Here is a 115,343-nt window from a genome sequence, read left to right as displayed (position 1 = left end):
CAAAGATCCTGTTTCCAAGAACATTGACCATGCCGTTGCTTTCGTAGAAATGGATGACAAACGCTTCTTTCTGGAACGTCTCATTAACGAGCAACCCGAAAAGAAAATGCTCGTTTTCGTCCGTACGAAAGTTCGGGCTGAACGGGTAAGTAAAGCTCTGGAACGGGTGAATATCCACAGCCAGACCATTCACGGTGGTAAAGAACAAACCGACCGTCTGGAAGTATTAAATCAGTTTAGAAAAGGAGAAACAAAAATCCTGATTGCTACGGATGTAAGTGCCCGGGGAATTGATATTGCCAATGTCGATTACGTGGTTAATTACGATTTACCCGAACAGGCTGAAAACTACGTGCACCGGGTAGGAAGAACGGGCCGGGGAACCAATCGAGGAAACGCTGTTTCATTTTGTAGCACGGAAGAACGGCCGATTTTAAAAGAAATCGAAACCTATTTAACCAAACCCATTAAGGTATTGACGATCGAGGAATCTGATTACGAAGCGACGCTTGATTTAAGCGTTGAGGCAGAAAAAAATACCGACTGGCGAAGCTTGATTAAAGAAGAAGAAGAACGCTTATCGAAGGTTAAAAAGAAGAAGAAAAAACAGATGTAAGGGGTTGTCAACCTGCACAAAAAGAGCCAGTCTTATCCAAAAGACTGGCTCTTTTTATAAGCTATCATTGAACGTGCTTAATCGTGTTTATCTGCGGTCGGCTGATCTGGATTTTTAGCTTCAATCGCTACGTCACCCGTTGTCGTACGTGGCGTTGGGGGTGTTTCGCTGAAGTCAAACACAGGCAGGATGATGAGGGCGAGCAGGACAAGGAAAATAACGACTACGCCAACGGCTGTGCGGTGACTGCTTTCGTTATGAGAAGGATCTTCTGAGTAAGCCATTGTTATTGGATCAAAAGGGATACATTGAATTTTATGCAAAAAAAAGGCATCTGCCGGATTTACAGTCAATTTCATTAAATAAAATATCAAACCAGGGCTGTGGCCTGCCTGATGGGGGGCGTTTCAGGGAGGTAAACCCGAAAGGTCGCACCCTCGTTCAGAACACTGCTGACCGTGATAATACCCTGATGATTTTCAACGACTTTGCGACAAACGGCCAGCCCAATTCCGGTACCCTCGTACTGGTCTTTGCTGTGTAATCGCTGGAACATTTGAAAAATCCGGTCTCCATATTCCGAATCAAAGCCAATGCCTTCATCGCTTACATCAATCCAGTTATACGAACGCCGGGGGTTCAATCCCTCAATGGAACTCACTTCTTCAGGCGAAACTTTGCCGCAGTCGATGGTGATATGATTCATAACACCCGGACGACTAAATTTAATGGCATTGGTTAGTAAATTCTGAAAGAGCTGGGTCAACTGAGACGCATTACCCCAAACGACTGGAAGTGACTGAATAGTAATGGTTGTGGCATTCGGATCTATCGCATTGTCTAGGTCTTCTAATATATCGTTGATCAAATCTTTCAGGGGAAGCGGAGCCATCGGCACGTCCTTGATGGTTAGCCCGGAAAACGTCAGCAAGTCATTAATCAACGAAGACATTCGGTTCGCCGAAGCATGAATTCGAGACAAGGTACTGGCCCCCTTTACCGTCAGCCGTTCTACGTCCGTGTTGTAAAGTAAACTAATGAAGGACTGGATTTTACGCAAAGGTTCCTGCAAATCATGACTCGCAATAAAAGCGAATTGTTTCAGACTTTCATTGGTTTGCTGAAGTTCATAGTTACTCATTCGCAGAGCTTCGGTTTGCTCTTTTACCAACCGTTCAAGTTCGTTTTTAACTACCCGCTGATTGGTGATATTTTGAGCCAATCCCGTAAGTAAGTACGTATTCCCTTCCTCGTCTGCGAGCGAACGAGCCTGAGCATGAATAACCCGTACCCGACCCGTTTCTGCATCTACGCTGGTGAATTCCTCGTCAAAAGTTGCCGACGAAAGCAAGGCGGCCTGAATAGCGTAAGAGATTCGCGATTGATCCGCAGGAGCAACGGAATTCAGAAAAGAAACCAGATCCGAAACGGAATTCTTGAGGCCAAACCACCGCTGAAACCGTTCCGACGCATAGACTTTATCGGTAACGGGGCTGTACTGCCAAGTGGCGAGGTCAGCCGTATCGATAGCCAGACGCAGATTCGCTTCTGCATCTGCAATCTGTTCGCGAGCCAAAACCCGTGAGGTAATGTCAGCGGCCATGTGAATAATGGCCCAGACCTTACCTTCTGCATTGAAAAGAGGCTTGTACGTAAATTTAAACCAGTACGGTCGAATCACGTTTCCATCTAGCAGGTCTGTTCGCTGCTCCTGGGTTTCGTAGGCAATTCCGGTTTGGTACACCTGTTTCAGGATGGCTTCGAAGGGTTGACCGTGTAACTCCGGTAAGGCCTCGTGAAGCGTCTTTCCAATAATGGATTCATCCTTACTCCACATTTTCAGCAGAGCTTCATTGGCTAATTCAATAACGATAGCTTCGGTGGTATAGAGTCCAATGGGGAAAGGAGCCTGGGTAATCAGATCATTAAACTGCTCATTCCGAAGGTGAAGCTGTTTCTGAGCATTAACCCGTTTGGTAATGTCAATGACTGTCCCTAGATACCCTTTAAACGTTCCATCGGCGTTAAACTGAGGCGTTCCGCTGCAATCGATGGATCTTAACGTACCGTCTGTATGCCGAATGGTGAACTCATTTTTGTGCGTACGCTGAGCCAGAAAATCTGCGATGAATTTATCCTTAGACGGCTCCCGATCCTCGTCGATGATGCAATCTAACCAGCCAATGCCTAAGTGGTCTTCATAGGGTCTACCGGTCCATTCTACCCACTTTTCACTAATGAAAGTAGTGGAAGGTTCCGCATTGGCTATCCAGATGCCAATGGCCGAATGATTACCCAGTTCATCAAAAAGAAAAGCTTTTTCCTCGATGGTTTGAAGGGCGTTTTTCTGTTCAGTAACGTTTTGAATAATACCACTGAAACAAGCTACTGGCTGACTAAATCGCTGACCTTTGATCTGAATCCATTGGAAGTGATTCGTATGACTGATTCTGAAAGTCAGATCGATACTCTGTTTTCGGGAAGGGCTAGTTTTGGAAAAAAGTACTTCACTAACTTCAATGAGATCTTCCTGGAAAATTATGGACAGGAACGCTTCAATACTAAATACGGACGCTGAGTTATTACCTAGAATACGTTGCCCCGTATGATTAACTCTTATTTTTTGAGAGGAAAAATTTATGTCAATAATACCAATATTAGCGGATTCCAGTGCAGTCTGATAGTGCTTGAAATGAAGAAAACCATTAGCTTCTTCGGAGGGAGGGGCAAAGCTCATTTTGCTGCAATTAATACGGTTATTTAGGTAGGTTGCTTAGTTGCGGATAAAAAGATACAACTCAATTGATTAGAAAACATAGAAAGGAAATATAAATTTTATTTAAATTATTTTTATCAATAATATAAGTTTTTTTACTTATTTTTAATATCTATTGCTAACTAAATAATTTCATAAAAATACCATAGTGATCGCGAATACTTATCAACATTACGATTAAGTAAAGAAATGGTTGTTAACATATAATTATTTTATTATGATTGTATATCCAAATAGATTTGCCCATGTTAAATTCAGATCAAAGACAAAAATTAGCCGAAGTCTTATCAACCATTGATACCCGGCACATAGCAACCAAAAGTGCAGTATCCTATCATAAGGATATCTGGACGAGTGAAAAAATCGACCAGTTAAAAAAGGGAATAGAAAACGCTGCAATTATTGAGACTGGGAAGTTTTGGGCTAAGACCTTATTGGTTTCCAAAGGATTAGATGGAGTTATTGACCGAGTTAGATTGATTGGAGATCTTACCAGTGCGGTTTCCTATTCGGTAGCCCACCATATTCAGCAAAATTCTGAATACAAACTTTGGCATATTTTAGATGAAGAGGCCTTGCTTCTCTACTGTAGTGAGGTAGTGAGAACAACAACCATCAAAAGCTTTGTTTCTAACGGTTTGTAACTATTCGTATGAGTTGAACATTACTTTAAACTGAAGTTCGAATCTATATTATAAAGTTAATAACTTCTTACACTAAATTTTAAAGTTAGTATTACTTAACTTGAAGAGCCTGCGGGCTCTTTTTTTATTAAAATAGGTAGTAGCTAAATCAACATTGATTGAATAGTGTTTATTACTTAATATTTATAAAAAAACTTAAATGACATTAAGTATATACGGCAGAAGGCAAGTAGTTGCAAAAAGCCAACATTCAATGGATCGGCTGGCAGTCCTTTAAAAGCAATAGTATTAGAAGTTTAATTATAATATACTGTAATTCAGGATTTTAAGTAAATATTGTCAATCATTTTTCCTGAAATTACCCATTGTTTGTACAGTTTTTTTGGGTATGAATCCTGATAGAAGAATAGTTTGTTCCCAACATGATCCAATGCTTATGAAGGTATGTAATCAACGTACGTTAGTACCCCAAAGAAAGATGCAGTACAAATATTATCTCTTAGGTATAATCTTCTGTCTGATCGGATTATTCCAAAGTCCGATGGTTTCAGCCCAGACTAGTGCATTGACTAAAGGAGATACGGCTTACTCCATACCCGATACCTTACTCTTTAAATTACAAAAAGCACAGGCTGCTGTGACGGAGATAAATGCTTCAAACAAGAAAGGATACGGTATATCCAAAATAAAACAGGGATTAACAGAAGTAGAAGAAAGTATTGATCCAATCAAGGATGATTTAAATGCAGGTAATAAGATAATTGATAGTAAAGATTTACTCAATTATCGACTGATTCTAAAAGATGCCCAAACTAAGTTAGCCAACTGGCAAAAGTCATTAACCAAATCCAGTAATGATTTGCAACGAAGTACGGAGAACCTGGTCACGTTAAGTAATGACTCACTTTTAACCGTTAATGACCGAGACAGTAGTGCCCGTAAATTATTTAATAATCAGGTAACGGAGTTAAAAAGGAGATTGCAACACTCCGGAAAAACAGCTACGGCCCATTTAGATTCAGTTAGTAAATTATTGGCAGAAGTTTCGTCATATAACCTGGCAGTTACCGATTTACAGGCCCTGATTGATGAACGTTTAAATAGTTCTGTTGGCAGTATCTTTAACAAAGAATCTCCTTTTATTTGGTCGGCTCCAACATTCTCTGACCACGACAGCGTTCAATCATTTTTTAAGAATTCTTATTTAGGTCAACGAAAGATCTTAAGCTATTTCATAGGATCATCCTGGGATAACCGAGCCGTTTTGATTCTGGTTGGTATTGCCTTTTTTATCTGGATCAATCGTACTTTTAAAAAGGTTCGTCAACTGGAAATAAAACAGCAACTGGAAAAATCCAGTTACGAAGCCATCAAACCCATTCCCATCGTTGCAACCTTAATTGTAGTACTTAATCTGGTTCCGTTTTTCGAATCTGATTCTCCTTCCTTATACATTGAGCTGACACAATTCCTTTTATTAGTCGTCATAACGGGTCATATCTGGAAGAAAATCTCAAAATCCGATCTGACGCACTGGCTTACCATTGTTGGTCTTTACATTGTATTAGTGGTCGTTAATATTCTCGTTCGTGATGGAATATTCCTGCGACTGACATTGATTGCTTTAAACATAGGCTTCCTCTATCAGGGCTTCACTTCGTACCGAAAGCTCAAAGAAGCTCAGTTTGGCGAAAACTTTATTCGTCCGGTTGCCATTCTTTACCTGGGGCTTAATATTCTGGCTGTTGTAACGAACATCTTTGGACGATTGAGCCTGTCTAAAATTTTCAGTATTACAGCCGTCATTGGGTTAACTCAGATGGTTGGATTAGCCTATTTTGTAAAAGTACTAACCGAAGGGCTGGATTTACAGATTAAGCTAAGCTCCTGTTCAGATGGTTTATTTTCCAGAGTTAATATTAATAGAGTACGTGCCACGGCGAAGCGAGTATTATCCTTTATAGCCGTACTCTTATGGTTATTAGTACTGGTCATTAATCTGAACATCTCGAATCAGACTTTTGCATTTTTAGACATGGTGTTAAGCAAATCACGAACATTCGGTAGCATTACTTTTACACTGGGTAATGTTCTGTTTTTTGTGATTATTGTGTATTTGTCAAACTTACTACAGAAGCATATCGGAATCTTATTTGGAGAAAGTAATATTACGTTTGACGAGCAAAATCAGCGGAAAAGTTCGAAATTGGTTCTGGTGCGGTTAGTGATCATTATTGTTGGTATCCTGATGGCTATTACTGCTTCTGGCGTTCCTCTGGACCGATTGACGGTTGTGCTGGGTGCATTGAGTGTGGGGATTGGTTTAGGGATGCAGAATATCGTTAATAACTTTGTTTCTGGAATTATATTAATATTTGAAAAACCTTTTTCTATTGGTGATTATGTGGAATTAGCTGATAAAAAAGGAAAAGTTAAAGACATCGGAATCCGGTCCAGTATTATGCTCACTCCCCAGGGCTCGGAAGTAGTCATTCCTAATGGTGATTTATTATCGGGCCGGCTAGTGAACTGGACGGGAGATAATCCTTACTTGAAAAGTGAAATTATCATCAAAATCAATGCCGACGCTGACCTCGATCAGGTTAAAAAAATCATCAAAGAAGAAATTAGAAAAATTAAAGATACCGTTAAAAACAGCCAGCCAGAGATTTATATTAATTCATTAGCAGCCGATGCTATTGAATTAAAGATTATCGTCTGGGTAAGCAGCATTTATACAGAAGCCTCCTGCAAGAGTCAATTGTTACAGCAATTACTGACTCGTTTCTGTGATGTTTCAGTTAAGATTTTGTAATTGATTTTTAGAATACTAAGGTTTCTTCATACAAAAACTCCTGCTGTAAGAACTCAGCGGGAGTTTTTGTTATACGCTGGTAAGATAAATTTATAATTATGAAAAGCTGTTTAAAATAGATAATCGAAGCCCTTAAAATAATCAAACCTTCTGCAAGCTTGACTGATTGTTGAGAAATAATGGCAGGTGGAACCTGCCTTAGGGTAGGAACGAGATGGAATCTTGCATCAGTGGTCCCTCGCAGTCACTCGGCTAGAGCCGAGCGACTGCGAGAGCATAGCCTTGTCATCTAAAAGATGTATAGGAACAATTTAAAATAAAAGTTTGTTTATATGAGTATTTTATTATAAATATTTGGTTTTATATGTTTTTGACAGCATTATTTATAATTTGCGAGAATCTGTAAATGCTAATTGATATTCCTTTATTCCCTTTTGTAAACAGACCAAAGCAATGAAGAAAACCATAATGCTGGCGTTACTAGTTGGAGTCGCGTGCCATTTTTCCTGGGCTCAGAAGTCAGCTTCTAAGTTAATGGCTGAGAAAAAGTACGACCTGGAAATCAATACGCTGGCTAACAAGCCTATTGTTAAGAAGGCATTTCAGACTATTCTTGATTTGGAACCCGAAACCCGTAAAGAGCATCTGTTACTCACCGAAATTCCTTCGCCCCCTTTCAAAGAGCAGGTTCGGGCTAGAAAATACGCCGAGTTAATGAAGGCTGCTGGAGCAGATTCGGTCTGGATGGATGAAGTAGGTAACGTTTTGGGCAAAGTGAAGGGAAAAACAGGTAAGAAGACGGTCGTACTTGAGGCTCACCTGGATACTGTGTTTCCCGAAGGAACAGACGTTAAAGTAAAATTCAAAGGCGACACGCTTTATGCTCCCGGCATTGGTGATGACACCCGCGGCTTGACCGTAGTATTAGCCGTTCTAAAGGCTATGAAAATGAATAAAATCAAAACTGATGGAGATGTTTTATTCGTGGGAGCGGTAGGAGAGGAAGGCCTGGGAGATCTGCGGGGTGTCAAACATTTATTCTCGGCAAAAGGCCCCAAAATTGATTCATACCTGGCGGTTGACGGGGCTGGACTAGGCGGCATAACGAATGGTGGCGTAGGTTCGGTGCGTTACCGGGTTACGTTTAAAGGCCCCGGTGGGCACTCGTATGGGGCTTTTGGTTTGGTAAATCCGCATCACGCCCTGGCAAAGGCCATTTATTACTTTACTCAGCAGGCGGATGAATTTACAAAGTCAGGAGCCAAAACGACCTATAGTGTTAGTGTGATTGGTGGAGGAACGTCGGTGAATGCCATTCCGTATGAATCATGGATGGAGGTGGATATGCGGTCGGAGAATCAGGAAAAACTGGCGGGTATTAATCAATTATTTCTGGCGGCGGTTGATAAAGGACTTAAGGAAGAAAATGCTATTAAACGAAACGGGGCCGATTTAACCGTGAATATTAACAAAGTGGGCGACCGCCCTTCGGGATTAAATCCAGAGAGTAACCCACTGATTCAGAGAATGATTGCGATTACGCATTTCTTCAAAGCGGAACCATCGCTGCACAGCAGTTCAACGAATGCCAATATTCCATTTTCAAAAGGAATTCCGGCGGCAACGATTGGAATTGGTGGGGTTGGAGGGAACGGACATTCCCTTCATGAATGGTGGCTGAACGATAAAGGATACTTGGGTATCCAGCAATCGCTGTTGATTCTTTTAGCAGAGGCGGGTTTGGCTGAGTAATAATAAAATTCGCTGAAGAGAAGGCCGGACTTACTCAAGTCCGGCCTTCTGTATTTTAGGCTAAAGCTTTTTCAATCAGAGCTTTACCCGTATTGCTGTAGGAAAGTTTCAACGCAGCTTCGTGGCCCGGAGCGGTCATTTTATTCCAAGTTTTCTGGAGAATCGGGATCATTTTTTCCTCTCCCATTTTTTCAATCAAATCATCGTACTGATAAGTCAGGAAAACCAGACAGAGAGCGTTTTCAATCGTACTCACTTCCGGGTCCGTCTTTATGCGTTGCTTGAGATTGATGGTTCGCACCCGTTCAATTGTAGCTTCGTCATACCCCGCTTCCCGCAATAACTCGGCTGATTTTTCAGCGTGGAATTTGGCCAGATCACTACGCCATTTCAAATATCCCACGCGACCGTCGGGATAATCCGACCGGGGAATGACCCAACGACCAATGTGCTGACAACGAGAGGCTAATAACAAAGGCTCACTGGCCTGAGGGTCAAGTTTTATGACCCAATCGTAGAGTTTTTGGGCATAAAACAACTCGGCAGGAATTGTCTCGCCTTCAGAAATGACGGTCTCGGGGGATTGGGCGTTGTAGGCGTCAAAAAGAGCAAAAGCCTTATCTAGTTTTTCGGACATAAGCAGATCAGTAATAGTCAAATGTAAATAGGATTGCCCGATGATCGATTTGGGGTGGGAGAGAAATATTCATTCACACTATATTTAATTAGTCTAAATAATATTTATATTTGCTCGCAAGGCCGTACAGCGTAGCTTTGCCATCGTCCATCTTGTCAATACCGCTACGCTGAACGTAAGCTTCCGATTCTGTTATTACTAAAAGTTAGCCGAACCGAGGTTATGAATCTTCTATTCAAACCATAAAACGTTGTTAACCATCGCTTTAGAACTAATTATACGAATGAAGTTACCATCCTTCCACCTGCTCACATCAAATTAACAATCCCATTATTAAACACGTCAATCATGAAGTTAAAAGCCGCATTACTCTCCCTCTTCCTGACCCTTTCAGCCAGCAGTTTATTTGCTCATGCCTTGTGGATTGAAACCAGTCCGGTTGGTAAAAAAGGACAAAAACAAACCGTAAAAATTATCTATTCAGAACCCGGCGAAACGCCCGAAAAACTGGCTGACTGGTATTCTGATGTGAAAGAATTCTCGCTCTGGCTCATCGGCCCCGATCAGAAAAAAACGCAGTTAACGGTCAAACCCGGTGAAGATAATTATACGGCTGAGTTCACGCCTGAACAGGATGGTGTATACACCCTGGCCGTGGGCCATACGGCGAAAGAATTGGGTGGTGCCACCAAGTATCAGTTCAACTCGACGGCAGTAGTCACGGTTGGTAAAGCAACGGCGGCTTCCGCTACGCCTAACGAACTGAACGTTTCGCTGGAATCGGGTAAAACTTATAAAGTAGGTCAGCCCATTCACCTGAAAGGCTGGTTTAAAGATCAGGCTTCTGACAAACTCCATGTATCTGTTTTCTCACCCAGTGGCTGGAATCGTGAAGTAACGACAAACGCCTCTGGTGAAGCGGAGTTTACGCCACTTTGGCCCGGAACGTACCGCGTCGAAGCTTCAAAGTCTGAAAAAGAAGAAGGTCAGCATCATGGGAAGGATTATAAATCCGTTTGGCGTTGTGCTACGCTGACGTTTGAAGTAACCAAATAATGGTTCTCCGCTCCCGGAAGGCATCCTTCCGGGAACTTCTTCGCCTTCTTTTCTAAGCAACCCTGCCTTTTCCACTGCCTCTTCAGCCGCTTTTGTGCCATTTGTTACTACCTGATTGGAATGTCCTTCACCACTATAGACTTAAAAAAAATACTTTGGAGCGTTTCCCTGTGCTTTCTGAGCGGTAGCATTTATGCTCAGACAGAAGTGAGCGGTTCGCTAGCCGAATCTTCCGGTAAGCCCGTTGAATTCGCCACCGTTGCTCTTTACAAGTCCGCTGATTCTACCCTTGTAAAAGGAACGGTTTCTGACTCACTGGGTCGTTTTGTCTTCCAGCGGGTGGCCTTAGGTCAATATTACGTAGAAGCTAGTTTTGTAGGATACCGTTCGCAACGAAGTCAACGCTTTACTTTAAGTACACAGCAGCCCAAACAGCAGCTACCCACGCTGACTTTGGTGCCCACGGAACAATCCCTGCAAACGCTAACCGTAACGGCAAAAAAGCCCCTGGTTGAACAGCGTATAGATCGTACCGTTATGAATATTGAAAATAGTATTCTTTCGGAAGGTAACACTGCTTTAGAGGTATTGGAAAAAGCTCCCGGCGTAACAGTTGACGACGATGGAAACATTACCCTGAAAGGAAAACAGGGGGCAACCATCATGATTAATGGGAAACTTACCTATCTGTCGCAGAAGGAATTAGCAACGCTTTTACGAGGAACGTCTTCCAGTTCTTTAGCAAAAGTGGAGATTATTACCAACCCTTCAGCGAAGTATGATGCAGCGGGTAACTCAGGAATTATTAACATTCAGTTGAAGAAAAATGAGTTAGTGGGCTTTAACGGGAATGTGTACGTCAATGCAGCCCGCAGCCGGAAAAATCGGTACGGAGCTGGCGTAAACCTGAATTACCGGAGTGCCCGATTGAATGTCTTCGGAAGTTACGATCATGCCTACCGGGGTGAGAAAGAGTTATTATCCTACACCCGCCGTTTCCGCGATCCCGGCGAAACCAGCCCTGGCCGGATTTCGTATCAGCATACGGTTACTGACGAACCTTTATATACGAATAATTTCAAAGCCGGAATCGACTACTTCCTGAATCAGAACAATACGCTTGGTTTGGTGATGAAGGGGAATGTAGGAACGTATCATAACCATGGGAATACCAGTAACCTGCTGCAAACGATTACGAATCAAACCCTTTCGGATGCTCGCAGCACCAATACCGATGATAGTCGATGGTCAAATATTTCCTATAACCTGAATTATACGCATCGTTTCGGCAAAGAAGGACAGGAGTTTTCCTCTGATCTGGATTACTCTAGTAATGCTTTTCAGTCCAATCAGTTGCTGGATACGCGTTATTTGAATGAAGCCGGTGAGTTTACGAGCCGTCGTTCTACCCGTCGCGGTGATATTCCTTCCTCGACGTATGTCTACGTAGGCAAAGCCGATTATACGCATCCCTTAGGTCAGAAAGCCAAGCTGGAAACGGGCTGGAAAAGTAGTTACGTAACCGTTGACAATGAAGTGAAATATGATACCCTTGCGGGTACCCGTTGGGTGAAGGATCTCTCGGCTTCCAATCACTTCAAGTATCAGGAAACGATTCATGCGGGTTATCTGAACTTCAATCGGGAGTTTGGAAAATTTAGTTTGCAGGCGGGTTTACGTGGAGAGTACACGCATACGGTGGGACAACAGATTACCTCGGATTCGACCGTGATACGAAAGTACTTCCAGCTCTTTCCAAGTGTATTCCTGAGCCAGACCTTCAGTGAAAAACACCGTCTTCAGTTTTCCTACAGCCGACGCATCGAACGGCCTGATTATGAGGACTTAAATCCTTTCCGTTTCTTCCGTGACCCTTTCCTGTACTATGAGGGTAACCCTTTCCTGAAACCACAGTTAACCCACTCGCTGGAGATTGGGCATACATTTAAAAACTTCCTGACGACGACGATTAATTACAGTTATACGTCAGATGTGATTAACTGGATGATGGGTCAGATTGACTCCACGAACACAACCTTTCAGGGACCTCAGAACCTGAAAAGCCTGATTAATTACGGCATTAGCTTCTCGGCCTCGCAAAACCCCACTTCCTGGTGGACGACGAATAATTTCTTTAATGTCTTCCGTAACGAATACAAAGGCGATCAGAAAGGTGGCGATCTCAATAACAGCATTACCAGCTTCACCTTCAATTCTCAAAACTCATTTCAGTTGGGAAACGGTACGTCCATGGAAATTAGTGGCGTGTATAACTCGAAGTCCGTGTACGGGGTGTTTCGGACGCGGGCGTATTACGTCATTTCTGCGGGTGTGCAAAAGCAGATACTTAACAAACAGGGCACGGTTAAGCTCATGGCGAATGACCTTTTTCAGGGGCGTCGCCGGGTGCAGACGGCTCGTTACGAAAACCTGGACTTGAATACCAATATCCGTTTCGATAGCCGGGTGATTACGCTGTCTTTCAGCTATCGATTCGGTAATCAGAATTTAAAAATGGGATCATCCCGGAAGAGCGGATCAGACGATGTACAGAATCGGGTGAAGGGCCAGTAATGAACCAAACCTAACAATCCAATGAATATTATTGAACGAATCAACGAGTATTGTTTACAACACGGAGTCAGGCAGTCAGGGAAGCGAAATCAGGTGGCACTGGTGCTGGAGCGAACTCAGCAGGCTATGGATGCTGAACAGGTTTGGCTTCAGATGAAAGAAGATCAATTTCACATCAGTATCGGGGCAGTTTACCTTTCATTGAACTGGTTGGTAGATGCCGGATTTATTGAAAAGAAACTTATGGAAGACCGTAAAGCGGTCTTCACCGTCGTATAAAAAAAAGCTCCCATGAAACACGGGAGCTTTTAACCTTTAAACAGGCTAATCCTGTGCAAAGATTATCTGTTCAACCTTCAACCTATCTGATACAAATATACAACTAACGTATATACTTTACCTACTTATTTCTACAAACTGTAAACTTTATACGTTAAATGACTTGTTTAGACGGTTGAGAGGTAAATAAACCCCTGATTTGGTTATTTTATTGACTTATTCTAATATAAACTAATCTTATATCTATATAATTTAAACTTATGGGTATAGTTTAACTGTAATGATTTTAAGTTAAATGCCTTTGAACTTCATAGAAAAAGGGGTGTAACCGTTACTTTTTCAAATGGAGTGCCTTCCCATGAATTGGGGATTGAATGAAAGCAGGCAATCATGGAATTTTGTAACCGAAATGTTGCTAAAAGGCAATAGAATTATCTGTTCAAAAATCTATGATCAACCTTTGGTATGAAAAAGCAATGGAGTAGAATAATCGTATTAACGCTGTCGGGAATAGTTCTGATGGTTGGCTGTTCAAAAAAACAGGGCGTCAGTGTGGATGCCTGCAATACTAATGCAGAACGATTAAAGGCCGCAGCGGACGCTTACGTCGCTAATCAGAGTAAAGCCAATTGTGAGGCGTATAAGAAATCCATTAATGACATTCTGAAAAGCTGCCCTACGTTCTATTCCGGTATCAGCAAACAGACCCTCGAAGATTTTAATAATACACCTTGTGACTAATAGTTGATGAGAGTGGGGAAGTGTAAAAGCCGGTAATCCAAAAGGAAAGCCGGCTTTTTGTATTAATAACAAAAATGAGAACCTCGCTAAACGCACAACTGCCTAAAATCCGGCGGCCTGCCCGTCTTTTCTGGATTCCGTAGCTCCGTGGTAAACTTTCTGAACGGGATCGTACATAATGGCCTGGTAACCGCCGTAAGCTCCGAGGCTATACCGAATGGCGTGGCCCATTTTCATGAGTTCACGAATGGTTTCGTACGCGTAGCCTGACTCCATCGTGATGTAACCACTGTCTACCATGCGTTCGCCCGTAGGTTCCGACGAACCCTGGTGGTCAATCCGGGGAGCGTCTCCGGCTTCCTGCGGATTCATGCCGTAATCAATCATGTTCATCAAAATCTGAGCGTGACCCAGGGGCTGGAAGCTTCCACCCATCACCCCAAGCGTCATAAAAGGTTGACCGTTTTTGGTAACAAAGGCTGGAATGATGGTGTGAAATGGACGTTTATGCGGGGCATAGGTATTCATTTCACCTTCGGTAAGGCTATACATTTCTCCACGATTCTGAAGCATAAAGCCTAATCCGTCGGGAACCATACCCGAGCCAAAACCACGGTAATTACTCTGGATTAAAGAAACCATATTTCCCTCGCCGTCGGCAACGGTCAGGTAAATCGTATCGCCATCTTTCAAAGCCGGATTTCCTGCATCGAAACGGCTGGAAGCTTTCTTAGGGTCAATTAACTTGCGTCGTTCGGCAGCGTATTCCTTGGAAAGGAGAGCTTTGACAGGTGACTTAGCAAAATCCATATCTGCGTAATACCTGGCCCGGTCTTCATAAACTAACTTCTTTGCTTCCGTAAACAGGTGAATCCGCTCGGGGCTGTCATAGGGAATTTTTGAGAAATCATAGGCTTCCAGAATGTTCAGCATTTGCAGCGTTGCAATGCCTTGTCCGTTGGGAGGTAACTCCCACACATCATACCCCCGGTAATTCGTCGAAACGGGATCTATCCACGTCGAGGTATGATCGGCCAGATCACGGGTAGTAATGAACCCCCCATTTTTCTTCATGAAGGCGTCAATGGTCCTGGCAATATCGCCCTTGTAAAAAGCATCGCGACCCCCTTTGGCAATCAGCGTAAGCGTCTTAGCCAGATCCGGGTTTTTAAAAATTTCGCCCCGGGCTGGAGCGTGTCCGTTGGGGGCGTAGGTCGCTTTAACGTTTGGCAAATCCCCAAAATTGGCGATCATCTTACTCCAGGAAAAAGACGCTTCGTCATGCACGGGGTAACCCACCGTTGCGTAATGAATGGCATGCGAAAGCACCTTTTCCATCGGTATTTTGCCAAAACGTTTGTGTAACTCAAACCAGCCATCCACACAACCCGGCACCGAGACCGGCAGCGGCCCTTTGGATGGAATGTGCGTCAATCCCCGTTTTTTAAGTTCGGCCAGACTCAAACCATAAGGCGAGCGGCCCGAGCCGTTTAGTCCGTAAAGTTTTCGGGTTTTGGCATCCCACACGATAACGAAGATATCGCCGCCTATTCCGTTCACGTGGGGTTCGACTACACCTTCCATGGCATTAGCGGCAATGGCCGCGTCAATGGCATTACCCCCAGATTTCAGCACGTCAAGGGCAGCCTGCGTACTGAGAGGATGGGAGGTGCAGGCCATGCCTCGCTGAGCCATCACGACACTGCGGGTCGCAAAGGTTTTTCCCAGCGGACGATCCTGGGCTTCGGAAGCAAGGCTAGCACAACAATAGAAAAACAGGAAGGTAGCGATACGTTTCATTGGAAAGAATTTAGAAGTGACTAAGGGCAAGAAACGAATGTACAAAGTTTACGGGAATGAACGGAAGAGTAGAAGAAGATCGAATATTGATTTTTATTAAATGCAACATTGTTGCATTTAATCTTATATTTGCAACAATGTTGCATTAATAAGTCGAGCGAAAAATTGCTGATCTGATGAGAAAACTTCCTGTTACCGTTTTAAGTGGCTTTTTAGGAGCCGGAAAAACCAGTTTGCTGAATTACATTCTTCATCACAAACATGGGTTAAAGGTGGCCGTGATTGTCAATGACATGAGCGAGGTGAACGTAGATGCCCAGACGGTGGCTTCGCAAAATGTCCTTTCGCGGACCGAAGAAAAGCTGGTGGAAATGTCAAATGGCTGCATTTGCTGTACACTTCGGGAAGATTTGATGATTGAAGTGGAGAAGCTGGCCCGTGAAGAGCGGTTTGATTATTTGCTGATTGAATCCACTGGAATTTCTGAGCCTTTACCCGTAGCTCAGACTTTTAGCTATGTGGATGACCAGATGGGAATCGATCTATCCCAATACAGTAAGCTAGACACGCTGGTGACGGTAGTAGATGCCTTCAATTTTGCCAAAGACTTTGGCTCAATCGATACCGTTCGGAGTCGGAAGCTGAATCAGGACGACCCGGAAGATACGCGTACGATTGTGAACTTGTTGACCGATCAGATTGAATTTGCGAACGTGATTGTCCTGAATAAAACGGATTTGGTAAGCCCCGAGCGGCTGGGGGAATTGAAGGCTATTTTACACAAACTCAATCCACAGGCCCGAATTGTGGAAGCTAGCTTCGGACACGTCGAACCCGAACAAATCCTGAACACCGGACTGTTTAATTTCGAAGAGTCGGCGGAATCAGAGAACTGGATTGCAGAGCTGGAAAAGGGTCACCATACGCCCGAAACGGAAGAATATGGCATCAGCTCGTTCGTTTTCCGGGATTCGAGGCCTCTGCATCCGCAACGGTTCTGGGACTATATTTCCGAAGAGTGGCCTGCGGGAGTCATTCGGTCGAAAGGCTTATTCTGGCTGGCTTCACGTCCGACGAAGGCTCTGAGCTGGGGACAGGCGGGGGGATCGCTGCGAGCGGAACCCGCAGGAACCTGGTGGGCGGCCATTCCCGAAAAAGAACGTTTGTATTACCCAGCTTATCTGGAAAATGAGCTACTCATTCGTAAACGCTGGCATCCTGAGTTTGGGGATCGCATGAACGAACTGGTGATTATTGGGCAGGACTTACCCAAAGAGCAAATCATCCGGGAGCTGGAAAGCTGCCTTTGCACCGCGGCAGAAATTCGGCAAATGGAAGCAGGTGTTCGTTTTCGGGATCCTTTTCCAAAATGGGAAGAGTAAAATTGAATCTTTCTAAGAGGCAAGGAAATCAGGTCTCAAGGCTCAAAAGACGCAATAACCAATGATTATTCGGTTTGACTGAGCTTTTGAGCCTTGAGGTCTGGCATAAAAAAACTCCTTCATGAATCACGAAGGAGTTTCCCGTTAACCTCTAAACCTATGTGTCTAAACCGTTTGATGATTCAAAAGTACAGCGAAGCCTAAACATAGACTTCGCTTTTCTATGAACTGTAGACTTTATACGTTGTTTGGTAGGATTTAACCGTTGAACCATTATGCGTGTCATTTTTACAAAAACTGGTTCTTCTAGTTCAGTTAATAAATGACTAACAATGAATAAGTTAACTTAGAATTAGTTTAAACTAATGTGTGAGGTATAAGGCCAGTATTTTTCGATTACTACCATGAAATGGTCAGCAGCCAGTTTGGGAGTAATTCAATAACTAGTAGGAGAGCTGTTCTTTTCAGACAAGCGGATGTATGGAGAGTATCACTGTTTAGAAACTTGGGGGGAAAGCCAAAACGAAAGCAAGTGATTTTAGAGAACTTGCTGCGATTACCAAATAAATGAAAACTACGTCTTTTCAGAAGTCTGGCTGATGAAATTGTACTATTGGAAGCTGGAAGGCTGTAAAACACAAAGAGGTTCGAACGTGCATTCGAACCTCTTTGCTGTTAAAATCAGGACGGATATTTAGATAACCTGTACGTTAATCGCGTTCAATCCTTTTTTTCCCATGGTTACTTCGTAAGTAACAACGTCGTTTTCACGAACTTGATCACGCAGACCGGTAGTATGTACGAAAACGTCTTCACCTCCATCTTTTGGAGTAATAAAACCAAATCCTTTGGTTTCATTGAAAAACTTAATGGTTCCTTCTTGCATTGTATTTTATTGAGTCGGAAAGGTACGATTACTAATTGGATAATCCCGCTTATTAAGTCTTTTTATTTGAAAATCAGTCAGGAAAGCTTTTCAGAGATCGGAGAGCTGTTTAGGAACTATCAGTAAAAAATTGTAGTTTTGCTATTACTACACGAAGTAGAGCACTTCTTGATCTTCATTTTAGGCTATTCTTTTGTTCTTCCGCAAAGCCTTTTATCAGTTATTTCAACAGTCGGTGCTACAACGTTATATCATCTTAAATCTAAATTCGTATTAATGGGTAGAGCCAAGGAGACATTCGGTAAGAAAGAAACCACCAAGAAAAAAATTCAGAAAAAACAGGAGAAAGAGCTCCGCAAAGAGCAGCGTAAAGAAAATTCCAGCAAGGGTAAAACCGTTGAGGAGTTATTCGTTTACGTTGACGAAAACGGCAATCTTACCAGTGTGCCCCCTGAGTTACGTAAGACAAAAGCCCCCCGGGAATTTACGGTAAAAGGCCCCGTGAATGACGATCCAGTAATCCACTCTGGCGTTGTGTCATTCTTTAATGCTGCCAAAGGTTATGGATTCATCAAAGATGACCAGACTCAGGAAAGCATTTTCTTACACATTTTGCAGGTGAAAGGAACCGTAGAAATGGAAGACCGCGTAGAATTTCAGATTGAAAATACGGCCAAGGGACCATCCGCCGTGCGGGTAAAGAAAATTCAATAGTTGATTACTACTTGATAAGCAATACAAAGAGGAATCCAGTCTGGATTCCTCTTGGCGTTTTAGGGCAGATCAGAAACGGTTCATTCAGCGATGCGGTTAAGCATTGCCATTTCCTGATCGGTTAATGAAATCTCTCCCGCGGCCATATTTTCTTCCAGGTGCTTTACACTGGAGGTGCCCGGAATGAGCAGAATATGATTGGAGCGGTGCAGTAATACTCTTGGATGTATACGTAAGTGTAAATATATTTCTACTGGCCTAAGTAAAATCAAATCATACTGCTATATGAATGTAGTCTGTTATTTACAATTTATAGGGAAATAATATTTAACTTGAAATTGATAAACTAAATAACATTAATCAATAGGTTATACTATTAATAAAATTTATTACAATTTCTAATTTAATTCGGCTTTGTTGCATGGCTCTTTGGTAGTATAGACTGGGTAAAACCTGCCTATGATTGCAATCATAACCGTGGAATTACCCAATAAAAGGTACTAACATTGTGTATGTCGGCCCATAGAGAAGGCTGTTTAGGTCGAAAATGTGTGTTTCCAGAGCTATGCAATAGAGCTATTTGATTCACTAAATTTGTCCTGATTTAAAAATGAATAGCTTATTTATTTCTGAGCTTTATAATTAGTAAAATTGGAAATGGATTTCTATTTTGCATATAGTAAAGCTCTGCTGATTGATTTGTTTAATACAGTAGATGAAAAGTATATTAGATAGCAAAAGCGTGAGAATTGAATATCAATCAGGCTGAAACTTTCTGGTACTCATAAATTAGGTTGTTTTAATTGAATTTTTCTCATGCCTCTAATTATACTCTCATCACCTATGAATAGGAAAAATTACTTTGAGGACGCACGCCTGGATATTTTGGTTCTAGGTTCGATGGGTAATACTAATGATATTAATGTCTCAACGACTGAATTAGGTATTGTTGTTAGGGAACTTTTAGAAGAAGATCGAGCCAAAGAACTATTGCTAGATGCTGGCGTAATGACTACAGAAGTACATGTTCCTACTGCTTTTCATAATACAGAAATTGTTGATGGTATTCTAGAGAAATTAGATATTGCTGATCTGGTCATAATCAACCTAACTCCTAAAGGCAGTTCCAAAGGAGCACCAAGTGCTAATGTTTATTATGAACTAGGTTTAGTACACGCATTAGGCTTACCGTGTATCATGATGAGTGAGGAAGGAACAGAACAACAATTTTATTTTCGTAACTACAAAATCTACAGATATTCTCCTAAAGAAGACGATCTTAAAAGGAATCTCCGTGGGCCACTTTTTATATTTCTTGATATTCATAACGATACCAATTTTAGCAATAATCGGATCACACAGTTTTATAAAGGATTACCTATTGTCGACATTAGTGCAGCTGTGGGTCTAGCAACTGGCTATTATTATAATTTTGTGGGGCGTCTTCTTCGGGATGGCCTGTTTATTACCAAACACCCTGATAAGATTAAACAATTGGTTATTGTTCGCCCCGATAGCGTATTAAACACTTATGCACAAGACCAGAAACGTATGGCCGATGTGCTGACAGAGGCAGGGTATCAAGTCAAAGAAGAACGACTAAGCGATCCAGAGGATGGGAAAGGAATGGCATTTATCTATCATGTTGATGGAATTGTTCTCGATTTACCTAGAACAATTTACCCCTTAAAGATATCTCCTAAATTAGTTACTATGAAGGATCGCTTTAGTTTAAATCCTACGTATAAAGAGAATATAGTAAAAAGGAAAAATGATGCTCTATTACAACAACATAGTGAACTATTGTTAGACCGAGTTCAGCAAGGTATTTTATTCCATGTCAACAGAGAAGGGGAAGGGTACCAAAAAACTAAATTGCACTTTGCCAGAATTGATGAATTACCAGCCTTATTAAAAGATTTCGGTGTTAAATCTTCCCAAGTGTAAGCTTAGAAACCTATGTATACGAACATAACTAAAAATGTTACCCTTTCCTTTTCCGGAAAAAGGAAATACGAACAACTTAATCGACTTGAGCCCGAACTGGAAACTTTATTTCAAAAGTTAGATCAAGCGGTTAATAGCGTTCATTTTCAACTATTAACAGGTTGTGCTGACGGAGCAGATCAAATTGCTACTAGTCTGGTCTTAAAAGCTCCGTTTAATAATACGCAAAACTTGTGGTCTACTGGTGGAGTGTTTCCCTTTCAACAGTCAGATTACGTTGATACCATGGATGATCTGATTGCTTATGAGGCACTTTATCAACGTCTCGAGCAGAAATTGCATTTGGATGGCCATTATGTCAAGGGTGCAGAGGGAAAGGAAGCAAGGGTAAAAGCGTACAGACAACAAGGGCAGGTCTTGGCACGATTTGCGGATGTTTTCATCGCTGCTTCTACTAGAAGTGAAAACATCAACGGAGGGGGTACGTTGGAAAATGTGATTGTAGCTTTAAAGCTTGCTAAGCCTGTAATTTTCTACGATCTACAAGAGCATCAATTTTACTTATTTCAACACGTGGATGAATTTCTGTTAAAAGATGATTCAAATCTAAATAAGCACGCTGTTACTGTTGAAGAATTGGTAAAGTGGTTTGAGAGGCGTATAAGACCAGAATATGATTCAGATGTTTACTTAATTAAACCAAGTGGTGGACTTTTATTTAAGTGCAGAAAGCAAGCTTGGAATGTATTTGAAAGATTATTTTATAGAGAAAAGCCCCGATTTGATCCCAATTTCAGACAGCCTATTTTGGAAAAATTAAAAATAATATATGATGCTATTGAGGATATACGTAGGCCTATTAGTGAGAACGCAAATCGTTTTCAAATACATTATCGAGGGAGCTATATGCTAAATTATATCGCAGCTATGGCAGCTGTTTGTGTAGCAGTATTAGCAATGATGTATTATATCTATTCTCTAAGATATTGGCATCATATTTACTGGCCTTTGATTGTTTTGGGCTTGATTAAAATTGCTATTTTATCAATAATTATTATAAATACACGCGAATCTAATAAGACAAATTACAACGCTTTAGCCATTCAATATCGCTATCTTTCCGAGCGTTTGAAATTTAACCAATATTCTGTTATTGGTGGACTATTTAATCCTATAAACCCAACTATTGGTAAGCACGACGAGACCCAGTTGAGGAAAAATCCGGCGGGAAAAAAATATCAGGATATACTTTCGGTGTTTAAAGTAACCCTCTCTTACACACTTGAATTAAGCTCTAAGGATGTAATTGATTATTCAGATAATATTAAACATTGGTGGTATCAAGAACAAATTAATTATTATATGAAGGTTTCGAATAGGTATAGCCAGATTTTTCACAAAATTGAAAAAGCTTCTGAGTTTCTAAGTAAAACGGTTTTGGGAGTTGTTAGCTTTGAGATACTATTGGAAACGGCAGAGCATTTCCATTGGTTTGGAGAAGTAAGTTCTATACTCGCAGAAATATTTGGTCCACCTTTGCTGGGAATTGCCACTTTTTTACCTGCAGTTGTTATTATTTTAATCGCTATAAATTTTCATCAGGATGGTAAAAAGCTTAGTACGCGTTACCAGAACCAGGTTTTAGCCATCGAACGCCTTAAGGATTGTTTCCCGAAACTTTCGAGTATAGAACAGGGTTGTTTTTTTATCAAACTTCTCGAGCAACTTGATGAAATGGGGCAATTAATGATTGATGAAGTAGCTGACTGGTCCATTTTATATGAGAATAAGGTATACGAACCCTAGTGTTAACAGGATACCAAGTTGGGTAAAGCAGTCGAATTTGCCAGATAGAATATTGAAAATAAATCAAGTACAGCTAATTTACCTACCACGTCAAAAATTGAGTATGCCAGCCAGAAGGTATTGGAAAATAACTTAGCAGTCTTAAAACCTATTCATACGTTTGGAAAAGGAGAATATTGAATTCGTTTTTTGATTGTAGATATAACATCCTTGTCGTAGCTTATTATATTATAAAATAGGATGTCTTATTTATCTATCGAATGCAAAATCTTCTGGTAGAAGGCCAGAGCCACTCGTTTAATTCCTATATTTTCGGGGTGCAGTACATTAAATTGTTCTAGTAAAGGATGAGCTGATTGATAGATGCTTTTCGCCGATTCGGACGCTAAGAACTTAGCTAGTACTTTTTCAGCATCTGATTGAAGAAAGGTTTCATATTGACGATCGAGTTGCTGACATAGAGGAATGCTGGAAGGAGAGACCTGAACAGTTCTAGGGTAGGGGCCAAGTCCTCCGCTTGCCCGGTGATCTGCAGCTAGGCGTTCAAATGCTTTTGAAAATTCGATATCGTGTTGTCCGTAAACAACCCGCTTGGTAGCTGTCATTAGAATCATTCCTGCACACATTGCACAGGGTTCCAATGTAGTATATACCGTGCAGTTTCTTAAATTGTATTGATGACTGCCTTCCAAATATTTTGTGATCATGCGAATCTCTGCATGTTGTGTTGAATTGTTAGTAGAAGTAATACAATTTAAGTTATAGGCTAAGGGTTCATTTTGCTCATTCACTAGCAAAGCTCCAATGTTATATCCTCTTCTTTTTTCCCGGGGCACTTGTTCCCCTTGCCAGTCTTGATAAACTAATGCATAAGCAAGGAGTGAAAAAATGTGATCACGTTCATCTTGAATTGATAGTGAATCTGGTTGGATTTTAGGCTTTCCAAGATGAGTTGCATATGTTTTCAGAGAATGAGTCATGCCCATGAGGTACATTAGGCACGCTATATAAGCAAACCGTTTCATCGTAAAAGTTAGATTGTAAGAAGGCTTGTGTTTTTTCAGGTTCATCACATGTTCTGTAGCGTTACTTTTCATTCCAAATGATACATATTAACCAAAAGATAATATACTCAAGGATATTTACAAAATTTGGCGATCAGGAATAAAAGGTACCCGTTTAATGCGATTCATACGGCTACTTTACATTCATGTAGATAGATGCCCTTGCTCGTTAACGCAAGATGATAGATGAATTCAGCCAATCGTCTTAATTGAACAGTATTATGCTGATATTAAGTTGAACCTGCAAACCTCCAGCGTTAATCCCCTTAGCGAGATTCATTGAAAATACATCTAGCTTTTTGAATCAAAATTGTTGACAGAGATAGGTGGAGAAATCAGGGAAGGAGCCAAATGAAAAAGAAACATGCACAAGAACAAAACCTGTTCTGTTTTAAATAAATAATTTTTGATGTTACTGGTGGGACTGATCGAAGCATTACCAACAATTCCCAAAACAGGAATACCCAGAAAAGCCCTTCGAGATTTTCTCGAAGGGCTTTTCTGGGGAGACGGAGGCTCTATAGATATAGCTAAGTGGATTGTTAAAATATGCTCATTTACAGTAGATTACATACTTTTACATTTAAATATAATATTATAGGATAATAAAATAAAGCAAAAAGTGTGTGTGAATATGATTTGCAAACTATGAGCACTTCCATTTTTGAACTCAAAAGGAGTATATCCTTTTTTCTTGAAAAGCGTAAGAACAAAGTTGGTGTATTGATTACTGAGAATGTACCTATACGTATGACTGGACTTTGAAGGCATCTGCAATAATTGCTTAATTTGAATTATGGTTTATTGAACTGGCCCCAAAATCCTTTGTCCTCATAGGCGGGGAATAACCGGGCATATTTTGAGTTGTTACGTTTATAATCTTGAATTTGTGTGTGGTAATAATTCGGTTATAACCTTTTACAAATGACCCTTATAGCTTTGTTAAGATGTACGCAAGCAAATGGACGTTTGTAGTTGTACAAAATAGAAAAAGTAAAAGGCTCGAAAGAGCCTTTTACAAGTATAGTTCAAAAAGAGCGTTTTTAAGCGACGAACTGGATATACCTACAACAAGGGCGTATTAAGTGAAGATGTTACCACATTGACTACATCCGACCCGGATAATACGTATAGCATCAATCGGTAACAGGATGGATTGGGGGGAATACTCAGGGTAAGGATTGGACCATTACCTTTAGCCTGAATAGCAATCGGCTTACCCAATGGATCAAGCTTAACTAGTTTCCATTCAAAGGAATAAGTGGATGGCATATCGCTGGCCAACCTCCATTTACCTCCAGTATTTAACAGGACATGGTACGATAGTACCGCATTGGGTTCGGTAGCTAGTGCTGGCCTCAGGATTTTTACCGTGGGCTGTGAATCGAGTAAGGGTATTCCCTTTCGGAGCTGACGCAGCTGCAAAAGGGAAAACTTATTCCGGCCCCAATGATCCCTAAGGCCGTTAAAACTAACTTGGTCAACCAGTTGCTCATCCTGCCAGTTGGAAAAAAAAACTGGGGTCTTTAGGGATCTGAACTCTGCATACGATGAAACGCTAATAGAACTAAAAAAATAAGGAAGCCTTATTTGCCTGATTATCCGACGCTGATCTACCGTCATTTGTCCCTCCACAAGTAATCCATAGGAGTCGATTTCAGGTATCACCCGATGGAGTATGTCAATTGTTTGGGGAAGCGTTTCATTGACTTCTACATCAACCGTTACCGGTCGATCCGGATCTATTTGCTTAATGGCGATAACTAGTTTTTTGAGCCAACTCAAATACGCGTATTGTTGATAAAGCAATTCGGGTTTGGCATACTGCTGACTTAATTTCTGTAGAATAGCGTTGCCCAGGTGCCAGGATACAATGGTCTCTTTTTCTTTCAGGTCGTTTACGCTGCTTAGAATCTGCTGACTCAAGGTAGTCAACCGAGCTTGATCTTGTCGGAAGTTGACCAATTCCGGAATCCAGTAACTATATTGAATTTTGAGACCAGAGGATTGAGCTGCCTTTAGGATGTTATAGTCATAAATAGTAGGGCCATACCGTCGGATGGTGTTAAGGCCAACCTGTTTCATGGCTTCGAAATCAGCCATAAGCTCTTTTTGGGTGAAAGCCTGAAGACTTTTCGTCCAATTCTGTCCTTTTTTATAGCTGACACCTATAGGGGATACTACAAAGTTTTTCGGCTTTACACTCGTTGAATCCGTATACGGCTGAGCTAGTAGCATGAGCTTAGGTATTTCGGCTGACTTTGGTGCTTCCGATTTGTGAGGACCTGGTTGATGCACAATCAGGTAACTGTTCATAGCGGGATAGTTGCTCTTCGAAGCGGTTAAAGCGGTGACCGAGCCTTCGCTTCGATTATTCGCTGATGAAATAGTTCCCGAACTGATAAACACAATAGGGATTCTGGACCGGAAAAGAGGATGTTGATCGATGGGGCGGTAAGGTAGTTTAGATGACAATCCGGCCGAGAAGTTTGTCACAGAGATCCAATCCACGTAGGATTTGCCAGGAAAATACGTATTCAAACGGTTTGCTTTCCCAAGATCCCATACCCAGATGGCATTATATACTCCCTGTCGGGTGAAATAATCGTGTACGTATTGCCAATAGTCTCTAAATGTTTTTGCCTCAAAGGAAGCCGTATTCATGTCTATATCAGGGACAAGGCTAAGGCAGATCGGGCGTTTCAGTGCAATAATCTGCTGTGAAAAGCGACGTAGATCGGCGTCATAATCACCACGCAGGACAGACTCAACAATGGCAGTAGCTCTTTGCGGATTGGCTACATCGGATTTGTTTACGATAGGCGTCCAGGTAATCATCGGAATGGAACCCAGCTGGTAAATTGAGTCCAGACTTGCGAATGGCACAACGCTTTTCGAGATGTTTTCCCAGGTAATGGACAAGGGAGCAATCGTGAAAGGAACTGGTTGGGTAGATTGTTCCTGGTCGAACAAACGGGAAATAGTTCGTAGCTTTTGGGACAAAACGGGATCTAATCGAAACTGATTCGTAGTAGAGGGAAGCCAATTCTCGTTCTCGCCCAGATAGCTTATATAGGTAATCCAACTCAATAGACTAATGGTAAGTAAAGAAGCGGTACTCCGCACAGCCGTGTAGATCCGGCGTCGAACAAGCCAAAAGTTAATCTTAAGCGTTTTGAGGCTGCTTGTTAATTCAGCTAGCCAGGGAAAATGATTGACAACTCTACCGAACTGTTGTTCTCGACTGGCCAATATGGTAAAACCCAGTATACATGCGTTTAAACCAGCAAAATTGGCCATAATCAGATTATAAGGATTCCAGTCCCGGTATAATCCGTATGTGCAGGCAACCATCGAAAGCCCTATCACGACCAGGTTGGGGATATTCAACCGCCAGTTATCAGCCTCCCGGTTATCTTTGGGCGTGGGAATGTAGGGGACTTTTTTTTGGATAATTGTGTAGACGAAGCCGACTATAAACACCCACCAGGTGCCAATCATTAATAAGCCGCCGACCACGTGAAATCCCCTTTCTTGGTCTTCCATAACCCACCACTGAGCGAAGTGTCGAATGAGAATAACCGCCGAAATGAATGGTAAGGCGATCAAACCGAAATGGGCGAAGTCGATATGGACTGGGCTAAGTCCAAACAGCAGGGCCAGGATGGGTATGGCAAAATTGATCAGATAAACAAAGCCGGAAGCATAGTGTAGCGGAATAACACCGTAATGCAACTTCTGTTGCCAGGTAAACTGCTTAAAAAGCCTGGGGTAGGTGCTGACCAGCAACTCGAAAACACCTCTCGACCATTTCAATTGCTGCTTGTAATAAGCCGAAAGGGTGGAAGGCACAAGACCCCGAGCCAAAACGGCCGGAACGTAAACGGACTTCCAGCCCTTGGCATGTAATTGCATGGAAGTATGCATGTCTTCAGCCAATCCAGCTGCGTGCCCGCCAATAGATTCCAGTGCAGAACGTCGAAACGTGCAGTTAGCACCAATAGCTGGCACGGTTCCGTATCGATTCATCGTCATCATCATCGGCCCATAAAACTGGTAGGTTTGCTGGGCTGCACCTTTCGCAATCAAACTATCGTCGTGGTTTTTATAGGCCTGCACGATCTGAACGTAACCGATCTGGGGATCATTAAAATGGGGAACGATCGGATCCAGAAAATGGGAAAAAGGAACGTGGTCGGGGTCCAAGATCACACATAAGTCGCCCGATGATTGTTTGAGGGCGTTGTTGATATTACCCGCTTTGGCATCGTTTTTTTCGGTCCTGGTTATATGATGGACCCCTAATTGATGACATACTTTTTTTAGATAGGGGTCGTCGGCTTCGTCGCACAGATAGGTTGTATGTGGATACGAGATGTCCTGAATGGCCGTCAACGTTTCGACAATCATCTCATACGGTTCTCCGGCACAGAAGGTGGTAAAAATATCCACTGTATAAACCTGCGTTGAAGTCGGGGCTTTCGGCACCGTTATAATGAAATAGTGATACCATTCATGGAGAATCTTCAAGCAGCTAAAGCCAAGGGCAACCAGGAGTAATCCATATAGAAGGCTGTGACTTTGGGTCCCCTCGTCTAGCATCCGCTCCCAAAAGAAGAACATACTTATCAGACCCAGTAAAATCATCAGGCGAAAAGTAACTCGTTCTTTTCGGGAAGGAGGTTTAGCCGAAAGCATTGGTTTCATGGTTTGCCTACCACATAAAATGGCGTATTACAGGTTGCATAACTTCCATTATGATTGTAAATCGTCGCAAACAGGCGATAGGGCCCTTCTTTGGAAGGTGCCACAAAGGTCGCTTTTAAGCGACTTTGGGCTGTAAACAGGGAAAGCGGGGTTGGTTTTGCTGGGGCATTCCGATACGTTTCGGCGTACCAATCTTCGTTAAAAATTTGCCATTTAACGTCCTTTATGGTGTCGGTCAGCGACTCCATCAGCACTTCGGCCGATACGGGTTGGTTGGGATTTAAAAGAATATTATCCCGGGCTCCTTTTTGATCGACCAGCATATATTTGACGGCTGGCACCTGGTAGAGGGCAGGTTTTCTGGTCCATATAGTGTGCATAGTGTTCACCAGTTCCGAGCGGGCACCCGTTTCATCAAATAGGCTAAACCAGGTGGGTGTCGTTTCCTGCTTCTGTCCCCAAAAAAACACAAAAGCACCTAGAAAACGTGGGTCGTCGACAGGCATAAATTGTCGATATCGATTCAGGACAATTTCAGCTTTCTTAGTGCTTGTATTTTCAATATAGGCCCCCCAGGCCGTTTGTTCAGTACCAGACCAAGGGCCATCTACGCCCCATTCCGTCAATAAATAGGGGCCATCCCAAAACCAGGAAAAAGCGTTTAAATCATCCCTTAATTTATTGATCAAGCTGAAAATGTTAAACGAAATAAGATCAATACGGCAACGAATAGATAGGTTAAAGATGTATTTTTCATTAAAATTCAAAATAGTCGTAGTAACCGGATGATCGGGATCGTCCTGATGAATCATTTCGACTAACTCATTAAATGCCTTATAAAAATTATTATAAGCAGGCCCATAAGGAAACGTCAACTCATTGCCAACGCACCACATTAAAACTGCCGGGTGAGCCTTGAACGTATTAACGATGGTCTTATAGGCTTTAAGTTGAGAAGCAACTTTATCCGGATTATCGTAATAAATCATGTAGTCTTTATTGTCAGGAATGGGAAGCCCTACAATAACGGACAGGTTATTGGCCCATGCACTATCCAGAATAGTCGCTAAATGTAGGGTATCCCAGATCCGGATAGCATTGCCGCCCGCTTTTCTTAGCTCACTGAAGTGCGAGTAGCCTGCCGCTCCTTTGATTGTAAATGGTTTCCCATCTCGATATAAAATGTACTTCCCTTCGCTTTTTACAATCCTTACTTTTGGGGAATAACTGTTTTCATTATCGCTGTTACAGGTTGAAAAAATAAAAATTATCGGGAGTATGAGGAGGAATGATTTCATTAAAAGCCATAGATAGATTTACAAGTTTAACCAATATGCTTACAAAAAAAAGGTGTTTATAAGCATGAAGCAAACCGGTTGATGGTTAAAACAGACCAGTGATTCATGCTATACGCTCGGCTTTTCACGAAGTTGATCTATACTTAAAAACTTAGACCTAATTAATGGCTAATCAAGAGTGGTTAAGTCATTTCTAGCATAGCCTGTAAAGAGCATCTACGTTCTGCTGATTTTGGCTCTGCATTTATAAATAGAACTAGATCAGCAAAACTGCTTTAGTAGGTTTTTCCGCTGATGAATTTTTGGAACAGAGCCATCGACCTGTACCTTAAGGGATACAGGCAAGGAATGAGTAACGGGAGGTCGTATTCATAGCGATTGCTCTGTTGACGTGAGTTCCCACAAGTAACTATTATATGTCTATTATTTAAAATTAGTTTGTTACCATAAATTTATGTAAACTTATAATAGATAAGAAATTCTTTTGGGATCCACAAATTAGATCGCTCTCCAACTTCATCTCTGAAATTAGTTAAGTCAATGAAGCTAAAAGTCAGTTATTACCTGGTAGGAATATCCGTCATTTTAGGGCTAGTACTTTTAATTCACGAATACTGCCATGTACAACAGGTAAACAGGGTTCTGTCCGCGGCCAAACTGGACCGCAGAGTCTCAATCAACCGGGATCAAGAGGAGGGCATTATTGGCATTTTTGATCGGACAGATAAGCAAAGTGATGTAGGCAAACCTGGTTACCAACATACCTACTTACGATTAAGTAAGGCTGTAGAAGGTGATATCGTGGAGGCTCTTTCGTCGAAAATAGCCTTAGACAAAACGAATCTACTAAGCCTTGTACTGACTGATTGTAACGAAAATTGTCTCAACGAAACTCTAAGAGGTGAATATGATCAAACGTTAACGACATATTGCCGTATACTTTCCAAATCTAATAGAGAAATCTTACTCAGATGGTGCCCGGAAATGGAAGTTCCGGTTCATGTTTACCCTTGGCAATACCAATCGCCCAAACTATACAACGAGGCATTTCAGCATGTGTCAAAACTGTGTAAAGCCGCTTTCCCAGCTATAAAGATTGTCTGGGGACCAGCGGGCTACCCTGGTGCTGAAGAGTATTGGCCAGGGAAAGAAGTAGTCGATTTAATCAGTGTTACACTAAAGGGGGTGTCTGAGGAGTTGACCAATGCCTATCCTCGACCGGTGAATCAGGCAATTGCCATTAGGCGAAAAATCTATAGAATGAGATTTATGAACAAACCGGTCTTAGTGTTGGGACCACAAACAATAAAGAACAAGGGCGTATCCATAATTACTAAGTCATTCCATCAAGCGATTCATCAATTAAAAAAGGAAGAACGCATGTTCTTCTCACCGTCATCTGACGTTCAACCTGCGTTAAAACCCAACGACAAAACGACAACTCCTCTTAAAATCGGCGTTTATGACCCGAAGAAGTTACTGGTTCAAAACGAATCCGTGCACGTTGAACATCTATTTACCGATCTGGGAGCTATACAAAATGGCTCTTTTGAAAAAGAATTTAACGATGTCCTGAGCCGAAACCATGATGTAATCGTAACGTTTGAGCCTTGGAAAGATACCTATGCCAGAAAAGATACAAACGTGCTCTTGAATACCCTTCACGGTGTTTACGATAAAGAATTTAGTAAGCTTTATGCCCTTATTTCGGCTACTAATCAGACGGTTTATTTGCGTTTTGCACATGAAATGGAAATTCCTATTTACCGATATTCCTGGCAAAGTCAGGATCCAGTATTATATATCAAGGCATTCCGATATTTTATGTTTTTTGACAAGAATCACGCTTCTAATGTGAAAAAAGTGTGGGGACCAGCGGGCGACCGGGGTTCGATGGAGTGGTGGCCAGGAGACGATGCCGTTGATTACATCAGTATAGCTATTTATGGTCTGCCTGACAAAAATATTACTGACCCTGCCCAACAGGAAACCTTTCGGAGGATCTACGATCGTAAATCGTATCGCATGCGATTTGCCAACAAGCCTTTCTTTATAACCGAATTTGGGGTTAAGGGGCCAGAAGCTTATCAACAAAAATGGCTTGAAGATGCCGCAATTACAATCAACCAGCATCCTGAAATAGCGGGTGTCTGTTATTTTAACTTAATGGATAATCCGAAAGTTTGGGGCAATATCTCTCCCCCTAACTGGAGCATTAGTCCCAAAAGCTTATCCCATTTTGTCCAGCTGATAGCCAATAAACGGCTGGCAATGAATTGATTTAAAGTCGGATGAAGAGAATAAATCTTTGATGGCGTGGATCATCACTCTACCTGACATGTTGCCCTTCTAGATGCTCCGCTCTTATGCACCATCTCGTCAAACGCCAGTTATGTGAAACATTTACACAACTCTACACAAGACTTCAAAAACCTCGCAAAAAGTACCTCATATCGTTATCTTAAAAATCTATGTTGACTCTCAATTTATAACAAGTCGGATCGAAAAACCCCAAATGAAGCTATGGTGTTTACTAACTCTGAAGATACGTTTCCTGTGGAGTCTCCCTTGTATAAGGTGGAAGCAAAGCTATCTTAACTCTGATAGCTTAAGCATTGAAGATTTATTTAATAGCTTAACAAACAACAAAAGACCTCATGTTAATCAGATTAAAGCAGAATCAGTCTCTAGCAGCTTTAATCTCAATGATATTTCAGTCAACCCCGGAAAAGATAGCCATGCAATGGCTGCTTAACTAATATCATGATATTTCATATGGCTTCTATTAACCCCAAGTCAATTTCATTAATAGAATTGAACTTCTTCCTTCCGTTAAGGCGAGTTACCTGATAATGTTTCTGACTTTGAATCACAAGTATGATTGAGTCCGTTGCTCAACGACATCAGGTAAACGTATTGGTAGAGTTGACTAAGAGCCAGGATGAGAATCCATGGATTAAAATGGCGGTAAACACTGCTGGGATGTTTGAAATTGTAGGAAAGGTTGAAGACTCATCAATAGAAAACTTTGCTCAAATAAATGGTCCGGCTATTCTCTATCCATTTATTAGAGAAACAATAGCATCAATAACTAGCAAGGCTGGAATTCCAACGGTTCTATTGCCTCCTCTTAACTTTGTCGAGATGGCTGAGCGTAATCGCCAAAGCTCATCTCAGATGTCTCAATAAACTATTGATCATATAATAAGTCAACCCCGATGTATTATCGGTTTTTTTCATTTGAATCCATTTCAATAAAACTTTTGTCAGTTTAGTCGGTACCCCTTCGGTACATTTTGGCAAAATATATTGATATGCGAATAGCAGAGCTGGAGAATAAAAAAGGGAACCCCGAATAGAGGTTCCCTTTTAATTGTGTGTAAATCTCATAACTATTTGATTTACAGTTTTAACTGTGGAGACGGAGGGATTCGAACCCTCGTCCAGAACAGGGACGCCACGCGTCTTCTACATGCTTAGTTGTCCTTGGATTGTCGGGAACTAATCAGGTCGACAACAAACCGAATTAATTCCGTATTCGCTAGTACAGATAGGGCTCAGCGAAATCGGCCCCTCCGACACTACCTTTCGACGCCCCGAACTCCGACCCAGTAGTGTGATGGTTCGGCGGGACGATGGCTAATGGTTAATCCTCCGGATTAAGCAGCCATAGCGTAGCTATTGTTGCCAGCTATTGTTTTAGAAGAATTTTACACGGAAGGTTCTTCCAACTTCCGACATGCTTACACCCGCAACCTCAGCCCGCTGTCAATACCCGTCGTCCCCGGATGATTGTGCGTCCTGATTAATCGTAAAATCTACCTAGCGATAAACTCTGGATTAATTTCGGGGCACAAAGATAACGATTTTTTCTGAGAAAATGTTCACCTCCTGGAGAAGGCCTAGAGACCCAGCTCGCTCAATTCATCTTCCCGAACCATTAAGAGTATGGCAGAATGAGGAATAATGAGGTATTTCTCGCCATCAATTTCCACATCGTACCCATTTCTGCGAAGAAATAAAACCTGATCTTTTTCCTGCACCTGAAGTGGAATGTATTTCAAAGCTTCCTTTTTTTCCTTCCAGGGCTCGTCTTCGTCATTAGCCGCCGGAATTGGAAAGCCGGGGCCTACCTTCACAACCACGCCCTGCTGAATGTCTTCTTTCTCCGTAACGGTAGGTGGTAAGTATAAACCCGAGCGGGTCTTGTGTTGATCACTCGTGGGGCGAACCAGCACTTTGTCGCCCGACATTATTATTTTTCTTAGGGTATTTATGCCGTCCAACGTACTCATTTTCGTAAAATTCTGGTAATACTTTCGGGTCAAAAAAGAATATTCCCTACGAAACTAGGCGGTAAAATTGTCAGGAATTTTGCCTCGTTTGCCCAATTCCAGCACTTCTACGTCGAAAATTCGACCGTCAGAGACTTTGAAACGCAGGGCTGTCATGATGCGGTGAAAACCTTCTTTTCCCGCTGCTCCGGGATTCATGAATAACATATTCTGATAGTTCGGATCACGTTCAACCCGCAAAATGTGCGAATGACCGCAAATCAGTACATCTGGTCGTCCTTCGGTAAGTAACTGACGGGCATCAGGCTTGTAACGTCCCGGTGTTCCGGCAATATGCGTCATGCCTACGTGAACGCCTTCGCAAGTAAAATGGGTTAGTAAGGGAAACTGCCCGCGAATGGGAGGGCCGTCGATATTCCCGTAAACACCCCGGATGGGCTTGGCATATCTTTGGAGGCGTTCGTAAACATCCGTACCCCAATCGCCTGCGTGCCAGATCTCATCTGCCCAGTTACAGTGGGAGTCCAGGGCTTCATCGAACCAACCGTGGGTATCAGAAAATAATAAAATCTTTTTCATTTCTAAAGTATCCTTTTACCTTGCCGCTCATCAGCAATTTCACTGAAAGTCAGTTGAAATCATTTGTTCATTATTCGTTGATGGCGGGCACGTTCCAAAAGAAGAGAAAATCTCTTCCTATGATTGATTAAAAGCAGAATAAATGTACCCGACGAGACGATTACTAAACTAGTTGCTTATGATCATTACTCCTTTTGAAACCGAGCTTTATCAAAAACTTAGCGTTTTTTTCGCTCAGCACGGATTTGAATTGCTGTCGGATCGGAAGCAATTCAGAAAACAAACCCCAACTGGTTTTCACAATGTGGTCTTTTCTACTTCTTCCCAAGGTCAGGAAACCTGGTTGGATGTAAGTATTGGCTTGCGTCATCAGGAAATTGAGTTTTTGGCTCAGCAATTTCTGGATATATCCGAAGAATACCGGGACGACGCTAATACGCTCGTGATTTCAATCGGTAAATTTAATGACGATAAGTATTTTCGCTACAAATTGCACGGAACGGACGACCTGGATGATGTTTGTGATCAAATTAAGGAATTTCTGGTACAGACGGGTTTTGCCTTTATGCAAAAATACGACGGCCTGAAAGCTCTCGATCAACTTTTCAATAAAGAGCCGTCTAAACCCTGCAAATACCTCTATAATCAGACGCACCGTTGTTTTAAAGGCATCATTGCGGCCAGATTTACCAATAATGAGCGATTTTTGCGGCTCATTGACCTTTACCGATTACAGGTAGCTAAGTTAGGAGCCAGCATCGACGAACAACAAACCTTTGAAAGGCTGTTAAGCTTCCTGCTTTATCATTCTTTAAATTAAGGTTGTTCGTTACTGGTTGTTGGTAGTATTGCCGAAAAAATTAATGTAGTTGTCAAGCAAATTAGTGTTGATGCTTACACAGAAATACCCATAACTGACAACTAATAACCGTAAACTGACAACTGAATTAATGTCTCGTACTGCTTTTATTACCGGAGCTACTTCCGGAATTGGCCGGGCAACGGCTCTGGCTTTTGCCGATTTGGGTTATCGTTTGTTACTGCACGGTCGCCGTCAGGAACGGCTGGATGAACTGCAAGAATTACTGGGATCGAAAGTCGAGGTGTATACCACGAACTTTGATGTACGTTACCGGGAGGATGTGGAAGAGGCCTATTCGAAGATTCCCGACGAGTGGAAAACGATTGATATTCTGCTGAATAACGCGGGTAATGCTCACGGACTAGGTCCCATTCAGGATAACGATCCCGATGATTGGGACGCAATGATTGATGGTAACGTGAAGGGAATTCTGTACGTTTCAAAGTTGGTGATGCCTGGAATGATCGAGCGAAAGAGCGGTCATATCATTAATATCAGCTCCGTTGCGGGTAAGCAGACATACCCGAATGGAGCCGTATACTGTGCCTCAAAGTCAGCCGTGGAAAGTATTAGTCAGGGAATGCGTCAGGACCTGAATCCTTACGGAATTAAAGTCACAAATATTGCTCCCGGTGCGGTAGAAACGGAATTTTCAATGGTGCGTTTTAAAGGCGATGAAAAACGGGCTGATTCCGTGTATCAGGGCTTTACGCCTTTAAGTGCCGAAGACATTGCGGACACGATTACGTTTGTAGTAACCCGTCCTCCGCACGTAGTGCTGGCCGACATTCTGATTTTCCCCACTGCTCAGGCATCCGCCATGATTTTGAAAAGGGATTAATCACCTACATCTCTCAACAATAAAGAGCTTATCCTCCCTGGAATGCCCCCTAGAAGTTAGACACTACTTGGGGGTATTTTTATGTCAAAGAACAAGAGCACAAATTAAGGTGTGTGAAGAAGGTATTATCCCCGCAGTCGCTCGGCTCTAGCCGAGTAACTACCTAACCGTAGGCCTCTGGCCGGTAGGATGCGAGCTAGTAGATGATCAGAGAACACCTTTCCCAAGCAAAAACAGGATTACATACCCTCGGACAGAGCCGAGCGACAGCCAGGCAACTTTACTACCCTTAAAGCCTGTCGTCTAGAACGAAGTGGAGGATCTTAATACCTTTTGTGAACCTATTTGATCATGAGGAACTTATAACGACCTTCTTTAGTCCTCGTTTCCACAAACTACATTGACAATCAGCTCTGACCGTAGGTATTGAAAATCATTTCGGTTAGTAAGGTAGTTAGGTTATGCATATTTTTTGAGTGAGACGGCCAGAGGCCTACCGTTAGGTAGTCACTCGGCACAGCCGAGCGACTGCGGGGAAAAGCTTATCGTGCAAGGGATAAGTTCTTTGTTTTTAGGACATTGGATTATTTAACGAACGGTGACTCTTATGTCTTCGGGACGTTTTTTTCTGAAAATCATTCGACATGACACTGATGTTTCCATCTACTTCCAATACCGCCAGATCGACATCTTTCAGGTTAAGAACGCCATGTTCGCGAACGGCGGCCTCTAGTTCGTTTACGCTAATCTCGGCCCGAGTCAGGTTTTTGTCTTTCACCTTGCCTTTGTAAATCAGCATAATGGGTTCGCCCTGTAAAAAATGGCTAAACTGCTGATTCTTGTAGATAATCCGTTTTAGAATCAGGTTACCCAGAAATAAAGCACCCGCCGCAATGATTCCACCGGGTAAGCTCGTATCCGAACCCACCATGGCGTTTTGTACTGAATTGGAAATCAGTAAGATAAATACCAGATCGACAATGGATAACTGAGCCAGCTCTTTTTTGCCAAACAGCCGGATTGCCGCAATAATAAAAAGGTAAACGGCTAAAGATCGCCCGATGATGTCGAGGTATTGCATAGTGATGAATCAGATTTTGGGAATAGAAGGGCTGTTCTACCCGTTTCTATTTGCTTAGTTTTCGTATTATGGAAGGTAGCAACCTTCCGAAGTGGTAAGTACAAGAGAGAAATCTTGCACTAGTTGAGTTTGGGTAAAATTTAGAATCATTATTTAATTTCACCAGACTGTAGTAGCTGTGTTTAACTCCTCTGGGGCTGAAAATTACGTTTAAAAAAACGGCCCAAAAGTATCAAACTTTTGGGCCGTCAATAACTGAAAAAAAACTCTTAACGGAAACCTACTTCAATTCGCTGGCCTTCACTTCCTTCGTCCATTTCAGTTCGCCGCGGGTGTTGTAGGTTTTTACGGTTAATACCCGTTCAGTCCGAGAGCCGGAGAGGGACATGACTGCGAAGTTACGTTCCTGTAAAACTGTTTCGGGTAATAAAGTAGGAGCAACCGCTTCTTCCTTCGTCTGACGGGCTGGGCCCGAGGTAAACGGCGAAATGGTGAAATCGTAGAAAGGATAGGCTTTCGAACGCTCTAGTTTGTGTACTGCCGTGTGGTGGCGGTCGCCCGAAAGGAATACTACTCCTGAAATTTTCTGCTCGGTAATGCGTTTCAGTAACTCTTCCCGTTCTTCAGCGTATACCGAATAATTTTCAAATTGAGCCGTTGGATTAATTACCTGACCTCCGCAAACAACAAATTTGAAAGTCGCCTGACTGAACCGAAGAGCATCGATTAACCAGTCTAGCTGTTGCTTGCCGAGGTAATCTTTATTCTTTCCTTCCAGATCATTAGGAGCTCTCCACCAACGATCATCCAGCATGAAAAACTGGCAATCTCCCCACTGAAACGTACTGGTAATGCCTTCTTTTTCAAAGGTATAGTTAGGGTTACCCCAAAAAAGCTTAAAAATATCCAGAGCATCCCGTTTCATCCAGTAACTACGGTCAGCATCGTTCGGGCCGTAGTCATGGTCATCCCAAATGGCGTAATGGTGGGTATGAGCCATCAGCGACTGTAACTGAGGGAAAGCCCGACCGTGCGTCATCCGGCGGAGCATGCCCGTGCGGGTATTCCAGTCTACTTCGCGGTAATAATTGTTGTCACCGCCCCAAACCATGAAGTCGGGTTTCAAGCTGTCAATTTTAGTAAAAATCTCGTATTGCTGACCGTAAGGCGTACCAGGTCGATCGTATTCAGGTTCGCCTAAATACGCACAACTTCCGAAAGCAAAGCTAAAAGCCGGAGGGTCGGTGCGGAATTGCCAAAGTTTCTGTGTCTGAAACTGAAGAGCGTAGGGGTGGGCTACTTTTTTGCCATCCACCCAGATTTCATAATCGTATTTTTTGCCGGGTTCTACCTGGTCGGCGTACATACGGGCAATGTATGCGGTCGTTTTCTCGGTAGTAACTTCATCCGTTGAACGTTTATGACCGGGTTGGCCTACTTCCCAATAGACAATTTTCACTTTAGCGGGCTTCTGAGTCTGAGCCCAAAGCATTACTTCCATGTAATCGGAGTAGCCCAGCATAGGGCCACTTTTGAGCTGAGCCTGAGCTTGCAGGAGGAAACAGGAAAGAAGACTTAACAACCAGAATCGTATCGATTTCTGCATAAGAACAAGTATTAAATTTTAATGAAGAATAGCTCGTTGACTTGCTGGCTACAAAATTAGGGGTTATGCTAAATTACAAAGGAGAAGTTTGAGGAGGTTTGAGTTTTGTTTGAATCAATTATTTTAATTGGCAGACGGCATTTTCATACCAAAGCATTGCTGCCAGCGAAAAAGCGGGCCGGGCCACGCTGGCAGTGGTTTAGCTCTTCAAACGGACTCCAACTAAAATCAAACCTTCTCAAACCATCCAGACAGATTTGATAAATACATGGTTTTCTGCCAATTTGCAACTTTATTTAATACTTCCCCATGCAAGTTCGAGAAGGCTCTTATTACATACAGAATCAGAAAGTTACTGATCTTGCCGCCCAGTTCGGCACGCCGCTTTATGTGTACGATGGCGAAAAAATCGTACAACAGATTCAACAATTACAACAGGCATTTGTAGGTATTGACCTGAAAATCAAGTATGCCTGTAAAGCATTAACTTCTATTTCCGTACTCAAGCTGATGCGTAAACACGGCGTAGAGCTGGACGTGGTATCGCCTCAGGAATTGCAGATTGGCCTACGGGCTGGGTATTCCGGTAGCCAGATTAACTTTACGCCCAGTGGGGTTGATTTTGAGGAAATCGAATTTGCCGTAGAAAATGGAGCTTTTGTGAACCTCGATAATCTTGATGTCCTCGAAAAATTTGGACAAAAATACGGTTCTTCCAAACCCTGTATGATTCGCATTAAGCCCAACGTCGCGGCGGGGGGAAATGCGAAAATCATGACGGCTCACGAAGGTTCCAAATTCGGTATTGACATTCGTCAGCAGGCAGAAATTCTGGCTTTGGTTGAAAAATACGACCTGAAAATCGTGGGATTGCACCAGCATACGGGTTCGGATGTGAAAGAAGCTTCCGCCTTCATTGAAGCCGCCAGCCGGATTTTTGAGTTTGCCATGGCCTTCCCTGATTTGCAATGCATCGACCTCGGTGGTGGTTTCAAAGTGGCCTACAAAGAGGGCGATTATACAACGGATATGGAAAGCTTCGGCAAAGAGTTATCAGGCTTTTTCCAGCAATTCTGCGAACGATACGGTCGTAAACTTCAACTTTGGTTTGAGCCGGGTAAATACCTGGTCAGCGAATGCGGTTACTTGCTAGTTCGGGCCAATGTCGTGAAACAAGCCCCTGGCCGTACGTTTGTAGGCGTAGATTCTGGGCTGAATCACCTGATTCGTCCCATGATGTACGATGCGTATCATCACATTGTAAATGCATCAAATCCTGACGCCAGCGTGCAGGAAACGTATGATGTAGTAGGTTACATCTGCGAGACTGACAACTTCGCTTTAGGTCGCCCCTTGAGTAAAGTTACGGCGGGAGACATTCTGGTCTTACTCAATGCCGGAGCTTACGGTTTCGCGATGAGTAGTCAATATAACAGCCGTTTTCGTCCGGCAGAAGTATTAATTCTGAACGGAGAAGCCCACCTCATTCGCCAACGCGAGACTATGGACGATATTCTGAGAAATCAGGTTGAAATTGATGTATAGAATAGACTAGGTTTGATTGAGTTTGAGAAGGTTTGATTTAAGTAGTATGCTATAGGTTGAGGGGTTATAAAACGTTCGATCAAACCTTTCAAACAGAATCAAACCCTCTCAAGCTTCATCTATCTCCCTCAAACATCATCAAATCTCAAATTACTTTCAAACTCATTGCACGATGCCGTTTCAATCGAAAGTTATGATTCATCCGGGTTTGGGTAATTCCGGGGAGGGCCACTGGCAAACACTTTGGCAGAAGCAGTATGGCTTTCGTCGAATTGAGCAGGAAAACTGGGACACGCCAGAGCGAACGGATTGGGTAGAGGTATTAGATGAAATGGTATTCAAAGCTGGTAGTTCAGAAGTACTACTGGTGGGACACAGCCTGGCCTGCGTAACGATTGCGTACTGGGCTGAAAAATACAAGCGTCCCATCAAAGGAGCGTTACTGGTGGCTCCCAGCGATACGGAAGCCGCTACCTATCCCGAAGGCACTACGGGTTTTGTACCCATGCCTTTATCCACGTTACCTTTTCCATCACTTGTCGTAGCAAGTACTAACGATTATTATGTAACTCCCGAAAGGGCTCAGCTTTTCGCTGATTCGTGGGGTTCAGAGCTGGTTTGGCTACCCGATGCCGGGCATATAAACGTGGCTTCTGGCTACGGTCCCTGGCCGGATGGAATTGAGTTGTTGAAGAAATTGAGCGGATTATCCATGAAGTAGTAGCCGCGTGCCTAGTTAATATTTCTTCGATTAAAGGATTCTCAGACATCAATCTAATGTTATCTAAACCTTCCTACCTTCTCACATTACTAGCATTTTGTGCGGGAATACTGACTAGTCGGGCTCAGCAGAAATTTGCTAATCTGGGTGATTTCAAATTGGAAAATGGTCAGGTTATTCAGGACTGTAAAGTGGGGTACCGAACCTTCGGAAAGCTGAATGCTCAGAAAAGCAATGCGATTCTAATTCTCACCTGGTTTGGAGGAGTTAGTGAGAATCTTAAAGGCATGGCTAGTCCCGGAAGTATGGCCGACAGCACTCATTTCTTTGTGATTACCGTAGATGCTATTGGTAACGGTGTATCCTCTTCGCCCTCTAATTCCCCAAAACAATTGAATGATAAATTCCCACTGTTCACGATTCGAGACATGGTGAATAGCCAGCATGAATTAGTGGCAAAGCAACTGAAACTGCCCCATTTGTACGCAGTAATGGGTGTTTCGATGGGAGGGATGCAGTCGTATCAATGGGCAGTAAGCTACCCGGATTTTATGGATCGAGTGGTACCCATTGTTGGAACGCCGCGGCAATCGAGTTACGATGTACTTTTCTGGAATCTGGAATTACGTACGCTGGAACGGGGTCATTACAGCCGCGAAGCTATGAAAACGACAGGTCTCATTCACGAACTAAACTTATTGACGCCTGAGTATAGTCAGAAAAAACGACCTCTGACAGAGGCCATAAGCTATATCGAAGGCGTAGAAAAAAATCAGGATGTTATCAATCCTTACAACTGGGCCAGCCAGATTCGGGCTATGCTGACGCAGGATGTAACGCAGGGAAAATCACTGGAGGAAACGGCGAAAGCAGTAAAGGCAAAAATGATGATTATTGTTGCTACGCAGGATCACATGGTTAACCCGGCTTCAGCGATGGAATTTGCAAAGTTTGCGAAAGCTCCGCTAGTCGAGTTGACGGGTAACTGCGGGCACCTGGCCACCTCCTGCGAATCGGAAAAAGTGAACGCTTTTATCCGTTCTTTTTATGGATTGTAAGGTTTAAAAGGTAGAGACGCGACTTCATCGCGTCTGGCCGGGAGATAAATATCATTTAAATGGTAAGATCCGCCGTGGTTGGTGTCCTCACCAACCACTAGGCTTTTGTTAATGGCTGGTGCAGACACCAGCCATGGCGGGATTAATGAAATACGTCCTCATCGCGTCTGGCCGGGAGATGAATATCATTTAAATGGTAACATCCGCCGTGGTTGGAGTCCTCACCAACCACTAGGCTTTTGTTAATGGCTGGTGCAGACACCAGCCATGGCAGGAGTAATGAGACGCGATGACGTCGCGTCTTTACTAGAAGGAAAATCTATTTCCTTGGCAGAAAACAAACAATCCCGAAGCTTTGCTTCGGGATTGTTAACAGGATTATTTCTTTCGGGCAAAATAGAAAAGCTGGGAGGGGAGGTACTTCAATTTTTCGCTTAAGGTGAAATACCCTTTACCATTTTTTTCAAAACACACCGCTTCTCCCTGAGGTTCAAAGACATAGGGTAGCATGAGTTTGTAACTGGAAAAGATAACGTCCTGAATAGGTTCGTTCACGTCATCTCGATTCCAGAGATACATCGTGGTATAATTTCTCAGGATAATCTGCTTACCGTCCGCAGAGAAATCTCCGCTGGTGATCATGTACATGGGTAAATCGCAGATGTACATAGCCGGCATAGGCTTCTCAAACTGCTGGGGATAAGCCAGTTTATACAATTTTGAAAGCCCTGGACTTTTGGTAATGACGTAAATGTCCTGCGTATTGGGCTCAATCAAAATGGCCTCCGTATCACGGCTGCCTTCCGGGTAATAAAAAACAATCCGGTCGTATTTCTCTACTTTCGAATCAACGGATTCAGGCTCTTTGAAGCGATAAATGTAATATTCAGGATATTGCTGAAGATTATCGCCCGTATCGGCCAGATAGATATAATTAGTGCTATCCTTTTTGTCGAAGAAAAGATCCATATCCTCCCAATCTCGGTTGGGAAACGGTAAATCAACCCGGCCTTTCAATTGGCCCCGGTAGTTGATTAATGAAAGACGGTTGGGGTTATTGCCATCTTCCTGCACCCACAAGTGCCCGGGCATCGAACGGCTATCGGCCATGCCTGAGGCTTCGTCTATAGTTCCAGCAGGGATACTATGGGACTGCTCGTACTCAAAAATAAAGGGCGGCGGCTCTGGTTGAGAACGTGTCAAGCCTGTTACCATCAACCCTAATACAATGACACGGAGCGTACTCATCTTAATCGGCGGTACTTTTCTCATCTATACAAAAGAACTAAGGATCAGCTCTATATCAAAAAAACTGTACGAATCTCCTTGTATAAATCAAAAAACTCTGCAAATAGTCTAACAAAATCAGACCATTGACAGAGTTAATATAAAAGTACCTTCGGATAATATTAGTAAACTATTCGGCCCGCCATACTTCCTGACTACCACCCATAGAAAGAATTTCCAGACGTGGAGGTGAAGGTAACAGAACCATTTTTGCATCCAGATTCGGGAAGTCTTTCAGCGTAACCCAAACGCCATCGCCGGGGCCAATTTCAAATTCTTCCAGTCCGGTTTCCTCGTTGATTACTTTTTCGTATTGCGTACGGGGTAAATAAGCCGTTGGAAGTAATACGTCGGTGTCTGGACAGAAATTGGCGTGCACCCGTTGAAGAATGTCTTCAAATTCGTCACCGTATTCATCTACAAAATCGTCTTCCAGAGCTTCCAGCGTTTCTTCGGCGTCATCGTATCCGGGATGATCGTATCCCATCTCACGAAGAGCAAAGCGTTTCGATAACAGATTTAGTAAAGTATCGTTTAGTGCCTGAGTGTTCATAAGGTCTTGTGTAAAAATCAGAGTGACGGGGCAAAAATAGAGGCAATTCACGAAAAAACGAATCATTGCCGCGTCAGTCTTGACTTATTTATTGGGTAATAAAGGACTTTTCAAAAATGCTGTAATCCCAGAGCTGCTGGGGATCAGAAATGATAGTACCCCGTTGAATCTGCAGGGGGGAAGGAATATTATTGAAATATAAACTACCCGTTCCGAGTCCCTGGGGTAATGTATTTTGGAACTCACCCGCAAACTGGGCAATGGCATTCAGGCCTATGTTGGACTCCAGAGCGGAGGTTAACCACCATTTAATCTTTAGACGATTCGCAATTTCGATCCACTCTTTACAAGCCGTAAAGCCGCCCAGCAAGGTTGGTTTTAGAATGATATAAGGCGGCTGTAATTTCTTCAGTAGCCGCATTTTATCCATGTAGTCAGTAACGCCAATCAGCTCTTCATCGAGGGCAATGGGAATCGGGGAATTTTCGCAAAGATCGGCCATGGCTTCGGGCTGCCGGGGCTGAATGGGTTGTTCAATGGAGTGGATCGAGAGATCGGCCAGTTGATTCAATTTTTCAATGGCTTCATCGGAGGTCCAGGCTCCGTTTGCATCAATTCGCAGCGTGATGTCATCGGCTGAATACCGTTGACGGATGAATTGCAGGCATTCCAGCTCCTGTTCAAAATCAATCGCTCCGACTTTCATTTTGATGGTTTTGAACCCAGCATCCAGCTTTTGCTCGATTTGTTCCAGCATCCAGTCCTTCTTACCCATCCAGATTAACCCATTGATTGGGATTTGCCGCTCACCCTCAGAAAAAGTATTTTTAAAAACCTGCCGTTTCCCTTCGTTCAACAAGTCACGCAGGGCCGTTTCAAAGCCAAAACGAATGGCAGGATAACGCTGATCAATAACCTGACTAAGAATAAGATCAAGGTTCCAGTGAAAAACTTCGAGTTCGTAACGATTAAATGCCTGACATACCTTGTGCAGGGTATGTTCAAAATTGACATAATCAGGACTTAAACCCACCAGTGGACTAGCTTCCCCGAGGCCAAAAACATAAGGATTTTCTTCATCGAAAACCTTTAGGTAATAGGCAGTGTGCTGGGTAAGAGTACCCCTGGACGTGCCGGCAGCAAACCGGAAGTCAAGAATATGCTTGTGAACCAGCACTTTAAGAGACATACTGAAGGGAGGTGATTAGTTTAAAAGGGGGCAAAACTACACATTTAGCCGCGTTTTGTCGATCTTTGCCGCATTAAATCCGTTCGGAGCGTCAAAAATTGTTCATTTACTTTAACCCATCTATGGGTCACTTGATACTTTTCCTGCGTAGAGTTTTGCTTCCTTTTTCCTGGATTTACGGCTTCATTACCGACTGGAGAAACAGCCTGTATGATCGGGGTATGTCACCCTCTGCAACGTTTGAGGTTCCAATAGTTAGCGTGGGAAATCTTACGGTGGGTGGAACCGGGAAAACCCCTCATCTGGAATATTTAATTCGTTTACTGAAACCGTTCGCTTCGATGGCTACTTTGAGTCGTGGGTATGGTCGGGACACAAAAGGCTTTCGGATCGCTACTAATCAGGATACGGCTGCAACGCTAGGCGATGAACCTTTGCAAGTATACCAAAAATTTGGGAAAGAAATACGGGTAACTGTTGGGGAGAAGCGGGCTGAAGCCGCCGAAAAGTTACTGAAACTTCACCCGGAAACGGATCTGATTTTACTGGATGACGCTTATCAGCATCGGGCGATTCAACCCCAAATCAATCTACTTTTAACAGATTTTTATCATCTTTTTTATCAGGATTATCCATTTCCAGCTGGAAACCTGCGAGAACGAAGACACGGAGCCGCCCGGGCGGATGCCATCATCGTGACCAAATGCCCGGAAAATTTAGACGCAGAGGGGCAGAAAAAAATTATAAAAAAAATAGCAAAATACTCCAAAGCTCCCGTTTTCTTTTCCGGCATTCGCTATGCTACCCCCCGCAATAGCCAGCAACAAACGCCTCCGGCGGCTCCGGCAGTGTTAGTGTCGGGACTGGCCCGACCAGAGCTGCTGGAAACTTATGCCCAATCGAAGTATACACTGGCCCAACATTTGGCTTTTGGCGATCATCATGCCTATACCCCAGGCGATTGGCAGAAGGTTGAAACCCAACTCCGGCAAACGGGCAGTCCTGAAGCCTGGGTCTTAACCACAGAAAAAGATTATGTGAAACTGAAATCGGTAAGTAACAGTAGTACAGCTATTTATGTGTTACCGATTGAAGTGTATTTTCTAAAAAGTAACCCATTGCATTTTGACGACTGGTTACTTCAAACGTTGGGTTTTGACGTTAAAAAAGCTTAAGTCCCCGTGCAACGAAATTTTGCTCGTATTTTTGAAATCGTGAAACTATATCAATACCTGTTCTCAGTTGTTCTGACGGTGTGGTCGTTCAACGCCATGGCTCAAATCACGCCTGCTCCTTTACCTAACGCTCCCGGCGAAGTTTCCCCTAAACCGGGAGACAATCCGGCTGCACGCGGTAAAATTCTGGATGATTCTACCAAGCAGATTTACGGTCCAACCACTTCCCGTTATTTTCTCGAAGAAGACGTCTTCAACAATCGTAAGACCCTGTATACGATTGATACGAATTATGTCAATTTTCACCGATTCAGTTACGAATTCAAGAATAATAAATGGTATACAGATCTGGGGGTGATGAATTCGGCTCTGCGGCCCTTATTCTTTGAGGCTCCCCAGCAAATTGGAGCTCAGTTGGGGTATGATTCCTATACACCTTATACCATTAAGCCCTACGACGTAAAGTATTATGACACCAAATCGCCTTTCACGCAGGCGTATTATGTGCAGGGAGGAAATGGCCAGAGTGTGCTTCAATTCGACTTGTCGCGTAACATTAACTCGCAGTGGAACATCGGTTTACACGTGGAGCGAAACATTAGTCGGCGACAAATTGCTCTGGGGGCAGCCACGACACGTGCCCAGCGGGATTTAGGGGGTTTCTGGAACTTTGTAGTTCATACCAATTACCATACGAAAGACAACAAATACGCCATTCTGGCTCATACCAATATTTTCGAACACAGCATTCGGGAAACGGGGGGTATTTACCCCGGTACAGACCCAGTCAAGGCCAATTGGAATACTTTGCTGGAAAGCCCGAGCGATGCCATTGAAATGTTATCCGCAGCCAGTAGCCGGGATCGTCGGAATCAGGTGCACGTCTATCAGGAATACGTGCCGGTAAAAGGTTTTCAGGTTTATCACGTGGGTGACTATACCAATCGTTTCAACCGATTTAGAGACAACCGATACCTAACTGCTACAACTACAGGCTTTTATAATAACCTGACGGATCGGCGTTTACAGGCGGATACTTTATTAGCCGAGGCTAATTACTGGTTACTGGAAAATAAATTTGGCCTGAAAGGAGCTTATCAGGGTTTCAATTACCGGGTACACCTCAGACGTCGGGATTATCAGGTGAATCAACGTTCCAGAACGACCGTCGTGGGAGCCGATTCTACTTATATCACCACAGTTCCGGTTGTGATTGGTGGGGTTACTTACCCGACTACCCAGAGTTTTACACCTTCCAATATTACCCTGGCAGATCACGTGAGTCGCCGCAAGAATGAAAACTTTCTGGGAGTCTGGCTGGCCTATTACTTCAAAGACAGTACGCGATTGGAAGCGGAAGGAGAGTATCTGATCGGAGCGGATTATCGTTTCCACGGCAACTATTACGCAAAATGGTTTAAGGCTACGTTTACCAGTACGCTTAACTCGCCAACCTTGTTACAGGAGCAGTTTTATAGCCCGATTCTGAACTGGAACAAAAATCTTTCGAGCGTCTTTACGAACCAGATTCAGGCCTCGGCACCAATTAAAATCAAGGATTTATTGATTGAACCCAATATTCATTACAGCCTGACTAAAAACCATATTTACTTTGATTCGAGTTCTGTGGCTCAGCAGGAAAGTCGCCCCATTAGCGTGTATCGGGCGGGAGTAAATCTCTCCTGGCGAAAAGGGAAGTTCAGCACGTCACACCTGGCCTACCTAACCACCACTTCCGGCCCGGATCTGATTCGGATGCCCAAAGTTCAGACCCTCTCGAAAGTAGGTTTTGATTTTGTGTACTCGAAAGTAATGTATGTGCAGGTGGGCATAGATGCCCATTACCGTTCGGCTTATTATGCGGATTTGTACCAGCCGCTTTCCAATCAGTTTTACCTCAATAACAAGTTCAAAGTTAATGGCTACGTTCAACTGGATGCCTTCGCCGATGTTCGGATTAATCGGGTAAGGGTATTTGTGCAGTTGAAAAACGCTGCCGATGGCTTAATCCCCCGAAACTTCATGCCAACTCCTTTTTACCCCGGCATGAAACGCTCCTTCGGCTTCGGCGTCTGCTGGCCTTTGTTTGATTAATTTTGAATGAATGAAGGGAGTGAATGAGAGAATGAATTCGTTGTTTAGATGAAACGATGGATAAATGATCAAGGACATTATTGTTTGATCTAGTGTAACTAGTGATGCCAGCGGAAAAGCGGATATCGTCATTCTAGAGGGCTTCGTTTATTTTTTAGCTCTGCTGGTTTATTCCTTCATTCTTCCGCTGGCATTGGAAACCGGGCTGGTAAAATTATATAATAACTTGAGACTAACGTTTAGAAAGATAGCATACTAAAGTGTTGATATATAAATGATTATATTGGTAACTAAATAGATTGTATGAATAGTTGAATTCTATTCGGTTCTTGTTGTTATTACTTCACGTTGGGGTTATTACCCTAAAGCTTTACGGGTAAAATGAGTAAGCGACAGTAAAGTATAGCATTCACTCATGCATCACATAGATTTACTCGTTCAGAATTGAAAACCCCCAAACAGAAAACGCTTCCTATGTCTTTCCTTTCTGAATCGGCTGATTATATCTGGAAAAAATATACGCCCGAAACGATTTCTAAAATCAGCGTGGTATTACCCAGCCGTCGGGCGGTTTACTTTTTCAAACAGGAACTGGCGGCTCTGTCGGATCGTCCTTTTCTGGCCCCAGAGGTCATGGCAATGGATGATTTTGTGATGGAGCGTTCGGGTGTGCAGGAGATTGACCCGGTTGCCTTATTATTCGAGTTATACGATACCTTCAAAGGAATTGATCCGCATCTGGATTTTGACCGTTTCACGAGCTGGGCTCCGGTTGTTTTGCGAGATTTCGATCAGATTGATTTATACGGTTGTAATGCCCGGGAAGTTTTTCGCTGGGTAGAGGCCGAGAAGGCCATTGAACGCTGGGGAACAAAGGATAGGGAATTTACAGATCAGGTGTATACCCAGAATTATTTCCGACTTTTTGAAAACCTGCTGCATGTCTACGATCAATTAAAAGTCAGGCTGGAACAGCAGGACCGGGCGTATCGGGGCATGGCTTACCGTAAAGTGGCCGAAAACGTCGAGTCCATTTTCATTGATAATCCCAGCCACGACTATTATTACTTCCTCGGATTTAATGCCCTGAGTGCTTCTGAAGAGCGGATTTTACGAAAACTAAGCTCGCTGAACCGGGCCGAAATGCTTTGGGATGCAGATGCCTATTACCTCAAAGGCCATCACGAAGCCGGACGATTCATTCGTAAATACCTCGCTGACGCGGACTTAAGTCGGGGTGAATGGAATAAGCGTTTTCGCCATTACAAGTCCTTCCCGATGGCTCCAGAGCTTCCGGCTGAGTTACTCATTAAGCCCAAAGCATTTACGGAAATGGGCGTTCCAAACGCCACCATGCAGCCCAAAGTAACGGCTTATTTGATGGAGAATTGGGAGCAGATCGAAGGTAATCCGGTCTACAGGCCCCATACAGCCGTGGTGCTCGGCGATGAGAACCTGCTGATGCCAATGCTGGCTTCCATTCCCGAAAAATACGATGATTTCAACGTAACGATGGGCGTTTCCATGCGAAGCAGTTTGCTGTATTCGCTGGTGGAAAGCTTGTTTGAATTACAACGCAACGTAATTGAATTTCGAAAAAAGGACGGCGTTGGGACGGTTATGGTGCCGAAGTTCAGTTATAAGCACATTGCGAAAATCCTGCACCATCCGTTCATTCAGAACTACTGGATGCAGCAGGAAGAGTCGTTTCGACCGTTATTACGAACGCTGAAAAACGAAAACCGACTCTTCGTTGATGAAAAGGAATTGCGGGAATTAGCTAATGATGAACCTTTGGTTCGGACTTTATTTACCCGTTGGGATAATGATTCGAAAAAGGCTACGCATGCCCTGTACGCCCTGATTGATATTCTGCGGCCACTTTATGATGAAAAAGATGCCATTGAAACGGAATATCTCTATGAGTTTTATACCATTCTGAAACGATTGGAACGCCTGCTGGCCGAACGCAAAGCTCCCGTGTCGATCAAGTCGTATCGCCGCTTTTTGCTGGAGTTGTTACGCCAGACCAAGATTCCTTTTTCGGGAGAACCAGCGGCTCCTTTGCAGGTAATGGGGATGCTGGAAACGCGGTGTCTGGACTTTGATCGTGTAATCATTCTGTCCGTGAACGAAGGCACCTTACCAACGGGGAAGAAGCAAAATTCGCTCATTCCTTTTGACGCCGCCCAGGAGTTTGGCTTACCTACTTACATGGATGCGGATGCGGTAATGAGTTACCACTTTTTCCGACTGATTCAGCGGGCCAAAGAAGTCGTCTTCCTCTATACCCAGCCCGGTGGCGAAGGCCCTAAATCGGAGAAAAGTCGCTTTCTGCTGCAACTGAAGCATGAGTGGGAGGAAAGTAATAGCTCCCAATCCAAACTGAAAACGCAATCGATTGAATTTCAGGCCCCACAGGGTGAGGGTGCGGAAGTAACGCAACTCTTGATTCATAAAACACCCCGGATTCAACAGGAAATTTTGAAGTCGCTTACCGAGCGAGGGGTGTACGCCACGCACCTGAATATGTACTACAAATGCTCGCTCCAGTATTACTTCAAACGCATTGCAGGCGTGGCTGAAGAAGAGGAAGTATCCGAAAAACTGGAGGCGAATGATTTTGGGGTTTGGGTACACGAAGTGCTGGAACGCATTGACCGGGAAATGCTTGACCGTGACGTTCGTATCTATCAGGAAATGGATTACGAACAGTTTATAAAACAAATTCCGGCTCGACTGGAAGCCGTTTTTCAGGACAAGTTCAAAGGCCAGGTTATGGACGAAGGCCAGAATTTGTTACTCTATAACATTGCCCGACGCAATCTGAAAAATTACTTTCAGATGCGTATCGAGGAACTAAAGTCGGGGATGGTGGTGGAAATGCTCGCTCCAGAACAGAAACTCACCGCTAGCTTCGAATATAAAGGTCACCAGGTACTGATTTCCGGTAAAATTGACCGACTGGAACGAGTGAATGAACAGATTCGCATTGTCGATTATAAGACAGGAAAAGTAGAAGCCAAAAACCTGGATGTGAAAGCCAATCAGGATTTGGAGGAGTTGCATCAGCAATTCCTGACGAACGAAGACTGGGAAGTATTACGTCAGTTATGGTTGTATAAATACCTGGTAATCAAACAAAATCATAAGCAAATTGGGGACGTAGCCTTATCCGCTTCGCAGGTGGTTCAGCCAGGAATGATTTCCTTCCGAAATCTTGCCGAAGGTTTTATGGCTCAGGAACAGTTACGGTTCCGAGCCGATGAAACCCCTGAAACGTTTATTGAGGATAGTGAGCTGATTCTGACTCAATTTATGGATGAGTTATTGAACGAAGCAACCCCGTTTATTCAAACGGAAAACCTTAAAGCCTGTGAATATTGCGATTACGCCCGCATCTGTGGTCGTGGCGTGTGAGGCCTTGGCTGGCGGAGTTTTTTTGAAGATTCCGCCAGTCATTATTTGATCAGTAAGCTATGAATTATACCCGACTTGGATCGTCCGATTTAGTAGTCAGCGAAATTGCCTTTGGCGGCATGTCGCTGGAAAAGGAGACTGCTACGCAGTTACTTCAGCAGGCTTTTGACAAAGGAATTACCTTTTTCGATACGGCTGATATTTATAACAAAGGAGAAAACGAGCGAATGATGGGAGAAGCCCTGCGTTCGCACCGGAAAGATATTGTTCTGGCCACCAAAGTGGGTAATCAGGAAAGAGCGGATGGAAAAGGCTGGGACTGGAACCCGACCAAAGCCTATATTCTCGAATCGGTTGAGAAAAGCCTGACACGGCTTCAAACGGATTACATTGACCTCTACCAATTACACGGCGGCACAATTGAAGATCCGATAGACGAGACCATTGAGGCGTTTGAGTTGCTGAAAGATCAGGGAAAAATCCGGGCGTATGGCATTTCTTCCATTCGTCCCAATGTCATTAATGAATACGTCAAGCGTTCGAACATTGCCAGCGTTATGATGCAGTACAGTTTACTGGATCGTCGGCCTGAAGAAAATGTACTGGATTTACTCGCGGAGCACAACATCAGCGTTCTTGCTCGCGGAAGTGTGGCGAAAGGTTTACTGGCAGGTAAAACGCCGGAACCGTACCTGAATTATAACGAAAGCGAGGTTCAACAGGCCGCAGAAGCCATAAAAGCCCTAAGTTCAGCAGAGCGAAACGAAGCGGCCACGGCGATTCGTTATGCCTTGTTTCCGAGAGCGGTGGCTGCGGCGGTAGTCGGCATTCGAACGTTGAAGCAACTGGAAGACGCCCTGAAAGCGGGGGAGGCCACATTAAGTCCCGAAGAATTCTCGGAACTAGGTAATGTACTTTCTGCTGCCAATTACAAAGAACACCGCATCAACTAGCCTATGAGCACCCGAATCATCAAAACCACTCGTTTTTTCTCAACGGAGTTGCTGAATCAGTATCGCCAGCAAATGGATCCGGCGGCTGATGCAGTAGTGTCCGTTATGGCAGAAAAAGGAGGAGCGAAAGGGGTTCGGCAGCTATTGCTGGAGCGGACGGCAGGACACATTCAGCTAAAGGACGATCCTTACTGTAAGGATTTTTACGAAACGCATCATCAGTTACCGGCCTGGGCGGATCAGCGACAAATAGACAAGGCTTGTCAGTTGTTTCAAAAGAATAAGGATATCGTAACCTTATTGTTAGGATGTATGTCTTTGCCTTATACGTACCTGGGGGCGGATGGCGTTCAGGTGTTAATGCTTTCGCAGCGGATGCAGAACGATACCCGTAAAAGACTGGAAGAAACGGGTGAATTTGTTTTTGGCATTCTGGATGAATCCGCCTGGAAGGGAGATTCCCCCGAAGCACTCGAACGCCTTCTGAACGTACGATTAATTCATGCCGCCGTTCGCTGGTTTTCGCTTCATTCTGGCAAATGGAATCCTGCGTGGGGAATGCCCATTAATCAGGAAGATATGGTTGGAACGAATCTGTCTTTCAGTTATTTAGTAGTATTGGGACTTCGAAAAATGAACGTTCATTTGGATGAAAAAGAGGAAGAATCCTACCTGCATTTCTGGAAAGTAGCGGGCTTTTTAAGTGGCGTAGCTGAAGAATTGCTCCCCATTAATTTACGGGAAGCGTATATCCTGAGTCAGCAGCTTTCCCGTCACTTATTCCGATCCTCAACGGAGGGACAGTTATTAACTCGGGCCTTGTTGAAGGTTATGCAGGAAGATATTCCAGAAGCTTTAAAAAGCTTACCTGCCGCCCAAATGCGGTTTTTGTTGGGGGATGAATGGGCGGATCAGTTAGCAGTTCCAGCGGTTCCTTTCGAGAAGAAGATTATTCCCTGGATTCCTTCTGGACTATTTTTCAAAAGTCAGGGTTGATTATTTCATCAGAACTAAGCAACTTGCGGCCCTTTTGTGGGTGAAGTTAGAAACGCTGAACCTTTTTATTTAACAGACATCTATGACATTTCAAGAAGTAGACGCGAAAATCAAGCAACTGGCTGCCCAGAAGGGCGGAACCGGTGACGTTATAAAATTTCAGACTGACGAAGGTAACATTGTGATTGACCGTGATGGAACCGTTTACAACGATGATCGTGAAAGCGACGTTACCATCGGAATCAGTGCAAAAGACCTCAGCAAGCTGATGACGGGCGATCTGAATCCCATGACGGCTCTGATGTTCGGAAAAATTAACATCAGCGGTGATATGTCACTCGCCATGAAATTGAAGGATCTTTTCTAAATCTCAGCGATTTAATCTCAAGAGTCCAGTAACCCTGATGAACCAATTCGTCAGGGTTTGCTTTTTATAATTTTGAATGAGTGAAGGATGGAATGAGAAAATAAATGGTGATGAACTATTAGATGAGCAAGAGATGGATAATAGTCTGTCTAATAATTATTTAAATGTTCAGAAAATAATAGAATTTGTATTAGGAAGTAGAGTGTAAATAACGCTAAACTCAAAATCCCAAACAGTAAACTAATCATGTCGATTATAGCTCAATCTACCATCTGTGCCCTGGCTACTCCCGTTGGAATTGGAGCTATTGCCGTGATTCGGGTGTCGGGTGCCGAGACTTTCCCCATTGTTCAGAAACTATTTCGAGGTAAAAAGCTGGCGGATCAGGCTAGCCACACGATCGTTTTCGGAACCCTTCGGGATGAAGATGGAGGTATTGTGGATGAGGTATTACTCAGCTTATTCAGAACGCCGCATTCTTACACTCGTGAAGATACCATCGAGATTTCCTGCCACGGATCGGCCTATATTATTCAGAAAATCCTGCGACTACTAATCCAGAATGGCTGTCAGATGGCTCAGCCGGGAGAGTTTACGCAACGGGCTTTTTTGAACGGTCAACTGGATTTAGCCCAGGCAGAAGCCGTTGCCGATCTGATTGCTTCTGACAATGATGCCAGTCACCGGGCTGCTATTCACCAGATTCGCGGGGGATTTTCGAAAGACATTGCTCAGCTACGAGAGCAACTCATTCACTTTGCTTCACTCATCGAACTGGAACTTGATTTCGGCGAAGAAGATGTGGAGTTTGCAGATCGGGATCAGCTACGCCGTTTAATTAATGCCATCCGTCGAACCTTGCAGCCGCTTATTGATTCCTTCATGCTTGGGAATGCCCTGAAAGAAGGCATTCCGGTAGCCATTGTCGGGCCGCCGAATGCGGGAAAATCAACCCTGCTCAATGCTTTACTGAACGAGGAAAAGGCCATCGTGACTGAAATTGCCGGAACCACCCGCGATGTCATCGAAGATACCTTAATTATCAGCGGAATCAAATTCCGCATTCTGGATACGGCAGGTATTCGCACCACAAATGACCGGGTGGAAGCCATCGGTGTAGAACGTTCCCTAGAAGCTCTCAACCGAGCCGAGATTATTCTGAAGTTAAGCAGTCCAGATGTGGCCAGCACCGAATTTGAAGAACTATTTGCAGAGCGGGTAGGAGACCCAAGCCGGGTAATCTCGATTCATACCAAAGCCGATTTATCTGAGGAGAGTAACGCCGATCTGGCCATCTCCGCCCAGACCGGACAAGGTATTGAAGAGTTAAAACAGCGGTTACTTGATCGGGTTAATCAGCATCGTACGAACGACACCGTAGTAACAAATCTACGCCATTTCGAACATCTAACCGCAACCGATGCTTCTTTGCAAAGAGCATTAAATGGGCTGGATGCGGGCATTACCCAAGATTGGCTAGCCATGGATATCCGTCAGGCCTTACTACATCTAGGAGAAATTACGGGTCAAATTACTACGGATGATTTGTTGGAGAATATATTTTCTAAGTTTTGTATCGGGAAATAGGCCGTCAAAGTAAACCTGTAGCATTTATAACAAAGTATATATTATGAGCTGATTGTTGGTTATTATGCTCTTATATATACTTTGTTTTGTTTATAAATACTAGTGGTTTGTTTTGTAGTTTCGTTGTATTTCGGATGTGTTTTGATCTTCAAAACCCATTTTTTAGGTCAATTTATGGCATATAGAGACACACTGTGACACTCCATGATATACGAAGACACAATTATGAGTTCTAATATTGAGGTACACGGCTTTGTCAGCAATGCGGTAAGGGGTTTAGGGCTCGAACTAAATACTGCTCTCATGCCTGCAATAGCAAAGCTTACAGGGCAGGAGTAAGAGATAGTCAGGTAAAGGGAAGCGATACGCAGACTCAGGCATTTATTGCCAAGCCCATAGAAAATATCAAATCCAAAGCCTTCCTAAGCATCGACGACGCCTATTTGATCATGGAGCATAAGCCTTCGTACGATTTATCGAATGCTGGAAAGGGGCGAATTGCATGCGGGTAAGGCCGGTGTACATATGCTCATCCAACGATCACAGATTGATAAGTTCTTTGCCAGATCTGTTTCAAAGCATAAACCGGAATAATTGTCTAAAGAACTACCACCTAACCAGCTTTCCTATACGCTTGATACGCTTGCTGAGGTGAGAAATAAGTACGGTATGTCAGATAAAGCCTTATACGATCTTATTAAGCATAACCCGTCTCAATTATTCAAGTTAGCAAAGTCAATATATCCTGTGAGGTGGGATTAATCCCTCTTCTGATTTCAGCATTGAGGAAGTCTGAGGCATAACCCAAGCCGAACTAGGAGAGCCTATTGACTATCCAAATCAGTGATTGGAAATATCCGTAAGCTGGGGCTTAAGACGCTGGAAATTCGGCTAAAGTTACCATGATGGTAGAGGTAGAATAAAAAGTTTGACCAATGCATTTACAATTTTAAAATAGATCGTAGTATTAGGAGTAGCAGGAAAGAACGAGGTAAAAAGTTAGTATAAAGCATCTCTGCCTTGGAGAAGCTGAGTGAAAGATTAAAAGCTGCAAACAGTATTTTCTCTTGCAGCTTTTATTGTGGCTTAGAGGGTGACTGTCTATTCGATGGTTAAGGAAAGGGAGACATTTTCATAGCCAGAAATTGCCTGATTGTAAGGTCTATTTAAAGTAATATTTGATCCGCTTAAGCCCCCAGGAGCAAAGTATCCAGCAAGTCCATTATTATTAAATGGCTTCATTAGTTCAACACCAATAAAAGAACCGCTGAGTACTGGTATGTGTTGAGGAATTTTTTCACCCGTTGTAAGTACCAAACCAGTAACATTAGTTGCTTGGTAAAAACCATCCGAAGTTCGAGTACCGTTGCTCATTAAAGTTCGAGAGTTTGATATAAGCGTAATTACCCCTAAACTACTATACGTAGAAGCAGATATTTCAAACTCCATATAGCCAATCAACTCACGTTGACCTACATCTTCACGATATATACCTACTACTGCATAACATGGATACGTGGCAATTTCACTGTTTATTTTAGCTTTTACTATAGATAGAACTCCGCCTGTAATGGAAGTGCCTTTACCAATCTGTTGGGGGATGATATCATTCACATTATTTAATCCAGTCCTCACTCTTGTAGACGGAGGAACTGAGGGTAAATTGATGGATCGCATAGGGTAATTACTATCCATATCTAATGCTGAAAATGGATGATAAAACTTGAGCGTTTCACTAGTACTATAAACCGATTTCCAAGCTTTAGTACTTTCATTCCAGTAATAAAAGCCGGGAAGTTTGTTGCCAGATGCTGTCTTTAAAAATACCATCATTCCATTTTGCTCAGCCGTTGGGTTAGTAGCAGAGAAAGCACTAACTCGGGGAATAAGCAGACCATCAGTGTTTGAAGGCGTAGACGGATTACTGGCGGTTACGTCGAGTTGAGCCTTGGGCGTAGAAGTACCTACACCCAATTGGGCATAAGCGGATACGGTAGCCAGCATAAGACCAGCAGAGAGTAAAAATTGTTTCACTAGCGTGTTAGATAAGATGAGTTGACAACGGGAAAGCGAAGATAATTCAGAAGCCTGTAATTAATATAGGTTGACTAAAACTTCATGTAAAGGTATTAACGCATTAATAGACTTTACTTCTATGTATTTTGGCCCAAATCACAGCAAAGTGTACCCTATTTATATCTCTCAAATGCAATAGACCGATAATAAATACTAATTAATTCTTATATTTTTTCTTAAAAATATCACCTATGTGATTTTTCCAACAACTGGTGTTCAGGTGAGAGTCATATGAAAGAGACCTTTGGTAATAGGCTAAACAATGAACTGTCTGCTCGCCTCTATTAATGCTAGTGGACGCGTTAAGGGCAATTCGGGTTAGTGGAAGGCTATAATGTAGAATATTTTACCTTTTGTAAAAGGCTACTCTAGATTATCTTTAACCCTGGTAAGAGGATTCAAAGTTATATTGTCCCTAATCGCTATCATAGTTCATGTCGTTGCTGGCGATATTATGATTTACCGAATGACTAGCTTAGCATTCTGATTATTTTTACATGAATTAACGAATTGCTCACTTTGAACTATTCGTTCACGACTACGATGAGGCGATTAGCTTTTATACGACTAAACTAGGATTTACCCTATTTGGAAGACACGAACCTAAGCGAGACTAAACTAAACGCTGGGTGCTGGTAGCTCCGAGAGACAATGGGTCCTGTGCTCTGTTGTTGGGCCAAAGCAGATGGCGAATTTAAGGGAAGCCGGATCGGCAATCAAAACGGGTGGCCGCGTATTCCTCTTCCTCTATACCGAGGACTTCGAAAGAGACTATTAGAATTTTCAGCAGGCAGGAATCAATTTCTCTAGACCACCCAAAGAACAGGTGTATGGGAAGGTAGCAGTGTTTGAAGACCTCTACGGAAATCTTTGGGATTTATTAGAACCCTAAGTTGAGTGCTCCCAAAGGATATGTATAATCTAGATGGCCTTATTTAAAATGCACTGATGATTCACGAGCTAACCTGGATTAAGTTTACGGAACAAGCTTTAGAGGCTTTAATTAATCGAGATCTACAACAGGCAAGTAAGCTAATAGGTGTTGAACTTGATGCTTTCTTTATCACTGATGACTCCACTCGGCGATGGAATAACCGACTTAACCAATGTCGTCAGGACCCTCGTACTTTGAATTGGGTAGCCCAAGTGGTTATGGTGAACCAGAAAGTTGTGGGCCATGCCGGGTTTCATGGCCCTCCCGACCAAGCGGGTATGGTTGAAGTGGCTTACTCAGTAGTACCGGCCTATCGAGGTCAGGGCTATGCCAGTTTAATGCTGCGGGACTTGCTTCTTCGAGCGAAGGCAGCGGAAGAGGTTAGGGTGGTTCGAGCAACTATTCGTCCCGATAATGCTGCTTCATTGGCGACCATTCGTCCTTTTCAATTTATACATAAAGGTGAACAGCAGGATGAGATAGATGGCCTGGAGTATATTTTCGAGCTTGATATTCAAAATTTTCAAACGGAGCTTGATTAACAAAGAGGTATATCCGCTAGAGTGAATAGTAGTCAATGGTAATGCACCTATACTAACGAAGCTAACTCAAATCTGAGTCGGCTAAATGCTTTTGCTGGAGGTAGTATAAGGTCTTTTTGAAGGTGTTTTGCGTAAATGAACAAGTAGGCTAATGGTAAGGCTATCGCTCTAAATGCTGAATGAGTTGATAGATGTTTGCCTTCCATTCTTTATACACTTCTTCTTTTGCATCAGCCCAAAGTTCGTGTAATTCAGAGTTCTCTCTAAGCACTTTTTGTAAGGCTTCCACCGCCTTACTGCTTAGGTCAGAAAGGTCAATGCCAGGGTGTCTTTCAGGGAAGGTATCTACTGCCAAAGGTTCATCATGATAAGCCAATGAAAAGGTAGTGCCATTCACTTGACGATCGATATAGACAGGTGCTACGACGGCTGCGATTCCTTCTGAGAATTCAAGGTATCTTGCTTCAATAGCATCAGTTAAAGCTTGTTCAATCAACTCTTTAGGAGTATCAGGTCTGGCTATTCCGGCAATTACCTTTGTCAGTATTGATTCCCTAACCTTCGTTATACTATAAAAACCTTACTCTTTGTTTGATACTCTGATGTGTAGGTTGAAAGCCAAAACCTTCAATAAATGAATACTTTAATAGAAGCTCGAAGATCCTACTGCCACCGATTGAAACTAAAGTAGTCCTTTAAGAGCGATTGCAAGTGTTTCCCAAAAGTATAGGCAAAACGTCATGTATTGATATCAAGTCTCCAGTTAGCTCTATAGAAATACCTCTTATCCCTTTGCTGGATTATATGAGGGTAAGTGTAACTAGTTTAACGCTCAAACTAACTAAAACGATGGCTACACTATTTACCTCTTGCTCTTACGACAAATCAATGCTTCAGGAGTTTTCCAATGATCAACTGTTAACTAGAAAGTCCAAGCTTCAGCAAATAGGCCTTTTCATGCTTATCCTCTTAGTCGTCATTGTTGGATCAGCTTTTATACTTGAGTCCTACTTTGTAGCTGCTACCAGTTGGGCTATGATTCCTGCTCTAATGGAGTATGGCAAGAAGCGTAAGGCTTTTTTTATAGAATTTCAGAATCGTAAGGCAATTAACTAAACGTCTTTAGATGAGAGCCTTAGTTACTTCTAGTTAGACGGCACCTTAACTCTAAGGCAAGCAATGGGATTAACTTAACCAATGGCTTACTCACTATAGAAAACATTCCATGATCTACTTTTTATGCCAACCGACGCACCTTCTTCATTGACGTGGAGAACACAATCGAAAATTCATTACCTGGATTACGACAAGATACTCCTGACGGCTCTGGTCATTTTGCACCATGTGTCTATCACCTATGGTGCCCCCGGCGGATGGTATTACAAGCAACCTACTACCGATGCAATGGCTAAGATTGGTCTAACGCTATTAGTAGCTACAAACCAGTCCTTTTTCATGGGTTTATTTTTTCTGCTGTCTTCCTACTTTATTGAGCCGTCTTATCAACGAAAAGGAGACCAAAAATTTATTCTGGATCGTCTGAAGCGTCTGGGGATTCCGTTGGTTTTTTATTCTCTTGTTCTTTCCCCGGTAATGAATTTCCTGGTGTATCGCTACGGACATCATCATCAGGTTACTTTTCTTCAGTTCTTAGCGGGGTACGACAACTGGATCGATCCGGGCGTGTTGTGGTTTGTGGCTGCTTTGTTGCTATTTAATGTAGTATACGTCTTGTTTCGACCACGTTACTCATTGCCAGATGCCCTTAAGCTGCCTTCTAGGTCAAGTATTCTATGGTTTGCTGTCGCTGTTGGCTTGATTAGTTTCCTGGTGCGATTAATCTTTCCTGTCGGCTGGGTGTTACATCCGGTCGGTTTTCAGCTTTGTTACTTTCCGCAGTACGTAGCCTTTTTTGCCATCGGAATAGTCGCTCAACAAAACCATTGGCTGGACCAGCTCTCATTACAACTGGGGAAACAATTTTTTAGAATAGCCCTGGTAATGGTTTTCATGGTATTCCCCTTACTATTTATAGTGACTACCAAACTAGCATTGCCGATGTCCAGCTTCAACGGGGGATGGAATGGGCAATCACTCGTATTATGCCTGTGGGAACAGATTACGGGTATCTCCATCAGTATAGCTCTGTTAAGTTATAGCAGGCATCACTGGAATGTAAGTAACGTTTTTTTTAACACTTTTGCTCGCAGCACCTACAGTACCTATATTCTGCATCCCTTGATCGTCATTGGGTTATCAGTGCTACTAGCCGATGTGTCTATCGAACCTCTAATCAAGCTTTTGATAGTCGCCCCGCTATCCATCATTTTGTCTTTTATAGTGGGAAAACTGGTCTTAAAACTCCCTGGGGCAGATAAGATTCTATAAATCAATGAGACTAGAAAATTCGAAATGTACTTAATATGTTCAAACTGCGTACGTGGGCGATTTAGCCAAGTCGAGAGGTTATAATTTCTCACGATTGGTGAAAAATTGACGTAGAGAGTCACGTAGTTAAAATAAACAATAAAGAGCTACTTCAAGGGGCGAAGTAGCTCTTTATGCTAAAATCAAGAGTTATTTTTAAATGTAGCGAAAGGCTAGGAGTATCCTAGCTACCATCGTTGGGATGGCTCGGGCTATTGGCTCACTATTGGTTTATTTTTACCAGTTCTACCCGGCGATTCTTTGCTCTATTGTCTTCTGAATCATTCGGCACCAAAGGTTTTTGAGCACCGTACCCCACAGCTTTCAATCTGGATTGATCGATGCCGGACGCGATTAATTCCTTAAGCACAGTTTTAGCCCGATCTTCAGACAGCTTCTTGTTGTGGTCGGCATTGCCGGTATCATCGGTATGGCCTTCAATGCTAAGCTTAAGCCCTTTATCGCTGCTAAGTACTTTCTGGATTTCCTTCACGGCGTCCTGACCTTCCGGTTTCAATGTGGCCTTATCGACATCGAAGTTGATGTAAAGGACCGCTTTCCCTTTTTCAGCCAACTGGTTTCGGATCTGATCGGACTTAAGCAGGGTGATGGTTTGCTTGAAAGCTTCTTTTTGCAGGATATTGAGTTTACCGGAAGCCGTGTTTCCGCTGAGCTGAATATAGATGTCGCCACCATCCGCCCGGCGGATCACGTACACTTTAATGTTTTCTCCGTCATAACCAATCGAGCCATCTTCGCCTAAGTAAGAGGCCTGATTGTGGTAACGTTCGTATTCTGCACTCGTAATTTCACCATCGAAGACCTTGACGCCACCCACTTTGGTGATTGCGTCATCGTAGCTTTTTTCAAAATAGGGCAGTGACCACTCCTCAGAACTACCCGGTTCCGTAACGATATAACTCTTCCAGACTTTTCCTTCCAGCGGTGTCATGACACCGTTTAGTGCAAAGAACAATTTGTCAAAGGACCGCTGGACAGGCTTGTTTTGCTCCGCTAATCCCTTGGGAAGACTAAAAAAGGGAAATGATTCGAGCGGGTGATTCGATACCGGAATGGTATTAATATCGAAACTTTGAGAAGCCCCGGTACCTGAAGACTCTGTTTTGGGTTCCGTTTCATTGGATGGAGCCTCATTAGTAGCCTTTGGATTTTCCTTAGGGGCATTATGGCAGGATGTACTTGCAATAATACACCAAAAGCAAGATAACGTAAGCAGTGATTTGAAGGGCCTAATCATAGTAGATTCTACGTTTAGCGTATGTTATGTAAATTGAAAAAGTTGAAAGGGCATCCGCATTGAATTAACTAACCCGATATCCCTGAGCCTTTAAGCGGCCGTAAGTTAGGTCTTGCTCATCCAGAAACACAAACGTAAGCTGATCTACGGTAATATAATGAAGGTATTCTGCCGATAGTATAGACAGGCGGTTAGTGGGGAGATGAAGACATAGATAGGCTTGCTTAAGGTAGCTTCGAAAATTTATTATAAAAACTTATAAGTAAGTTAGGTTTCTGGAGGGGCTTAGTAAGTATATAAAATGCTGTAAAAAGAATAAAGGCTACAAACGGGTGTATGTTTGCAGCCTTTATTCTTTTTATAGCATTCTGTTTATTCTACTATCACAGAGAGTGACACGTTTTCATACCCTGAAAGCACCTGATTGAAAGGTCGGTTACTCGCAAATAGAATACTACCCATGGCATCACTCATTCTAAAAATAGCGTTCCCATTCGAGTCTTGTGGATTTAACAACTCGATTCCAATAAAAGAGCCTGGGATAACAGGGATAATATCTTTAGAAAAGGTACCCAAGGTCAAATCCTTTCTAGCCCAAAGCTGGGTAGCTTTATATTGACCATCTGCATTTCTGAATCCTGTATCCAAAATTACCTTATCAAAAACTCCCTGTGAATTAATGGCTGCATTAGGGCCTTGGGGTTGAGAAATTTCAAATTCTAATATTCCAATGGGTTCACGCCCTCCATAAGTCTGACGGTAAATAGCGGCATAGGCATAACAGGGGTAAGTAATGGTTGGGTTATTGACAGCACCTCTTACCAGGGTTAAAACAGCACCTGTTATAGTTGTTCCATTACTAATTTGATGGGGAGTAATCTCTCCTAATACGGTTAACCCAAATCTAGGTTTAGTCGACAACGTTGCCGTAGAGGAATTATAAATAGAAAGTGCTTTATTTTCTCCCAGCGACTGGGTAGAAAAAGGATAGTAAAACTTTAACGTTTCGCTTGAGCTATAAATGGATTTCCAGGCTTTAGAACTTTCATTCCAGTAATAGAAGCCGGGAAGTTTGTTGCCAGATGCTGTCGTTAAAAACACCATCATTCCATTTTGCTCAGCCGTTGGGTTAGTAGCAGGGAAAGCACTAACTCGTGGAATAAGCAGACCATCAGTGTTTGAAGGCGTAGACGGATTACTGGCGGTTACGTCGAGTTGAGCCTTGGGCGTAGAGGTACCTACACCCAATTGGGCATAAGCGGATACGGTAGCCAGCATAAGACCAGCAGAGAGTAAAAATTGTTTCACTAGTGTGTTAGATAAGATAAGTTGATAACGGGAAAGCGAAGATAATTCAGAAGCCTCTAATTAATATAGGTTGACTAAAACTTCATGTCAAGATATTGATGCATTGCTAACCTATTATTTTACCTATTTCATCATAAATTACGTAATGAATATACCTTCAAATCATTAATTATTTTGACATCTGAACGCTAGAGTCTACGATATGGGTTAATCCCTGAAATCTGTCTGGCGATTTGACTTCTGCCTGTTGAATGTACGCTTTATCTATCCCTTGGCTAAAATCTTTTTCTGTATAGGATACGGGTTTATCCGATCGTTTCCATGTCCCAGAGACTCGTGAAAAGGAGAAAGATTGAACCTTAAGACTGCGTTTGAATAGCGTCAGTTTTTGATAATTTATTCGCTCTCCGGTTGGTACGTCTCTAGCAAGATTAGCTGATCATATAACTTATTTTGAAAGGCTGTCTTCAGATGCTTGGTAAGTCTGACCGATGAAGAAGGTCTATTCCATGATTCTGTTTAGCTGCCGGGAATCCAAGAAATGGATCATGGGACGGGCTATATACGCTTAGGTTTTTTAAATTCCATAATGGTTTGTCACTCTGAGCTATATAAGAGCCTTTGGAAGTCGTTACCAGACTGATTTTGATAATCAGTTAGCAGGGCTAGAAAACTTAGCAGAAAAACAAATCTTATACTACGATTCTTTGTCACCAAAAGTAACCGAAGAAAGTGCACTTCATTACTGAATAATTCAAAACGGGGTCGGCTGAATACCGAGGCTGGCGTCTTAAATAGGAGATTTATGATTAAATTGCCTTCCTAGGGATTAGGCTATTCTATTCACAGAACAACTTATTAAACCAGGTATCTCATTTCATATGAAATCTAAATATATACTCTTCCCCACAATGCTATTTGCTCTGTTTACCAACTCATTAATTGCTCAGCCGGGAAAAGTGACAGGTAATATCAAGGGCCTGGGTAATCGACCCGTCATTTTTGGTTATAAGCAAAAAGGTAAATACCAGCTGGATACTGTGTTTGCTAAACAAGATCATTTTAGCTATTTAGCTAAACCCAGTGATGATGGACGTATTCATCTTCGAATTACTTCTCCCAGATACACTGCTTTTTACTATGATGAAGTACCCGTAACGGTTTCTGGATCGATTGAAACTCCTTACAAGCTTATTTTTAAAGGTGGTCCAGATAATACAGTTCTCAGTCGCTACGAAGAATCAATAGAATGGGTTTATGACGAAAAGTTTAAAACAGCATCCGGCTCAGAAAGGGCAAAACTGGAGCAGCAAAGAAATAAAGATATACTGGATTTCATCCTTAAAAACCCTTCTTCTATTCATAGTGCCTATTTACTGTATTGGCAAACCATTACTGATGACACTACGATTGATCAGTATGAGAATATTTTAAAGTCATTATCTGCTGCGGTACAAGATAGTGATCAGGGTAAGCAAGTAGCTAAACGGTTAGAACTCCTAAAGAAACAACCAGTTGTAGGAAAAGAAGCTCTAAACTTCACGCTTCCAGATACGGCAGGACGAGCAGTTGATCTGAACAACTATCGGGGTAAATATGTCCTTTTAGATTTTTGGGGACATTGGTGTGGGCCTTGCATTAAATCATTTCCTAAGTTAAAGCAGTTACAAAGCCAATATATGGATAAGCTGGTGATTATAGGAATTGCCGCTGAATATGAATCTGATAAACCTCAATGGTTAAAGACTATTCGTACTCATAAGCTAGACTGGGTACAGGTTTCAGAGTTAAAAGCCGATAAAGGAGAAGTGAATGAAGGGTACAACGTCAATGCTTTTCCTACGTACCTCTTACTCGATAAAAACGGAATAGTATTGGAAAGATCTCTAAGCCTAGAACCAATTCAGCAGAAGCTTAGCTCTATCAAATAATCCTTAGTTTAGTAAGCACGTGGTCACTATTATTCATGAGTAAGCATCTCTGAAATCTCGGGATTTCTGCATTTGTGACTAAAAACTGTCCTTATAAGCTCTGATGGAAATTAGGTAGCTTGAACGCGGATAATTCCAAATGCGGAGTCATGAACCTAAGAATTTCTTGTCTTGGACAAAAAGGACTCAGTTACGTATTTGGCATGCATCATGCAAAGAAAGCCCGTAGCTTTTTCAATCATAAGCTAGTTCTCCTCTGCCTGGCTGATATGAGCGGCAACAATCTGCCAGCGATTTTCTGAGTAATGCCAAACCCGGGTATAGCGGAACAGACCTTCAATAGCGACTTCAGCCACCCAGACTTTCAATTTCATTAAAGCAAAAACAATAGCCGTTTCGAGCAGAACTTTAATCTTGACCTCCTGCGGAGTGATACTTTCTATTCGTAACTGCCCGGATTGATGGGCGGCCAGATCATCGGCTTTAGTAAGTAGGTAGCCAGCTGGATCAGTTACAATCACATCATCCGAGACTAAAGCATCCAGCATCGCTACATTGCTTTGGATCATGGCCAGCCGTAGCCGCTCTTCATGCTGTTGAATTTCTTAGATTACCTGCATTGCGTGTTTTTTGCTGGCAAATAACAAAGTAGACCGTTATTCCGTAGTCGGTTTTACTTGAGATATAATCGGGAAAACTTGAAGTCCTGCCGGGATGCACGTGTAGGAATCCGATAATCTATTCCCACGTCTCCAGGTTGCTTTCTTTCCGTGTGCCTTTGGGAATCCATGTAAAGTGGTAATAATCTGTTTACACTCAGCACGCAATCTTTTAACCTTTACTATTGAAGATTTTGATATAGTTTTGCCGATAATACTGGCTCCGTTTTCTATGCGTTCTCATTCAGAAGTATAGAAGATCGGAAAAGTAAGGATTAATTCAGTACCCGTAAGTTCCGCCCGATAGATCATTAGTACATGTTACCGCCACTAAAAACATTGAGTAAATCTTACTCATTCACCGCCACTATTGCCCTTATACTGCTTGTTGCATCCTGTGGACGCAAGACCGTAGTTAACCCATCTAAGCCCTCGTCCAAGCTTTCCACGCAGGCGATTCTGGGTTATCCATCACTCACTACCGGCAACGCCTCAGCCGACGGTTCGGAGTATCTGTTAGTTAAGCCTCAATACGTGCTTTCCTATCAGCCGCGGAAGGGTATTGCCCGCTGGGTTGGCTGGCATCTTCAAACCAGTGATTTAGGTTCTGCGGATCGTCAGGATGATTTCAGGCCCGATGAGGACTTACCGCGTAACTTTACGATGATCAAACCTACAGACTATACCAATAGTGGGTTTGACCGGGGGCATTTGTGTCCCTCGGGCGACCGTACGGCGACGGCAAGTGACAACTCCTCTACATTTGTCATGAGCAATATGATTCCGCAGGCTCCCAGCCTGAACCGGGGCATCTGGAGCGATTTAGAGGACTATTGTCGGACGAAAGTGAAACTGGGCTCTGAAGCGTATATCTATGCCGGTGGATACGGAGAAGGAGGTAAAGGATCGAACGGCTCAGCAAATACTATTGCTAGCGGAAAAGTGAGTGTACCGAACCGTTGTTGGAAAGTGATCCTGATTATGCCGCAGGGCGATAATGATGTTTCCAGAGTGGGCACTGAGAAAGTGGAAGTAATTGCGGTGAACATGCCTAACTCCCAGGACGTAGCCGGGACAAGCTGGCGAAAATGGCAGGTAACGGTACGTGAACTAGAGCGAACGACAGGCCTGGGTTTCTTTTCAGAGCTTCCACAGTCTGTTCAGGATAAGATTGAGAATTAACCCCTTTTATAACCTAACCTGTATGAAGAAAGTATCACTTGTGTTAATGGCTTTTACCTTATTAGTTTTCTGGTCTTGTAGCAAAGACCGAAAAGAAATGATTTCGTTTCCTCACTATATGGTAACGGATTATTTTAAAGCAAAAACACCAATCAGACTTTTTACGGACGGCAAAGAAATTACCGATCAGGCAATTATTAATACTTTCATAGAGGATTCGACCTATACGGGATTTGGGAAGTATACAAAACATAGCAGCTATTTTGAGAATGATAAAATAAAAATTACGAAGGATACACTTATCACCTTCACCCACCAGGATTCAGTCGTAATTGGTACGTTTGATGCCCGTACAAATCCTAAGCGTTCTGTTATTAAGAAAGGGAATGAGTTTGTCATCATTAGCCCAAGTCACACTATTCAGTCACAAACCTCTCCAATAAATGAGATTTTAAAGCACAAATTCATTATTGATAATGTAACCTATATGCCTATACATGGTTCCTTATATTTAATTAGAGAGGTTTATTCAGCATATGGAGACTACAATCAAATGGAAATGCCTAGAATAAACTATTTATATAAAAGAAAAGGAGGATGGGGTAATGCTTTAAGCAGATTAAATGAATTTGACGAAGCCTATATAGCTAAAGTAGCGAAGGGGGATACTCTTGCAGTGCAAGAATATAGGATAGGCTTGAAAGCTAAATAAGGTCAAATGAAAACTGATTATAGGAGTTTAAATCATACAAGCCCGGCAATTATCGGGCTTGTATGGGTTTAGAAAAAGAACGTTGAGCCTTTTGAGATTCTAATCAAATAAGTTAGGGTAATCGTCGATAGGCCTCGTCTGCACCATTTGCTGCGGGGAGACGCTCGTAGCCAGTGATGGTAAGATTGCTAAAAGGTGGGAGCAGTCCACTCAGACCTGTTTGGGCCCCGGCAAAAGCCTCGGTGCGGCCCCGGTCCAGGGCATTGGATACGTTTACATCACCGCGTTGAAGAATGTTTCTACCCCGAATCATAAACATATCACGACCCTGGGAGCGAGAATCCGCATTCGTAACATTCTGGGCAACCACCAACCCAATGCCAGGTATTCTTCGGGCTTCTAACGGGGTATTGTTTACGGTCCATACTCCCAGATACGCTTTGGTAGAGAAAACATCGGTCACGCCTTGAAAACGGTCTTTAACGCGGTACGCCGGCGAGCCGTCATTCGCACTCACTTGCTCAAAGCTAGAGCCCAGATCATTGACGCTGAAGCCCGGAACAAACCAGCCATTTCCATCCGGCCCTGGTTCAAAGCAGCCGCTAGCCCCTTGTGCCACGGAAGTTGGACTAAAATCACCCCGTGCAATAAACTGGCCACCTCGAATGAGAAAGCGTGAACCAAATTCAGGCTCGGGTAAGATTTGTCCTACAAATTGACGGTCGCCATCTCCGGCAACAATAACCTGGAAACGGCTATTAGGTACGACGCTCCAGATACCCAAATCTTTTCCGAAGGTGAGGCTTGTGCACTGCCCACCCTGGCTAAATCTGGCACCAGACGGTTTAGAAATGGCGGGAGTAGGCGTGTCATTCTGTTCTCTGTTACAGCTAATGGGTAGCGTAAGCAGCCCTGCCAGAATCGCATAGAGTCCTTTTCGCAATGGTTGATTCGTATACATGTTTCGATTCATTGAGTAGTTATAAATACCCGTTCAGTGGCCATTCTTTACGGGCGATTTATCAGATCAATCTGCTGAACAAAGGTGACTGCAACGTACTCCGAATGCAATAGGGGAAAACCATGGATTTTGTAAGCCAGGTAGGGGAAATCCTCTAGCCAATGCGGTCTAGAATTTTGACAGCGATCTGTCGAAGCTTACGGGCTGATGGGAGGGATAATTTCTGAACAATGCGAAGCTTGTGGTTTTCAACTGTTTTCACACTGATGGAGAGCTTGCTGGCTATCTCCTGATTGGATTCCCCCCAACCAATAAGGCCTATTACTTCCCGTTCACGGGAGGTAAGTTTAGCCAGGTAATTTAACGTCTCCGAACAGTTATCCAGGGTTGTTAGGGTAATCGAGACATAGCGGAGGCCTTGCTGGAGTTGCTGTAAACAGGAACGCAAATCCTGGAGAGAAAAGCTTGTGGGTAAAAGACCACTCAAATCCAGGGAATTAAATAGCTGATGATTACCCTCCGAGGAGAGAAACACGATACACTTCGTTGCCAGTTTGGGGGTTGCCCGGATTTGCTGAAGCAGGCCAAAGGTGCATTGGTAGAGCGAAAGCTGAGGGGGTTGAATCAGCAGGAAGTCAGGGGCCAGAAAACTAACGGCCTGTTGAAGGGGCGTCGTATGGTCTTCTAAGTTAATAAGGATGTATTCATCGGCCAGGGCATCAATGATGGAGAGTTGTTCGGCTTTGAGTGCGGGTAGATGATAGGCAATAGTTAGAGGTAAGTGACAAGCATTCATTAGGGCGGGTTGGATTAGTGGTAGCCCAATTTAAGCCCTTTTTAATCTAACGCCTCTTTATACGTTAACTAATTTTCAACGATTTAGCTAACGGTAGTAATGCAGCGAAAAGTAGAAAAAATTTCTGTTATTTAGGTCACCTGAAAAACAGAAAGCCTAACGCTATTTGGCATCCAAAGATTGATTGGTACCTAACCATATCTTTGCAAGTTACCAGCATAGGGAAACTTTCGTTAAGAATGAATAGTTAGTTTTACCTTTAATGATTTTTACTATCATTGAGCATAAAGAATTAACCTAACTCATATGTCTAATCTCCACTATTCAGTCCTTCTGCCCGAATTTATTAATTCCACCTTAATCAAGTATTTACGTATCATGTGTAAGCTATTATTTACTCTTTTCTCTTGCCACTCTGCACCAAAGGGCAAGACATACCTGTATCACTTCTAACGTTTAAAGGTAATTATCCAAAGTTTCCGATAGATACAGTTGTTTCCTTTCCCTTCATTAATGTATTTGAGAGGACTTTAGAAGAGTATTATATAAGTGGTTTACCAACGAATTTAATTGATAAAGAAAAATGTATTATATCTACTTGATTTACAACATTTTACAGACGATATACTTTTGAACAAAAGCGGAAATTATTGAGTAGTGTTGCTTACGTAGTAATAGAAAGAGATCCGGTCTATTCTCCTAGTATAGTCATGGGTGTATTCGAAACAAAACTTACCCCCCTAAGTAATTCTGAAACTAGAGTGGTAATTAGTCTAAAAGAACCAGATGCTCGCTATGTGGACAACTATAACGGTTTTGAAAAACACCTCAAAGTTCAATCTACAGGAGTTTTCGAGAAAAACATTATCCAAAGAATCACGAAAAATTGAACTATTTAATCTTCTTATGGCCTGATAGAATATTATACTAACAGTGTCCTTTACTCAATGCTGCATTAGTAAAAATGGAGAAAGACGATTAGAAAGGATTATAAAAAAGCTTGCTCTGATTACCAAAGCAAGCCTAATCAGATTTAAAAGGTTAAACGACGTTTACTTCTATCGGAATAAACTACTTTATTATAATGAGAAACAAATTTAGCTAACTAGAGAACATAAAGAGACTAATGCATGCTTGAATCCAATGGAACAAGTGCCCTTTTCACTGTTACCAAGACAAAGCTAGGATGTTCTCATCATTAAAAAATAGCCTAATTCGAGTACGTGTAGGTAACTGATATTAAGGCAAATTATTGATAATTGTTAATAAATTTTATGCCTTTGATTCTGTTACAATACACAAACAGACCCAGAGCTTAGATCAAGAAGGATTGATGTTGAAAAGAAGTTAGCTGTCCCGCCAGCCACTAAGCATAGAGAGCTCAATCATAAGCCAGCCAAGCCCTGCTAGAAGCGATAAAATAGCCATCCAGCGTTTACCGGGAAAAGAGACTTTCATAAACCAAAGGAGCAAGCCATAGACAATCAGACAAAAACTCCCGGCTACTAAAGCGTAAAGGCTGATCCACGAAGCAAGGTGAATGCCCAGGTAAACCGTTACCACTGGCAGTAGTAATGTTACCAGTACTATTCCGTAATAGAAAGTCAGCTTCATCTTTTAGAGGTTACTAGAGATTAATAACTAAATCCTATCAAAAGTCTTGCCAGACATGCTAACTCATTCATTGTTTATTGTAAATCGCAAGAAGGTAGATCCTGTAAGGGCGGCTCTATTTTTGTATACGTATAGAGAAAGGGTAAGCCTACCTTTTAGATCTCAATGATTGAAATCGTGCTTATGAATAGATTAAATGTTCTAAAAGGGGCCTTTATCCTATGTTTCTTCGTCACCAGTTGCCGTCTCAAGCCCATTAGACCAGATGAGTCGGATAAGGTTTTGTTTACTTAGGCTACGCTGGGTTACCCCACAACAATACGGGCTTTGATCGGGGGTAGTTGTGTCCAGTGGGGGACCGCAGTGCCAGTGAAAGTGATAACTCTACCACGTTCGTACTAACTAACATCATCCCTCAGGCTCCGGCATTAAAGCAGGGTGTATGGAAACACGTTGAAGATTATTGCCGTAGCCAAGTAAAAGCGGGCTGGGAAGCGTATCAGTATGCCGGAAGTTTTGGGGATGGCGGAAAAGGAACGATGGGCGAGGCTACATCCATCGCGAATGGAAAAATCAGTGTACCTCGCCGATTCTGGAAAGTAGTGTTATTAATGCCCGCTGGAGAAAACGATCTGCAGCGAATCACAAAAGATAATGTGGAAGTATTCGCCGTGAATATGCCCAATAACCAGGATATCATTTTCCCAGACTGGAAACAATACAAGGTAAGTGTGCGGGAAATAGAAGGATTAACCGGACTTAACTTTTTTTCTAAATTACCAACCGAACTACAGAATCAGCTAGAAAACTGAGTTAATGATTCTCGGTTTAGAACAATCTGTTGTTTGGAAAATAACCATTGATTTAATGGAACAGGATTGTTGATACAGTAAACGACTGGACGCTTGCGTTTAAATAAGACAAGCCCAATTAGACAAGTAATGACTTAATTGATTTTTCAAAAAAGGCCTATTTCGGTTGTAGGGATAGGCCTTTTTTTGGGAGTAATAATAGCTAACTAGTTTATTTGAAAAATGTTTATAAATAGTGGAGTAAAGATTTTAAATTGCCATTGTCCGCTCCTATAAAATCTGACCGCTCTTATGTATACGCTTTGGCTTTCCGTACTTTTATCAGTTACTCCGCCTAAAACAGATTCGGGTTATATTTGCTTATCTCCTAAAGCCTATGCTTTTCACAACAGGGTTTGTCATGGGCTAAGTAGGTGCACACATGGAATAAAGAAAGTAAGTAAAGCAGAGGCCATTCGCAGAAATTATGTTGCCTGTAAGATTTGTTATTAGTGAGTAGAATGTTTTGAAGATGATCAGTAAAACTATTACTTGAGTGTTAGAGTCAGGAATGGCAATTGTTTGGCCAGATACTCTTGAGTAGCTACGTTAGCAAGCTAAATGAATAGTTGTAAATTTTCTGAAAATCAGATAATTGTATCATAATGGGTACCCATGTGCTCATTTGGAATAACAGGATGAGCATTGCAGGTGATGGGTTTGCTTCAATGAGCTAGTAACGAAAAATTACAGAAAAGAGGGAAGCCATACAATCAATTCTTGTGGGCTTAGACTAGTTGTAAAGCCCAGCCCATCATCTATTAAAGATTAAACTTCTTATTTTTCTACACATTCCTGCCGCTCCTGGGAATAATTTACACCCTATTAACTCTTAACGATTGCTGAGTGACCTTTTCTAATACTATTAAGAAAAATTATAAATTAGGTGCCTGATTTCAGAATGAAGCCTGCCGAAACTAGTATTTCTATTTATTAGACACTATTCGCTATTTTAAATTTTTTCATAATACAGTTTGATAGTACTCACAGCTACGAAATACAAAACATAAATGGACTCTTAAGTAATCAAAAATGCAGTTAATTACGAAGTATTATGGGTTAATAAAATACATAGAGTAGGGCTATAAGTATTTGTCTGATTGATGTGCCTAAGTATAACTAGCTGAAATAGGTAAGTATATTTTTACAACTACTGAAATAAATTTTATTTATAATTCAAATATTTTTTATTTGTAAGTAACTTTGAATAGTTAGTAATTAAAAACAAAAATTCCAGACATAATGTACGTCTGGAATTAAATAATCCGCTAATAAATAAGGAAGTCTCTTTACTTCAGTAGTTAGAGACAGTATCTTAAAATCCTTATCTGATCACAGATAAGGATTTTTTGTAATTGTACTTAAGTTTTTGTGCGTACTAATGCAGATGAAAAATAAGTTTTTACACTTATATAAAATAGTGTAATCGACATATGGTATGTGATACGTAGGCTATTTCATCTAGTTACAATGAACAATTAAGCACTAAATATAGATGGTTTTAATTATATTGGCATAAGGCAATACTTGAAAAATATTATTAGCTCTCTGAGACCCGTAGCATTTATAGCCATGGGCTCTTCATGCGAATTATGGCTTGTGAAACCTTCATCGATTGAAAATCAGTAGGAATTCCTTCGCTTCGCTGTGAAAGACAAATTGGGGTGTAAACTAATGCCCATCACTGTTTTATTAAACGTAGAGGAAGCCTACTTACAGTATCCCGATGTATATAAAATGTCATTCTTAGACAGGCTCTGAAGAGGTACGAAGTGCGGATGGTTTTAGCCTGCTCCCTGCATTATAGCTATTTAATCCTGAACGTATGGGTAACGTTAAGATTCGGAGTAAAATGATTAATCAGTTTCGAATAGAAGTACAATAAATGTAGTGAAGTAGTAAACAACTCCATACCAGGAGGGGTTATAAATGATATATTCTGGCATTTTGGTCAGCTGTTGAGAGTGAATTGTAAGTTCGCATATCAACAGATTTCTTGCTCACCAACCCAATCTATCAGATGATTGCTACACTAAAACTTCTACTTATTCAACAATCTTTATTTGGGGCACCTAAGATTCCACTGGACAATCTTGCTGAACTGGAAAAAGCAGCTCCGAACCTAATTCTCTGGGCGGTACCCGTGATGATTTTCTTTACGGCACTGGAAATGGTCATCTCGTATTTTCAGGAGAACCCGTACTACGAAAAACACGAAACCATCGGATCGATACTGACGGGGCTGGGTTCGCTGGTAGTCGGAGCGACGCTGAAATTCAGTCTTTTGTTTGCCGTCGTATGGATTTACAACCAGTTACCTTGGCGGATGTCGCTCAACTGGTGGACGTTTATTCCCTGTTACGTAATATTTGATTTGTGCAGTTACTGGGCTCACCGCATCTCCCATGAACAACGCTTTTGGTGGGCTACGCACGTGGTGCATCATTCTGGCGAACGCTATAACCTGAGCGTTTCTTTCCGATTGAGCTGGATTCAGAACCTGAAAACCATTTTCTTTTTGCCCGTAGCCCTGTTGGGTTTCCATCCCATTATCTTCTTTACGACAAACCAGATTGCCGTTTTATTCCAGTTTTGGGTGCATACGGAGTACATTCGCAAAATGCCGCGTTGGGTAGAATACATCTTTGCAACGCCGTCTAATCACCGGGTGCATCATGGTTCTCAGCCCAAGTATATTGATAAAAACTTTGGGGCAACGTTTATTTTCTGGGACCGGATTTTCGGAACGTACCAGCACGAAGACGAACCTCCGGTATACGGCATCACAACCAATATTAGCCAGAAAGCAAATCCCTTAATGATTAATTTTCACGAAGTAAACGACATCATTGCCGACGTGAAAAAAGCCAGGGGTTTACGGAAAAAACTCTTCTATATTTTCGGAAGCCCCATTGCTATTGATATGGAGAAAAAAACGGAAAGCCGCTGAAATCAATGTAAGTCCTGAGATTAATCAGGAAAGAGCTTAATTTCTAGCTAGAAATAATTCAAGAATCCCTAAACGAAAGATCGTTTGGGGATTTTTCGTTTTAGACCATTTTCATCTCAGAAAACGTTCATTGTGGCACAGAATCACACATGCTGTGCTCAAATTGCGTATCTTGCCTATCGTCTCAAACTAATACACCCATTGTGAAAAAACTGTTTACGACCCTTTTGCTGAGTAGTCTGGCCCTCATGGCTCAGGCTCAGCAAACGCCATCGTGGCTGCGTTACCCTTCGATTTCGCCCGATGGTAAAACGATTGTGTTTACCTACAAAGGAGACCTCTGGAAAGTAGCTTCGACGGGCGGCGTAGCCACGCCCTTAACGTTCCACGACGCTCACGATTTCATGCCCGTCTGGTCGCGTGATGGAAAGTCCATCGCCTTTGCTTCCGACCGTTACGGTAACTTCGACGTGTTTGTGATCAGCCTGGAGGGGGGCGAACCTCGCCGCATTACCTCTCACTCGGCGGCTGAATATCCCTACGATTTCACACCTGATGGAAAAAAGGTAGTCTTTGGTTCCGCTCGTCTGGACTTGGCCAGCAACCGCCAGTTTCCCACGGGTTCGCAGCCCGAGTTATACCAGGTTTCAACGCAGGGGGGGCGGGTTGAGCAGCTCTTTACGACACCCGCTGAGGACGTGAAGTTTAACAAAGACGGTAGTAAGCTGGTGTATCACGATAAAAAAGGCGGCGAAAATGCCTGGCGGAAGCACCATGTCTCGTCCATTGCCCGTGACCTTTGGGTCTACGACGCAAAAGCAGGTAAGCACACCAAGATTACCAGCTTTGCCGGAGAAGACCGAAATCCTATTTTCACCGACGGGGATAAAAGTCTGGTTTACCTGAGTGAAGGCAACGGCTCTTTTAACGTATATAAGTTATCGTTAGAGAACCCTTCGCAGCCTCAGGCTCTCACTTCCTTTAAGAAACACCCCGTTCGTTTTTTGAGTCAGGCTCAGAACGGTACCCTGTGTTTCAGTTATGACGGCGACCTGTATACGATGGCTGCCAATGGAAAACCTCAGAAACTGAGCATTAGTATCGCTTCAGATTCTCGCAGTAATAACGAGAAAGTAATGCCAGTTAGCGGGGGGATTCGCGGCATGGCGGTATCTCCAAGCGGCAAAGAAGTAGCCTTCCTGTTCCGGGGCGAAGTGTTTGTGAGTTCGCTGGAAGGTGGGATTACCAAACGCATCACGAATACACCCGAGCAGGAAACCGACGTAAGTTTTTCGCCCGACGGTAAAGCACTGTTGTATGCATCTGAACGGGGGAATAGCTGGAAAATCTACGAGACCCGCATCGTGCGTAAAGAAGAGCCCTATTTCTACGCTTCGACCTTAATTAAGGAAACGCCGATTATCGACAATACGAAAGAAAACTACGAACCGGAATATTCGCCTGATGGAAAGGAAATCGCTTTCATCGAAAATCGGATGACGCTGAAGGTGTATAACATCGCCTCGAAGCAGACGCGTAGCATTCTGACGGATAAGGAGTTATTCTCTATGCGGGATAATGATCAATATTTTCAGTGGAGTCCCGACAGCCAATGGTTTTTGTTTGATTACTCCATGCCGGGTATCGCTGCTGGAGAAGTGGGAATGGTGGAAGCCAGTGGCAAAGGCAAGGTACGTAACCTCACGGAAAGTGGCTTTCAGGATTACCGGGCCAAGTGGGTCATGGACGGCAAAGCCATGCTCTGGTTCAGTAACCGCGATGGCATGCGGGCAGCAGCCATGAGTGGCGGCAGTACTTCCGATGTATACGCTATGTTCTTCACGCAGGATGCCTTCGAAAAATTCAAACTGTCGAAGCAGGAAGCGGCTTTACAGAAAGAAATCGACGAGAAAAATGCCAAGTCGGATACGACGAACAAGAAGAAAGATCCGAAAGTAGCGAAGAAAGACAGCGTGAAAAACGTGTTGATCGAGTGGGAAGGGCTGTCGGATCGGAAGGCGAAACTCACCATTCACTCGTCTTCGCTGGCTGATGCGTTGATCAGCAAAGACGGTGAAACGCTGTATTACCTGGCTCGTTTTGAGAAGGGCTTTAATCTTTGGTCAACGAACCTGCGGACGAAGGAAACCAAGATGCTGTTACCGCTTAACTCCGGCGGTGGATCGATGGTGTGGGATAAAGATCAGAAAAACATCTTCTTAAATACCGAGGGCCGCATCGTGAAAATTGATCCGGCATCGGCCAAGCAGGAAGGTATTAACGTTGGTGGAGAAATGCTATTAGATACAAAGGCCGAGCGTCTGTTCATGTTTGAGCACGTATGGCGTCGTACCAAAGAGACCTTCTACACGGGTGGTTACCACGGTATTAACTGGGACAGCTACAAGCCTGATTACGAAAAATACCTGCCGCATATCAGCAATAACTACGAGTTTTCAGAGATGCTGAGTGAGTTACTGGGCGAGCTGAACGTGTCGCACAGCGGTTCATCCTACGGCAGCTTTAACGCCAACGCCGATCAGACAGCCTCGTTGGGAATTTTCTACGATCCGAACTTTACAGGTACGGGCGTGAAGATCGATGAAGTCATTGCGAATGGACCATTAGCGAAGGCGAACCTGAATGTGAAAGCGGGTATGATTATCGAGGCCATCGACGGTGAAACCATTACGCCTGAGCGTGACCTGCCGTATTACCTGAATCGCAAGGCAGGTAAGAATACGTTACTAACGATTCTGGACGGTAAAGAACGCCGCGAAATCATTGTGAAGCCAGTTTCGGCGGGAGAGGAAAGTTCTCTGCTATACCGTCGCTGGGTGAAACGAAACCAGGACGAAGTGGAACGACTGAGCAAAGGCCAACTGGGTTACGTGCACATTCCGGGCATGAACGACGGAGCGTACCGCATGACCTACGAAGAAGTAATGGGCAAGTTTGCCGACAAAAAAGCCATCGTCATAGATACCCGTTTCAACGGCGGCGGCGACCTGGTGGCCGATCTGGCGATGTTCCTCTCGGGCAAGAAATTCATGGATTACACTACAGATACCCGCAGCAACGGCTACGAGCCCAACTTCCGCTGGACGAAGCCAAGCATTTCGCTGGCCAACGAAGCGAACTACTCCGACGGACACTGCTACGCCTTTACCGTGCAGGAAATGAAGCTGGGTAAGCTGGTAGGTCAGCCCGTACCGGGCACATGTACCTTCGCCGGCTGGGAATCTTTACAGGACAACAGCGTCCGCTGGGGCGTGCCGCCACTGGGCGTAAAAGCCATGAACGGCAAATACCTCGAAAACTGGCAAACCGAACCCGACGTAAAAGTCTGGAACGATTACGAGCAGGTAAGTAAAGGAAAAGATCAGCAGTTGGAGAAGGCTGTGGAGGTGTTGTTGGGTGAGGTGAAGTAAGTTATTTGATTGGATTTTTTATGGCCCTGGCTTTTTTTGGAGCTGGGGCTTTTTGTTAATGAAAGTGTTCACTAACGATTCTGATATTAAGTTGATGTAAGGATATCAGAAGATCAAGTTAGTACCATTGGTGAATACACATCAACGTAAAAAAAGGTTATTAAATACTTTGATTTTTACTTGTAAAATAGCAAGTTGCTCAAGTTTTTAATTAGATAGCAATAATGGCCGCTATTTTTAATCAATAGAAGCTGAATTGCAGGTAGATTTTGGGCCAATATTGATTTTATGTTACTATTATTTAGAGATTATAGTAGCTTATGTATATAAAAAGTAATTTTAATCAATTGATAGTACTATGTGAGCTTTACAACCAATAAAACTACTTAAAAAAAATGTATAAAGATAATTTATTTAATTTAATTAGGAACGAAGACGTCATAATGTGGGCAGGTGCAGGTCTTTCCCTTTATGCAGGATATCCTTCTGGAAATGAGTTGTGTACTATATTATATAATAATCTATCAGAAGATGAAAAAAAAGAAATAAACAAAAATTCTAATCTTCAAGATTTGTCGCAAGATATTTATAGATTAAAATCATCCAATAAGAACTATATAATAAAAACCTTAAAAAGTGTTTTCGAGAAACGTCCCGAATCTACTATGATTCATGAAATGATTTTCAAAATACCTCATTTTAAAACTATAATAACTACAAATTATGATAATTTATTTGAGATAGTATATAGAGATCAAGCAAATATCATATTAAGTCATAGAAATATTCCTTATATGGGAAAAGATAAAACCAATATTTTTAAAGTGCATGGTGATTTAAATAATCCAGAAAGTATTATAATTACTAAGTCGGACTATAATAATTTTTTTAAAGAAAATTCGGAATATGATACTTTTTGGACGGTAATAAAAGAGCGACTTTCTACAAATTCCGTTTTATTTATTGGATATAACTTAGAAGATCCAAATATATCAGTAATATTTGATAGAATAACTGATAGCCTAAAGGATAATAGAAAAGAAAGTTTTTTGATTGCTCCAAGATTACCCCAATATAAAATTAATGATCTATTGAGAAAGGGTATTGTATATATAGATTCTACAGCCGAGGATTTTCTAAATGATTTGACATTGCATTTAAAGAATAATATAATTGAAGATTTGGAAAATAATAATGTATCGGCTGAAATATTTAGAAAATTTCTTAAGAATTCTAATTTATCTCCTAGTTTATTAGCAAATGAAAATAGTTTTAGTCTTCAATCATTAAATAGTATAAATAATAAAGAAATTAAAGGAAATTTTACTTTTGAGTTAAAAAAAGATGATGATTTTATAAATAGAATAAAAGAGCTAACTGAAGGGAAAATTTTTGATGAGATTTCACTAAATAAAGAGATGCTAAAAAATACAGAATTATTTTTAGAGGGTATTAGGCTTTCAAAGCCTGGTGAAATTGTAAACATTAGTATAAAGCCTAATCCTGAATTTGAATCAATAGTTAATTTTAGGTTTGAAAATGGTTTTGAATTTGATGAATTTCCTATTAAAATTTTTAGAAGCAATAATTTAGTAGAAATTCATTCTTTACTTAAAACAGCTGAGTTAAAACTTAAATTAAATATTGAAGAAATTAATAGTATAAAAATAAAATTTAAATATACACATAATGATATTTGCAATAAAGTGAATAATGAATTAAAATTTTTTATGTTTTTAAAAAATTTTACTCAAGAACAAAAGTTTATTGTTTATGGTGAAAATAATAAAAAGATTAGCTACAAAACAATACAGTTTGATGAACTTCGAAAAGAAGCAGAATTTTTTATAAATTATTTCGAAAAATTACAATTCATCGAAAGAAAGTATGATATTCTTTTTAATGATTTTTATTTTAATGAAATAACTGATGAAAGTTATCGTTTGTTGAATTTTATTTACGATATTAGTAATAAAGGATATGTTATGATGAATTTTAAAGGAGAGTTAAATTGTGAACTAATTGAAAGTTATTTAGATGAAATTATAAAGACAATACAGGAAACGGAAAATGAAAATCTTCCTATGGTGGTTCAATTTAATGAAGAAGAAACAAAAAATTTACATGGTCAAATAATAAGTTTAGGATATAAAAAAATAGAATATTTAAATTCATATTTTGCCAATATAAATGAAATTATATCTAGGACATCTAATGTGGCTAAAGTTAAAAGTAGGACAGGAAAATGCCGCTTGTCATACGTGAAAGATATATAATTACACTCTATATTCCAAGTGTTAAGCTCGCAGAGCAAGCACTTGGGAGTAGTAATAAAGGTAGTATACAATTCCCGTTAGTCGAAGACGGTCCCTTACACATTTTTTCGAATGACGCCCGGCAAAGAATGCTTTACCTAATATCCATACTAGCTAGAGAATTATTATTTAATTACTTATCAGTATTGGCAGTACCGTCGTTTCAAATACGTAAACCGTTGAGCACAAGTTTAAAACGTCAGTACGGAAATATTAATCAACAAAACAAAAAACTATGAAATTCATTTATTATAACTTACTAGTTATACTGGTAGTACTGACAAGTTTTTCAACAGTATCACACCCAAACGACCCAATTCCTGAACACGAAACTTTTAAAGTTTACTCTAAACAAATTGGAGAAGAAAGAACTATTAATGTTTGGACGCCAGTAAATTATAAAACAAACGCAGACTCATTCCCTGTAATGTACATGGCAGATGGAGGAATAGAAGAAGACTTTCCTCACGTGGCAAATACTTTGGCTAAACTGATACAAGAGAATAAAATAAAACCTTTGATTCTGGTAGGAATTGAAAATACACAAAGACGAAGAGATTTGACAGGTTTTACCGAAGTAGCAAAAGATAAAGAAATCGCACCAGTGGTTGGAGGTTCAGAAAAATTTAGGTCTTTCATCAAAGAAGAACTTTTCCCCGAAATAAACAAACGATATAGAACAACCACTGAAAAAAGCATTATTGGCGAATCTTTATCAGGACTATTTGTTGTTGAGACATTTTTTCTTACCCCTGACATGTTCGATAATTACATTGCGTTTGACCCGTCTCTTTGGTGGAATAATCACTATTTGGTAAGAAATACAAAAAAATATTTAGCCAATTTTCCTAAAGCAGAGAAAAGAATTTGGTTTGCAGGCTCCAATACAGAAGGTATTTTAGAATATACAGAGGACTTGGCAGAAATACTTAAAAAAGAAAATTCCTTAAACGTGAAATGGAATTATTCACCCGAGCCCAAAGAAAAACACAATACAATTTTTAGAGCAACAAAAGAAAAAGCAATCAGTTGGACATTAAACAAAACTGAATAAAAGCTATATGTATAACCCTAACTGTTTCGAGTGATGCCCGACATAGAATGCTTCGCTTAACACTCGAACAGACTGGGTAAATCATTATCTTTCCTGCTGCAAGTTATTCCATTCGTATTCAGTGTATCTATCCTTTTGAAAATGCTCTTATGAACCCTTCAGCTACGCACGATCAGCGGATCGCTACGATGACGTTCGCGTCCGTGTACCCGCATTACGTAATGAAAGTGGAAAAGAAAGGCTGTACCAAAGAAGAATTGCATCAGGTCATTGAATGGCTGACTGGATTTGATGATCAGAAAATTCAGGATCTGATCAATGAAAAAGTATCTTTTGAATCTTTTTTCAAACAGGCTACCCTGAATCCCAACGCTCATCTGATTACCGGAACCATTTGTGGCTATCGAATTGAAGAGATTGAAAACCTGCTGACCCGGCAGGTTCGGTATTTGGATAAACTCGTAGACGAACTAGCGAAAGGCCGGGTGATGGAAAAGATTTTGCGAAAAAGCTAAGCAAGGATACAAACTGTTTTAAATGTTAAGTTTTTAAATCAATCAAATAATACCTCTTTCGCTAGAATATTTGGTATTGACTGGTCGATGTACTTGCAAATGGGTAGACTAATAAGCAAGTCACGAAAATAAAAAAACTGCTATTCTTAATATGGGTATATAGGCTATTATTAGCCTAATCAAAATAAGACAAATAGCAGCGTACTACGCTTTGTGAAATGAGAACTATCGATGTTATTTTGAGGAAGTCATATCAAGAGAAAACTTCTGTTTAATTTAATATAGAAAGAATAGTGTCTGGCACGATTACTAACTTGAAAGTACTCGTACGAGACGAACCTAACCGAATTGAAAAAGAATAGAACATGACGTACAATTTAGAGTGGTTGATAACCAATTTCGAAAAAGGAAAACGAATAAACTATTTATTCTTCTGGGGACATCAAAAAAGCAAAAGTGGAGAGCTGACTCCGTCGTGTTTTAGTCAATGGTGGCCATCGCCTTTTCTAGTTAATCAAGTAAAATATAATACTGCTTAACAGTGGATGATGGCTCAAAAGGCACTTTTGTTTGAAGATAAAGAGACGTATGATAAAATTATGGTTTCAAAATCACCAGCAGAAGCAAAAGCATTAGGGAGACAAGTAAGAAATTTCGATGAGACCCTTTGGAATAGCAGGCGATTTGATATAGTAGTTGAAGGAAGTTTGCAAAAATTTACTCAACATAAAGACTTAAAAGAGTTTTTACTGAACACAAACGAAAAAGTTTTAGTAGAAGCCAGTCCAGTAGACAAAATTTGGGGTATCGGTCTGGCAGCAGACGATGATAAAGCTGAAAATCCCAAGCTCTGGAATGGCTTGAACTTACTCGGATTCGCCTTAATGGAAGTTAGAGATAAAATAAGGAATGAAGAGTGAAAGAATTCAAAATCAGACCTTAGGTCATAGAAGTCCGATACGTTTGCGAAAGTAAAGGTGTTCAAAGAAAATGAAGATAGCACGGCAGTTTCTGCTAGGATTAATGGAAACGCCAAGTGCTTGTCTTTTATGAATGAGTATACCTTTACTGCACTGAGTGATACTTCTCGGCCTGGTCACTCGGAATAGCATCTCTTCAAAGGGCATCAATTGACGATCTGTTGCCTTAATACTGAGAAGAGACACGGTTTAGAAGAATAAGGAAAGCAACGCAAAAACTAAATGGACATTATTACAATTCCTGACGAGCTAAATTCAGAGAACGCTCTATCAGTTCAGGTTATAAACTATACCAACTCAAAGGAAATTTCTAGACAACAAATTATTTTAAACCAAAATACACTTAGCTTTTTAACCGAAGGGACTAAAGAAGTTATTTTTAATAATTCAGCTTTATCAATCGATAACTCCAAATTTCTTCTAATGAAATCGGGACATTGCTTGATGACCGAAAAATTTTCTCATATAAAAAATTACAGAAGTGTTCTTTTATTCTTTACAAATGAAATGCTACTGAAACTTTTACAGAAAAGGGGGATAGATAAAATAGACTCTAAAGAGTACAAATCAGTTTATGCATTTGAATATGATGGGTTTATTCAAGGGTTTGTGAAAAGTCTAATGGATATTTCTTTGCTTTCAAAAAATATACAGCAAAAGTTACTTGAAGTTAAATTAGAAGAAATAATGGTGTATTTGACGGAAATATATGGAACTGCATTTTTGTATTCATTTATAGACAAAAGTGATGATGTTACCCAGAAGTTCATTCAAACCATTGAAAGTAATCAATTGAATAAATTAACCTTAAAGGAATTAGCCTTTTTATGTAATATGAGTATATCCACTTTTAAAAGAGAATTTGAAAAGCAATATTCTGAATCGCCAATCAAGTGGTTCCAAGATAAAAGACTGGAACATGCAAATCGTCTACTCCGTCATGCAAACAAAATCCCTTCTGAGGTCTATTTTGAAGCAGGGTACGAGAATTTGTCAAGTTTCATACAGGCATATAGATCTAAATACGGCTTCACACCCAAGCAGCATAAAAGTTGATCTTTTTGCAACAGTTTTTGAACTTTTCTCATCAGTTGAGCTCCATCGCTAAAATTAACTTTGCCTAAAATTTTAAATCATGATAAAATGAAAAAAGCAAGTTTAATGGTTGTATGGTTCTTAATGTTTACAACAGCAGCTTTCGGACAGGAAACCTTTACATTATTTAGCAAAGATTTAGGGGGAGGAGCCACTAAAACACAGGAGTTCAATGGATTTGGCTGTTCAGGAAGCAATCAATCTCCTCAATTGTCCTGGAAAAATGTACCTCAAGGAACAAAAAGTTTTGCCATCACTATGTATGACCCTGATGCTCCAACAGGAAGCGGATTCTGGCATTGGGTAGTATTCGATATTCCTGCCAGTGTGAATGAAATGGTAACCAATGCCGGAAACGTTAACTTAAATCTGGCCCCTAAAGGTGCTGTTCAAAGTATAACGGATTACGGAATCAAAGGGTTTGGTGGGCCTTGTCCACCGGAAGGACATGGATTTCATCAATATATCATTACGGTTTATGCCCTGAAAACGGATAAGCTTGGGTTAAACGAGAACGTAAGTCCGGCAATAGTGGGTTTCAATCTGTGGAATCAAACATTAGCTAAAGCAAGTATAGTAGCCTATTACAAACGGTAAAAAATCACCCAAAGGGATTGAAATATTCTTTCAATTCCTTTGGATGTAAAGTTTTCCATCGTTCTTTTAAATACTGTAAAATAAGATCAGGCATTCTATGCATCCACATAGATTACTTCCAGTAAGACTTATTATATATTTTGTTGAATAATTTATTGATTTATTTTTATTTTGTTAGAAGTTTATTATTTGAAATAATATTCCATTCAAATAGCTTGTGATTACAAAAATTTAAACGGTAATTCAGAGCATTCTTCAACAGCTACTACCTATGCCTTATGAAACTCCTAATGGCCTTATCCTTTCTTTCTTTGCTGGGGTTATCGTGTAGTAAGGGTCACGATAAAACCTCACTCAATGAACAGGTCAATGGCATTTATCAGGCTATTCGGCAAACCACCAATAGAGATACCATAACTTTACCCTACCAAGGTCAAACTATTACTACCCGTGTGGGAGGCTTAACTTCAACTTCCGCAAAATTTTACATTGAATCGTTTGAGAATGGACATACGTCTGGCGTTGTTATTGTGGAAGCCAGCCTAATTAGTTCATCCGCCAATAGAATCCAATTTAGCACAATTGGTGATCGTAATTTTGGGTTCTTACAAAACGATACCTTAGTAACCCGCTACATGATCAACGACATTTATTACGAAATCACTTCCGTGAGACAGTAATCAAATTTATTACGTATATTCTTATCCGTGTATTACTAAAGGCCGTATCCTAATTTCTTTACGCTACTCTCTCTCAAAAGAGGATCGGATCGGTTACCTTTTCACTAGTTTCTTATGATCCGATTTTTAAATCAGCCTCGGCTATGATTTTGTCTTTATCCTGGCAAATGAGTAGCCCAGTGCCGGGTCGATCATGCTTCATTTTCAATGGCTCATTCTTCCCTTTTCTGATAGTCTTCTGTAAATGTTTGAAAATCAAAGAAATAAGAGTCTTTTAAGTCTGATTGTGGATAGAGTAATCAATCTCCACAATTAGTAATGGCTTTCCCCTGTCTTTAGTAAAGGTCTCTTTTCATCTACAAACGGAGTATATCTTGGGACTAACTTTATTGAAGAGCCTTATGAATATAAAACTCCCGCTCTCGGGGATCTTGCAGCCGGTCTATAAAATGGCCTGATGCGAGACCAGGATAATTGTGCAACGACCTGTTGCGTACATGCAGGATACGTCTCGACAAGGCTTTTCTTTAATAAAACATCTTATATGTTTATCCCTGCATTTCTCGTGATCTGAGCTAGCAAGGTGCTCATCTTTCCTGCGAGACATAAATTTCCTTTATGCCAATCTGGCCAAATATTATTTGACTTTTTATTTTTTCAACAATCCAATAGGGGTTTTTAAAGGGGTTGTTCGTCATCAACGACCATTACGAGTGTAAAAGAAAGAGTGCCCGATTGTTACCCCCAAACATTTGAACTATGGCCAGTCCGCTCTACGCTACTATTGTTTCTAAATCAACTTTGCATGTAGATGCCGAAGTGCTTATCACCAAAGCATTCGAGCGTAGTGTTGAAGAGGGGATGAGTTTATTATTTCAACGCTATTATCAGCCGCTATGTGCCCATGCGGTCCGCTTTGTTTATTCACAAGCTATCGCAGAAGATCTGGTATCAGATATCTTTTATGAATTTCAAGCCAAGCGTTTGTATGAAAATATAACAAGCTCTTACCGTGCTTTTCTCTATACCTCTGTACGAAATCGGTGCTTTGATTACGTTCGCCGTGAGATTAAACCCCATTTTTCTTTGGAAGATTTCCCCTCGCTAGCCATTCAGGTCACCCAACAACCGGATACAATTACTCAGTTTGAAGAACTCTACCACGACGTTGAAAAGGCTATTCATGCCCTTCCCCTTAAACGCAGACAGATATACCTCCTTCATCGTTTTGAAGGGAAACCCTATAAAGCGATTGCAGACGAACTCCAGATTTCACCTAAGACAGTGGAGATCCAAATGTCCAAAGCCATTCAACAGGTAAAGGATTTTCTGCGTGACAAATGGCTACTGTTCCTGGTAGCTCAGTTTCTGGTTTTTTGATTTTTATTTCTATGCATACACAGCCCCCCATTACTCAGGAATTACTCTTCCGCTATTTTGCAGGAACTTCCACTGCCTTCGAAAAGCAGTGGATTAACCAGTGGATTCAGCAGGAAGAGCATCTGGAATTCTTTTTCCTCTGCCTGGATCGCTATGAATCTGCCCATCCCCAGTTTCAAACCGACGCCTCGCAGGCGTTTATTCGTCATCAAAAAAGATGTCTTGAACAGGATACAACGCCCCCGCCTGCTGTTGAATCCAAATCACTTTCCCGCATTTGGATGCTTGTAGCCTGCGTGAGCTTTCTGCTCATTGGCGGTTATCTATTTAAAGATCATTTACTTTATAAAAGCTACAAGACGGGCTATGGAGAGACCGCTCATCTGACGTTGTCTGATGGTAGTAAGGTGATCCTTAATGCTAACTCGACGCTGCGAGAACCCCGTTTTGCCTGGATGGATACGCTACGGCAAGTATATCTTACCGGAGAAGCTAATTTTTCCGTCGTGCACACGCCCGATCACAAAAAATTGGTCGTGCAAACCAGTCAGGGTATGCAGGTGGTGGTTTTAGGGACGGAGTTTACCGTCTATGATCGTCACCAAGCGGCACGAGTCGTGCTACACAAGGGAAAGATTGAACTTCGATATGTGCAGGACAAAGGCGTCAAAAAAATAATGATGTCTCCCGGGGATCTAGTAACCACTACGCCCAACGAGAAGCCTCAGGTCAAGCGTGATGAAACCCCGGATAAATATACCGCCTGGACGCGTGACCGATTTGTCTTCGAGCAGACTTCACTGCAAGAAATAGCCCAGCTTTTTGCCGATAATTATGGATTGACGGTCGAAATTCAGGACCCTCAATTGGCCCAAGAGACCATCTCCGGTTCCTTTACCGCACATAATGGAAAAGAGCTCTTGGAGCTATTGATCGAAGCTTCTTCCCTGCAGTTCACCCAAATCAATAATCATATTTTCATTACCACCACTAACAAACCCCTACGCCCGTGATGCACCATATACCTAGAGTGCTAGCCATGGTGGGTCTTCTAGCCGCTTTTGAACCGGCTCAGGCTCAACTTATCGCACAGGTTTCATCTCACTCTTTACAAAACAGAAAGCCTAGCCAAGTCGAGTTAAAACAGGCCCTGACTCAACTCAAGAACCATTACAAAGTTGATTTACTTTATTTTGATCGAGTCATTAAAGGCTATTATGTTTCCATGCAAGACATCCGCTGGGAAGCAGGGTTGGAGTCTAATTTGGAAAGTCTGCTGGGACCTTTGGGATTAACCTACAAAAAAACCAAAACCAAAGGCTACATTATTACCGAGCAACCCAAACCGCTGGAAAAAAACACGTCGAGTGCCAGCCTTCCTCTAGCCGACCTTACGCTATCCACTGAATCTTGGGAGGACCGCTCCGCGTTGGATATTATCATTCGTGGAACCGTAACGGATAGTTTGAAGCATGAGGGTATTCCTGGCGTAAACGTTACCGTGAAAGGAAGTACGCACGGCGTTTCTACGGACGCTCAGGGCCGGTATTCCTTAAGTATAGCGGGCCCAGGCACCGTCCTGGTTTTTACTTCGATCGGTTATCAGCGTAAAGAAGTCGTCGTGGGTAACCAAACGGTGTTTAATGTCATTTTAAACGAAGAGCACAAAGCTTTGGGGGAAGTGGTCGTAACCGGTTTTGGGGACCGTTCTAAACGAAACGTAGGCTACGCTACCACAACTGTCGATGGGGATGCCATTCGCCGGCAGGCTGCCATCAATCCGATTTCGGCTTTGCAGGGGATGGTGCCGGGCCTACAAGTACAACCCGGCATTGGTGGCCCTCAATCTACTCCTCGCTTTCTGATCCGGGGCAGTGCTTCCTTAGATCCTTACCGCAACCAACCCCTAATTGTCGTGGATGGGATTGTCATGGAACAAGATGTCGTACTACCTAACCGGGGAGGAGACCAGGATTTTGGTAATATTCTTAAAGACATCAATCCCGATGATATTGAATCGATTAACGTACTTAAGGGTGGAGCAGTAACGGCACTTTACGGCAGTCGTGCCAATAATGGCGTGATCCTTATTAAAACCAAGAGCGGATTTTCGCAGCGGGGTCTAGGCGTTACCGTTTCGCAGTCGTTAGTATGGGATCAACCCTACCGTACCGTAGATTTCCAAAACCAATTTGGCTCAGGTACTAATACAGCCGACTTCATTACGGCAGCTAATGGCGAATTGCAAATCAACCCTAATTCCTACGGCTACAGCTTTGGACCGGCTTTGTCGGGACAAACCGTACGTGATGTAACGGGTAATCTTATGGAGAACAATCCCCGCCCGAACGACATCTTGAATCTCTTTCGTACCGGATTGACCAGTAACACCAATGTTGGGATTTCCGGAGGTAATGAAAAAGGTACGTTTCGTCTTTCCTTCTCCAGACTGGCCTCTCAGGGTGTAACTCCACGCAATGGCTTTGACCGTAACAGCTTTAACTTTCGAGGTACCCAACGCTTGCTTGGCAAAGTGCTTCTGGATGCCAACGTAACGTTTGTCCGTAGTAATACAACTAATCCAGCCAATCAGGGCTCTTCGGGTGGGCTCCTGCGTAATTTGGCCTATGGCGTGGTGCGTAACTACGATATGGATTACTGGAAGAATAATTACCTGAACACTAGCCAGGGCGGTGTCAATGATAATGACCCCAGTGGGTTCACCTATACCTTGTTTCAGCTGTTCGAAAATAATGCCCGTCAAATTGATAATAACTTACGGGGAAGCATTGACATGCGGGCTCCTTTGGGAAGTGGCTTTGAATTTCAGGGGATGGCTAGCCTCAACTACGTGGGTTCAACCAACGAAAATAAGCAGCGGGGCATGGAGATTAATTTTTCTAATCCTCGGTACGAAACCTTCGTTCGCAATACTATGGTGAGCCGTTTTCGGGGTAATTTAAATTACACCCGTCGCATGGGTGAATTCGATCTGTTACTCCAGGGAGGAGGAGAATTAAACAGCTCCATTTCTAAAGGTATTCGCAACTGGACCAACGGAGGCATTCTAGCCGATGTGTATCGCCTGAGCAATTCCCGGAACCCGATCGGTTATCAGGAAGATAAGCCCAATCAAGTCAGTAGCAATTCACTTTTTTACCAGGCTAGCTTAGCTTTTAAGGACTATCTGACGTTCAACGTCTACGGCCGTAATGACTGGAACTCAACCCTGGTTTATAACGATGGTCATGGTAATTATTCGTATTTTTATCCTGGTGCGGATTTAGCCTGGGTATTTACTGATGCCTTTAAAACCCGGTTACCTGATTTCCTGGACTACGGAAAATTACGTGCTTCGTACGTCATTGCGGGCAATGGTACGAGCCCCTATACGGCTAATACAGGAGCCTACCAAGGCAACAGCCCTTACATTAATATCAACGGTACAACCGTCATCAACTACCAATATCAAGCCAATACCCTCCCGAATCAGGCCTTAATTCCCGAACGTTCTCAAAAATTTGAAACCGGTCTAGAGTTAAAAGCTTTTAAAAACCGATTGGGCCTTGACATTACGTATTACTCGCAGGATACCCGCAATCAAATCATCCAATTTGGGGTGCCTATTACCTCTGGAGTTAGTCAAGCCCTGACCAATGCGGGCTTGGTTCGCAACCGCGGCATCGAACTACTTCTCTACGGAACACCCGTCAAAACACGAAATTTTTCCTGGGATACGTACTTTAATTATACGCTTAATCGAAACTCGGTGGTTTCACTTCCTTTTGGACTGGAATACATCACTTTAGATGGGGGAGATGGTTTTCAAGCCGTAGCGAAAGCTGGTGGTGATTACGGAACTATCATTGCTCCCTATGGTTACGCGAAGTATCAGGCTCGTACATCTGACGGAGCCGTCACCGACAGTCCCCTTAATGGCCGACACGTATTGCGGGCCGCTAGTAACAGTACTTCGGTATTCGTGCGTGCTCAGAACTATGCCCAGGGGGTAGATAAATCGCCCGTATTAGGTTCTATTGTCCCTAAGTTTATGGGCAACTGGCGTAACAGCTTCAATTACAAAAACTTGCAGCTTAATGTCATCCTAGATGCCAAGTTTGGTGGAAAGGTTTATTCGACGACCTCCGACTTGGGTCAGTGGTTAGGTAACTTAAAAAGTACTTTACCCGGACGTACAACCGAGCTGGGCGGACTTTCTTACACTACGCAAGCGGGAGTGGCTCGTACGGATGGAGTCATCCTTGATGGCGTTTATCAACAGGGAACTACGGTTACGGGTATTGATGGGAAGGTATACGACCTTTCTGGTATGACCCAACAGGAAGCCTACGAAAAAGGTATTGTTCGGCCTAACAGTGCGGCTAGTTATTATGCCAACACGCACAGTTGGGCCAACGGTATTCGCGAAGAATCTATTTTTACCTCCTCCTGGGTTTCTCTTCAGCAAGTCAACCTAACCTATGATGTCCCAGCCAAAGCCGTCAGTCGGCTTAAGCTCAATGGCCTGCGTATTGGACTAATAGCCAATAATCTTTTCTACCTCTACAACAGTGCCAAAGACCACGTGAATCCCAATAACCTCAACAGTACCAGCTCAGGTGCGATGGTAGAAAGCTCAGGCATGCCATATATCCGCAGTATGGGCTTTTCCATCAATGGTAGTTTTTAAGCAACATCTCTTATGATAACTATGCGATCCCTTATTTTGATGGTTTTGGCATTAGGAGGCTTATGGGCCTGCGACCGACAGAAATTTGCTGAAATCAATACCGATCCTGATGCCATTTTGAACATTCCGCCTGAATATGAATTCACGGCGGCACTGCTCAATATCAATGCTAACGATTTTGAAAATTATTACGATTATAACCGAGCTATTTACTACTGGACCCAATCCTTTGTTTCTTTGAATGGAAATGCTTCCAGCGTTTATGAAGGATCAGGAAATCTCAACCAGCGTTACAGTATTTTTTATACCAGGGTGGGGAATAAGTTAGTGGATGTCCAGAAGCTCATTGACCGAATGCCTGCTGATCAAAAAGCCCGATATGTACATTTGCGGGCCATCACGAGCATTCCATTAGCGTATTATGCCTGGTACACCTCCGATGTAAATGGTAGCTTGCCTTATTCACAAGCCTTTCAGGCTCGTTACACCGTGCCAGCCCTGCTAACGCCCAAATACGATACGCAGGAAGAGCTTTATAACATCCTTGAAAATGAATTGAAAGCCAGCATCGCTACCTTAAAGACTACACAAACGGTTACACAGGTAAGTCTGACGGATAATGATATTTACTACGCAGGTGATGTTTCTAAGTGGATTAAGGCTGCGAATGCGTTGCGATTGAAAATTGCTTTTCGACTCATGAAAAGGAATCCCGATCGTTTAAAATCCATCGCTACTGACGTACTCTCTGATGCTACAAATATCATGAGCTCGACCGCTGACGACTGGAAATTTGTAGCGGGAGAGCAATTTTCTTCGGCCGCTAACCGCAACCCGACCAGCAACAGCAGTGTATCAGGGGCTAAGAATTTTGTGGACTTTCTTTGGAAAACCAGCGACCCACGTCTTCGTGTGTTTTTTCAGGCATCTGCTTTTACCAAAGAACGATTTGATGCGGCTAAACAACAGGGTAAAATTCCGGCATCTTTTACCTGGGATGGGCAACTGTATCGGGGCCAATTTGCTGATCCTGACGCCTCTTTGAATACGTCTAACTCAATTTATTTTTCTGCCATTGAGTACACTTTTAATGGAACCAAGCGGACGGATCGGCTTCCCTCATCGGTCCAGAGTCGACTCTTCTATGGAGCTTTTAACAACGGGACAGGGCAAACGACCTTTCCTATTATTACCTATGCGGACTGGTGTTTTATGCGAGCTGAATTAGCCGTACGCGGAATCGTAGGGTCGGATGCAGAGGGCTGGTATTACAAAGGTATTGACGCCTCCTTAGCGAACTACGAAGACATGGCTCGTACGTCGAAGTTGGACGATTATAAAGCTTTAAGTGCGGCCGAAGCCGCGGCTTATAAAACACAGCCAGGGGTAGCGTATTCCAGTGCAACTGGTCTTGAGCAAATTATCGTTCAGCAGTACATTAATTACTTCAAAAACCAAAATGAAGCCTGGGCACTCATTAAGCGTACCGGACTGCCTTCCGTTGATGGAAAAATCTTAGCTTTGGAAAATGTACATCAAGGGGGTACACTGCAACAAATGCCCCGTCGTTTTTCTATTCCAGTTCCAACGATAACGGACTTGAATTATCAAAACGCGATGGATGCCATTACCGCTCAGCAACAGGATGCTTCCTTCGGAGGCCCTAGTGATCTAACCGGAAGAGTGTGGTGGGATAAACCTTAACTATTGATGGCCTTCGGTCCACCCGGACCGAAGGCTTTTATGATATGCCTGCTGCTATTCTCTTCTTTTTTTTACTGCTAGGGCTGAAGCCTGTACAACAGCCAAGGCCATTGGATCAGTTGGTTCTTCGTACCCTCACAGGAGAGCCTACCCGGCTGGGAGATTTTCATTCGCCAGCACGGGTCATTGTCTTTCTATCGCCAGAGTGCCCGCTTTGCCAGCAGTACTCCCGAAAGCTTACCCAATTAGCCCAACGCAAAGACCTCAGCGTTATTGGCGTATTTCCTGGAAGAGCTTATGATAGGGCAGATTACGAGCAATTCAAACGCAAATATTCCATCGACTTTACGCTCCTGACCGATGCCAATCGCTCGCTCGTGAGAGCGTTAGGAGCTACTACTACGCCGGAAGCTTTTCTAATCGATGGTCAGGGACAGATATTGTATCGGGGGGCCATTGATGATTGGGTGACGGCCCTGGGCAAGACTCGTCCTCAGGCCCGTCATCACTATTTAGCTAGTGCGATTGATGCCTTTTTTGTTCATCAACCCATCTTGCCTGCACAGGTTTCCCCCATTGGTTGTCTGATTAATGATCTATAGGCTATGAAAAAGGTATTACTTTGCCTAGTGCTTCAATGGTGTTTACTTACTGGTACAAATGGACAATCGTTTCAAGACGTGGAGCCCATTTTCTTACAAAAATGTGCAACTTGTCACCGGAGCGGAGATGCGGCTCCCTTTCCTCTTCAAACCTATGAAGACATTGTTAAAAGAACTTCATTTATTAAAAAGGTAATTACCACAGGCTATATGCCGCCCTGGCAAGCCGATGCTCATTACCGCTCCTTTGCTAATGAAAGACGGCTTTCCTCACAGGAAAAGAAAATGATTGTTGACTGGATCGAAGCGAAAGCACCGAAGGGCAACTATCAGAAAAAATCAGCTCAAACTACTCGTTTACTACGTGAGCAAACTGCTTATCACCGAAGCCCGGACTTAACCTTACAAATAGATTCTACTTTTCATCTCGTTGGCGATACCAAAGAACGATTCGTTGTTTTTCAAATACCTATGGATCTACCCAAGGATCAGGCCATCGAAGGGGTTGAGTTTTACACGAACAATAAAAAAATAATTCACCATGTGAATTACGGTTTTTATAAAGTGGACGATCCCTCCGTTGATATTAATCAGGGAGCAAAAGTTATCAATACCACTGATGATCCTAATACGCCAAGCCTGTTACAACAGCAAAAAAAGCTCAAACAACACATGGTTTATTACACGGGCTGGATTCCTGGCACTTCCGTTGAGAGTTACCCAAAAACTTTTGGCTGGACGCTTCCCAAACGCGGGGTGATACTGCTAACGGTTCACTATTCTGCCCTTGCCGCGGACGAGGAATCCATCGTGGGAGTAAACCTGTTTTTCCAGAAAACGCCTATCCAGCGTACAGTGAAAGTGATTAGCTTAGGCTCGGGAGGGATCGGGGAAAAGGATATAACACCTCCTTTGCTTTTGTTACCCGGCGATCGCAGTAGACATCATCTACAGGTACAAACGCAGGAAGACCAGTCCTTGCTTTATGTTTGGCCCCATATGCACTATTTAGGCACTAGCTTTACCGCCTATGCCGTAACTCCTCAACAAGACACCATTCCATTAGTGCGAATTGCAAAGTGGGATTTTCGATGGCAGGAACTTTACCGCTTTAAAGAATTAATTAAAGTTCCTAAAGGGTCTGTTATTCATTTAGATTGCAGCTATGACAATACGGAAAATAATCCTGATAACCCTAATTCACCCCCTGCCACCGTATTTTCGTTCGGCGATATGGATTCAAAAAACGAAATGATGACGCTTCTACTTATTTATACACCCTATAAACCTGGGGATGAAGAGCTTGATTTAGAGAATGATTAGTCTAGCTATTTCACGAGCACAGGTTGCCTCTTCGATTATAAATCAGTTACTGGTATCAAACGTTCTTTGATACCAGTAACTGATAAGGTTGCGAAAGGTGGAGCTAGGTTGCTGATGTAGCTCGTATCGGACGTTCTATTTTTTTATCTCCGGGGACACCACTACAAAATCATACTTGTCGATAAGTTGATACGTATCTTCCGTCAGTGTTTTATCGTTTCTATAGCGAACCCGCAGGGGACGTAAGTCCACAACCACCCATTTTTCTTTGTTATATAGTTTTAAAAACTCTTTGGGATATTCGTTTTCGGCACTCTCATAATCATCAATGATTTTTCCATCCTCCGTGGTGTATCTCAGCATGAAATAGACATTGGTGAAACGGGTTTGATTCCGTTGAGCCAGCTCATAGACCGCATTACCCATATCATACAGATGGGTCATCAGGTTTAATCCTTTGGCTAAATGATTGGCTCCCAGTTTGAAAAACACCTTCTCGTTTTTTGCTTTTGTCTGGTCATAGTAACGATAGAAGTTTTTTTTCATTAGCGTCGCCCGCATCAATGAATTATCTTCATAATAGATCGTTCTGGAGACTTTAATATCATCGAGTACCTGTTTATACTGTTGCTGGGTAATCCCGTTGCGTAAACTGTCGAGTAACTTAACTTTGGGCATCCACCACCGGGCCAGTAAACTATCCCGGACAGCCTGATAGGCTTGCTTCACCTTCGGCGACTGGGCATTATAAACCCGGTTGATTGCATACGGAAAAGCCATTTGAAATTCCTGATCGATCCCCCAAATCTGATACTTATAGTTGGCCGCAGTGTTTAACATCTGGGCATCGTCTTGAGTCTTAAAGAACGGAAAGGTTCCATACGTGGGATGATCTTTGGAGACTGCCAATAAACTGTCGTAGGGGCTTTTACTAGTCGAAATCCGCATTAACTCGGAGGCTACAAACGGGCTGACTTCTACACACCAGTTTTTAAATCCATGACGGGAGGCGGCTTCCAGTGCAAAACACGATAGCTGAGACAATAACCCTGAATTGTGATATTCGCCCCAGGCCACAAACTGATTTTCCGCAAACTGCTTTTCCAATAAGTCCCAGCCTGGACCAATGGGTTTTTGACCATTGAAGGTAAATGAACTGGTATGGCGTGCGAGATAGGTATTAAATTTACTTGAGTCGCTAAGGGCTTTTCCCTGTTGAGCAAAGCCCATACGAGTAAAGAGCCAACTAATCAGTAATAAAAGTCTTTTCATGTTAAGTTTTAGGTAGTTATTTCCGGTGACAATCTATGGGGATGAGCAATGTACCAGAATCCTTTTAATAACCAACATAAGTACTGCTGAGTAGTATTTAGCCCTTGCAGAGGGAATGCTTTTATTGGGGGACACATAGACGCAGTATAACCGATGATAGCTGCTTAGATATCCATCATCCTTGTCCAAGCCTACTTCATACCGTTTTGCCACTGTACGGGGACTAAGAAATATTTTAACTCATTTCCGGAAAATACGGCTAGCAAATGTGCCATTAACTTGGTAGTATAGATTAGAGTGATGAAGTTAAAATAACCTGATTAACAGGCTGCATTTAAACACGGAAATACGCTCTAAATTATCACATGAAAATAAATTCGAATATGGCTTATGATCATTAAACAGCAAACGGAACTAAGCTTAGAAGACAAAGAACAGGTCTTTAAATTATGGAACCATGAATATCCCGAAAAGCTTCAACATAAGACAATTAAGGATTTTGATGATTACTTGAATAGCCTTACGCAACAAGTGCACTATTTGCTATTGAATGGCGATAGCAAAATTGAGGGGTGGGTAACTACCTTTGTAAGAGAAGATGAAAAATGGTTTGCCATTATTCTTTCTGAAAAACTACATGGAAAAGGCTTAGGAACGCAAATGCTGAATAAGCTGAAAGAAAATGAAGACGCATTAAATGGCTGGGTTATTGATCAAAATTCTGACCGGAAATTAAACGGAAGTTTGTATCAATCACCTTTGGAATTTTATCAAAAAAATAATTTCCAGGTCATTCCTGAAATCAGACTGGAAACTATATCAGCTGTCAAAATACGTTGGAAGAAATCCAATGGGTAGGTATAACTGATTGCCTTGAATAGACTGAGCTAATTAAAAGGGAAGAAGGTTTCAGTTACTAGTATACTGATTTTCGTGCTTCGATTATTGAACGAGTGTCAGGTTAAAAAAGAAGCATCAAAAAAGGCAGTCACATTTTCATGTAACTGCCTTTTTACTAAGTAGCGGGAACAGGACTCGAACCTGTGACCTTTGGGTTATGAGCCCAACGAGCTGCCAACTGCTCCATCCCGCGGTGTTTGTTGATACAAAGATACAAACTTTTTTATAAATTATACCATCTTATTTTATATTTATTGATAAACTATTGATTATTAGTGCATTATTTGTTGAAATAAGTGAATGAGTCTTTTGATCAATGTGCTAATTTGGACATAATAGGGGATATTGCCTCTGAAAAGATTCGGAGGGAAAATGCTTTTGATGAATGAAAGTACAGGCGAAAAATCAATACATTAGCTTGACACTTGTGTAGGAAACTTTCAGAAATCAGGCATGAAAACTCATAGTACGAATTATTTCGATACCTTCATTGAAGTGGCGGAAGACACCAAAGCCAGTCAGGGAACGGTGCCGCCTTGTAAAAATGGTAAAAAGACGGTTGCGTATCTGCAATACGAGCTAATTGCCGGACATCCGTATCAATATACTTCGGACGATGTGCTTTTTCAGATACATGCTGAGAGGAATGCCATTGCAGAAGCTGACTATTCAGCCGCCCGCGAACAGTTTTTCTCTAAAGGTCAGCCTTGTTTTCGGGCATCTGCCTTGACTAAAACCTATGGTTTTGGCGTACATAGTAATGAGGAAGGGAAAATGGCTATTTATGGCCTGGAATCGCCCGAATACGAACAACTGGTCTCCGATGAAAAAATTAAAAAGGTGAAGGCAATGAAAGCCACGAAGTAAGATCACTAAAAATAGTTAAGTATTTACTGATAGGTTAGGTGGTATTTAAGTAAATACTTATACTTCTCGAATCTAACCATCTGAAAATCTAAATGCAACGCCATGCTTACGACTGTGCACCCTAAACTTCCCATGCGTGACAAAGCTGTTACCAAGGAGTTTTACATGCATCTTTTAGGTTTTACTTCAGTCGGAAAAATGGATTATGATGGGTACCTGATGCTGGAGAAAGATCTTGTGCAAATTCACTTTTTTGAATTCAAAGCCTTAGATCCCGCTGAAAACTATGGTCAGGTATATATTCGAACCGACACGATTCAGGAATGGTATGAATATCTTTTAGCGAAGAAAGTCAAGTGCATGCCACTAGCAACCAAACCCTGGGGACAAAAAGAGTTTTCGTTACTAGATCCCGATCATAATCTCCTGACTTTTGGGCAAGAGAGCTGAGGCAATGAAGTCGAAAGGAGTAGTAATGGCTGTACGCTCCATACCAGCAGTTGATGCCTATTGACAATCTCTTATAATTATATTGTTACGTATATTGTATATCGTTATAGTGAAAACATGGACGGCGGCTCTATTAACTTAAGTGATAGCTGTTTAGTAGAGAAAGGTTTGATAAGCGTGCATTACCAGTTTGGGAGTCTAGTGTTTTTATACTTTAGGTTAGAAACAAGCTTTTCATCTAGAGTGAAACAACTAGCTGGTGTTTTGATGTACATTCTATCAGGGAAGGAGATCTCAAATGCTTAAGTAAGTTCTCTGACTTTGTTCAAAATGACTTCGTTAGAAAATAACAAAAGGAGTCAGTAAGGTTGCAGTAATGTATATCCTACAGACCTCACGGACTCCCAATGACAAGCGTTTATATCGCTCGTAAAGACCTTGGTTGATCTTATCCCTGCTGGTAAGCCCCGGCAAATTCTTGGGCGAAATCTTCCAGTTTAACTTTTCCTAATACGGGACGGTTCTTCCAGTAATCTTCCTGAAGTTTTCCTTCCCGAATGGCCTTACCCATGTCTACGTATAGTTCGGTGAAAACGGGCGGAACGCCAGCAGCCAACATGCCTTCCCGCGATTGCTCATCGGTAAAGGGAACCCAGGGGGTATTTTCTTTTCCAACGGACTGGCCCAATACTGCCGCGATTTCACTTGGATGGCGTTCGTCACTGGCAATGTAACGAATGTGATAACCCTCGAAATCATGTTTCAGTAACTCTTCAGCCGCAACATCGGCAATATCAGAAGTATGGGTTAATACCAGTTTTTCCTCCGTATTCCCAAAGTTGTTACCCGCAATACCTGCATTTTTAATTAAGCCGGCGAGGCTGAAAAGGTTATAATAGAAATACGAAGGGCGGAGCACCTGAATATTAAGGTCCGTCAGTTGCTGTAGTTTTTCTTCGAGATAAGCCAACCCGTCAATTGGGCCTGCCCCTTTTCGCAAGTGAGCACCGATACTGCTTAACAGTACTACGTATTGAATGGAACTGTTGGAAAGAGCTTTCACGTACAAATCAGCAATTTTTCGCTGGAACGTTGGGTAATCAGGTTTCGAAAAATCATTCGGAATCATCAGGTAAACCGCATCAGCCTGCTGGAAAGCCTGGGTTAGAAAAGCTTCGTCGGCTACCGAACCAATGGCAGCCTTGGCCCCAAGAGCCTCGATAGCTGATTTTTTGTCGGCATTGCTGCTAATAACGGTTACATCCTGACCAGCCTGAACTAATGTTTGAGTGAGTGGAGAGCTAATGTTTCCCAGAGAGCCTGTAATCAAGTATTTCATGATTGTCTTTTGTTTTTTGTTGAGACAAAGGTATTTTTGTACTTACTTTTTTACAAGTACTTACCCTAAAGTATGTACCCATGACACAGATCAAAGAAGCTTCGACTTATAATGCCAATCGGGAAATTGTTTTGCAGGAATGTCCGGTTACGTATGTAATGCAAAAGATTGGCGGCCATTGGAAGCCCATCATTTTGTATCACTTATTAAGTGGAAGCAAACGTTACAGCGAGATTCGAAAGGCGATGCCGCACATTACCGAAAAAATGCTCATTCAACACCTGAAGCAATTGGAAGCAGACAAGCTATTGATCCGGGAAGCTCAGCCCGTTGTTCCCCCGGTCGTTACTTATACATTAACAGATGCCGGGCGAGAACTAGAGGATGTGATTAACGCGATGGCCGCCTGGGCTTATCGGGATAAAAAAAGGCAACAGATTACAGAAGGTTGAGCAATTTACAAGAAAGCGTATAGCCTTATGCAGCGAATGGCCTACCCGAGCACTAGTGATAGATTAGGAAGGGTAGGGGAGTTGGTTTCTATCTTTCTTTTATTGACTAGTCCCTCTGTAGACGGAATGCTTTCCTAGCGGATTGGTACTTCAAGCTGGTTAGGTTTGGGTGAGGAAGTTTAGTATGTCTTAATGAAAACAAATGAATTGATCTAGAGGACTTGGGAGAGAGATAGTAATACTTTGACTGGAGTCCTACCAATGTAGACTCCATACATCCGGGCTCTGAGTATGCAATATCTTTATTGCTAGTAGTGCGGTGTGGCTATATTTTGTATAATAGATGTATTACGAAATATAATTCTGTTTTATACTTAATTAATAATCATAAGTTTTAAGGTGGGTGCTTATTTTAGATTTAAGCATAGGTAACTAACTACTATTTGAAAAGTTTAGAAGCCTTCAGCCGAAAGGGCCATCAAAGGAAGAGTGAAGAATAAACCCGGTATTGGACAATTTAGTGAAATAGCTAAGCCTCCAGAGGGTAAAATAATCTTTCTGGAAAGCGTACGTTCGACGAAATATTCCTGGTGCCAAAAGGGACTTGGCCGAATATACACCATGGTTTATTCTGTTTAATATTGCATTAATCTAACTTAACCTTATATTAAAATAGGATAATTATTAGAAATTTATTAGAAAGTCGTATTCAACTTTTTTTTATTAAGTGGTCATATTACTTTTAAAAGTTGTTTCCTATCCTTAATCATTATTTTTATCAAAACACACTTCATTCATGGGTAAATCTCTATTGAGTTTCCTGCTGCTCTTCTTAGCGGGAAGTTATCTGTATGCTCAGACTACAGTGAAGGGGGTTGTTACTTCATCGGATTCCAATACGCCACTACCCGGCGTGAGCGTTTCTGTGAAAGGCACCTCTCGTGGAACGGTCACCAATTCCGATGGTCAATTCTCCGTAATCGTTCCACAAGGTTCAAAAACGCTAGTAATTAGTTACATTGGTTATTTAACGACAGAGGTAGACGTAACCAACAAAACTAACGTAAACGTTATCCTTAAGGAAGACTCAAAAATTCTGAACGAGGTAATGGTTGTGGGGTACGGTACAGTAAGTAAAGAAACGCACGTAGGTGCATCCGCTCAGATTAATGCAGATGCAATCAAAAACCGTCCCGTTTCTAACGCCCTGAACTCGCTGGTGGGTGCAGCTCCTGGTCTGCAAACGATCCAGTCGGGTGGAGCTCCTGGTTCTGCTCCGTCCATTCGGATTCGTGGATTTGGCTCTATTTCAGCTTCCAACGAACCTCTATATGTAGTAGATGGTGTACCTTACACGGGTAATACTTCAAACATTAACCCTGATGACATTGAGTCGATCAGCGTGTTAAAGGATGCTTCTACTACAGCCATTTACGGTTCAAGAGGATCGAACGGGGTAGTGATGATCACTACGAAAAAAGGGAAAAGCAACCGTAGTAATCTGAATTTCAATGCATCGGTAGGTGCTATTTCTCGTGGTCTTCCCGAATACGAAAGAGTAAGTGCTCAACAGTATTATCCTTTAATGTGGGAAGTACAGCGGAATACCCTTCAGTATGGTTCATTAGCCATTCCCCGTGACATTGCCGGACAAATCGCGGCGGGTCAATTGACTACCTACAATAACCGTAACTATACGGGTGTTTACGATCTGCTGAAATACAACCCATTCAACGTGGCAAACAATGCAATCGTAGATGCGAATGGTGTACTGAACCCTAATGCACAATTGTTATATCCCGAAGATCTGAACTGGGAAAAAGCGGTTCAACAGGGTGGCAAGAGCCGTCGGAACTACAACCTTTCTTATGACGGTGGTAGTGACAAGTCAGATTACTTTGGTTCGATTGGGTATACGAAAGAGGAAGGTTACCTGTTGAAATCTGATTTCGAGCGTTTCACAGGTCGAGTAAGTGTGAATACTCAACCGATGAAATGGTTCAAAACAGGCTTTAACTTAAATGGTAGCTACAGCCGTGCGAACATTGATGCTGCTCCTGACGGAGGAACTTCATTCGTTAACCCGTTCTACTTTACCCGTTTCATTGGTCCTATCTATCCTGTATACAAGCACGATGCTACCACGGGTGATTACACGCTGGACGCCAACGGTAACCGAATTTATGACCAAGGTGATAGCCGTCCTTACTCAAGCGGTCGTCATGCTATTTGGGAAAACCAACTGAATAATCGTCAGGATGTTGTCGGAGTAGTGGGCGGTCGTACCTACGTTACGTTTAATCTGTTCCCCGGCTTCAAAGCTACTTCTAATCTGAGCTTTGACTTACAGGACAGACACCGTCGTACGTTTGATAACCCTATTATTGGTGACGGAGCTCCTGCGGGTCGTGCGTATCATTATATGTACCGCACCACTGCAACGACGTTCAACCAATTACTGGAATACGATAAATCGTTTGGTAAGCATAACCTGAATATCCTGGGTGGTCACGAAAGTTACTCTTACAAGTATAACTATCTGGTAAGTGCTCGTTCAGGTATTATCGTAAACGGCATTACGGAGTTACCTAACTTCGCTACAGTATTGAATGCTTCTTCTTATGAAGATAACTACGGTATTGAAAGTTACTTTGCTCGTGCCAGCTACGATTTCGATAAGAAGTACATTCTGAATGCTTCGATTCGTCGCGATGGTAACTCTAAGTTCGCTCGTGATGTGCGTTGGGCTAGCTTCTGGTCTGTAGGTGGAGCTTACAACATCGAGAAAGAAGATTTTCTGAAAGGTGTGAACTGGGTTGAAATGTTAAAACTGAGAGCTTCTTACGGGGTTGTTGGTAATGACAACTTAGGTTCTACGCTTGGTTTATATCCTTACCAGGCCCTGTATAACCTGGCTGTGAATAACGTTGCTGAACCTGGCATTACGCAGGCGACGATTGCCAACAGTCAGTTAACCTGGGAAACGGGTAAGAACTTTGATTTGGGCGTTGACTTTAGCTTATTCAAAAACCGCCTTTCAGGTAGTGTTGAATTCTTCAACCGTGTAACGGATGGATTGATCTTCAGTGTACCTCTGCCCTTATCAAACGGTGGTACCACCAGTGGAGGTTTCTCCGTGAACCGGAATATTGGTAACCTGTACAACCGTGGTTTTGAGTTACAGTTAACGGGTGATATCGTTAGAAATCAGGACTTCAAGTATTCGGCAACTTTGAACGTAACTACGTTTAAAAACCAAATCACGAAAATGCCTGAAACGCAGCGACTGATTCAATCGGGAACGAAGGGATATAGCGTAGGCCACTCGATTTATGATTTCTACATGCGTGAGTTTGCTGGTGTAGATTCAGAAACGGGTCAGTCTCGTTACAAAACCAATATGATGACAGCCAATGCTAAAGTTGTAGGAAGTGATACATTGACTACCGTTATCTCAGAAGCGAACTATCGTTACACCGGTTTCTCATCTATTCCTAAGTTCTACGGCTCTATGAATCATAACCTTTCTTACAAAGGTTTAACCCTGAGCTTAGTATTTACGTATCAGGTAGGTGGTAAAGTTTACGATGGTGGCTATGCGGCACTGATGCACGGAGGTACTTACGGAACGGCCATGCACGTAGACGCACTGAAACGCTGGCAGAATCCGGGTGACGTAACAAATGTTCCCCGCTTTGATAACGGAAACATTGCCAACTTGACTGGTGCTAGTACACGTTACTTAACGGATGCTTCGTATCTGCAACTGAACAACGTAACCCTTAGCTATGCTATTCCTGCTACCTGGTTAACCAGCATCGGAGCGAAAACGGCAAGTGTGTACGCTTCAGGAGAAAATTTAGGTTTATTCTCTGCTAGAAAGGGTATGAACGTGACAGGATCATTCAACGGTACCGTTGATAACACCTATAACTTCAACCGTGTACTTTCAATCGGTGCAAGACTTGGTTTCTAGTCAGTTCTTAAAATTTAGCATTTAAAAATGAAAAATATACTGAAAAGAGGAGTACTGGGATTGATGTTAGCAGGGTCCCTTACTTCTTGTGATAAAGATTTTCTGGAAACAGCTCCCACCGATCAGATCGCTACGGAAGGGGTTTTTACCACTACTAAAAATGCATGGGCTGCGGTCAATGGTATCCACCGTTTGATGTATTCCCAAATCTTTAGTACTCAGTCTCAGGGTGGACAGTCCGGGAACATGTTATACATGGAAGCCATGGGAGATGACATGGTATTCCCTAACGCTTCTAATAGCTGGTTATTAAGTGAATACCGCTGGATTTCTCACCGGAACCCTTCCAGCTCTATCAACTTTTATAACTATACGTTCTATTTCGTAATTATCCGTAACGCCAATATGATTATTGCGAATGTGGATAAAACGGAAGGAACGGATGCTGATAAGAAAGCAATTAAAGCGGAAGCTTTGACGTACCGTAGCTGGGCTTACTTCCAAATGGTTCAACTGTTCGGAGAGCGTTACGTAGCGGGTGGAGCTAACAGCAGCTTAGCCGTTCCTTTGGTATTAGAGCCCAAAACTGAACCTACTCCCCGAAGTACGGTTGCTCAGGTGTACGCTCAGATCAATACGGATATTAATGATGCCATCACTCTTTTTGATGGATATAGCCGACCTAACAAGTCTCACTTTAACATTAATATCGCCAAAGGTATCAAAGCTCGTATTGCTTTAGCTCAACAGGATTACGCTACGGCAGCTCAGTTTGCTAAAGAAGCCAGATCGGGTTATACCTTGATGAGCAATGCTCAGTATCTGGGTGGTTTCAACAACTACGAAAACCCAGAGTGGATGTGGGGTTCACGTATTGTAGCGGACCAAACGAATTACTTCTATTCGTTCTTTGCGTACATGTCCATCAATTTTAACTCAACAGCAATTCGCTCAACTCCCAAGTTGATCAACTCTGCGTTGTATACTAAAATTGCATCGACCGATATCCGTAAGCAGTTATGGGATCCGACCGGAAAAAACACCACGGATTTCCCCTTACCCGCGTCTAACTTCCAGCGTTTCGCGTATCAGTCCAGAAAATTCCGTGTAGCAGACCCTACCTTAAGTATTGGGGATGTGCCTTACATGCGGGCGGCTGAGATGTACCTGATTGAAGCAGAAGCATTAGCTCGGGCAGGTAATAACGCAGGTGCTGCGGATGCCTTATACACTTTGGCTGTAAACCGTGATCCTCAGTATGTGAAGTCAACGAAAACGGGTGCTGATCTGATTGATGAAATCATGACCCAACGTCGGGCTGAACTTTGGGGTGAAGGCTTCCGTTTTTACGATTTGAAGCGTACGGCTTCCCCTCTGAATCGTAACGGAGGTAACCATAATGCTTCGTATAACAACGGCGTATTTGATGTTCCTGCCAACGATATCAGATGGCAATTCCTGATTCCTCAGGATGAAATCAATAACTCAAACGGAGTGGTTGTTCAAAACCCCCAATAAGGAGTATTTATTTCGAAAGTATGAAAACAGGTTGTCCGGTAACGGGCAACCTGTTTTTGTTTTTAAGAATCCCGTAGCTTTGCAGCATCACTCGGCTGCCTATGAATTTTGAAACGATTGAATACCTGAAAAGTGGGAATAATCGACAAAAGAAAGCGTATCAAGTTTTAAGTACATACCAGATTTTTGAAAAACTGTCGGCTTATGATCCCTTGCTAGTGGGTACCATTCCCCTGGCAATCGATATTGAAAATAGCGATCTGGATGTGATTTGTTGCTTTACCGAACAACAGGAATTTAGAGAAACCGTTACCCGGCTTTTTCAATCCGAAAAAGACTTCAAAATCTGGGATAATAACCGATTGGAAAGTGAAGCGGTTGTCGCCAGTTTTCGGATCGATAGCTTTGAACTCGAAGTCTTTGGTCAGCACATACCGACGCGTCAGCAACTGGGTTATCGGCATATGATTATTGAGTACAAAATCCTCCATGAGCGGGGAGAAGACTTTCGTCAGGAAATCATTACGTTAAAAAAACAAGGCATAAAAACCGAACCAGCTTTTGCAAAACTATTAGCTTTGGAAGGTAATCCTTACCAGGAATTATTAAAATTTGAATAGTCATGAATGTTAAAGAAGCTTACAACCATTGGTCGATTCAGTACGATACCAACGAGAATAAAACCCGTGACCTCGAAGCGTTATCTTTACGGGAAACGTTATCCGATTTTTCTTTCAACTCCATTTTAGAACTCGGCTGCGGCACGGGAAAAAACACCGAATGGCTGGTTGAAAAAACGAAGCATTTAACCTCAGTCGATTTTTCGGAGGAAATGCTGGCTCAGGCAAAGGCCAAAGTTACTTCCGACAAAGTAGAATTTTATCAGGCCGATTTAACGGAAGACTGGCATTTTATTAAGCAGCCGTATGAGCTGGTTACGTTTAGTCTGGTTCTGGAACACATCGAAAATCTGGATCTGATTTTTGAAAAAGTAGCCCATGCTCTTACGAAAGGCGGGTACTTATACATAGGTGAATTACACCCGTTCAAGCAATATTCAGGATCAAAAGCCCGGTTTGAAACCGCCGAGGGGACGCAGGTGGTAACTTGTTTCACGCACCATATTTCTGAATTTACCCAGGCGGCCAGCAATCATGGTTTTGAGATAGTCAGCCTGAATGAGTATTTCGATGATGATGATCGAACGGGTATTCCCCGGATTTTGACCTTCCTTTTCAAACGGATTAGTTAAAAAAGCTTCTTCGCTGACTGTTTTGCCACGCAATGGTTTTGGGCTGCGTAAAGGTAAGTATTCCCCGACTTTCGGGTGAATTACTGCCAATATGAACGCCAATAAACAGTTTAGCCAATGAAGTATTCCAACCGGGAAAACACACCTTTAGCCTTTCGTGGCCAGTTAATCCTGATCTTAATAAGCCTGCTAATGCTGGCCTCCTGTTCGAAGGATAATGAAACAGTAGAGGATGCTTCTAAGGGGGCCAGCGTTTCCATTGATAGTGTTTCAACGATCTCGACGGCCATTGAAGGAAACACGGGCAAGGCCGAAAGCCCTGATGATTTACTAGCTAATGCTACGTTTACTTCTACGGTTACCATTACCTACGGCAGCACCATTACGGTTGATAACCCCCTGGCCGGGAAGGGAGTTACGGTTACCGAAAGTAACGGAGATGTAGTGGTAAACTCAACCGTTTCGGAAGTTGCCTACGTCATTAGTGGTACTTCGACAAATGGCTCATTAAAAGTATATAGTGACAAAAAATTCAAGTTAACCCTAAATGGGGTTAATCTGACGAATAATGATGGTCCGGCCATTAACATTCAGTCGAGCAAACGGGCTTTTATTGTTCTGGCGGATAATACCACCAATAGCCTGACTGACGGAGTAACGTATACTGCCAGTGATACGGAAGACAGGAAAGCCACTTTTTTTAGTGAAGGCCAATTAATTTTTAGTGGAAATGGGAGTGTAACTATCAAGGGAAACTATAAACACGCCATTTGCAGTGATGACTATGTTCGGGTGATTAGTGGCACAATTACCATTCCTTCGGCGGCGTCCGACGGAATTCATACCAACGACGCATTTATTGCTGATGGCGGAACGCTTACCATGACAACCGCTGGGGATGGAATTCAGTGTGAGGAAGGATATATCGTTATTAATGACGGAACATTTACGATTAACGTAGCCGACAAAGGAATCGCGGCTAGCTATGATACCGATACCACGATTGACCCTTACCTGACCATCAACGGAGGAACTTTTGTGATCAACTCTTCCGCCGGCGAGGGAATTGAAAGCAAAAGTGTACTAACTATTAATAACGGGGAGTTTACCATCAAAACCTCTGATGATGGGATTAATGCAGGAACATTCATTTACATTAACGGAGGAAATTTGTACGTATATAGTACATCGAACGATGGGATTGATTCAAATGGAAAGCTAACAGTAACGGGAGGTAAAATTATATCGGTTGGGGCTGGTTCACCCGAGGAAGGGTTTGACTGTGATCGCAACACTTTTAAAATCACCGGAGGTATTCTGGTGGGGATTGGTGGAGCCACGAGTATGCCAACAGCTTCCGTAAGTACCCAGGCTGCTGTAATAGTAGGCGGGGGTACTCTGAATCAACTTATACATATTGAATCAACTGATGGAGTAGAGGCATTGACTTTCCAGATTCCCCGGACGTATGCAACGATGATGTTTTCAAGTCCTAAACTCAAAAATGCTCAGAGTTATAAAATATATACCGGCGGAAGCGTAACAGGTGGCACGAACTTGAATGGACTTTACACGAGCGGAACCTATCAAAAAGGAACCGAGGTTTCGACCTTCACCATGAGTAGTTTGGTAACTAGCGTGGGTGGAAGTACCGGGCCGGGTGGTCGGTAGTTTTTCTTATCGTGAAAATCCCTTGTTATTATTATTGAAGTAATAACAAGGGATTTTTGGTGTGATAGATAATGTTAAAATGTATGAATACCATGAGGTAACTAAATTCATATGATTCTAATAGCGGGTTATTTAGTTATAATAATGCACGAAAATTCAGTTAAATTTTATTAACCTTATTGCTGGATTTAATTCAAAGCATATAGTCATAAAGGATGGGTTTTTATTTTTATATGCTATAGAATTTACTCTCTGTATTAAGAGAGAAGGTGGTAAAATTCATTTTAAAATTAAGTAATTATAAATTTATTCATTCTCTAAAATGGTAATCTTCCGTTGATTGGAGTATGAATGAAACCTTGCTTTTAAAGTAAATTATTTCTGAATATAATAGCGATTTATAATCTTTATGGCAGCCGCTTCATCTTTGGCACAGGAAGTGCAGAAAGTACCAATGCCATCGACCGGACCTTCATATTTCCAGGTAAATACCTTGTTGTACGTTCCTTTGGAATCTTTAACTAGTAAGGTGTTCCCGTTTGGGATAAGAGTCAAAACTAACTGATTCGGAAATTTTACCTGAAAGGAGTGCGGAAGCTTCCCTTTCCCCAAATATGTTAATCGCAAACTTTTCCGGTTCGCTCCGTAGGTATAATCAATAGTGGATCGTTGATTATTTCTTGCCCAGAAAGAAAATTCTTCATAAGTATCATGGCCAGGTGTACCCGTAGAATAGTTGGCTACTTGCTGAGCATCAGTATGATTATAACTTCCCCAAATCAGTACCAGAGCAAGCACGAAGTATTTCATAAGTCAAATGATTAGAAGTTGAGCTTTAAATATCTACGAGATAAAGGATCGTGCCGATTCATCATTATGCCGTGTTACTGAATTTCGAGAGAATAGGCTTAAATACTGGCGGGGCAGGTGGAACCTGCCATCATCTTAGCAACGAGATGAAATCTCGCACCAGTGGTTAACTCTTACGGTCATCTTGAACGAAGGGAGAGACCTTCGGTAGCCGTGGGACGGATCTGGGGTTATTAAGTTAGTTCCTCGCCGTCGCTCGGCTCTAGCCAAGTGACGGCGGGAATTGAAAACGCGGACTAACTTGATTTTGTTAAATGATACCCCAGATGCATTCGCAAAGTCAATAAGTTCCTTCGCTTTGCTCTGGATGACAGATCAGAGTCATCTTAACCCGAGGAAAAGGCAGCCTCTTTATTTTATTTCATACAGTTTTTAAGAAGTAATAATTGTTATTAACTAATGCGATAGCCTATAGCTCATAAAGTAAATTAGCTCTCTTCATAATATGATTTGAATAATTATTGTATTTAAAAATAGTTAGATAAAAAGGATATAGAATAACGAGAAATAGGAGTTATTGTAGTACTATAAAGTTAATATGATTCCTATTTTAAAAGGATTTTATGGATACTTGATAAGCTATTAATTAGGGCTTTTTGAGTAAGTATTAGTGTAAATATCTATCAATAAATGATAGTTCAAGATCAATAGTTGAAAGCGACAGTGATGCCTAAAATCTGAGACTCTAGTAAGGGTGGAACAATCTTTATACTTATAGAAGTAATAAACGTATAACTAGAATAGATCATGGACAGCATTAATCAGCAACAACCCGAAAAGAATAGAGAAAACCTCATCGGAGCGGAAGCCAGTGAGAAAATTAAGGAGTTAGTTGATAAAAATAAAACCTGCTTCTTCATTACGGACATTCAAACCAACGAGCCTTTGCACGTTCGGCCCATGTCTGTGCAGAAGATAGAAGAAGATGGAAGCCTCTGGTTTTTAAGTGCGGACGACAGTCACAAAAATGCGGAGATTCAGACTGACCACAAAGTTCAGTTGTTATTTCAGGGGTCTTCATATTCTGACTTTTTAAGTTTGTATGGAAATGCTACCATTTCAAAAGACAAAGCTACCATCAAAGAACTCTGGGAACCCCTCCTAAAAACCTGGTTTACAGAAGGTGAGGACGATCCTCGCATTACGGCTATTAGAGTAGATCCGACAGAAGGATATTATTGGGATAATAAACACGGTAATGCCGTTGCCTTTATTAAAACCGTCGCCGGAGCTTTGGTAGGCAAAACGCTGGACGATTCAATCGAAGGAAAAATACAACCTTAACTCATTATCTATTAGGAAGGAAATTCCCGATTTGCGGGTTTTCTTTCCTAAACGAATGAAACTAATTACTTAGGTATAAGATATACTGATGCGTTTGACTTAACCCAAGAAGCCATTCAGTAACGTTTTTCAAAGCGATAAGAAAAGAGTAGTTTAAGGGCTCTTTTGAGGGAGTTACGAAAAATCAAATCATATTACCTACCTCTAACTTTTCGCAAACCTTCTGACACTGCCTCTTTCGCTTTTTTATAGAGCTCTTTGTTCCCCCGATTCATTTTTTCCAGATTCATCTTTGCTTCGATCAAATACCTCGGAGCAAATCCTGAGCCTGACTTCATAATATCCAGGCTATTGTCCAGAATATCAGCATATTTAATAGTCTGAGCCGTCGCACTTATTTTTCCTAAACGTTCGGCTTCTTTAGTTTTTCGTTTGTCGCGATTCCACTTGGGATAGTCGGCGTGCGTATATACATCCGTTAGTTCGTGTACCCATTTTAACGTCTGGCGGGTTCCCTCCGGGCTGAACCGCTGTGACAAAAATGCAGACAATTCTTCGGAGGTAACTTCCGTATCTTCCAGCAGGTCATGCAAAAGGGCGGCTGCGATGATGGGTAACTCGGATGTAACCTCTTTACAAATTTCACTAACCCGAACTAAATGGTTTAGATAGGGTTCATCAACAAATTTTCGGCGTTGGCCTTCGTGGGCTTTTCGGGCAAAGTCGGTAATGGCTTTCAGTATTTCCATGATTTCTTCTTTGGGTTGTTTACAAAAAAGTAGAACCATCTCGAAATGTTCCTCAAACAAAAAGCTCTGCCATGCACGCATGACAGAGCTTTTGCTGAGGGGATGGTCAGATGACTAGTCTAAAAATCGGAGACTTGAAAAAGTCATCAACGGCTGGATTGCTTTGGCCTCCTCGTTCTTGAAGACCAAATACAAATCCTTGATTCCGTTGGTCTCTTTCAGTTTTACCCGAACAGGTGGACGATAAAAAGGATTCCGTTTTTTCGCCGCTGCCACTTTTGTAGAATCGCCAGACTCCAGTTCCGCCATGTACTTTTCAATATCAACGGGAGCGTCTTTTTTCAGTTTCGCTTCACCAATGAGTGGACCCGAAGGAGAGTCTGTATGAATTTCGACGGTACCGCCCACATTACCTTCCCGATCCTGAACGGTGATTCCCAGATCCATTTTCTTCACGCCCGTAAGGTCAATGTTCTTATACGTAACTACTGAGTTTGCGTAAGGAATAACATTGATCCCTTTGCCCATACCTCTCGCTTTCAATTCCGCACCTTTCACGGCATCGGCTGAAGAAGCATTCATTTCGGGACTACGCAAAACGATGAGTTGTTCAGACGTTTGAGAGGGAATAGCCTTGGCATTCAGATTATTACCCCGATCAGTATACGCTACCCGAACCAGAACGGAGCCCTTTTCATTGTCTCCTTCGGGAATGGTAGGTGTGATTTTTCCCTGCATGGGTAAGGTACTGAATTTCTTGGTCGTCACGTTCAGAATATAATCAACCAGCAAATTGGCATCCGCAACGGACATGGCGGGGTGGCCAGGCATGGCTACTTCGCCCCAAACGCCAACGCCACCGTTCCGAATTTTCTGAACCAACTGAGCTTTGACTCCACCATTACCTTTGTACTTGGTTGCAATATCGGTGAAGCTTGGACCTACCGACTTACTATTAATCTGATGGCAAACTTTGCAGTCACTCTGACTGATAAGAGTCTGAGCTACCGCGTATTGCGTGTTCGCATCGACAGTCCGTTGTCCCTGAATTACTTCTGCGTAATCAAAACCCTCCGAAGTATAATCAATACTCAAAGCCACCCGGTCGGCAGGAATTTTGCCGCTGGCCAAATTGCCATCTTCTTTATCCTCTACATTCACCGTATATTCAATGGCTTTGTTGGGGAAGAAGAATGTTTTGTTTCCGGTCAGTGCAATGTTCACTGCGGGGGGCTCATTACCCGCAATAATTTTTACCGACTTCGTGTTGGCGGCTCCTTTGGAGTCCGTTACGGTTAATGACGCCGTATAAACTCCGGCCTTATCAAGGGTTAAGGCGGGATTGGCCGTATTGAAAACTTTAGGCGTATTTCCCGGAGCCGTTACTTTCCACTGATACTTGAGAGCATCACCGTCATAATCTTTAGTGCCATCCGCCGAGAGTGTTAACTTCAAAGGAACGGTGCCCCCTTTTTTACTAGCCGAAGCCTGAACAATGGGTTTGCGGTTTCCGCTATTATATTCAATACGAACCAGTTTGGAGTTATCGCTTTTCCGGAACCAGTTGCTACCGTATTCCAGTACGTATAAATCTCCGTCGGGTCCAAACTTCATATCAATGGGTTCGATAGGAGGGTAACTGGGCAGCACCCGCTCCATGGATTGATAGTCTCCAGCCTCATTCATGGTAATGGCCATAATCCATCCACGGGAAAAATCAGTAACGATCCATTTACCTTCGTAGTAAGCGGGCCAGGGGCGTTTGGCTCCTTTGAAATCAGCCTGCCGATATACCTGTCCACCCGTTGCACTTCGGGAACCCGTTCCCACCAGTGGGAATTTTTCCGAAACCCCGTAAGGATAGTAAATGAAGTTTGGAGCAACCGGAGGTAACTCGGTTAAGCCCGTATTATTGGGAGAGTTATTGACTGGATGATTGGGGTCTTTTTTCTCAAGAGGTTTGTTAGCGGCATAATCGTAAACCGGAAAGGCCTGATTATCACCTACAAACCAGGGCCAGCCGAAGTTACCTGGCTTGCGGGCCTGGTTCAATTCGTCATAGCCGCGAGGTCCAATTTCTGAATCCTCCGTTGCATCTGGACCAACTTCACCCCAGTAGATATAACCCGTTTTACTGTCGATAGAAATTCTCCAGGGATTTCGGTGCCCCATCGAGTAAATTTCGGGACGTGTTTTAGCCGTGCCTTTTGGGAATAAGTTTCCTTCGGGAATGGTATAAGTTCCATTGGCCTCGGGATGAATGCGAAGGATTTTTCCGCGAAGGTCATTCGTGTTACCCGCATGTCCCTGATCATCCCAACTGGCCCGACCCGGACGCTCGTCGGTTTGGGCCGCTTTCTGATTTCCCGTATTATTACCCACGGTCAGAAAAAGGTTACCCGCTTTATCCCAAGTCATGCCACCACCGGTGTGACAGCAGACTTCGCGTTGCGTTGGAATTTCCAGCATGACT

88 protein-coding genes, 1 tRNA gene, 1 other RNA gene and 1 pseudogene (2 of these 91 running past the window's edge) are annotated in these 115,343 nt (G+C 42.4%); 60 read left to right on the top strand and 31 right to left on the bottom strand.

Going from position 1 to position 115,343, the window contains the following annotated elements; all coding sequences use genetic code 11:
- A protein-coding gene (locus QE357_RS11860) for a DEAD/DEAH box helicase (RefSeq protein ID WP_307143213.1) crosses the window boundary here: on the top strand, positions 1–616 show its 3' end. Its footprint begins 632 nt before the window's first position; 616 of the gene's 1,248 nt are visible here — the last part of the coding sequence; its start codon lies off the left edge, out of view; the stop codon is at positions 614–616.
- A gap of 77 nt (positions 617–693) precedes the next feature.
- On the opposite strand, the gene QE357_RS11855 is transcribed toward QE357_RS11860, so the two are convergent.
- Complete coding sequence (locus tag QE357_RS11855) at positions 694–900, bottom strand: hypothetical protein (protein ID WP_307143212.1); 207 nt, start codon at positions 898–900, stop codon at positions 694–696.
- Positions 901–986: 86 nt separating this feature from the next.
- Entirely contained in the window at positions 987–3,353 is a 2,367-nt protein-coding gene (locus QE357_RS11850; protein WP_309707655.1) for a PAS domain S-box protein, read from the bottom strand.
- 284 nt (positions 3,354–3,637) lie between these two features.
- On the opposite strand from QE357_RS11850, the gene QE357_RS11845 reads away from it, so the two are divergent.
- From QE357_RS11845 to QE357_RS11835, 3 genes are all read left to right on the top strand, one after another.
- Complete coding sequence (locus QE357_RS11845; RefSeq protein WP_309707653.1) at positions 3,638–4,036, top strand: hypothetical protein; 399 nt, start codon at positions 3,638–3,640, stop codon at positions 4,034–4,036.
- 478 nt (positions 4,037–4,514) lie between these two features.
- Complete coding sequence (locus QE357_RS11840) at positions 4,515–6,851, top strand: mechanosensitive ion channel domain-containing protein (protein ID WP_309707651.1); 2,337 nt, start codon at positions 4,515–4,517, stop codon at positions 6,849–6,851.
- 453 nt (positions 6,852–7,304) lie between these two features.
- The gene (locus QE357_RS11835) at positions 7,305–8,603 is read left to right on the top strand and encodes a M20/M25/M40 family metallo-hydrolase (RefSeq protein WP_309707650.1); all 1,299 of its coding nucleotides are present in this window, start codon (positions 7,305–7,307) and stop codon (positions 8,601–8,603) included.
- 55 nt (positions 8,604–8,658) lie between these two features.
- On the opposite strand, the gene QE357_RS11830 is transcribed toward QE357_RS11835, so the two are convergent.
- Positions 8,659–9,240 (bottom strand): DUF4202 domain-containing protein, encoded by a 582-nt coding sequence (locus tag QE357_RS11830; RefSeq protein WP_309707647.1) that lies wholly within the window; start codon positions 9,238–9,240, stop codon positions 8,659–8,661.
- A 348-nt stretch (positions 9,241–9,588) separates the two neighbouring features.
- Between QE357_RS11830 and QE357_RS11825 the strand changes: the two genes are divergently transcribed.
- The 4 genes from QE357_RS11825 to QE357_RS11810 all read left to right on the top strand — a co-directional run bounded on the left by QE357_RS11825 (position 9,589) and on the right by QE357_RS11810 (position 13,890).
- Positions 9,589–10,296, top strand: a complete 708-nt coding sequence (locus QE357_RS11825; protein WP_309707645.1) for a DUF4198 domain-containing protein — start codon at positions 9,589–9,591, stop codon at positions 10,294–10,296.
- Positions 10,297–10,416: 120 nt separating this feature from the next.
- Positions 10,417–12,870, top strand: a complete 2,454-nt coding sequence (locus QE357_RS11820) for an outer membrane beta-barrel family protein (RefSeq protein WP_309707643.1) — start codon at positions 10,417–10,419, stop codon at positions 12,868–12,870.
- A gap of 21 nt (positions 12,871–12,891) precedes the next feature.
- Positions 12,892–13,149, top strand: coding sequence for a Fur family transcriptional regulator (locus QE357_RS11815; protein WP_307143197.1), 258 nt, complete (start codon positions 12,892–12,894; stop codon positions 13,147–13,149).
- A gap of 465 nt (positions 13,150–13,614) precedes the next feature.
- A complete protein-coding gene (locus tag QE357_RS11810) occupies positions 13,615–13,890 on the top strand; it encodes a hypothetical protein (RefSeq protein ID WP_309707641.1) in 276 nt (91 codons plus the stop codon).
- Positions 13,891–13,992: 102 nt separating this feature from the next.
- On the opposite strand, the gene ggt is transcribed toward QE357_RS11810, so the two are convergent.
- A complete protein-coding gene (gene ggt, locus QE357_RS11805) occupies positions 13,993–15,690 on the bottom strand; it encodes a gamma-glutamyltransferase (RefSeq protein ID WP_309707640.1) in 1,698 nt (565 codons plus the stop codon).
- Positions 15,691–15,866: 176 nt separating this feature from the next.
- On the opposite strand from ggt, the gene QE357_RS11800 reads away from it, so the two are divergent.
- Positions 15,867–17,072 (top strand): GTP-binding protein, encoded by a 1,206-nt coding sequence (locus tag QE357_RS11800; protein ID WP_309707638.1) that lies wholly within the window; start codon positions 15,867–15,869, stop codon positions 17,070–17,072.
- 694 nt (positions 17,073–17,766) lie between these two features.
- Here QE357_RS11800 and QE357_RS11795 read toward each other — a convergent pair.
- Positions 17,767–17,958 carry a cold-shock protein gene (locus tag QE357_RS11795; RefSeq protein ID WP_106638477.1) on the bottom strand — a complete coding sequence of 64 codons (192 nt, stop codon included), beginning with the start codon at positions 17,956–17,958 and terminating at the stop codon, positions 17,767–17,769.
- Between the two features lie 276 nt (positions 17,959–18,234).
- Here QE357_RS11795 and QE357_RS11790 point away from each other — a divergent pair, with 276 nt between their 5' ends.
- The gene (locus tag QE357_RS11790; RefSeq protein ID WP_309707636.1) at positions 18,235–18,672 is read left to right on the top strand and encodes a cold shock domain-containing protein; all 438 of its coding nucleotides are present in this window, start codon (positions 18,235–18,237) and stop codon (positions 18,670–18,672) included.
- A gap of 80 nt (positions 18,673–18,752) precedes the next feature.
- Here QE357_RS11790 and QE357_RS11785 read toward each other — a convergent pair whose 3' ends face one another.
- Positions 18,753–18,944: an aldo/keto reductase gene (locus QE357_RS11785; protein WP_309707634.1), complete on the bottom strand. Its 192-nt coding sequence runs from the start codon at positions 18,942–18,944 to the stop codon at positions 18,753–18,755.
- Between the two features lie 571 nt (positions 18,945–19,515).
- Here QE357_RS11785 and QE357_RS11780 point away from each other — a divergent pair.
- A complete protein-coding gene (locus tag QE357_RS11780) occupies positions 19,516–20,619 on the top strand; it encodes an STING domain-containing protein (RefSeq protein WP_106638475.1) in 1,104 nt (367 codons plus the stop codon).
- A 12-nt stretch (positions 20,620–20,631) separates the two neighbouring features.
- Complete coding sequence (locus QE357_RS11775; RefSeq protein ID WP_309707630.1) at positions 20,632–22,425, top strand: hypothetical protein; 1,794 nt, start codon at positions 20,632–20,634, stop codon at positions 22,423–22,425.
- 245 nt (positions 22,426–22,670) lie between these two features.
- Here QE357_RS11775 and QE357_RS11770 read toward each other — a convergent pair whose 3' ends face one another.
- The 3 genes from QE357_RS11770 to QE357_RS11760 all read right to left on the bottom strand — a co-directional run bounded on the left by QE357_RS11770 (position 22,671) and on the right by QE357_RS11760 (position 29,494).
- Positions 22,671–23,522 (bottom strand): nucleoside deaminase, encoded by an 852-nt coding sequence (locus tag QE357_RS11770; RefSeq protein WP_309707628.1) that lies wholly within the window; start codon positions 23,520–23,522, stop codon positions 22,671–22,673.
- Between the two features lie 1,032 nt (positions 23,523–24,554).
- A complete protein-coding gene (locus QE357_RS11765) occupies positions 24,555–28,196 on the bottom strand; it encodes a glycosyltransferase family 2 protein (protein ID WP_309707626.1) in 3,642 nt (1,213 codons plus the stop codon).
- Complete coding sequence (locus QE357_RS11760; protein WP_309707624.1) at positions 28,193–29,494, bottom strand: glycoside hydrolase family 2 TIM barrel-domain containing protein; 1,302 nt, start codon at positions 29,492–29,494, stop codon at positions 28,193–28,195. Before QE357_RS11760 ends, QE357_RS11765 begins: the two co-directional genes overlap by 4 nt.
- 540 nt (positions 29,495–30,034) lie before the next feature.
- Here QE357_RS11760 and QE357_RS11755 point away from each other — a divergent pair.
- Together QE357_RS11755 and QE357_RS11750 are read left to right on the top strand one after the other, a co-directional pair.
- Positions 30,035–31,774: a hypothetical protein gene (locus QE357_RS11755; protein WP_309707622.1), complete on the top strand. Its 1,740-nt coding sequence runs from the start codon at positions 30,035–30,037 to the stop codon at positions 31,772–31,774.
- A 597-nt stretch (positions 31,775–32,371) separates the two neighbouring features.
- Positions 32,372–32,683 (top strand): protein-export chaperone SecB, encoded by a 312-nt coding sequence (locus QE357_RS11750; RefSeq protein ID WP_309707620.1) that lies wholly within the window; start codon positions 32,372–32,374, stop codon positions 32,681–32,683.
- A gap of 224 nt (positions 32,684–32,907) precedes the next feature.
- On the opposite strand, the gene ssrA is transcribed toward QE357_RS11750, so the two are convergent.
- From ssrA to QE357_RS11735, 3 genes are all read right to left on the bottom strand, one after another.
- Positions 32,908–33,280: a transfer-messenger RNA gene (gene ssrA / locus QE357_RS11745) on the bottom strand.
- A gap of 116 nt (positions 33,281–33,396) precedes the next feature.
- Positions 33,397–33,789 carry a co-chaperone GroES family protein gene (locus tag QE357_RS11740; RefSeq protein ID WP_307143186.1) on the bottom strand — a complete coding sequence of 131 codons (393 nt, stop codon included), beginning with the start codon at positions 33,787–33,789 and terminating at the stop codon, positions 33,397–33,399.
- Positions 33,790–33,843: 54 nt separating this feature from the next.
- Positions 33,844–34,368 (bottom strand): metallophosphoesterase family protein, encoded by a 525-nt coding sequence (locus tag QE357_RS11735; RefSeq protein ID WP_309707618.1) that lies wholly within the window; start codon positions 34,366–34,368, stop codon positions 33,844–33,846.
- Between the two features lie 178 nt (positions 34,369–34,546).
- Between QE357_RS11735 and QE357_RS11730 the strand changes: the two genes are divergently transcribed.
- Positions 34,547–35,188 (top strand): hypothetical protein, encoded by a 642-nt coding sequence (locus QE357_RS11730; RefSeq protein ID WP_307143184.1) that lies wholly within the window; start codon positions 34,547–34,549, stop codon positions 35,186–35,188.
- A gap of 130 nt (positions 35,189–35,318) precedes the next feature.
- On the top strand, positions 35,319–36,071 hold the full coding sequence (locus QE357_RS11725; protein WP_106638465.1) for an SDR family NAD(P)-dependent oxidoreductase: 753 nt from the start codon (positions 35,319–35,321) through the stop codon (positions 36,069–36,071).
- A 571-nt stretch (positions 36,072–36,642) separates the two neighbouring features.
- Here QE357_RS11725 and QE357_RS11720 read toward each other — a convergent pair.
- Entirely contained in the window at positions 36,643–37,152 is a 510-nt protein-coding gene (locus QE357_RS11720) for a DUF421 domain-containing protein (protein WP_106638464.1), read from the bottom strand.
- Between the two features lie 280 nt (positions 37,153–37,432).
- Positions 37,433–38,758, bottom strand: coding sequence for an alkaline phosphatase D family protein (locus QE357_RS11715; RefSeq protein WP_309707613.1), 1,326 nt, complete (start codon positions 38,756–38,758; stop codon positions 37,433–37,435).
- 309 nt (positions 38,759–39,067) lie between these two features.
- Here QE357_RS11715 and lysA point away from each other — a divergent pair, with 309 nt between their 5' ends.
- The 3 genes from lysA to QE357_RS11700 all read left to right on the top strand — a co-directional run bounded on the left by lysA (position 39,068) and on the right by QE357_RS11700 (position 42,082).
- Positions 39,068–40,303: a diaminopimelate decarboxylase gene (gene lysA, locus QE357_RS11710; RefSeq protein WP_309707612.1), complete on the top strand. Its 1,236-nt coding sequence runs from the start codon at positions 39,068–39,070 to the stop codon at positions 40,301–40,303.
- A gap of 172 nt (positions 40,304–40,475) precedes the next feature.
- Positions 40,476–41,024, top strand: a complete 549-nt coding sequence (locus tag QE357_RS11705; RefSeq protein ID WP_309707610.1) for an alpha/beta hydrolase — start codon at positions 40,476–40,478, stop codon at positions 41,022–41,024.
- A gap of 56 nt (positions 41,025–41,080) precedes the next feature.
- The gene (locus tag QE357_RS11700) at positions 41,081–42,082 is read left to right on the top strand and encodes an alpha/beta fold hydrolase (protein WP_106638460.1); all 1,002 of its coding nucleotides are present in this window, start codon (positions 41,081–41,083) and stop codon (positions 42,080–42,082) included.
- Between the two features lie 378 nt (positions 42,083–42,460).
- Here QE357_RS11700 and QE357_RS11695 read toward each other — a convergent pair whose 3' ends face one another.
- The 3 genes from QE357_RS11695 to QE357_RS11685 form a co-directional block, all read right to left on the bottom strand.
- Positions 42,461–43,330: a PE-PGRS family protein gene (locus tag QE357_RS11695; protein ID WP_106638459.1), complete on the bottom strand. Its 870-nt coding sequence runs from the start codon at positions 43,328–43,330 to the stop codon at positions 42,461–42,463.
- A 169-nt stretch (positions 43,331–43,499) separates the two neighbouring features.
- A complete protein-coding gene (locus tag QE357_RS11690; RefSeq protein ID WP_307143176.1) occupies positions 43,500–43,922 on the bottom strand; it encodes a hypothetical protein in 423 nt (140 codons plus the stop codon).
- 88 nt (positions 43,923–44,010) lie between these two features.
- Positions 44,011–45,111: an o-succinylbenzoate synthase gene (locus QE357_RS11685; protein ID WP_106638457.1), complete on the bottom strand. Its 1,101-nt coding sequence runs from the start codon at positions 45,109–45,111 to the stop codon at positions 44,011–44,013.
- A gap of 122 nt (positions 45,112–45,233) precedes the next feature.
- Here QE357_RS11685 and lpxK point away from each other — a divergent pair, with 122 nt between their 5' ends.
- The 8 genes from lpxK (at position 45,234) to QE357_RS25015 (ending at position 56,297) form a co-directional block, all read left to right on the top strand.
- Positions 45,234–46,286 carry a tetraacyldisaccharide 4'-kinase gene (lpxK, locus tag QE357_RS11680; RefSeq protein ID WP_309707605.1) on the top strand — a complete coding sequence of 351 codons (1,053 nt, stop codon included), beginning with the start codon at positions 45,234–45,236 and terminating at the stop codon, positions 46,284–46,286.
- A 6-nt stretch (positions 46,287–46,292) separates the two neighbouring features.
- The gene (locus QE357_RS11675; RefSeq protein WP_309707602.1) at positions 46,293–48,380 is read left to right on the top strand and encodes a putative porin; all 2,088 of its coding nucleotides are present in this window, start codon (positions 46,293–46,295) and stop codon (positions 48,378–48,380) included.
- 474 nt (positions 48,381–48,854) lie between these two features.
- Entirely contained in the window at positions 48,855–51,800 is a 2,946-nt protein-coding gene (locus QE357_RS11670) for a PD-(D/E)XK nuclease family protein (protein WP_309707600.1), read from the top strand.
- 59 nt (positions 51,801–51,859) lie between these two features.
- Positions 51,860–52,753, top strand: a complete 894-nt coding sequence (locus tag QE357_RS11665; RefSeq protein WP_309707598.1) for an aldo/keto reductase — start codon at positions 51,860–51,862, stop codon at positions 52,751–52,753.
- Between the two features lie 3 nt (positions 52,754–52,756).
- Positions 52,757–53,749 carry an oxygenase MpaB family protein gene (locus QE357_RS11660; RefSeq protein ID WP_309707596.1) on the top strand — a complete coding sequence of 331 codons (993 nt, stop codon included), beginning with the start codon at positions 52,757–52,759 and terminating at the stop codon, positions 53,747–53,749.
- Positions 53,750–53,831: 82 nt separating this feature from the next.
- Positions 53,832–54,116, top strand: coding sequence for an SCP2 sterol-binding domain-containing protein (locus QE357_RS11655; RefSeq protein ID WP_106638451.1), 285 nt, complete (start codon positions 53,832–53,834; stop codon positions 54,114–54,116).
- Between the two features lie 246 nt (positions 54,117–54,362).
- On the top strand, positions 54,363–55,703 hold the full coding sequence (gene mnmE / locus QE357_RS11650) for a tRNA uridine-5-carboxymethylaminomethyl(34) synthesis GTPase MnmE (protein WP_309707594.1): 1,341 nt from the start codon (positions 54,363–54,365) through the stop codon (positions 55,701–55,703).
- Positions 55,704–56,159: 456 nt separating this feature from the next.
- Positions 56,160–56,297, top strand: a complete 138-nt coding sequence (locus tag QE357_RS25015; RefSeq protein WP_409050265.1) for a helix-turn-helix domain-containing protein — start codon at positions 56,160–56,162, stop codon at positions 56,295–56,297.
- A gap of 507 nt (positions 56,298–56,804) precedes the next feature.
- Here the strand turns inward: QE357_RS25015 and QE357_RS11645 are convergent.
- Positions 56,805–57,737 carry a hypothetical protein gene (locus QE357_RS11645; RefSeq protein ID WP_309707592.1) on the bottom strand — a complete coding sequence of 311 codons (933 nt, stop codon included), beginning with the start codon at positions 57,735–57,737 and terminating at the stop codon, positions 56,805–56,807.
- 551 nt (positions 57,738–58,288) lie between these two features.
- Here QE357_RS11645 and QE357_RS25010 point away from each other — a divergent pair.
- Together QE357_RS25010 and QE357_RS11635 are read left to right on the top strand one after the other, a co-directional pair.
- Positions 58,289–58,671 (top strand): annotated as a pseudogene (locus QE357_RS25010) (VOC family protein).
- Positions 58,672–58,727: 56 nt separating this feature from the next.
- Positions 58,728–59,255, top strand: coding sequence for a GNAT family N-acetyltransferase (locus tag QE357_RS11635; RefSeq protein WP_309707590.1), 528 nt, complete (start codon positions 58,728–58,730; stop codon positions 59,253–59,255).
- Positions 59,256–59,415: 160 nt separating this feature from the next.
- Here the strand turns inward: QE357_RS11635 and QE357_RS11630 are convergent, their stop codons facing one another.
- Positions 59,416–59,751 (bottom strand): DUF4259 domain-containing protein, encoded by a 336-nt coding sequence (locus QE357_RS11630; RefSeq protein WP_309707588.1) that lies wholly within the window; start codon positions 59,749–59,751, stop codon positions 59,416–59,418.
- A gap of 353 nt (positions 59,752–60,104) precedes the next feature.
- Here QE357_RS11630 and QE357_RS11625 point away from each other — a divergent pair, with 353 nt between their 5' ends.
- Both QE357_RS11625 and QE357_RS11620 read left to right on the top strand, forming a co-directional pair.
- Positions 60,105–60,371 carry a hypothetical protein gene (locus tag QE357_RS11625; protein ID WP_309707585.1) on the top strand — a complete coding sequence of 89 codons (267 nt, stop codon included), beginning with the start codon at positions 60,105–60,107 and terminating at the stop codon, positions 60,369–60,371.
- 123 nt (positions 60,372–60,494) lie between these two features.
- Complete coding sequence (locus tag QE357_RS11620) at positions 60,495–61,643, top strand: acyltransferase (RefSeq protein ID WP_309707584.1); 1,149 nt, start codon at positions 60,495–60,497, stop codon at positions 61,641–61,643.
- Between the two features lie 262 nt (positions 61,644–61,905).
- Here QE357_RS11620 and QE357_RS11615 read toward each other — a convergent pair whose 3' ends face one another.
- Positions 61,906–62,940 (bottom strand): OmpA family protein, encoded by a 1,035-nt coding sequence (locus QE357_RS11615; protein WP_309707582.1) that lies wholly within the window; start codon positions 62,938–62,940, stop codon positions 61,906–61,908.
- Positions 62,941–63,312: 372 nt separating this feature from the next.
- Positions 63,313–64,248, bottom strand: a complete 936-nt coding sequence (locus tag QE357_RS11610) for a hypothetical protein (protein WP_309707580.1) — start codon at positions 64,246–64,248, stop codon at positions 63,313–63,315.
- Positions 64,249–65,159: 911 nt separating this feature from the next.
- Between QE357_RS11610 and QE357_RS11605 the strand changes: the two genes are divergently transcribed.
- The gene (locus QE357_RS11605) at positions 65,160–66,179 is read left to right on the top strand and encodes a TlpA disulfide reductase family protein (RefSeq protein WP_309707578.1); all 1,020 of its coding nucleotides are present in this window, start codon (positions 65,160–65,162) and stop codon (positions 66,177–66,179) included.
- A 245-nt stretch (positions 66,180–66,424) separates the two neighbouring features.
- Here the strand turns inward: QE357_RS11605 and QE357_RS11600 are convergent, their stop codons facing one another.
- Positions 66,425–66,781 (bottom strand): nuclear transport factor 2 family protein, encoded by a 357-nt coding sequence (locus QE357_RS11600; RefSeq protein WP_309711366.1) that lies wholly within the window; start codon positions 66,779–66,781, stop codon positions 66,425–66,427.
- 396 nt (positions 66,782–67,177) lie between these two features.
- Between QE357_RS11600 and QE357_RS11595 the strand changes: the two genes are divergently transcribed.
- Both QE357_RS11595 and QE357_RS11590 read left to right on the top strand, forming a co-directional pair.
- Positions 67,178–68,020 carry a DNA/RNA non-specific endonuclease gene (locus tag QE357_RS11595; protein WP_309707576.1) on the top strand — a complete coding sequence of 281 codons (843 nt, stop codon included), beginning with the start codon at positions 67,178–67,180 and terminating at the stop codon, positions 68,018–68,020.
- A gap of 22 nt (positions 68,021–68,042) precedes the next feature.
- Positions 68,043–68,732, top strand: a complete 690-nt coding sequence (locus QE357_RS11590; RefSeq protein WP_309707574.1) for a hypothetical protein — start codon at positions 68,043–68,045, stop codon at positions 68,730–68,732.
- Positions 68,733–68,844: 112 nt separating this feature from the next.
- On the opposite strand, the gene QE357_RS11585 is transcribed toward QE357_RS11590, so the two are convergent.
- The 3 genes from QE357_RS11585 to QE357_RS11575 form a co-directional block, all read right to left on the bottom strand.
- A complete protein-coding gene (locus tag QE357_RS11585; RefSeq protein ID WP_309707572.1) occupies positions 68,845–69,705 on the bottom strand; it encodes a hypothetical protein in 861 nt (286 codons plus the stop codon).
- Positions 69,706–69,847: 142 nt separating this feature from the next.
- Positions 69,848–70,489: a LuxR C-terminal-related transcriptional regulator gene (locus QE357_RS11580; RefSeq protein WP_106634684.1), complete on the bottom strand. Its 642-nt coding sequence runs from the start codon at positions 70,487–70,489 to the stop codon at positions 69,848–69,850.
- Positions 70,490–71,836: 1,347 nt separating this feature from the next.
- Positions 71,837–72,103, bottom strand: a complete 267-nt coding sequence (locus tag QE357_RS11575; RefSeq protein ID WP_309707570.1) for a hypothetical protein — start codon at positions 72,101–72,103, stop codon at positions 71,837–71,839.
- Between the two features lie 350 nt (positions 72,104–72,453).
- Here QE357_RS11575 and QE357_RS11570 point away from each other — a divergent pair, with 350 nt between their 5' ends.
- From QE357_RS11570 to QE357_RS11495, 16 genes are all read left to right on the top strand, one after another.
- Positions 72,454–72,915 (top strand): DNA/RNA non-specific endonuclease, encoded by a 462-nt coding sequence (locus QE357_RS11570; RefSeq protein WP_198555094.1) that lies wholly within the window; start codon positions 72,454–72,456, stop codon positions 72,913–72,915.
- A 2,059-nt stretch (positions 72,916–74,974) separates the two neighbouring features.
- On the top strand, positions 74,975–75,904 hold the full coding sequence (locus QE357_RS11565) for a sterol desaturase family protein (protein WP_309707566.1): 930 nt from the start codon (positions 74,975–74,977) through the stop codon (positions 75,902–75,904).
- 248 nt (positions 75,905–76,152) lie between these two features.
- Positions 76,153–79,335 (top strand): S41 family peptidase, encoded by a 3,183-nt coding sequence (locus QE357_RS11560; protein WP_409050264.1) that lies wholly within the window; start codon positions 76,153–76,155, stop codon positions 79,333–79,335.
- 395 nt (positions 79,336–79,730) lie between these two features.
- Positions 79,731–81,611, top strand: coding sequence for an SIR2 family protein (locus tag QE357_RS11555; protein ID WP_309707562.1), 1,881 nt, complete (start codon positions 79,731–79,733; stop codon positions 81,609–81,611).
- Between the two features lie 274 nt (positions 81,612–81,885).
- The gene (locus tag QE357_RS11550) at positions 81,886–82,704 is read left to right on the top strand and encodes an alpha/beta hydrolase-fold protein (RefSeq protein ID WP_309707560.1); all 819 of its coding nucleotides are present in this window, start codon (positions 81,886–81,888) and stop codon (positions 82,702–82,704) included.
- Positions 82,705–82,853: 149 nt separating this feature from the next.
- Complete coding sequence (locus QE357_RS11545) at positions 82,854–83,219, top strand: DUF2200 domain-containing protein (RefSeq protein WP_309707558.1); 366 nt, start codon at positions 82,854–82,856, stop codon at positions 83,217–83,219.
- A gap of 545 nt (positions 83,220–83,764) precedes the next feature.
- Entirely contained in the window at positions 83,765–84,139 is a 375-nt protein-coding gene (locus QE357_RS11540) for an NADAR family protein (protein ID WP_309707556.1), read from the top strand.
- 282 nt (positions 84,140–84,421) lie between these two features.
- Entirely contained in the window at positions 84,422–85,255 is an 834-nt protein-coding gene (locus QE357_RS11535; protein ID WP_307143149.1) for an AraC family transcriptional regulator, read from the top strand.
- Positions 85,256–85,342: 87 nt separating this feature from the next.
- Positions 85,343–85,891, top strand: a complete 549-nt coding sequence (locus tag QE357_RS11530) for a YbhB/YbcL family Raf kinase inhibitor-like protein (RefSeq protein WP_309707553.1) — start codon at positions 85,343–85,345, stop codon at positions 85,889–85,891.
- A 278-nt stretch (positions 85,892–86,169) separates the two neighbouring features.
- Positions 86,170–86,571 (top strand): hypothetical protein, encoded by a 402-nt coding sequence (locus QE357_RS11525; protein WP_307143147.1) that lies wholly within the window; start codon positions 86,170–86,172, stop codon positions 86,569–86,571.
- Positions 86,572–87,330: 759 nt separating this feature from the next.
- A complete protein-coding gene (locus QE357_RS11520) occupies positions 87,331–87,951 on the top strand; it encodes an RNA polymerase sigma-70 factor (protein ID WP_309707552.1) in 621 nt (206 codons plus the stop codon).
- Between the two features lie 11 nt (positions 87,952–87,962).
- The gene (locus tag QE357_RS11515; RefSeq protein WP_309707550.1) at positions 87,963–88,964 is read left to right on the top strand and encodes a FecR domain-containing protein; all 1,002 of its coding nucleotides are present in this window, start codon (positions 87,963–87,965) and stop codon (positions 88,962–88,964) included.
- Positions 88,965–88,990: 26 nt separating this feature from the next.
- Entirely contained in the window at positions 88,991–92,641 is a 3,651-nt protein-coding gene (locus QE357_RS11510) for a SusC/RagA family TonB-linked outer membrane protein (protein ID WP_309707548.1), read from the top strand.
- Between the two features lie 21 nt (positions 92,642–92,662).
- On the top strand, positions 92,663–94,345 hold the full coding sequence (locus tag QE357_RS11505) for a SusD/RagB family nutrient-binding outer membrane lipoprotein (protein ID WP_309707546.1): 1,683 nt from the start codon (positions 92,663–92,665) through the stop codon (positions 94,343–94,345).
- A 44-nt stretch (positions 94,346–94,389) separates the two neighbouring features.
- Entirely contained in the window at positions 94,390–94,947 is a 558-nt protein-coding gene (locus QE357_RS11500) for a redoxin domain-containing protein (RefSeq protein ID WP_309707544.1), read from the top strand.
- Positions 94,948–94,950: 3 nt separating this feature from the next.
- Positions 94,951–96,270: a cytochrome c gene (locus tag QE357_RS11495; protein WP_309707541.1), complete on the top strand. Its 1,320-nt coding sequence runs from the start codon at positions 94,951–94,953 to the stop codon at positions 96,268–96,270.
- Between the two features lie 135 nt (positions 96,271–96,405).
- On the opposite strand, the gene QE357_RS11490 is transcribed toward QE357_RS11495, so the two are convergent.
- Complete coding sequence (locus tag QE357_RS11490) at positions 96,406–97,542, bottom strand: hypothetical protein (protein WP_309707539.1); 1,137 nt, start codon at positions 97,540–97,542, stop codon at positions 96,406–96,408.
- A 390-nt stretch (positions 97,543–97,932) separates the two neighbouring features.
- On the opposite strand from QE357_RS11490, the gene QE357_RS11485 reads away from it, so the two are divergent.
- Positions 97,933–98,400 carry a GNAT family N-acetyltransferase gene (locus QE357_RS11485; RefSeq protein ID WP_309707537.1) on the top strand — a complete coding sequence of 156 codons (468 nt, stop codon included), beginning with the start codon at positions 97,933–97,935 and terminating at the stop codon, positions 98,398–98,400.
- A gap of 162 nt (positions 98,401–98,562) precedes the next feature.
- Here the strand turns inward: QE357_RS11485 and QE357_RS11480 are convergent.
- Positions 98,563–98,635 (bottom strand) — tRNA-Met (locus QE357_RS11480).
- Positions 98,636–98,895: 260 nt separating this feature from the next.
- Here QE357_RS11480 and QE357_RS11475 point away from each other — a divergent pair.
- Together QE357_RS11475 and QE357_RS11470 are read left to right on the top strand one after the other, a co-directional pair.
- Positions 98,896–99,309 carry a DUF6157 family protein gene (locus QE357_RS11475; RefSeq protein WP_309707535.1) on the top strand — a complete coding sequence of 138 codons (414 nt, stop codon included), beginning with the start codon at positions 98,896–98,898 and terminating at the stop codon, positions 99,307–99,309.
- 102 nt (positions 99,310–99,411) lie between these two features.
- Positions 99,412–99,759 carry a VOC family protein gene (locus tag QE357_RS11470; RefSeq protein ID WP_309707533.1) on the top strand — a complete coding sequence of 116 codons (348 nt, stop codon included), beginning with the start codon at positions 99,412–99,414 and terminating at the stop codon, positions 99,757–99,759.
- A gap of 448 nt (positions 99,760–100,207) precedes the next feature.
- Here QE357_RS11470 and QE357_RS11465 read toward each other — a convergent pair whose 3' ends face one another.
- Positions 100,208–101,098 carry an NAD(P)H-binding protein gene (locus QE357_RS11465; RefSeq protein WP_106634706.1) on the bottom strand — a complete coding sequence of 297 codons (891 nt, stop codon included), beginning with the start codon at positions 101,096–101,098 and terminating at the stop codon, positions 100,208–100,210.
- Between the two features lie 80 nt (positions 101,099–101,178).
- On the opposite strand from QE357_RS11465, the gene QE357_RS11460 reads away from it, so the two are divergent.
- The 6 genes from QE357_RS11460 (at position 101,179) to QE357_RS11435 (ending at position 109,967) form a co-directional block, all read left to right on the top strand.
- A complete protein-coding gene (locus tag QE357_RS11460) occupies positions 101,179–101,550 on the top strand; it encodes a helix-turn-helix domain-containing protein (RefSeq protein ID WP_106634707.1) in 372 nt (123 codons plus the stop codon).
- 796 nt (positions 101,551–102,346) lie between these two features.
- Complete coding sequence (locus QE357_RS11455) at positions 102,347–105,526, top strand: TonB-dependent receptor (protein WP_309707528.1); 3,180 nt, start codon at positions 102,347–102,349, stop codon at positions 105,524–105,526.
- Between the two features lie 27 nt (positions 105,527–105,553).
- Entirely contained in the window at positions 105,554–107,044 is a 1,491-nt protein-coding gene (locus QE357_RS11450) for a RagB/SusD family nutrient uptake outer membrane protein (protein WP_106634709.1), read from the top strand.
- 101 nt (positions 107,045–107,145) lie between these two features.
- Positions 107,146–107,664, top strand: a complete 519-nt coding sequence (locus QE357_RS11445; protein WP_309707524.1) for a DUF4269 domain-containing protein — start codon at positions 107,146–107,148, stop codon at positions 107,662–107,664.
- A gap of 2 nt (positions 107,665–107,666) precedes the next feature.
- Complete coding sequence (locus tag QE357_RS11440) at positions 107,667–108,296, top strand: methyltransferase domain-containing protein (protein ID WP_309707522.1); 630 nt, start codon at positions 107,667–107,669, stop codon at positions 108,294–108,296.
- 117 nt (positions 108,297–108,413) lie between these two features.
- A complete protein-coding gene (locus QE357_RS11435) occupies positions 108,414–109,967 on the top strand; it encodes a carbohydrate-binding domain-containing protein (RefSeq protein ID WP_309707520.1) in 1,554 nt (517 codons plus the stop codon).
- A gap of 375 nt (positions 109,968–110,342) precedes the next feature.
- Here QE357_RS11435 and QE357_RS11430 read toward each other — a convergent pair whose 3' ends face one another.
- A complete protein-coding gene (locus QE357_RS11430; RefSeq protein WP_309707518.1) occupies positions 110,343–110,777 on the bottom strand; it encodes a hypothetical protein in 435 nt (144 codons plus the stop codon).
- An 807-nt stretch (positions 110,778–111,584) separates the two neighbouring features.
- Between QE357_RS11430 and QE357_RS11425 the strand changes: the two genes are divergently transcribed.
- Positions 111,585–112,121: a pyridoxamine 5'-phosphate oxidase family protein gene (locus QE357_RS11425; RefSeq protein WP_309707516.1), complete on the top strand. Its 537-nt coding sequence runs from the start codon at positions 111,585–111,587 to the stop codon at positions 112,119–112,121.
- A gap of 194 nt (positions 112,122–112,315) precedes the next feature.
- Here the strand turns inward: QE357_RS11425 and QE357_RS11420 are convergent, their stop codons facing one another.
- Both QE357_RS11420 and QE357_RS11415 read right to left on the bottom strand, forming a co-directional pair.
- Positions 112,316–112,870, bottom strand: a complete 555-nt coding sequence (locus QE357_RS11420; protein ID WP_309707514.1) for an HD domain-containing protein — start codon at positions 112,868–112,870, stop codon at positions 112,316–112,318.
- Between the two features lie 114 nt (positions 112,871–112,984).
- A protein-coding gene (locus QE357_RS11415) for a PQQ-dependent sugar dehydrogenase (protein ID WP_309707512.1) crosses the window boundary here: on the bottom strand, positions 112,985–115,343 show its 3' portion. 461 nt of this gene lie beyond the right edge of the window; 2,359 of the gene's 2,820 nt are visible here — the last part of the coding sequence; its start codon lies beyond the right edge, outside the window; it ends in the stop codon at positions 112,985–112,987.

Source organism: Siphonobacter sp. SORGH_AS_0500, assembly GCF_031453245.1.
Classification (GTDB): Bacteria; Bacteroidota; Bacteroidia; order Cytophagales; family Spirosomataceae; genus Siphonobacter.
This window is presented reverse-complemented; position numbering and strand designations above follow the sequence as displayed.

What these genes read in the sequence shown, in the direction of transcription:
- QE357_RS11690 (WP_307143176.1), bottom strand. Translation starts at nt 43,922, where the DNA reads ATGAACACTCAGGCACTAAACGATACTTTACTAAATCTGTTATCGAAA.
- QE357_RS11835 (WP_309707650.1), top strand. Translation starts at nt 7,305, where the DNA reads ATGAAGAAAACCATAATGCTGGCGTTACTAGTTGGAGTCGCGTGCCAT.
- QE357_RS11505 (WP_309707546.1), top strand. Translation starts at nt 92,663, where the DNA reads ATGCGATCCCTTATTTTGATGGTTTTGGCATTAGGAGGCTTATGGGCC.
- QE357_RS11735 (WP_309707618.1), bottom strand. Translation starts at nt 34,368, where the DNA reads ATGAAAAAGATTTTATTATTTTCTGATACCCACGGTTGGTTCGATGAA.
- QE357_RS11685 (WP_106638457.1), bottom strand. Translation starts at nt 45,111, where the DNA reads ATGTCTCTTAAAGTGCTGGTTCACAAGCATATTCTTGACTTCCGGTTT.
- QE357_RS11560 (WP_409050264.1), top strand. Translation starts at nt 76,153, where the DNA reads ATGGCTCAGGCTCAGCAAACGCCATCGTGGCTGCGTTACCCTTCGATT.
- QE357_RS11660 (WP_309707596.1), top strand. Translation starts at nt 52,757, where the DNA reads ATGAGCACCCGAATCATCAAAACCACTCGTTTTTTCTCAACGGAGTTG.
- QE357_RS11580 (WP_106634684.1), bottom strand. Translation starts at nt 70,489, where the DNA reads ATGAATGCTTGTCACTTACCTCTAACTATTGCCTATCATCTACCCGCA.
- QE357_RS11720 (WP_106638464.1), bottom strand. Translation starts at nt 37,152, where the DNA reads ATGCAATACCTCGACATCATCGGGCGATCTTTAGCCGTTTACCTTTTT.
- QE357_RS11530 (WP_309707553.1), top strand. Translation starts at nt 85,343, where the DNA reads ATGAAAAAAGCAAGTTTAATGGTTGTATGGTTCTTAATGTTTACAACA.
- QE357_RS11705 (WP_309707610.1), top strand. Translation starts at nt 40,476, where the DNA reads ATGCCGTTTCAATCGAAAGTTATGATTCATCCGGGTTTGGGTAATTCC.
- QE357_RS11845 (WP_309707653.1), top strand. Translation starts at nt 3,638, where the DNA reads ATGTTAAATTCAGATCAAAGACAAAAATTAGCCGAAGTCTTATCAACC.
- mnmE (WP_309707594.1), top strand. Translation starts at nt 54,363, where the DNA reads ATGTCGATTATAGCTCAATCTACCATCTGTGCCCTGGCTACTCCCGTT.
- QE357_RS11715 (WP_309707613.1), bottom strand. Translation starts at nt 38,758, where the DNA reads ATGCAGAAATCGATACGATTCTGGTTGTTAAGTCTTCTTTCCTGTTTC.
- QE357_RS11820 (WP_309707643.1), top strand. Translation starts at nt 10,417, where the DNA reads ATGTCCTTCACCACTATAGACTTAAAAAAAATACTTTGGAGCGTTTCC.
- QE357_RS11525 (WP_307143147.1), top strand. Translation starts at nt 86,170, where the DNA reads ATGAAACTCCTAATGGCCTTATCCTTTCTTTCTTTGCTGGGGTTATCG.
- QE357_RS11795 (WP_106638477.1), bottom strand. Translation starts at nt 17,958, where the DNA reads ATGCAAGAAGGAACCATTAAGTTTTTCAATGAAACCAAAGGATTTGGT.
- QE357_RS11495 (WP_309707541.1), top strand. Translation starts at nt 94,951, where the DNA reads ATGAAAAAGGTATTACTTTGCCTAGTGCTTCAATGGTGTTTACTTACT.
- QE357_RS11575 (WP_309707570.1), bottom strand. Translation starts at nt 72,103, where the DNA reads ATGAAGCTGACTTTCTATTACGGAATAGTACTGGTAACATTACTACTG.
- ggt (WP_309707640.1), bottom strand. Translation starts at nt 15,690, where the DNA reads ATGAAACGTATCGCTACCTTCCTGTTTTTCTATTGTTGTGCTAGCCTT.
- QE357_RS11540 (WP_309707556.1), top strand. Translation starts at nt 83,765, where the DNA reads ATGATGGCTCAAAAGGCACTTTTGTTTGAAGATAAAGAGACGTATGAT.
- QE357_RS11490 (WP_309707539.1), bottom strand. Translation starts at nt 97,542, where the DNA reads ATGAAAAGACTTTTATTACTGATTAGTTGGCTCTTTACTCGTATGGGC.
- QE357_RS11840 (WP_309707651.1), top strand. Translation starts at nt 4,515, where the DNA reads ATGCAGTACAAATATTATCTCTTAGGTATAATCTTCTGTCTGATCGGA.
- QE357_RS11625 (WP_309707585.1), top strand. Translation starts at nt 60,105, where the DNA reads ATGGCTACACTATTTACCTCTTGCTCTTACGACAAATCAATGCTTCAG.
- QE357_RS11605 (WP_309707578.1), top strand. Translation starts at nt 65,160, where the DNA reads ATGCTATTTGCTCTGTTTACCAACTCATTAATTGCTCAGCCGGGAAAA.
- QE357_RS11755 (WP_309707622.1), top strand. Translation starts at nt 30,035, where the DNA reads ATGAAGCTAAAAGTCAGTTATTACCTGGTAGGAATATCCGTCATTTTA.
- QE357_RS11780 (WP_106638475.1), top strand. Translation starts at nt 19,516, where the DNA reads ATGAATAGGAAAAATTACTTTGAGGACGCACGCCTGGATATTTTGGTT.
- QE357_RS11585 (WP_309707572.1), bottom strand. Translation starts at nt 69,705, where the DNA reads ATGAATCGAAACATGTATACGAATCAACCATTGCGAAAAGGACTCTAT.
- QE357_RS11555 (WP_309707562.1), top strand. Translation starts at nt 79,731, where the DNA reads ATGTATAAAGATAATTTATTTAATTTAATTAGGAACGAAGACGTCATA.
- QE357_RS11700 (WP_106638460.1), top strand. Translation starts at nt 41,081, where the DNA reads ATGTTATCTAAACCTTCCTACCTTCTCACATTACTAGCATTTTGTGCG.
- QE357_RS11760 (WP_309707624.1), bottom strand. Translation starts at nt 29,494, where the DNA reads ATGAAATCATTCCTCCTCATACTCCCGATAATTTTTATTTTTTCAACC.
- QE357_RS11620 (WP_309707584.1), top strand. Translation starts at nt 60,495, where the DNA reads ATGCCAACCGACGCACCTTCTTCATTGACGTGGAGAACACAATCGAAA.
- QE357_RS11590 (WP_309707574.1), top strand. Translation starts at nt 68,043, where the DNA reads ATGAAGAAAGTATCACTTGTGTTAATGGCTTTTACCTTATTAGTTTTC.
- QE357_RS11535 (WP_307143149.1), top strand. Translation starts at nt 84,422, where the DNA reads ATGGACATTATTACAATTCCTGACGAGCTAAATTCAGAGAACGCTCTA.
- QE357_RS11790 (WP_309707636.1), top strand. Translation starts at nt 18,235, where the DNA reads ATGGGTAGAGCCAAGGAGACATTCGGTAAGAAAGAAACCACCAAGAAA.
- QE357_RS11725 (WP_106638465.1), top strand. Translation starts at nt 35,319, where the DNA reads ATGTCTCGTACTGCTTTTATTACCGGAGCTACTTCCGGAATTGGCCGG.
- QE357_RS11435 (WP_309707520.1), top strand. Translation starts at nt 108,414, where the DNA reads ATGAAGTATTCCAACCGGGAAAACACACCTTTAGCCTTTCGTGGCCAG.
- QE357_RS11450 (WP_106634709.1), top strand. Translation starts at nt 105,554, where the DNA reads ATGAAAAATATACTGAAAAGAGGAGTACTGGGATTGATGTTAGCAGGG.
- QE357_RS11485 (WP_309707537.1), top strand. Translation starts at nt 97,933, where the DNA reads ATGATCATTAAACAGCAAACGGAACTAAGCTTAGAAGACAAAGAACAG.
- QE357_RS11855 (WP_307143212.1), bottom strand. Translation starts at nt 900, where the DNA reads ATGGCTTACTCAGAAGATCCTTCTCATAACGAAAGCAGTCACCGCACA.
- lpxK (WP_309707605.1), top strand. Translation starts at nt 45,234, where the DNA reads ATGGGTCACTTGATACTTTTCCTGCGTAGAGTTTTGCTTCCTTTTTCC.
- QE357_RS11730 (WP_307143184.1), top strand. Translation starts at nt 34,547, where the DNA reads ATGATCATTACTCCTTTTGAAACCGAGCTTTATCAAAAACTTAGCGTT.
- QE357_RS11775 (WP_309707630.1), top strand. Translation starts at nt 20,632, where the DNA reads ATGTATACGAACATAACTAAAAATGTTACCCTTTCCTTTTCCGGAAAA.
- QE357_RS11545 (WP_309707558.1), top strand. Translation starts at nt 82,854, where the DNA reads ATGAACCCTTCAGCTACGCACGATCAGCGGATCGCTACGATGACGTTC.
- QE357_RS11515 (WP_309707550.1), top strand. Translation starts at nt 87,963, where the DNA reads ATGCATACACAGCCCCCCATTACTCAGGAATTACTCTTCCGCTATTTT.
- QE357_RS11500 (WP_309707544.1), top strand. Translation starts at nt 94,390, where the DNA reads ATGCCTGCTGCTATTCTCTTCTTTTTTTTACTGCTAGGGCTGAAGCCT.
- QE357_RS11655 (WP_106638451.1), top strand. Translation starts at nt 53,832, where the DNA reads ATGACATTTCAAGAAGTAGACGCGAAAATCAAGCAACTGGCTGCCCAG.
- QE357_RS11830 (WP_309707647.1), bottom strand. Translation starts at nt 9,240, where the DNA reads ATGTCCGAAAAACTAGATAAGGCTTTTGCTCTTTTTGACGCCTACAAC.
- QE357_RS11770 (WP_309707628.1), bottom strand. Translation starts at nt 23,522, where the DNA reads ATGAAAAGTAACGCTACAGAACATGTGATGAACCTGAAAAAACACAAG.
- QE357_RS11430 (WP_309707518.1), bottom strand. Translation starts at nt 110,777, where the DNA reads ATGAAATACTTCGTGCTTGCTCTGGTACTGATTTGGGGAAGTTATAAT.
- QE357_RS11510 (WP_309707548.1), top strand. Translation starts at nt 88,991, where the DNA reads ATGGTGGGTCTTCTAGCCGCTTTTGAACCGGCTCAGGCTCAACTTATC.
- QE357_RS11615 (WP_309707582.1), bottom strand. Translation starts at nt 62,940, where the DNA reads ATGATTAGGCCCTTCAAATCACTGCTTACGTTATCTTGCTTTTGGTGT.
- QE357_RS11765 (WP_309707626.1), bottom strand. Translation starts at nt 28,196, where the DNA reads ATGAAACCAATGCTTTCGGCTAAACCTCCTTCCCGAAAAGAACGAGTT.
- QE357_RS11850 (WP_309707655.1), bottom strand. Translation starts at nt 3,353, where the DNA reads ATGAGCTTTGCCCCTCCCTCCGAAGAAGCTAATGGTTTTCTTCATTTC.
- QE357_RS11825 (WP_309707645.1), top strand. Translation starts at nt 9,589, where the DNA reads ATGAAGTTAAAAGCCGCATTACTCTCCCTCTTCCTGACCCTTTCAGCC.
- QE357_RS11550 (WP_309707560.1), top strand. Translation starts at nt 81,886, where the DNA reads ATGAAATTCATTTATTATAACTTACTAGTTATACTGGTAGTACTGACA.
- QE357_RS11520 (WP_309707552.1), top strand. Translation starts at nt 87,331, where the DNA reads ATGGCCAGTCCGCTCTACGCTACTATTGTTTCTAAATCAACTTTGCAT.
- QE357_RS11750 (WP_309707620.1), top strand. Translation starts at nt 32,372, where the DNA reads ATGATTGAGTCCGTTGCTCAACGACATCAGGTAAACGTATTGGTAGAG.
- QE357_RS11740 (WP_307143186.1), bottom strand. Translation starts at nt 33,789, where the DNA reads ATGAGTACGTTGGACGGCATAAATACCCTAAGAAAAATAATAATGTCG.
- QE357_RS11460 (WP_106634707.1), top strand. Translation starts at nt 101,179, where the DNA reads ATGACACAGATCAAAGAAGCTTCGACTTATAATGCCAATCGGGAAATT.
- QE357_RS11425 (WP_309707516.1), top strand. Translation starts at nt 111,585, where the DNA reads ATGGACAGCATTAATCAGCAACAACCCGAAAAGAATAGAGAAAACCTC.
- QE357_RS11455 (WP_309707528.1), top strand. Translation starts at nt 102,347, where the DNA reads ATGGGTAAATCTCTATTGAGTTTCCTGCTGCTCTTCTTAGCGGGAAGT.
- QE357_RS11440 (WP_309707522.1), top strand. Translation starts at nt 107,667, where the DNA reads ATGAATGTTAAAGAAGCTTACAACCATTGGTCGATTCAGTACGATACC.
- QE357_RS11800 (WP_309707638.1), top strand. Translation starts at nt 15,867, where the DNA reads ATGAGAAAACTTCCTGTTACCGTTTTAAGTGGCTTTTTAGGAGCCGGA.
- QE357_RS11635 (WP_309707590.1), top strand. Translation starts at nt 58,728, where the DNA reads ATGATTCACGAGCTAACCTGGATTAAGTTTACGGAACAAGCTTTAGAG.
- lysA (WP_309707612.1), top strand. Translation starts at nt 39,068, where the DNA reads ATGCAAGTTCGAGAAGGCTCTTATTACATACAGAATCAGAAAGTTACT.
- QE357_RS11445 (WP_309707524.1), top strand. Translation starts at nt 107,146, where the DNA reads ATGAATTTTGAAACGATTGAATACCTGAAAAGTGGGAATAATCGACAA.
- QE357_RS11670 (WP_309707600.1), top strand. Translation starts at nt 48,855, where the DNA reads ATGTCTTTCCTTTCTGAATCGGCTGATTATATCTGGAAAAAATATACG.
- QE357_RS11815 (WP_307143197.1), top strand. Translation starts at nt 12,892, where the DNA reads ATGAATATTATTGAACGAATCAACGAGTATTGTTTACAACACGGAGTC.
- QE357_RS11420 (WP_309707514.1), bottom strand. Translation starts at nt 112,870, where the DNA reads ATGGAAATACTGAAAGCCATTACCGACTTTGCCCGAAAAGCCCACGAA.
- QE357_RS11810 (WP_309707641.1), top strand. Translation starts at nt 13,615, where the DNA reads ATGAAAAAGCAATGGAGTAGAATAATCGTATTAACGCTGTCGGGAATA.
- QE357_RS11475 (WP_309707535.1), top strand. Translation starts at nt 98,896, where the DNA reads ATGAAAACTCATAGTACGAATTATTTCGATACCTTCATTGAAGTGGCG.
- QE357_RS11465 (WP_106634706.1), bottom strand. Translation starts at nt 101,098, where the DNA reads ATGAAATACTTGATTACAGGCTCTCTGGGAAACATTAGCTCTCCACTC.
- QE357_RS11695 (WP_106638459.1), bottom strand. Translation starts at nt 43,330, where the DNA reads ATGAGTACGCTCCGTGTCATTGTATTAGGGTTGATGGTAACAGGCTTG.
- QE357_RS11470 (WP_309707533.1), top strand. Translation starts at nt 99,412, where the DNA reads ATGCTTACGACTGTGCACCCTAAACTTCCCATGCGTGACAAAGCTGTT.
- QE357_RS11565 (WP_309707566.1), top strand. Translation starts at nt 74,975, where the DNA reads ATGATTGCTACACTAAAACTTCTACTTATTCAACAATCTTTATTTGGG.
- QE357_RS11665 (WP_309707598.1), top strand. Translation starts at nt 51,860, where the DNA reads ATGAATTATACCCGACTTGGATCGTCCGATTTAGTAGTCAGCGAAATT.